The sequence below is a fragment of the Desertivirga brevis genome (assembly GCF_017355835.1).
Genome location: NZ_JAFEWF010000001.1, coordinates 1,671,431 through 1,786,773, shown reverse-complemented (window position 1 = coordinate 1,786,773; position 115,343 = coordinate 1,671,431). Strand labels below are relative to the sequence as shown.

The following is a 115,343-nucleotide window of genomic DNA, read 5'->3' as shown; positions in this document are numbered from 1 at the left end:
CCCCGGCATTATTGCTTATCAATATCAATGCTTTTTCACAAAAGCAACCACTTGTTATTAACATTAAGGCAAAAGGTGCTGAAATAGCACCATCGATGTATGGCGTTTTCTTTGAGGAAATCAACCATGCAGGAGATGGAGGCTTATACGCCGAATTAGTGAAAAATCGTAGTTTTGAAGAGCTTGAAATGCCGGAGGGTTACACCGCCAATGACCGACTGATCCCTCCAAGGAAAGTAAATCATCTGACAGGACAGGTTGTTGATCAAACCTTTGGATGGACTAAAGAGCCGGTTCCCGGATGGAATTTAAAAACAATTGGTACTTTATCTGCAAGTGTATCGCTAACTAAAGAAAATCCCAGATTCGACACCGCACCTAATAGTGCCAAAATAAGGATCAGTGATGCTTCTTCACCCGTACTGTTTATTAATGATGGTTACTGGGGAATGGGGATTGCAGCAGGAGAAAAATATCATCTTCGTACTATTCTCCGAACCTCAGCTGACTACAGGGGAACAATAACAGCAAAATTGATTTCGCAGACAGGACAGGTCCTCGCTTCAGCTATACTGAAAAAGACCCCGGCGAACGAATGGACAGATCTAAAGACGGTGCTTCAACCCTTTATCAAAGACTCAAAAGCAAAACTGGCTCTGGAATTTAACAGCAAGGGAACGGTTTGGCTTGATTATGTATCTCTTTTTCCCGAGAAGACATTTAATAACCGGAAGAACGGATTACGCAAGGATGTAGCTGACATGGTAAGTGGTTTGAAACCTGCGTTCGTTCGCTGGCCTGGTGGTTGTGTAGTAGAAGGAATCACAGTAGAGAACCGCTTTGAATGGAAAAAAACATTGGGGGACCCTGCGTCTCGTCCAGGAGAGTACAGTCTTTGGGGGTACCGAAGCTCCTATGGCTTTGGATACTACGAATTGCTCCAGTTCTGCGAAGATATGGGGGCCGATGCAATGTTTGTTGCAAGCGTTGGTATCGGCTGTCAATACAGAGCCGGAGATGCCTGTTCGAAGGATAGCGTAGAGTATTACCTTAACGACTGCATGGATGCAATAGAATATGCACTTGGAGATAGATCTACTGAATGGGGGGCAAAACGTGCGGCTGCCGGACACCCTAAGCCTTTCCCGCTTAAATACATAGAGATTGGCAATGAAAACTGGGGTGATGAGTATGACGAAAGATTCGATATCTTCTACTCGGCTATAAAGAAAAAATACCCTCAACTCATACTTATTTCAAATCACGGTGTGAATGGTACTGGTAAAATTGCAAAAACTGATCGCATCGATCCCCACTGGTATGTTTCCCCTGATTGGTTCCTGGCGAATACCACAATTTTCGATAATCACCCCCGTGATAAGTATACGGTATATGTGGGTGAATACGCAGCTAATCAAGCAGTCGGAGGCGGAAATATGTCTGCGGCATTATCGGAAGCGGCGTTTATTGGAGGTATGGAACGTAACGGTGATCTGGTAAAAATGGCCTCTTACGCCCCACTCCTCGAGAACCGTAACGACCGTTCCTGGCCTGTTAATCTTATCTGGCTGGATAGCGAAAAGGTTTTAGGAAGAAGTTCCTATTACGTACAAAAAATGGCAGCAGAAAACCGTCCCAACTACAACGTGCAATCAAACTTCACCATGAGTGCGCCCCAGCAGAAAGACATTGCTCCGGGAAGTTTTGGTTTTGGATCATGGGAAACCCAGGTTGAGTTTAAGGATTTAAAAATTAATCGGAATGGTCAGGACATTGGGGTGACCCTTTCGGATAATACTGTTTACAAAGGAACCTGGAATGTGAGTAATGCAGTTCTGGCACAAACATCCACTGAGTCGGGAACCAAGGCTCTTGTGAAGGGCTTCAAAGGAAATAACTATACTCTGGAATTCAAGGCTCGTAAAACAGGAGGTAAGGAAGGTTTCTTCATCTACTTTGGCATGGATGATGAGGGGAAAGAAGGCCTGGTATTTAATGTGGCTGGCTGGAATAATTCCGCAACAGCAGTTGAAAGGATTACCAATGGTAACCAGGTTGGCGCTGTTAGTAAAAGTATACCTCATAAGATCGATGTTGACAAATGGTATAATGTGAAACTGGTCTGCAACGGACAAAAAGCCCAGTTGTTTATGGATGGTGATCTAATCCTGGCTTATGAAAACCAAAGCCCTCCGATGCAATTCTTTAGTTCGGGTTACGATTCAACTAAGGATGAAGTAATATTGAAGGTGGTTAATGCCGCAGGAACTGCATGGTCGCAAAATGTAAAAATTGAAGGTGCAGGCAGTATATCAACCAAAGGTCGAGTAATTTCCCTGACAGCTAATAAGGGTGAGGATGAGAATTCATTTGTTGCGCCGGAAAGAATTTATCCGAAAGAAAGCGAGTATACTAAATTTGCTAAGGAATTCGAGTATACTTTTCCGCCTTTTTCCTATACTATATTAAGAATTAAGGCTGCGAAATAACCCTGTTAAAAGACACAGCGTTAACGTTTACAATGATTGATTAATTAAGGGTACCTTGCGTACCCTTACACTTTTAGCTCCTGATTATAAATGCTGGTCCTCAAGAAAGTAAACTTAGGAAAAGATGTTTTTTATTTTATCGGGCTATTGTTTAGTTTCTAAACAGATTGTTGCCCTTGTTCAAGATGATAACAACTCAGCAGGCAACCAGTAACTGAAAACTTCAACTGTATGCCTCACCGTACCAACTTATGTTCTTGCAAAAATGCTTTCATTCGCTGAATTGTAGGCAGAAAGCTGGAATTGGTTGCTGGCCAGTCGCAGGAGTGGCCGGCATCTTTAATGGTGATCAACTCGCAACTATTTCCTTTAGCTTTCATTAATTTACAAAATTCAGCGGCATAATGATAGGGAGTAATACTGTCCTGGGTGCCACAGGACAAAATGGTAGGAGGCCATCCCTTCTTCACTTGAAGTAGAGGGGAAAATTCCGGATGAAAATTGAAGAATTCCTCACCGAAACCTTTTCCTAAAACCGGATTATGGAGTACTAATCCATTCGGTTTGGAGCTTATTGAAAGGTTCTCATTAGGAGCATCACCACCATCTATAGTCGTACAGACCGCAATATGACCGCCAGCAGAACCTCCGGCAACTATGATTTTGTTGGGATCGATCCCTAGTTTTTCCGCATGTTCTCTAACATACCGTACTGCAGATTTGGCATCCTGGATACACTCAATGGGGGAAGTACCATGCCTGGATTTTACCCGGTAGTCTGCTTCAATGCCAATTATACCCTGGTCCCGGAACCATGCGGCATTGGATATTTGCCCTTCTACACTGCCCTCTACCCATCCTCCTCCGGTAAAATATATGATAGCAGGTAACCCCTCCCTGGATTTTTTCACCGGACGCAATAGGTACAAGTAGATGTCTTCCTGCGGCGTTTCTTTATATAAAATCTTTTCTGACATTGCCATCAGGTCTTTTCCTGGAAGTAAATAGCTTACTTGTGGTAAAGTATTTGAAGTTTGGGCATTAGCCTGTAAAGTCAAAACTATGAGGGTGACAATAACCAGGTAAAGCCCACATGCTTTTAAAACTTTCATTCGTTATGGAAATTAAGGGTAACGGTGTTTTTCAATCGTAATTATTTAGCTAAGGTATCTTACTGGTAGGATAAACGTTAGAACGGTTGTAAATCTCTATGTAACATATGTTGTATTCGCACTTGTAACGAAGATGGTAATAGAGCCTCACGGCCTTCTAATACAATTACCACAAAGTGTAGAGGTTTCCAGGCGGTATCGCGGTTGATTTACCAGAGTTTTAAATTGTGGCCAAAATAGGAAACCTTGGGAAGAGGATCACAAGGGTTGAAATTGTTAAATGAAATCGTACCAGCAGGAGGGAGCAGAGGGGGTAGTTTCCAGTTCTCTTAGATGAAAGTACTCAGGAGGTTTTCGTATGAGATTCTCATTTTGTGCTTTTAGATTTACATCTGTTATATGAATTTTTACAAGTGTTCTAGGGATTAAACTAGTGCAAAGGTAGTTTTGCAGGAATAAGAGAATTAAAAACAAATGAAAGGAGATAGCACATCGAATTGATATTGTTTATTTTCATAACTGTATCCGGTCTGATAATTTATACAATTCTTCCTGAGCATTAGACTGGTCATTTTAGACTTGGTATATGCCAGGTGGAATTCATCATTTAAAGCTACAGGAGAAGAACATCAGGCCTGGAACCTTGCTAACCATTATGCTTGCTTTAATTTCCATAGACATGGATGCTTCGCCAGAAAGAGATTTGAATTTTTTATTACGACATAGAAGATTCTTTAGTTGAGGGCTTTCTAACGCGCTAACGATTGTTCGCGATTAATCCGGGAAAAAATTCATTCCAATCACTAGAATTTCAGACACAGACACACACACACACACACACTCACACATACAAAAACAATCACACATGAATAATAGACTTCAATCTTTAATAGTCCCTGTCTTCCTCGCTGTTTCTTTTTTTTCAAGCTGTTCAAGCAGTCGTGAGATGCAAGAGCACTCGCGGTTGAAGAGTTCCACGAAAGGGCTCAAAGACTACTACAAAAGCTTTTTCCCTATTGGGGTGGCAGTAGGTACTCAAACCTTACAGGGTGATGAAAAAGACCTTTTGCTGCGAGAATTTAATAGTATCACACCGGAGAATGCAATGAAGATGGGACCTATTCACCCTGCAGAAGATAGCTATTTCTGGAGAGATGCAGACTCTATTGTTAATTTTGCACAGCAGCATGGATTGAGGGTTCGCGGGCATAATTTGCTCTGGCACGAGCAGGCACCAGAGTGGATGTTTAAAGACAGTCAGGGAAATCAGGTAAGTCGGGAAGTCCTTCTTGACCGATTAAGGGATCATATTCATACAGTAGTTAACCGCTATAAGGGAAAGATTTATGCTTGGGATGTAGTAAACGAAGCTATCGATGACGATCCCGACAACTATTTAAGGAAATCAAAGTGGTATGAAATCATAGGGGAGGACTTCATTGCCAAAGCCTTTCAATTTGCGCATGAAGCTGATCCTAATGCCCTACTTTTTTATAATGATTACAATACAGAAAGACCTGAAAAAAGGGACCGGATTTATAAGCTTCTGAAACAATTGCTGGAGGCGAAAGTACCCGTGCATGGGGTTGGATTACAAGCCCACTGGTCCATCTTCGAACCCACCGAGAAGGAACTCAGGGAGGCCATTGAGAAATACTCGTCCCTGGGAATTCAGATCCATTTTACAGAAGTAGATATGTCTGTCTACCCATGGGAGAAGGATCGCAGAGCCAAACAACCGGGAGAGGTTGATACCCTGACACCGGAGCTTGAACAAAAGCAGATTGCGCAGTACAAAATGGTTTTTGACATCTTCCGGGAATACCGGAAACATATTACAAGTGTCACTTTCTGGAATGTATCCGACAGATACACCTGGCTTGATACCTACCCGGTTTCCGGCCGAAAAAATTACCCCTTGTTGTTCGATACGCAGCTTAAACGTAAGAAAGCCTATTGGGAGGTGGTAAATTTCAAGAAATAAGCCTGTTTCAAAAGCTGGCATTCAACCGCTTTCTACCCACCTGGTAGTTCTTATGTCGATAGTATCGGCTTTAGTAGTAATGAGAGTGAAGATGTGATGTTTCGTGCAATGGAAGTACTTATTTGCTATGAAGTAATTCTAAAAGTAGAAACCCAACAAGGGGCAATCAGGTGATTTGCTTGCCCTTTGTTTTGAAAAAACTAAACTAATCATTATGAAGAGAATTCAATTGCTTATAGTTCTTGCTTTATCACTAGCCTTGTTAGGTGCCTGTAGTAGAGTAAACTATCTCTTAAAACAGAATAATTTAGCTATACCAAAGATAAAGGAAATTAATGGGGTTAAACAATTGCACGTAAGCGATGAGCCGTTTCTGATTATCGGAGCTGAACTTTTAAATTCTTCGGCGTCCAGCGTTGGTCATATGAAAAATATCTGGCCACGCGTAAGATCGTTTAATGTTAACACAGTTTTTTTACCCATAACCTGGCAGCAATTTGAACCAGTAGAAGGTAATTTTGATTATTCACTTATTGATAGCCATATAAAAAGCGCAAAGGAGAATAAGTTAAAACTTGTTATTCTATGGTTTGGAAGTTGGAAAAATGGCGAGTCCAATTATACGCCGGATTGGATTAAAACTGACATGGAACGTTTTCCCCGCATGGTTTTTAAAGACGGAAAAATTTCAAGCACAATTTCAAACATTAATAAAAATTGCCTGAACGCCGATTTGAAAGCTTATAAAAAGTTAATCGAACGAATTGTTCAGACTGATAAGAATCATACTGTGTTAATGGTTCAAATTGAAAATGAGGTTGGTTTATTAGGTGGCTCAAGAGATTTCTCCCCTGAAGCTACTGAGTTATTCGGACAGGATGTTCCTGATGAGTTATTAGGCTACATTAATAAAAATCTTAATAAACTGAAACCCAATATTTCCACTCCGTATGTAAATAATGGTAAAAAAACCAAGGGTACATGGACCGAGGTTTTTGGAATGTCACCAAATACCGATGAAATATTTATGGCATGGAATTATGCTAAATATGTAAATGAACTTGCGAAGGCAGGGAAAGCAATTTATAATATACCAACATTGGTAAATGCATGGGATGCCAGTGGAGGTAATCTTATTCCTGGCGTCTGGCCTAGCGGTGGTCCAAATTATTTAATGCTTGATATCTGGCAAGCGGGTGCTCCCGATGTCGATGTACTTGCAAATGATAATTATTCACCAAAATTCGGATCATCAGCCGCCAATTTCGTACACAATAAAAATCCTTTGTTTCTACCAGAAGCTTGCGCGATATGGATGAATGATACCATAAGTGCTGGTCCAAAGGCGTTTTTCACATTCGGACATTTCAAGGCAATCAGTTTTTCGCCATTTGGTATCGATCATCATATTTATCATGGTAACCACCCCATTAAGAAAGCTTATGAAGTCCTTAATAACCTGGAACCTTTAATTACCAAAGCCCAGGTTGATAATAAAATTAACGGTTTTATGGAAGGCGATGATGCATCACCCGCATCTTTCCAACTTGGTAACTTCATTTTTAAACCAAAGTACGATCTCCAAAAGGACCCTGTAATTAAAGGTTTCGGTATGGTAATTCAGATTTCTGAAAATGAATTTATTGTATCCGGAAATGCCTGCCATGTTAGCTATGAGTCTGCTGATCCTGGCAAACCTAATAGCCAGCTCCTCTCGGTGGAAGAAGGGAAGTTTGTTGATGGGAAATGGGTGAAAAAAAGAACTATAAATGGGGATGAATTTGGAATAAAACTACCGCCGAATCCCTATAATTTAGCTTCAGATGTTCATCTTAACGATGTAACCATACTTAAGGTTAAGCTTTTTAATTATTAAAAGGACGAGAAATGCACGGTATATATCTGTAGATGCTAGGTTTGTCATGCGCATCCGCAGGTTACCTTGTAGGTAGTTTAATACTTTAAGGAGTTTACCTTATTGCTTTATGATACGCAGAGTATCAGTCACAGATAAAACTCTTAGACATGTTAAGCCGTCCCAGTACATCTCCTCCTTCAGTTAAAAAAGAACAATTGAAATGGTGAAATTTCAACGAGCGCGTTAAAACTTCCAACGTAAGTAATGACCATTCTAAGCTCTCCAGCCTGGTTTTATTACCTTAATTCAAATAACTAACTAACTAACTAATATGAAAAAATTATTGATAGGTGCAGCCATTGTTATGCTCGCTGTGTCTCCTGCCTTTGCGCAAAAAGTGCAACGGCTAAGTCAGGGTGTCAGGATGGATTTTAAAGAAATGGAGGTGGAAGTGAAATTCTATTCTCCCTCTATCGTCAGGGTGTTTAAAACTCCAAAAAATAAAACTTACGATAACAAGAGTCTTGTAGTAAATAAAATTCCAGAAAAGACTGAGGTTAAATTTACAGGTAAGACAAATCTGCTAATCTTAGAGTCTTCTCAAATTAAGATAGAGGTGGACCTTGTTAAAGGAAGTCTTCTTTTCTCCAATCTATCCGATAAGCAGTTACTAATAGACAGCGCCACAACTTTCAATCCTACAGACGATGCCGGAACTCCCTCTTATACGGTTAAAGGTTCCTTTGTGTTGGAGGATACGGAGGCTGTATATGGAATAGGGCAGGTGATGGATAATAAGTTTAACAGGAGGAATTCAACCCATCTCTTGAAGAACGAAAACATGTTTACCTATTCTCCGTATTTCATGTCGATAAAAGGCTACGCAGTTTACTGGGATAATTACTCCATATCAAACTATTCGGATGCTCCCGGCCAGCTATCTTTCTCAAGTTTGGGCAAATGTTCTGACTATTATTTTATGTACGGTGGAGATGCGCACGGTGTGATAAAACAAGTACGTGCGCTGTCGGGAAAGGCTCCAATGCTTCCTTTGTGGGCTTATGGTTTCTTCCAGAGTAAAGAGCGTTATCAAACTCAGGACGAAAGCCTGGAGGTAATAAAGAAGTACAGGAATCTAAGAGTGCCTTTGGATGTGATAATTCAGGACTGGCGGTACTGGCCCGAATACAATAGGACTGATAGCGCATGGAATTCACAAAGTTTTGACAGAAACCGGTTTCCTGACCCCACAAAATGGGTAGATGATATTCATAAACTCAATGCAAAACTCCTGATAGTCACCTGGCCAGGCTTTGGTCCTCAAACGGAGCAGCGTAAAGAGCTTGAGGCGAAAAAGATGATTTTGAACTTTGACACCTGGCCGCCTAATAGCGGGGCAAAACCCTATGATGTTTTTAATCCCGCGGCCCTGGATATCTATTGGAAGTACCTTAATAAAGGCATTTTTAGTTATATAAATAATGACGGCTGGTGGTTGGACTCAACAGAGCCGGACCATATTAATGTAAAAGAGTCCGACTTTGATTCTCCTACACACCTCGGTTCGTACCGAAGTGTTAAAAATGCTTATTCATTTATGCATAATGGTGGCATTGCATCTCATCAAAGAGCTGCAACAAACGATAAGCGCGTTGTTCTTTTAACTCGTTCCGGCTTCCTAGGTCAGCAACGTTACGGTTCAAACACCTGGAGCGGGGATGTGCAGTCGACCTGGGAAATGCTCGAAAAGCAGATTCCGGCTGCCTTAAACTATACTCTTATGGGCATTCCCAACTGGAACAGTGACATTGGCGGCTTCTTTGCCGGGCGCTGGAATAAGGAAGGTGGTGCCAAAAATCCTAAATTTCAGGAACTATATGTGCGCTGGATGCAATTCGGTGCTTTTTGCCCGATGATGCGTTCGCACGGAACCGAAATTCCCCGTGAAATATACAATTTTGGTAGTCGTGGGGACTGGGCTTTTGATGCTCAGGAGAAGGCAATTAATCTTCGCTACCGTCTGCTACCATATATTTACAGTACATCATGGGATGTGTCCAGTAACGATGGTACATTTATGCGTCCTTTAATAATGGATTTTGCTTCCGACAAAAGAACTCATGAAATAGGGAACGAATATCTTTTTGGCCGGTCTGTTCTCGTTGCACCGGTTACAAAGCCAGAGGTTAAATTATGGCCGGTCTACCTTCCTTCTGGAAGCAATTGGGTGGATTTCTGGACAGGGGAGGTGCTAAGCGGAGGCCAATTGGTAAATAAAAATGTACCTAAAGATATTCTTCCAATATACGTCAGAACTGGCGCTATTATTCCCTGGGGGCCTGCAGTGCAGTATTCAAGTGAAAAGAAATGGGATAACCTGGAGATACGTGTCTATCCTGGATCCGATGGGAAATTTACTCTATACGAAGATGAGAACGACAACTACAATTACGAGAAAGGGAAGTATACTACCATTGATTTCGATTGGAACGATGCTCAGAAAAAACTAACTATATCTGACCGAAAAGGAAAATTTCAAGGCATGCTAGCGTCCCGCAAATTCAGGATCTGTGTAGTTAGAGAGGGCGTAAATAATGGATTGAATGCTAGTATTATAGCTACGACTATTAATTATACTGGAAACAAGTTAGCCGTAAAGCTTTGATTCTTACTATTTATCTCATAGTAGGTTAAAAGCGGGCCCATTAATCCTAGCAATGTACTTAATTACCATTTATGGAGGTTAAGGAAAAAACGTTGTTGAATTGCTGCCATATGTTTAGTCTTAATCGACCTGAATATTTAAATGTCCATCTTATCAGAAGATGAATAAGAACTTGCATTAGTAATTGAAAAAGCAAAAAGCCCCTTTATGGAGGCTTTTTGCTTTTTAAGTGGTCGCCTGCCTACAATTATCGTGGTATTAGCGATCCCTGCAGATATGGTCCAAAAACAATGCATATCTGCAATGTTTTAATTAGTTTGCCTGAGTTAATTGATTAACTAAATCATTAACATCGTAATCTTCCACTGGGGTTTCAAATGCAATGTTAAGGCGATTGGCAACATTTATAAATCCTACCGCCAGGGTTAGATCTATTAATTCACTCTCGCTGAACTGTCCGATTGCTTCCTCGTAAATCTCGTCGTTCACTGTATTCCCCTCTAAAAGGGTTAAGGCTTCTGCCCAGGCTAAAGCTGCCCTCTCCTTTTCTGAAAAAAGGGAAGTCTTTCGCCATGCATCCAATAAAATCAAGCGTTGTGCTGGTTCTCCCTTCAAAAGTAATTCCTTCGAATGGAGGTGGAGGCAAACCCCACAACCATTAATTTGTGATACCCTCAAGGAAATTAGTTCAACAAGATCCTTCCCGAGCGAAGATTGATCCAGATGTTTTTTAACTCCAAACAAAGGCTTCATAGCATTGCCTCCCTTTTCAATAATACTTAATCTCTTTTTCATAACATTGAATTAAAAGTTTACAATTAGGCAAGTGAGGAGAACGAAAGGTGACAGTTGACAGGCAATCAATATCAGCTTCTCAAGGGTATAGCTATGGAGTGTTTAATTTGGACCTGAACCAGAGGAGATGAGACGCCAATAATAAGGATGTGCATCGCCCTTACATGTTTTTAACTGCCCATTCCTGCAGTTCCTTAATTACCGGGAGCAATGCCATTCCTTCGTCGGTCAATGAGTATTCTACCGTTGGGGGAATAGTTGGGTATACCTTGCGATTTACAATCTTTCTTCCCTCAAGCTCTCGGAGAGTTTTGGTTAGCATTCTTCCATTAATACCTTCAATACTTCTCTCAAGTTCTTTAAACCTCATCTTGCCTCCCATAAGTTTATTAATGATTGTCATTGTCCATTTTCCTGTAAGCAGATCCATTGCTTCTTCCAGGCCATCCCCTGATTTTGATCGTTTTATAGTCTGTTGTTTATTATTCATTCGAGTTTAAAGAACTTCCATTACTTGTCTGACAACATAGGGATGTGATAGGTGACAAAAAAATGGGAAAGACTTTATTATGTTCAAATCGCAATTAAGATTGCGGTGGGTAGATTTTATTTCAAATGTTTCACGGCTGGGTGATCTCCTTTGCAAAATATTACCAATTGTCAGCAAGTACCAAAATGGTAACTACTTGCAAATGTGATTATAGTAGCGGACCTTTGGAAGAAATGTCGTAAGCATGCCAGACTTTAATGTCTAATATTACAATAGAAACCGATGAATGTTCTTCATAAGAATTATCAGAAGAAGCTTTTCCCCTACGCATATAACATACTAGGGAGTGTGGATGATGCTCTTGACGTTATACAGGATGTTATCATAAACTTTTTGGAAAGTGACCATGAGAATATTAAAAACGAATCTGCCTACCTGATAAAATCAGTAATAAACAAGTCTATAAATCTGAAAAAAAGGAACCAAAGGATAACGGGAGATCTTAGTTGGCTTCCAGATCCCATTGCAACTGAAAGTTCTGATCATTTAGTTAATAGCAAGGACATTCTCTCCTATACCATGCTTGTAATGCTTGAATATCTTAAACCCAGGGAGCGTGCAGTATTTATTCTAAAGTCCGCCTTTGATTATTCTCATCAGGAAATCGCTGAGGTTTTTTCTATCTCTGTTGACAATTCGAAGCAACTGCTTAGACGGGCTAAGAAGGCGTTAAATGAACATGGCGCAGATTTTAAGATAAAATCAAATAGCAACCACGCGCTACTGTCTCAGTATATTGATATAATAAAAAGCGGAGATGTCAGAAAGCTCGAACTAATATTGTCAGAGGATATTGAAACACGTGCCGGAGGGGGTGTGAGAGCCGACAAAGCTATTGAATTTACCAGAGGTATTAACGCAGTCTCGCATCTGCTTATTAACAGCTTCGAACGATATCTTAAGAAGTTCACATTAGAATTAAAAGAAGTAAACCATTCCCTGGCTGTTATTTTTTACTCGCGATCTAAACTTGTTGCATGCAAGATTTTTGAAATAGACCCTGAAACAAATAAAATAATCAGCATAACTTTTGTTGCAGGCAAGAAAAAATTGAAAGGAATGCATACCGAGAAAACAACTTGGTATTAACAGTCTTAGTGGGTCAAGTTTTGTATATTCTCTTGCTCGATCAGCTAATCCGTTTCTTTCAACAGGAAAATGTTTAAGCCGAAAATGCTTCTTTATTGTATTTGTTCCTGTATTCGAGTGGCGACAGACCTGTTATTTTTCTGAATACTTCCCTGAAGGCTTTTACATCTGAATAACCCACCGCGTACATGACTTCGTTAATCGTTTTCCGGGTGTTTTCCAACGCCTTTTTCGCACATTCTATTTTTACCCTTTGCGAATATTCAAGCGGCGTGTTTCCAGTAGCCTTAATAAAGCGCCTGTCAAAATTTCTTCGGCCAATGGCGAATTTTGAAGACAGGGTTTCTACTGATATTTTTTCACTTAAGTTCTTTTCGATGTATTCTTGCGCCCGCTGAACAAGCTGATCATCGTGTTTTTTCTGGCCTGCAAATATTACAAATGGTGACTGGCTGTTCCTGTCTAGCTCTATCTGGAATATTTTAGCACAGAATATTGCAGTTTGCCTGTCGTAATATTTTTCAACAAGATAGATCACCAGGTTCAAGAAAGAGTACGCACCGCCATTGGTATAAACACCTTTTTCGTCGGTAATCAATTTGTCTGAATGTAAGTTTACTTTAGGATAATTTTTTTTGAAGGCGTCGGCGTATGACCAGTGCGTCGAACAGCCTCTGCCGTCCATTAAGCCTGTAGAGGCAAGGATAAACGCGCCGGAACACATGCTCGCTATTTCTGCCCCGGATTTGTATTGTTCAATAATCCAATCGTACATCAGCTTACTTTCACTAAGTTCCTCCGCCGGCATAGCGGATGGTATAATGATAAGGTCAGTTTTTTTTATATCTGTAATGAAGGCATTAGTCCTTACAGCTATCAGATTGTCAATGTACTCCTTTTTAGGCCCGGTTGCCGCAACGTTTAACTGGTACTTCTGTTTGTTCCCCTGTTCCATCCAGTAAATGTTAGCTCTGGTGAGTATTTCGACTGTACCAACAATGCAGGCCACAGTGCCAAGGTTACAATGCCCTTCAGGATATAACAGAGTGATGTGCTTCATTACAATTTATTTTATTCAAAATTATGTTCATCTCTTGTCCAAATCAACCCATCATAAAGTCTATTTTACCACCTACCTACGAGTTTTAAGGAGGCTATCTTTGTAAAGGACCTAACAGGAAGACAGATAAAAGGGCAGGGTGCTACTCAAATGAAAGTTTAAGATTTTACAGAACAACCTCAAGTAAGCAGGCTAAATATTGAAGAAATGGAAAGTCAGGATTTTACAACAAGTATTACAGTAGAGCAATCGCAAGAAGAAGTTTTCAATGCTATCAATAATGTTCGCGGATGGTGGTCTCAAAACATTGAGGGTCTGACAGACCGACGCAATAGTGAGTTCAGAGTTAACTTCCATACTCACTGGTGGGCATTCAGGATAACAGAAAGTGTTCCTTTTGAAAAAATTGAATGGCTGGTAACGGGCAGCTATATGCCCTGGAACAAGGTGAAGGAGGAGTGGACCGGTACGAAAGTGTGTTTTGATATAGCGAGGGAGGGTGACATGAGCAGGATAACTTTTACGCACCTAGGTCTGGATCCTTCATTTGATTGTTTCGAGGGATGTTCTAAAGGATGGACGGGATACATACATCAGAGCCTTCAGCCTTTTATTGTTACAGGAATCGGGACCCCGGATGTAGCCTATTAAAACAAGAAGAATATGAGCAATTACGACAAATTCTACCAGCTGCATCATCAGCAAGCACCCTTTATTCTTGCTAATGTATGGAATGTAAAAAGCGCACAGCTTTTGGAAAAAGCAGGCTATGAAGCAATTGGGACTTCCAGTGGTGCTATCTCCAGTTCTTTGGGGTACGAGGACGGAGAAATGATTCCTTTCACAGAACTGCTCTATATAGTGCAGAGAATTAAATTGTCTACAAATATTCCTTTATCCGTAGATATAGAGAGAGGATACGGCGACGATCTGAATGTATTGAGGGATAATATTCAAAAATTACTGGATCTGGGTGTTTCGGGTATCAATATAGAAGATTCCCAGGGGGAAGATATTTACTTAAAGAAGCTGGAATGCATCAAAAATTACCTTCTCAGAACCAATCAGCAATTATTCATTAATGCCCGAATCGACGCTTTTTTGCAAAAGCTACAATCGCCGGTTGAAATTACTATAAAAAGGGCAGGCCTTTATCGGGAAGCGGGGGCTGATGGATTGTTTGTTCCTGCGGCTCCTGATACCGATACCATAAAAGAAATTACCTGGTCCACCCCTCTCCCTGTTAATATAGTTGGGACACCGAACTTCCCCGTTCAAACTTTAGCCAATAGTGGTGTCAGGAGGATAAGCATGGCGGTGTTGTTATATAGAAGTACCTACGAGCATCTTGGGGACATTGCAGGACAGATAGCTGCAAGTACAGCGACCTTTCCTTTATCCTGATAATTTCTGTTCTCAATATTTAAGTTATTAATTATAAATCTGTGAAACTATGATCATAGAAAATGTCACCAACCAACAGGAAGTACTTGTCAAAATGGTACTGGATACCTGGTACGCCAAGACGGCGCAGCTGGATAAGCTTCTGTCAGATTTATCTGACGAACAGTTAATGGAGGAAGTTGCCCCCGGCAGAAACAGGGGATTCTATCTCCTCGGACATCTTACCACCCTGGCAGATTCCATATTTCCGCTGCTTGGATACGAAAAGCAAGCGGCGCACCTGTGGGAACCTTATGTGAAAATGCCTGATAAAAAGAATGATGATTTGCCAACAGTAAGTGACTTGCGGAAAGACTGGACCATAGTCATCACTGTTTTGAGAGAGAAACTAGCGGGTATTAGTGTTCAAGAGTGGTTCGAAAAGCATACGGCGGTTACTAAAGAGGATTTCTTAAGGGAGCCTCACCGGAATAAGCTTAACGTGATACTAAGTCGTCTAGGGCATCTGGATTATCATTTGGGTCAAATGCAGTTCTTAAAACCAAGAGGTGAAAATGGAGAATAGAAGTTTCACTACCACCGTTTTTGCGGCTCAAACACCTGGGGAAGTTTTTAATGTAATAAAGGATGTTAGAATGTGGTGGTCAGGTCTGTTTGATGAATCTTTTGAGGGAACCTTTGAAAAAGTCGGGGACGAATTCAGTTTTCGTGCTGGTGGAGGAGTCCATATTACCAGACAAAGATTGGTAGAACTCGTTCCTGATAAGAAGCTGGTTTGGTTAGTAACGGATAGCAATCTTAGTTTTGTTGATACGACAGACGAATGGACAAGGACAAAAATCAGTTTTGATATAACGGAAGAATCGGGTAGGACTAAAATTGTGTTTACCCATATCGGCTTAGTACCCGACTTTGAGTGTTATGAGTCCTGCGCGCCGGCCTGGACACAATATATTTGCGAGCGCCTTCCCCGTGCTATCATGCAAACAACTTATTGTAGAATATCAAATAATACATACTTAAATTCAAACTAAAGATGACAATATCAGATTTCACTACATCAATTACTGTAGATCAAACCCCAGAAGGAGTATTTAACGCAATTAATAACGTCCGTGGTTGGTGGTCAGAAAGTGTAGAGGGCAATACCGATACGTTAAATGAAGAATTTCTCTATTATTACAAAGATGTTCATATCTGCAAAATGAAAATTGTGGAACTAGTCCCTAATCAGAAAGTGGTTTGGCTGGTACTGGAAAATCATTTTAGTTTTACGGAAGACCAGACTGAGTGGAACGGAAATAGAATTGTATTCGAAATCCTTCATCATGGGGATAAAACCGAGCTTAAGTTTACCCACGAGGGCCTTGTGCCGGAATACGAATGCTATAATGTTTGTCACGATGCATGGACAAGTTATATCCAGGGAAGTTTAAAGGATTTAATTACCACCGGAAAGGGAAAACCCAACGCGAAAGAGGGAGGGCTTAATGCTGAATTAATTGAGAAGTGGAAACTTCCCGTAAAATAGGTTTATACGATTTTTCCTTAATATCAGAAAGGCCAGTGCTGTCTCTGAAACGTCACTGGCCTATTGGTGGTCTAAATTTTAAAACCACTTCATTCATCCCCCTTCACTGCCCTGTTTAATTTCTGGTGGCCTGCTCCATTTGTTGATACTTACGGAGGAAAGGATGCGAAATACCCCGCTTATTCCACCAATTACACCAGCTTGCCTGCCATATACAACTTTGGAAATTGCCGTTTCTCTGATAATGTAGCTGCACATTACACAGGGTTCAACATTGGTGTACAACACGCAGCTACTTAAGTCTTTCGAACCAAGTATTTCTGTTGCCCTTATAATAGCCACAATCTCAGCATGAGCGAGAATTAAAGGAAGTTCTGGACTTCCTTCCACGCCTTCTGCGATAATTTCTTCATTTCTGACCAGGACAGCGCCCACAGGAGTTTTCCCATTTGATTTTGCTTCCGCTGCTAACTCAATACACCGCTGCATGAAATTGGTGTTAATGCTCATATTTCAAGATCTAATATCCGCCGATGATAGTTTATTTGACCTAAGTGGTAATTAACGTGACTAACCAGATGAATAAGAAATTCGTTAACAGTCAGATTGCTGCCGCCTATCTTCTCCGGGAAATCCTGGTGGTAATCGTCAGACGTAAGGTTGTCCAGGACGCCATTCACCACATGGCTTGCTGCTTGCAGTTGCCGGATTATGTCCTCCCTTGCCACCTCGCGTAGGCTAAATTCTTTATCTCTCTGGCGGATGTACCCACTCTTTCCTAAAGCAGCTCCGATGAAATGGTTGACAGCTCCCGCAATATGAAGGGCCAGATTACCTGCTGAGTTATTGATGGTTCCTTCCTTTATCCACATCGCTTCCTCTTTTCTGTAGAGCTGGATCTGTTCTATTGTTCTTTGTAAATCCCTTCGAAGTATCTTGGAAACGGAATACCCTATTGATTCTGCTGTCATAATTCTTACGGTGGTTAATGTTTAAAAAAAATCAGTTGATGGGTTGAATGGAGAGTAGCTAACGAAATTCCACTCGTAGCCTTTCAGATTCTCAAAGAGAAACCAGGTCTCAATGAAAAACTTCCAGAATAGTCCTTTGGCTTCACTACCTGCTTTATTATCTTCTGCCGTCCAGAGAATTTCTACCCTGCCTGATAATTGAAGTGTTTGGTGATTATTGAAGTCTATAAAGAGCAATCCGGCCTGGGGATTAACCAAAAAGTTACCTAAAGTATTATACATACTGTTTCCCTTGTAATCCGGAATCAAAAGGCAATTGTCATTTTCGATGACAATAAATCCAGGTGATCCTCCACGGTGGGAAGCATCTAAATCACCGATCTCGCTTGCGCTTCCAATGAAAAAAGTATCAGCTTTTTGTATCAGGTTTCTTAGGTTCGGATCTAAGAAGTTGCCGCTTTGCAACTTTGGCTGATATGCTGGTTTGTCCTTCTGTAAAACATGTCTTTGCTGGATATACTTCGGACAATTCGGATACGCCTGCTCTATGGAAACGGTTATAAGATCGCCGTTACTCCTGGTACTCCCATTAACACGAAACCTTCGTCGTGATGAAAGTTCGATAAAAAGTAAGCCGACTTTTGGGTGGCTGTCGAGATTTTTCCAGACTGGATCGTAAGGGTTAGAGTTTATCATTTTTTTATCCACCTGGATAGATGACTCATCCATTACTCTTAGGTATCCGGCTTTTCCGGCAATAACGGAAATAAAGATTTCACCTTCTTTATTCATGCTGCTGAAAAGAAAGAAAGGCTGTTTCTCAATGAAGTTAACTGCACCCGGAATTATCTTATTCGTAACGACCCTTCCGTTTCGTTCAGCATTAGTGCTCTCACCCAGCCGGGCCTGAACCTCTAATTCTCCTTTGTGATACATACTGCAATTGATTTAGTCTCAAAAGCAGGATATATCCCCACTTTTGAGATTTTGGATGAATAATCAAAACGTCAGGATAGTATAGCCTTCCTTCTGCATCTGAACGATACTCGGCAGGCCGGATGTTCCCGGCACTTTGTTGTCCCTGATTAAATCAAAGCCGGAAGGATTAGCACCAAATACATCAGCGCAGCCGCAGGATACGCCTTCCACTTTGTCTTCTACTGCCTTAAAAAGCTGATGGGCGGGATGATCTGTTTTAAGCAATTGCTCCGGCCATCTTGTACCTGCTCCCTGAAAATAGACTGATACTTCCTCGCCGGCATTCTTGTACTCATAAACTGTAGCCAGGGCATTAAATACACGGCCCAATGATTCTTCTGAACCTGAGTTAGGATCTGAAAATACTAATACTGCTGTTTTCATATTTGAGTCTGTTAATTGTGAACTAATATGTTTTATTTTATTTTTCGTTCTTCTGCTGTTATAGCCAGATCGTTTATACTCGCGTACCTTTTACGCATATACCCTGATTCATCAAATTCCCACATTTCATTGCCGTAAGAGCGATACCATTGCCCGCTGTCGTCATGCCATTCGTATTCAAATCGAACTGCTATTTTGTTATCACTGAAGGCCCATAGCTCTTTCTTCAACCTGTAATCAAGCTCTTTCTGCCACTTTTTGTCTAAAAACTGCTTCACCTGCTCCCGGCCAGTCAAGAACTGTGAACGATTGCGCCACTCGGTATCTGGCGTATAGGCGAGGCTCACCTTTTCTGAATTTCGTGTGTTCCAGGCATCTTCGGCCGCCTTTACTTTTTGCCTGGCCGTTTCCTCCGTAAAGGGAGGAGTAGGGAATCTTTTTTCCATGTTTTCGAGATTTATATTAAGGGATCTGTTCAAAGATTTTTCTGGTTTGAGCTTCCAGAGAGAAGCCTGGAACAACCTGAGGGTCGGCAATAAGAAATCGTTTTATTCTTCTGTCACCTTGTATTTGCGATCTCAATTGGGAAAGCCTGTCTTTTATTGTAGCATAATCTGTTCCCTTATCTTTTTGCGCCTTAACCCACCGATACAGGGTTTTCAAAAACTATTGCTGATCTTTTATACCTTCAAGGTTACCGGGATCTCCATGCCCGGGAATGACAACTCCGGCTTCAGGTTCTGCATTTTATCCAAGGCCTCAATCCATGACAGAATGTGGGCATCCATAAAGAGATTAAATGGGCCATTCAGGCAAGAGTCTCCCGTGAAAATTATCTTTTCATTTGGCAACCACGCTACTGCGTCACCCCGTGTATGTCCCGGAGCCAGATGGATCAATTCTAAACGGCGGTTTTTGTCTTCGATGACCAACTGCTCTTCAAAAGTTAACGAAGGTGGCAATAATGGGAATTCGATAAGATCATCCCTCCTTCGGGAGGCGTCTTCCCAGCGGCCGGGTTTTCCTGAGTAATGGCCGGTTTCAAACTTCCGCAGCTCTTCTGCGACACCTCGATGGGAAACTATGGCTGCACCCTGGTTAAACCAAAATCTGTTCGCGTAAAGGTGGTCACCGTGATGATGGGTGTTCACTACATAGCGAATCGGTTTTGAAGTTGTTTTTCTGATTTCCTTAAGAAGTATTTTTGCCTTTGCCGGAAAATTGGAGTCTATTAATACGACGAAATTATCAAATATTATCCATCCGTTATTACATTCAACTTCCTGGAAATTCCCGCTCTTGAAGTACCCGAGTCTGCCTTTAATAAAAAATACTCCTGGGGCTAATTCCCTTAATTCTTCAAAGGCAAGCCCCGGGTCACCCTGACTCATTCCGGTCAGATCCGAAAATCCGGTTACCCCCCCTTGTGCTATAGAAGCAAGGCTTAATAGCGACAATTTTTTAACAACAGTTCTTCTTTTCATATTTTATACAGAATGGTCTGTCTATTTTTTGATCAAAAAAATAGGATTAGCCTATAAGAATTTTAATCAAATCTTTTGCCTTTTTTACCGGCCATGTATCTTTATGAATTTTAGATTCAACTATGGCTCCTTCAAAGAGAAGATAGATGGAATCAGCAATGATCTCCCTTTCCTGTTCCTTTTTGTTTAGTAAGCTACTTTCTGCAAAGCCTTTAATGTATTGCCGCAGTTTTTCTTTATGCTCAAGGATTTCCTTTGACATCAAAGGGCTACTGCTACCGATCTCTGTTAGCATATTAATAAATTTACAACCCATAAAATTATGCTGCTTTAGGGCATATTCAAGGAAGTCGAAGCAGGCAATCAGTTTCTGAGATGATGTTTTTTTCAGACCAGTCCATTTTTCAATTCCTGCAAACCATTCTTCTCTTCCGGCTTTCAGGTAATGAATGCCGAGTTCATCTTTAGATTTAAAATGCTGATATAAGCTTGCTTTGGCAACCTTAGCCTCTTCAAGGATTTGATTTATACCGGTATTGTTGTATCCCTGGGTATAAAATAATCTTGACGCTGTTTCTAAAATTCGTTCTCTCGGTCCGGCGCTATTCATATCGATGGTAAAGGTATAAGTAATATTTTATATAGACAACTCTGTCTGTATTTTTATTTTTCGAAACCAGAATGCTTTTGGTACCGGAAATAAAGAATTTTTGATGTGGTTCATATACATTCTGCGCAGTTCAACTTTTTCCTTTACATTCCTTCATGTCGGGTAACAACGATAGTATTTTTTTCACTTTGGGATCGCACTAATCGACTAGATGGTTATTCAACCAGTTTCAGACGTTTTTTTTTCTATCTATAATTCACTCACTGTTAAAGAAGAGCAAATGGCCCTGGAAAGGGCTCGATTCGCTACCTTATTTGTACATGGATGCGCATTAATAACTCTGATAATTTTAGTCATCTCCACCTAATATTTACAGATTTCCTTTCCTGAAGATGACAGGGTATAATACATTTATAGTATGTACGAAAGAAAAATTAAGGAGGACCTGGATTGCGGGATTCTGATTGCAATGATTGTTTTTGGAGGAAAGTGGAAGCCCTGCATTATTGATGCTATCTCTAAAGGCTTCAACCGGCCAAGCGAAATTCACAGAGCGATAGCAGAAGCTACGCCTAGGGTACTGGATATGCAGCTTCGCGAGCTGCTGCAGCTTGGGGTAGTAAGGAAGGAAACAGGGGGGGGATTTCCGCTGATGAGCGTATATCATTTGACACCATTGGGCCTAACCATTATACCCGTGATAAACGAAATCGGCAGATGGGGGAATGACTACAAGGAACAATTGAAGGAGCGCTTATCACAGGCTGTATAGCGCAATAATACAGCCTGTGTGTTTTCATCGGGTTACGAAGTATCAGTCTTCTTCAATCACCTTGATAATGGCAGCTAGTTCTTTATCTGCCAGGCCTCTCTGTTCTGCTTTTTTCAGGATGGAAGCAATTATTCGGGGAAATTCCTGAGCAACCTTTAGCTCTTGAAATGTATCAGCTATTCTTTGAGTCGCGCTGACACTTATGGCCAATGGACTTTGTGTGATCTCATAATTCTCGTTTTTGATTTCCTGCAGTTCATGCGTGAAAAAGCTCGTAAATTCAGGTGTTATCTCTGCTATCACCCGGCTATAGTCTTCCAGGCTGATCCCGAAGGCCTGACACATCTTGACTCCGTATATCAATCCTGCAAATGAACCGTATAGGCAGGTAAGAGCTGCCATATCCATAGCAGGAGAGGCCGCGGCCTTTTCGCCAAGGTGCCTTAAATTTCCGGCAATAATTTCCAAAGTATTCTTGTGCCCGAGGAATATTTGGGAATCACCTGCAAGTAAAATAGTAGTTTGAAGCAAGCCCATCTGATCAGGTGCTGCCTGAATTGCCCCATTAATATAATGGATGCCATACTTCTTCAAAAGGGCTTCCAAATCCGCTGCTTCGGAAGGACTGCCGGTAGTCAGATTTACAATCGTATTGCCTTCAAGTCCTTCCTTATTGCTTAAACTATCCAAAATTTCCTGGACAGCCCGGTTATCGTGGACACAAACAATGGAGAGGACGGTACTTCGGATAGCTTCTTCCGCACTTGCAGCTACAGATACTCCGCTAAGCTGACTTGTCTTACCCTGAGTTCGGTTCCATACAATTACTTCATATCCTGCATCTACATAGAGCTGAGCGAGTTTCTGGCCCATTTTGCCCAAGCCAATAATCGAAACTTGTTTTGAGTTACTTGTTGTCATCAGTGTTTGATTTTATAAGACAAAGGTGGGACAGCCCCAACATAGAAGAAATAACCGAAGAAAGATTCGGTATGGAAGTTACATTACTCAATATCGCCTGCCAAGCAGCGGACTTTCCGGATCTATCCCTGAAGAAGGACTAAAAGCTGGATGCGGTAAATAGCTAGCAAATACAGCCAACTCTCGATTTATAGTTTAAAGGTGTATTGACCCGCTGACAAATTTTTCCCTTACCTGAATCTTTTATCCCTTATTGTTCTCCGATTTTTGTTCGGCTAAAATTGCAGTATAAAAATATCGTTATGAATATGACAAAATCAACAAACATCGAAGGTGGAAAAGTAACTGTGCTGGGACTTGGTTCAATGGGCTCTGCAATAGCCGGAGCATTGGTTTCTAAAGGCTTTCAGGTGACGGTGTGGAACAGGAACATGGAGAAGGCAGACAATCTTCAACGGAGGGGAGCACGGCCTGCAAAAGACCCCTTTTCTGCAATTAGTGCCAGTTCCGCTGTTGTAATATGCGTATCAGATTATAAAGTTACCAGGAAGATTCTAGGTGATATTTCCCCCGGAATATTTATGGGGAAAACTCTTATCCAGCTAAGTACAGGGACCCCGAAAGAAGCTAGAGACCTTCACGCATGGGGACAAAAGCATGGCGCAGGTGTGTTAAACGGAGATATAATGGCCTGGCCGAGGCAAATAGGGACACCTGAAGCTTATATTACTATTTCGGGAACTGCGTCAGTTTTCGAGCAGCAAACGCAATTGCTCAATTCTCTTGCCGGTATAATAGACTTTGCAGGCGAGGAACCCGGAGCATCGGGCGCGCTTTTCTCCGCTATGATGGCTTTTCTTGCTGGTAACTGGATCGGGTTTTGCCATGGTGCCTTGATCTGTGAAAAAGAAGGGTTGAGGCCGGATGCTTTCGGGGAGCTTGTGGCTAATATTTCCCCGGTTCTCGCCGAGGAATCAAGGCACATGGGCGAAGTAATTCAGAAGGAGAATTTTAGTAATCCGGAAAGTACTATATTCACGACTGCAAATGGCTTGCATTTGCTTGTGCAACAGGCAAACGAACGAGGCATCAATACTGAATTACCCTCTTTCGCAGCCGGGTTATTTCAGCGCGCTGTTGACGCAGGGTACGGAGGGGAGGAGCATGCTGCAATTATAAAAGTTCTTCGTGAAACTAACGAAAGCGCAGGCCATTAGGCCTGCTTTCGCAGAAAAGCATGAAACGGGACTGAGCTTGGCTCATACTCCACCTTTCTTTGAACATACTCTTTATGGGTATTTCCCCATGTCTCCAGCACTTCAATTACCGGAAGTAGGCTCTCCCCAACTTCGGTAAAACTGTACTCCACGCGAACGGGAATTTCAGCATAAACTTTCTTGCAAATGATCCCGAGCTCTTCAAGCTCTTTCAAATGCAGGTTGATAATCCGTGGAGCTACAACATTCATCTCGCGATGAATTGCACTCGGCCGACTGATGCCCCGCTTTATACAATCAATGATCCATGCTTTCCACTTGCCGCCAATTACCTTCAAAGAAACGGCAAGACCGCAATCCAACAATTCAGGAATCTTCCTTTCGTACATATCTCACTTATTTATACTCAAAGATAACCGTTGTAATAGAGTTGAGATAGGGGGAAAAGTTTTTCCCTGACATCTATTTTCAATCATTCTCATGATGCATTTAATTGTGCTCATACTACTGGAGGTAATTCAAAGTCTTTTAAAGATGCTTCCGGACCAGGGATCCGGAAGCAGGTTGAGGGTGGCTTATAAACTTAGTAGGAATACTTTTCACCCTGCCATCCCGTGTTTCGTAAAAACTGTTCCCAGGAAAGTGTTCCCGGGTTTATTCTCCTGCTCCATTCCCAATCTCGATCTTTCTGAAAATATCCAAACTCGACTGCATACTCAGCCATACCGAGGATTTCATCAACCAATTCATCATTTGACTTGAAAGAGGGGAAGTAATTGAGAAACTCTTCTCTTGTGTATGCAGATTTATATACCGCTTTTTTTCCTGTAACTTTGCTGAACGCTTCAACCATCTTTTGCGGGGAAATCACTTCGCCAATTACCGGCAGGGCCTTGCCTGCATACTCCTGGCGGTTAGAAAGTATTTCAAGAACTGCCGGACCAGTGGCAGTAAGCGGATCAACAAACGGTGCGGAGAAGTCCCGAGGAAGATAGATCGGAAATACAAGGGTATCCCCTTCTAAAATAGGTGTATAAAATTCTATGAGGTTCGTATAAAAGAAGGCCATGTAAATGAATGTGCTGGTGAATGGCAGAGTTCTGATATATTCCTCTACCCTGGCCTTGTCCGTGAAATGAGGTGCGAACTTCCGATTTCCTGTTATCCGGCTCACATTTTCAAGGCTGCTGAAGATTACATGCTTAACACCTGCTTCAAGAGCTGCATCGGCTAACTGTTTGCCTAATTCAAATTCGTAACTTTCGGGTGGCGCAATTGCTGGTGTTATTAGAAAAACGCTGTCAGAACCTTTGAATGCCTCAATATATTCTTGTTCATAACCCACGGAAAGCGGAATACTTTTCAGCTCAACTCCTAGGGCCTTCAGTTTCCTGCCCTCGGGGGTATCGGCCCGACGGGTAATACCACGTACACGGTACTGGCCACTATTTAATAGAGAATGGGCGACGCTAAGTCCCTGTTTGCCTAAAACCCCAGTTACTGTAACCAATGGCTTTTCGTTTTCTGGATTCATGTTTTTATTTTAATTGTGAACTATAAAAATTATAGTTGCGAAACTATTTATAGCTTCTTTACTTTGCAATAACTATCCTTTTGGATAGCTGGAAGAAAAAATCATATTATGGAATTAGAATGCGTCAGTGACCATATTAAAGTTGCGAATAAAGTATACCCGTGTACAGTCAGCCTTGCTATGGACCTGATCGGGGGCAAATGGAAGGTTGTGATCCTTTACCATTTAAGGGAAGGATTTAAGCGGTATAGCGAGCTAAGAAAGGATTTACCTGGTGTAACGGAAAGGACCCTCAGCTTGCAACTGAAACAATTGGAAGAAGACGGATTGGTTTCAAGACAGGTTTACGGAGAAAAGCCGCCAATTAAAGTGGTCTATTCCCTTACTGATTTCGGAAAGTCTTTTATTCCGGTCCTTAATGCAATTCTCGGTTGGGGTAATCAGGTAGCTTTGGAAAAGGGAGAATTTATTAACCGGTCCCAGGTGTAGTACCCCTAGGTCTTACTGCCAGTAATCCGGCGTAATAACCCATCTAGGCAGCCTATTTGTTTTTAGACACTTTGTTGTAGGACAGCTTCAAGTAACCTTTCAAGGCTTTTTCGAATGTTTCTTTTGACGGATTAACCACGCAAACCCAGTACATAGCACCATAAGCAGGATGGGGAAATATTGTATCTTCCTTTGTAAAGTCAATTCCCAGGTTCAGGTATGCTTCGAATCCTTTTTTGTCCGTAAGGTCACTGAACAACGCCATAAATGTTTCTTTATCCAAACCTACGTTTAAACGGTAGAATCCCTCTCGGTTTAGATTTGAGGTACTATCATACTCGTTGTCCCTGGTAACTATTGTAGCGAAAGGCTGTTTATCATTCTTATCGTACATAAAGAATAAGTCCCCATCCGCTTCCGCTACATATACCTTCTCGAAATTTTGCAGAATGTAAGTTTTCAAATCCTCAATTTTTATAGTATCAGATCTAAATAATTTGTTTCTTATCAGTTTCACCTTGCCGCGGTATTGCTGCCTTTTGGCTAAGCGAAGGTAAAATTTTTATAAATTCATCTGCAATTCCATCAACTGTTTCATGATGCCTGCTCCAGGAGTTATACACTTCCATTCCCCATCTCTTTATCATTTCCTGACAGTCTGATTCATTCGCAGCTTTATTTATTAAGTCGGTGACGGTAATATTGCCACGCGCGAAGATTTTTGGAGGAACTAAATACTCTTCACTTTTACCTGCTTTGTACAGATTTAAATAGTTACTGAGTTTTGGAGAGAAGCTATAATTCCACTGAATTTGATAATGAAACATCAAGTGTTGCCTGGTTAGATGAAAATGGTTATTCCACCGACCATGTATCTCAGGATGTTGCAGGGTATGAGCGTCAACAGATAAAAACCGATAAATGTGGTTCTCAGGTTTGGAATAATCAATCAGTTGAAAACCAAGACTAAATATTTCAATACACTCATGAATCCCCCTCTTGGTTTCGGCACCGCAAAATTGACAACTACCACGATTCAATAATATAACCCCGTTTTTATTTGCTATATCTATGTAATCTTGCATTTGTCTTTCTAGCCTTGTTGCAATGGTTAAGCTTTTTTGCTTTGTAAGTTGAATGGCACCAACGTTCTTCCAAGGGTAAGTTTATTGAAAATCAAAATCCCTATGAAAGCTTTTCGTTAAGCTTCACTTCCAGTTAATGGGGCAGTGCATTATAATCTTTTATCAACTCTCGAACACTTTTGAAGGAAAAATCGTCCACCGAGAGTTTATTAGCAATTTCCGGGTTGTCATCTAAAAGTTTTTTCAGATTTGCCTTCCTCTGCTGCTGGCTTCCGAGGATTGAATTAGTTTTGACTTCTACAAGCTCACTATCACCCTTTGCTGCATACCATTTTTGGGATTTATGAAAGCTTGGTGCCATATTCGGAGTTGAAGACTGCCAGTCGAAACTGCTCTCAAATAAAGTAACTTTCCCTTTTTCAAGAACGACAAGGAGAATGCTTTTTGAGTTTCCCGGAATCATTCTTCCTGCATAAGTTGTTTTGGCCTGCTTATCGTATGCTTCTTGAACTTCACTTGCCTTAAACCACGTTGCTTTCTTTTCCTCTGTTTTTCTGAATTTTATTGCATCATTAGAAATACCCTTAACATCTCCTGTAAGCGTGTCTCCATCCGAAGTGATCAGATAATCCTGGGCGGACACCTGGTATACGTTCAGAATGAACATTCCTAAAAAAACAAATCTTAGCATTAGCATAATCCTTTTCACTTTCCCATTCATAACTCCAAAAGTATGTTTCAGGGCCTGAGAATGCAAAGATTTTACATCAAACCCTTCCTCCACGTGATAAACTTAGGGTTAAAGACTTTGAATGCCGTGTTTGAAACATTGTAAGTGGATTGGGGAAGACCCGGAATACGGCAGTTTTTCAGCCAAGTTTGCCAAGATAGGGGTTATGAGGGTAGACAATATAAAACCAGACATCAAGCGAAATATGGACAGAGTTTGAAGAAGGTATCGGTAGCATTTTCGGTTCACAATACCTGGAAATTATGGGGGTCAGTAGAATTTGATAATAGTAATGAAATTTCACATAACTGTAACTTAAGTACTGAAATGCCAGTACCAATGTTATTGCTCCCAAGCAATGTTTTTCATAGGTAGATGTAGGGTCAGAGAAGTCTGGCCCTTTTTTATTGGGGGGCTATTAGTCTTGCTTTTATAACCGACTAGGTATTATTACGTGAAGAATCCTTACAGGCCCGTTTGGCACCGCTTTTGATTTCCATAAAGAAGATTGACACTAAAACATCTATACTATGAGATTCATTAGCAGAAAATTCCACGCAGTATTAGATTACATGACGGGAATATTATTAATCGCGGCGCCATGGTTGTTCAACTTCGCTGATGTAGAAAGCGCGAAATGGGTAGCCATTGCATCAAGTATAATTTTACTGGTACTTTCATTCCTGACTGACTACGAGGGAGGTGGAAAGAAATCAGTTTCTATGAGTGGACACCTTACAATGGACGTTATTCTAGGTATTTTCCTTGCCGCCTCTCCATGGATTTTTAACTTCGATGAATATGTCTATTTACCTCATTTAATAGTCGGTATTCTAGAGGTCGGTGCCGGTTTATTAACGGAACGAACCTCAGAACATTCTCATAAACATCACATTGATGGCAATATAAGCCATGCACATTAGTTTTCGATTGAGTATTTGTTAAAAAGCGGGCTTGTCTCGCTTTTTCTATTTAAAGTCTTTTTCGAAGTAATTTTGAGGACTAAAATTTGAAAATCGTTTTATTACAGTTTCGTCCTCTCCGAACACCTAATAAACTATCTCTACCCTCATTTTAGACTATCTGCGGAAAAGTAGTCTGATTATGGATTGGGAAAGTTGGAAGCCGCTTTTACCATCCCCAAAATACTCATCCCTAATTTTTCCTTATGCTTCCCCTGTTTTGTTATATTCATCTTACAGAGCGCAAGTAAATAACAACGTTGGTGTGGTACTTATTTAATAAAGAGCTAAATGTTATCACTCTTATTTCAGGAAAATGAAGATCGCTCTTTAATATTTCTTGTTTTTGTTCGCCCTAGTATTGCTTTTACGCCTAATTATAGTTTTGCAATTTCTATTAACAACTCAAAAGCCGCCTGCATATAACCCTTTCCCCAATACTCAGGAAAAAGCCAACTTCCAATAACGATTTTCGGTAATTCGATATTTCTGACCTCATATAATTTAATAAGAGGACTAGTGTAGTGAGCTCCTCCAAATCTGCGTTCCAAGAGCAGAGTCAAAAATCGCAAGCTCTCTCTATCGCTCGTTTGTTTTCTTCTGGGATTCTACCCATTACATGTTCTGATTTCCTAAGACTTGTTTCCCTTTCTATTCTGCATAAATTAAACCCCTATGAAGTGCCTTTAGAAGCGCATAGGCATAAGAAACATCTGAGCCCAGTTTCCTTGCCCATTCTCTGGCGATGTTTGAAATAGATGCCTCTTGTAACTCTAATTCCAGAACTCTTAGAATCCGGTTAGCTATCGTTTCAGACTTCTTAAGGTACAAGCGCGATTTTCTTCCAAGTGCCTCGGCTGCAATAAGTTTTTGATCAAATGGTTCCTTCGCTAATAAATCAAAATGTTCCTCCGCAATTTCTTCCCACGCGAGGTCATAGTAATGTTCAACAATCTTTAAAATATCAGAAAGATCGTTTTCTCGCTCTTCCGGTCGATCACTCCAGGCGATCAGTTTTAATATCACCATTCCTGGAAGAGGAGGCACGTTAGCAATTTTTTCTTCAATCTGCACCGGAACAGCCTCTTCCATTACCTCCCGGAATCCGAGCGAGTGAAGATCTGTCTGGCGTTGATTGAAGTTTATTGTAAACTGCTCTTCTATCTCACCGAAGGGGAGGAGATCAATTACAATCTTATACTCAGAAGAATAAAATGTCCAAGGCGCAGCCACTTTGGTGAAACCTTTAGCTTCTAAATCAATAGAAATTTGCTCATACTCGTTAACAGAAGAAATCATTACGGCAAAATCAATATCCTTTGTTCCGCGGCTGGGCTTTATTCCCTCTTTAAGCAACTCCAAAGCAATTGCGCTTACCCCAATCAGGTAATATGGAATATCAAGTTTTTTCAGTACCTCATCAATGCAGTCGAAGCATTCTTTGAAGTACGGAATAGCAAGCTCTTTATAAGTTTGGTTCAATGTAGTCATGAAATATTTTGTCTGCGGTTTCCTTATTCCTTTTACCTCCCTCTAAAATAAGGTCGGCATACACAAGAAGAGGTGGGGCTGTTAACAATTGCTCCGCCTTCCAGAACATTTCCAATACCTGTACTTCTCCCATTGGGTCGGGTTTCAACCTATACTTTTTGATAAGGTCAATTCGAGTCTCAACACTATACAATTGAAACTTTTCAGGCCTTAAATGATTTGTTAATAAATCCGCAGCTGCCTCGCCACCCCAAACAGTTTTATCAGAATCTAACTTCAACTGCCTCCAGTCACTGTTTATCGTATATCTTTCTTTGATTAATTTGGGGCGGAGAATACTTCCGTACTCGTAAATCCAACGATCGAGAAGGGATCTTCGATTCTCCCAGATATAATTCTTATTGTCCAAAGAAATAAGGTATGCCGTTTCCTTTAAACCCTCGATCACTTGTGGAATATTTCCAAGAGCTACATTCGCCTTTTCAGCCAGTTCCCTATGGGTAAAGTTTATGGCCTCCTTCCTTTGTAGAAGATAGAAGAGAACTTTTAATCCTGTTTTAGTAAATGCCCTATTTCCCCTGTTTTTTTCTGGTTCCAGGGCTTTTTGGGTATCAATAAAAAGAAAGGTTTCCTCCTTGTCTAAGAATAAATTTCCGTTTGCTTCCAGGTACGGTATTCCTTTCTGCCTGAGCTGCTCTTTGATGTTTGGGAACAGCCGATAAGCCAAAAGCATGAAATTGTTCCATTCCTTGCGATACTGTTCCAGCTGAACGATATGATGAGTGCGTATTTCATTTTTTACTTCAATAAGAAATATTTGCTCTTTCCCATTTATCGTAAGTTTCAAAACACCATCTAGAGGGCCGTTTTCTTCCCAGCCTGGTTTGAACCGATCTTTAAATGGAAGGTTTTCCAAGGCCGTATAAACTATTTCCTTCTCCATTTTTAGTCCTTTGTTCACAAATATAGCAAGTTCACGTTACGTGAACAAGAGAGAAGTGTGAACATTAACTATGATAGGTCGTCAAAAGCATTGATCATATTTGCGAGATAAAACCTTCATCCTTATAAAAGCAACAGTAATAAAAATATCTTTTAGTTGTCCTTTTCGAAGTTAAGAAGACTGGGTAATTATTGAAGTAAGGACGATTATATTAAAGGGGTCGCTACGCCGGGAAGACTATTTAAATAACGATAAAGGTCCGTTTCTTATTCTTTATTGTAGAAGTTTAATTCCCAAATCAAGGATAAACCACCCCTTATAAAAAGTTTACGCAATCGAAGAAACACGGCGATGCTTGTCGTTTTTAAATAAATTTGTAAGTGCATTCGCTACCAGGTTATTTTCCTCTCTTTGAACTTCTATAATTCCATCTTTCCACCTTCGGTCCTTGAATAAAGAGGAACAAGAAAAGACTTGTCAATTGCTAACTCCGTGATTTCTAAATACACAAATTTGGAGTGCGGAAGAAACTGATGAAATTGTTCATTTTTTTTCAGAAAACTTCCTATTTTTATATAAGCTTTTGCAGCTTGAAAAAACAGGTGACTAATTCGGGACTCCCAGAATGAAAACCTTTGAAATATTGAAATAAAGCAGGTTTTTAGCGGCAGGTTCCCCCACTCGAGATCAGCGCAGCTAATCCGCGCTCAACTGTAAATTTACTTGGGGGAGGAAATAAACAAAAAATACCAAGGAGCGTAGTGACCGGCGGAAAACCTCGGAGGAAGTACTATTTTTTTGATGACGGAGTGTCTCGTAGTTGAATCAGTTGAGACCAATTTGGAGTGCTAAAAAAGAGGTTTCCTCTTATCTCTCTTATTAGCATAAATCCTTTTAATGTATTCAAGCTCCTTCTGGTTCTTGATTTGCGACATCAGATAATCATACGACATTCTGGCCTTTGAACCACCATCAGTAAAATCAAAACTACATCCCTGGATAATCAGAAACCAATTCACAAGCTCCGGATTAACCTTCCTGCGCTCCAGAAAATCATGAAAAGCCATAATACTCTGGTCAGAATTTAGCTTCTCGAAATCCGCCGAGTAAAACTGAAAGGGATTCTCCGTATAGCTCGAAATCTTCCGTGCCAGCGAAAGGTTATTGAAATCATACCTGTTTCTGAAAGTCCAAATCTTTGAGGAAAGCGGTTTTTTTAAGCTGTTACTTACTGGCTATTTGGAGAACATTACTTCAGATCGAAAACTGATAGAGCACTGCTCTATGCGGATGGATATCTTATACTTTATTGGATTTGATATAGATGAAGAGTTGCCCTGGCACTCTACAATTAGTAGGACAAGGCAACTTTATCCGGCTTCCCTTTTGAAACACTATTTAACAAAGTGTTTACCTTATGTGTCGACAGCGGTATGGTATCCGGTCATACACCGAAGGGATTATTGCTTCTGAAACGTTACTGCCCTTTAATAATCACCTAATAGTCCTTATTGATTCATTTAATTATTTAAATTCCTGTAACTTTTAATTTAAACATAAGTAAAATATCGACAATCAGACAGTTGTTCTGTTTGTGGATTTCCTAAACTCTTCCTAAATGAAAGAAATAAAACTACTCCTGCTTGCCACCTCATTGCTATTTTGCAATCAACTTATTGCCCAGGTCCCAGGGGGAAGTGAAATTAAGGGTGATATCAGTTTGGATGATGGTTTCGGTGTCTCGATTGAAATGCCGGATCCTAAGAGAAATCCAACTGCTGGGTATTATCAGCAGAATGGTAAGTATGGATTCGTATTGCCAAATGATGTTCAAGAAGCTGCTATTTATGATAATATATTTTCAACTACCAAAGGCTTCATAGTAATCAAGGATAAGCTTTACGGGATAGCCAACAAAAGGGGTGTAATACTGGGCCGGATCGAATTCGACAGTCTGGGAACAAGTCAGGGCGATAGTTACGTGGTGAAGAAAAATGGCAGGTACGGAACATTATCCAGCACAGGTAAAACTTTGCTCCCCATTCAATACAATAAAATTCTCTACTCCGACCATCCTACGCTTACGTTTATTGAAGGAACAGAGGGAGGAATTCAAATAATCTTCAATGAGACGCAAAAAAGTTTTCCTCAAAAGATTGAGAGAGCAGAATTATATGGCGATTTGGTGCTCATTAAGTCGGAGGGGAAATTTGGAGTTCTTAAAAGAAAACAAATTGTGCCTTTTGAATACGATAGCATATTTGTAGCTCCCCTGGGAGAATCAGGGAATGTTAAACCCAGAAGTTTTTCTAATTCGCGAAAACCTCAATCCTTGATCCTTGATAACAGTTACAGATCCATTAGCTGTTTGGCTGTCAGAAAGGATGGGAAGTATGGACTTATTGATAGTGCAGGTAAGGTTATTTTTCCGGCAGAAAATGACGCAGTAAATAATTATGAGACATACAGATATTACAGCGTGAAGAAAGGGAACTTTTATGGCATTTACTTCACAGAGGCAAAGGTTAAAACAGGGATAGAGTTTGATCGAGTATATGCTGATGGAATAGGGTATGTGATGGCGGTTAAGGATAAAAAGGCAGGGGCATACAATCTCCAGGGAAAACTAATTGTCCCCTTTGAATACGATCCCGGTTCTATTATGCAAAGCTCGCTTGGTTTGCGCGTTGGAAAGAATAATAAAAAAGGAATTATTTCTAAGACGGGCGCTACATTAATTCCACCCCTGTATGATGATGTGGACCCTTTTTGGGAGGGAGGCCTGAACAAATTTATGAAAGTGAGGTCGGGAGAAAAATATGGCGTGGTGAATTTGAAAAATGAAGTAATCATTCCGGTAAAGTTCGAATGGATTGGGGAAGAAGAAGGAATGCTCAAGGTTGCAACAACATCACCCAGGAAATTCGGCCTTTATGATAAAAACGGTCAGGTTATCGTGCCTGCGAGTTATAGATGGATCATTGATAGCGACACTGAAAAAAGTAATCTTATTGTTCTTGAGAAGGACTCTGTCTCTTACAACTTCCTCAACAAAAAGAGCAAGACTGTTCTATTTCCACAGAATATAAGTGCATTTGGATACTTACATAACCAAGAGGGTTTGATCAGTCCTTCCAATTTCAGCCATCAACCCCTTTTATGGGTTAGAAATAAAAGTAAGAAGGTTGGAATGCTGAATGAGCTAAGCGGTATTATGCAGGTTCCTTTCGCCTACGACGAAATCCTGCAGCATTTCGAATCCAGGAACCATAGCTATTTAACCGCCAGGAAAGGGAATAAATATGGCCTGATTGACGAGAAGAATCGCATTGTTCTGCCATTTATTTACGACGCAATTAGAGTAGACCTCATTGAAAGCAATTTCGATGATGTTTCAGATGCAACCTATGCCGTGACTGTGGCTAAAGGAAAAAGATTTGGTACAGTAAACCTAAAAAATCAGGTACAGATCCCTTTTCTGTATGCTGATTTGCAGAGGATATCAGGAACTGGGTTTTATAAAGCTAAAACAGGAAATCATTATGTAGTGATCAACTCTAAAAATGAAGTTTTGAATAAAGGCCCGTTTGACGACGTTGCAAATTTTGAACAAGGTAACAGAGGTGCGTCTAACCTACAGGCACTTACCTTTTTCGAAGGAAAAATGAGGGTGATCGATGAGAAAGGTAAATTTATAACTTCAGCAGTTCCTATGCACGCGCATCAGGGGTATAAGACGTTCGACGAATTGAAATATGCGCTGGTTAATGCCTATAACAGCAAGAGTACCGATAAATTGAAGGAATTTGCAGATAAGGTAGCTCCTTCTGAGCATTTGCTGTACTATCTCAAGGTAAATCTCTTGGAGAAGCGCAGTCTCCGAGAAGTCGATCCCAGCTTTGTAAAAGAGAAGTATTATAGGGATTTGTTGAGCTTTAAAGACCGCTGGGCGAACAAATCCGGCTGGGGATACGATCCTGTAGCATTAACTCAGATTGCGGATTATACCTTGTATGATAATGGAATAGTTACGAATAAAAGAAGGTCCGACCCTGCTTTTGGAGATACCAAGTTTATGGAGAAGTTACTTCGTAACGCCATAAAGGTCAACGGATTCTGGATAAGTTCTTACTTTATGTTCAGAGGTTTCGACACTTTCAACCCATAAATGGGAAATGAACTGATACGGAAATAAGAATAACCCTATTTTGTCTAACCGACGATCTTTACAATCAAAGTTTCACTTTTATAATCACAACTATCCTTGTTGAAAACGACTTATTGCAAATGAAAATCATGTTTCATTCTATTGATCTGAAAAGGATCATTGGTCTTATCTTTCTTTGGACTTGTTCTATCCAGCTTCAGGCTCAAATCTGGAATCCCTTAGGACCCGACGATTCCAATCAAGCCAGTTATGGGCAGGCAAGTTACACTACCTCCCGTGTAGCTTCCGACGGCACTGTTTATATTGCTTACACAGATGGGTTGAATAGCTCCAAAGCTACAGTAAGGAAGTTCAACGGAACTTCATGGCAACCTGTAGGGCAGCCGGGCTTCTCTCCAAGCTTCGCAGAACAATTAAGTCTGGGACTGGATATAAAGGGTACGCCCTATGTAGTGTTCAGAGACAATTCCATCGGCGGAAAGGTAACCGTGATGAAGCTTGTCAATGACACTTGGGTATCAATCGGTGTTGCCGGTTTTTCCGCCGGCAGTGCTAATTCTCCCAATTTAGCTTTTAGCGCAGATGGAACTCCATATGTTGCATTTACAGATGGGGCGAATGCTAATAAAGCGACCGTCATGAAATTTAATTATGGAGCCTGGGAGCTTGTTGGTACAGCTGGATTTTCTACTGGAACAGCAAGCGGGATAACGCTTGCTTTTGATAAAAATAGCATTCCCTATGTTGCCTTTTCAGATGGTGCGAATGGTTCAAAAGCTTCGGTAATGAAATTTATCGACTCATCTTGGGCACTAGTAGGGGTGCCTGGCTTTTCAGCCGGCTGGTCAAGTGAAATGAATATTGCTCTTGCGGGTGACGGAACTATTTATGTAGCCTACGAGGATGTCCCTAATACCTATAAGGCAACCGTAATGAAATATAATGGCACTAGTTGGGGCAACGTAGGGCCAGCAGGCTTTTCTCCGGGTAATCCTGCTTACATAAGATTAGCTTTAGCGCCTGATGGGACCCCTTTTATCGCTTACAAAAATGCTCAAAACTCGGGCAAAGTGAACGTCCTTAAGTTTAACGGAACTTCTTGGATAACGGTTGGTACAGCGGGCTTTTCGGCAGGAGGGGCAGAATATGTAGATCTGACAATAGCTCCTGACGGTACTCCCGTAGTTGCTTTTCAGGATCTTGCAAATTTATCGAAGGCCGCGGTGATGAAATTTAATGGTACGGCTTGGGTCTTGCTGGGAACAAATGGTTTTACCCTTGGTGCAACAGACGGTAGCAGTCAAAATCTGGGAAGTAATTATGTCTCTTTTGCAACATCTTTAACTTTAGGTGCAGATGCTACACCGTATGTTTCTTTCCGCGATGTTAAAAATAGTAACAGAGCTACGGTGATGAAATTCGATGGAGCAACCTGGGAGACTGTAGGTAATGCGGGCTTTTCAAGTGGGGGAGTAAGCCATACCAGCCTAGCCTTAAGTGCTAATGGTACGCTTTACCTGTCCTTTAGAGATGAGTTGCAAGGTAACCGACTGTCTGTGATGAAATTTAATGGTTCTTCCTGGGTATTGGTGGGCGTTGCAGGATTTTCAACTTTACAGGCTGATTTTACAAGTTTAGCTATCGCTCCTGATGGTACTCCCTATGTAGCTTTTCGGGATGTATCGAAGAACAAGAAAGCCACGGTAATGAAATATGATGGCCTTAATTGGGTTTTGGTGGGAACGGCAGGTTTTTCTAGTGGAGAGACCGACTACGTGAATCTGGCTATAGGAACCGATGGGTCCCCTTTCGTGCTCTACAGGGATATATCAAGCGGTCTTTCCGTCAAAGTAGCAAAGTTTAATGGCCAGGCTTGGACGAATTTAGGTTCAACTAATTTTTCTGCTAACGCCCTCACTCAAAATAGTCTTGTGCTAGGCCCTAACAACGAGCCTTATGTAGCTGTATATGACAATAGCCGTGGCACTTTTGTAAGCAAATTTAATGGTACTTCCTGGGTACATTTGGGTAACCCTGGCTATTGCACGAAATTTGCCCTGGCAGTGGCCGCTGACGGAACACCATACCTCGCTTTTCAGGAGCTATCAAGTACAGGTAAGGCTATGGTTAGAAAGTATAACGGATCTTATTGGGTAACAGTTGGTACAGAAGGGTTTGCGGCAGGACGGCCTGATTACTTCGATTTGGCTATCTCTGGAGCAAAAATATATTGCGTTTATACAAGCGGAGGGGCATTTGCAAAAGTATTTAATAATACTGTGTTGCCTGTGGGTTTGAAAAGCTTCAAAGCAAAAGCTCTTAGCGAATTGATCCAGCTTAGTTGGACTTCCGTTAGTGAAAGTAATAACAGGCATTATGAAATAGAAAGATCTTACGATGGCGTTCATTTTAATTATCTGACACGGATTTCGGGCAGGGGGAACTTTTCAGGATTAGCGGATTATACTTATTCAGACACCTCTGCTGCTAGCGGGCGGATTTATTACCGCTTAAAGCAGTTTGATTTTAATGGTAGTAGCACAGTAGTTGGGAGCGAAGCTGTAAATTTCGGCTTGGTCGACAACGCATCAGTAACTGTTTTTCCTAATCCTGTAGTCGGAGATGCTACAGTTGCATTTCGTGCCGGTCGTTATACAGAAGTAGAAGTACTTACAAGTAACGGAATTGTATTGCAACGCCATACGATTAGCCAGGAAGATTCTCGTGTCATGCTAAACCTAAACAAATACTCCTCCGGTGTTTATTTAATTATTCTAAAAGGAAACTCCGGGACAACGGTTAAAAAAGTTGTTAAACAATAGCCAGTAAGCATCCATCAATTCTCTAGATTTTTTAGAAAAATAAGATCAAAATGAATGGTAGCTGAGATTTATTAGGAGTAATTTACAAAATTGAGAAAAGTGTGCTGACTAATAAGATGTTACAGAAGTTTTCCTATTTTTAGGTAAGTTTTTGCAGCTTAAAAAACTAGGTGACTAATTCGGGACTACCAGAATGAAAACCTTTGAAATATTGAAATAAAGCAGGTTTTGAGGGGGAGGTTCGAATCCCGCCCTCTCCGCAACAAAAATGCTACCCGTAGGGTGGCATTTTTTGTTTACAGAGGAGTCGAGCTCGCTCGAACGACCATGTAAACAAAAAATGACAGGGAGCGAAGCGACCAGCATTTTTGTTGCAGGCTCCCCCCATTCGGGATCAACGTAGTTAATCCCGCCTTTAGTCCATTTACTCGAACGACCTTGTAAACAAAAATTGCCAAGGAGCGAAGCGACCAGCATTTTTGTTGCAGGTCCCCCCATTCGGATCAACGTAGGTAATCCCGCCTTTAGTCCATTTACTCGAACGACCCTGTAAACAAAAAATGACAGGGAGCGAAGCGATCAGCATTTTTGTTGCAGGCTCCCCCATTCGGGATCAACGTAGTTAATCCCGCCTTTAGTCCATTTAGTTAACCGACTGATAAACAAAAAATGACAGGGAGCCATAAAATCCATTTAAGATAAATTTCAAAATCAACCAGAGAATTTTAAGGGTTACAATTCTTGCAGTGCATAGGACTTTCAGATTTCGCTTCTACCGGTAATTTTTCCTGGTAATTGCACTTGGCGCATTTATAGATGTAAAACTTGGGAGACGAGGTCGCTAACCCGCAATTTGCACAGGCTAGACCGTGGATAGCACCGGTACGTCCGAAACCGGGGGTTTTACATTTAATACAAGTTACAGCGAGCCTGGTCAGCATAGCTTTGGTTGCTTCAGCAATAACCTTCATTCTAATAGGATTGTGCATAGCCCGCATGTCAGTTTCTGCGTACACTTTTCCATATGAGTTCATAAGGCGATTGAACTTTTTTATCAAAATTTCGCGGCTCCTTATTCCTTTGAAAACCTCCTCGCAACTTCCTTTAGCATTTCTCAGGATCAATGCGCATTCGGGAAAGCCAATACTTTCTGCAAAGCCTAAAAGCTGTTGTAAGGTATTGCAATCCCGTCCATCAAAATTCGTGTTGATACTTAGCTTACTTTCCGTAATTTCAAGGTTGTTTCTCTTGTCCAAAAGCATTACCAGTTCTTCATTCGCTGGAAAAAATATTAGTTCCGGATGCGCAAAAAAAGAACCTTCAGTGGCAATAGCCAAATCGCACCCAGTAAGATTCATAGCTAACTTGCATTTCAACCGGGCAGCATCAAGCGGACTATAGATCCGTTCAATTTCACCGGAGAAGGTACCAAATTGATCAGTATCGAGCTCTTTTGATACCATAGGCAGCACCCCGAGCTGGGATGCTACCATTGGACCGATAACCCGTTCTTTTTCATGCATGGACGCAATAACAAGCTTTCTTCCACTGAAGAGATTCTTTTCAGGCATATGCTGTTTGTTCTTATTGTTCTTTTTATCTGGCAGCTTAAGCTATTTCTTCCCAGGTATAATTGCCGGTATAGCGCTTTGAAATTTTTCCAACTTTATTGAGGGTAAGCAGATGGATCCATTGATTGTCACACAACTGGCGCACCGACTCGTGCTTTTTCAGAACATTGTTCACGGCTTCAACAGGTGCTTCAATGATCACGTTCAATCGCGAAGGTTCGTGCTGATATTTTTGTCCATCATGTACGGATTGCCATGGAAGGCCGATCCGAAGATCGCCGGAACTACCTTCAATAATTCCTAAGCCTGCAGTAACATTATGAAGTGTTTTGTTTCCAGATCCAAAATTTTTATTATCAACGGTAGAGCCGTAATACTGCAAACTAATCCAGCTGGTGACCACCATTGGCGCAGTCATTATTAATTCCAGGATAGAAAAGTCAGTATCTTTTTCCCAGTGATACGTATGCAGGAAAGACCTTCCTTTCAAATTGATCCCCTTCGTTCTTTCTCTGGGTGCAACTATAAAAGCGTAACATCCTGCAAGCCCCCATTCAGGGCGTACCTGCGACCAGTCCTTGCTGCGGGACAGAACTGCGGAATCTAGGTTCTCAGGTTTTTTCAGCCACATTCTTGACGCCCTTTCTGCCCTCGAAGCTTTTCCGGCGCATTCAAGTTTGGTTTTTAAATCGTTCAGCTCAGCCTCACGGTCCGCTGGAACTATCTGCTCATTGTAGATTGTTACTTCATCTGTCGTGGTGTTATGCAGGCAAGCTAAGAACAAGGTATCAGCGGGTATAAAAATGCCGTCTGGCTCCAAAGCGAATTTTACTATGGGATTATTAAGTACTTCGGCTGCCAGTTTTGCATTGGCTTCACCAGTATTTCCTCCACAGGCTCCACAATCAAGTCCCGAGGCATGAGGATTATTTACACTCGCAGACCCATGGCCAACAATCAGTACAAGTCTTGCAAAGTTATCACATAATGACATTGCTTTAAGTGCATTCTTCGCCAGCTTAACCTGTTGTTCTATTGACATTCCGGTGATTTCATCATGAAAATATGAAGGTACTAAGCTTAATGATTTCTGGGATGTGAATGCAGGTTTTAAACCAACTTTAGCTGGATGAGGTACAGGGCGGCTTAACCCAAAAGAATCAGTAAAAAGTTTGGGCAGGTAGAATAGGCCTAGCGGACTTACAAATCCGAAGCAACTTACGGCACCTGATTTGAAGGATTTCCACAGACCATTTACCTGTTGCGTTATTATTCTGCTTGCTACTGCCTTTTGATGCGTTCTTTCATGAGGAATTGTTTCGAGTATAGTAGCAGTTGGTTTTAATAGAACCGGGCATTGAGCATTTCCATCTTCGTATCCGAGGGGAACATGCTTTACAGGGAAAGCAAAGAAGCCCGCGAAACCTAATGTTTCAATGTCCTCGTCAGCCAGTTCAAGATTTCTTCTAAATACTTCCGAACGCACATCTATACAAAAAACAGCTTGAACCTTAGATCGCTTTGGCTTTTCAACAAATGTAGTTGGTGACTGTTGGAACGTTTGGATGAGTCTTCGTTGTGTTGCCAGTTCAAACGCCTGCTGCAGTACTAATTTTGAAGCTAGTTGTGTGCTGAGTTCTTTTTTCAGAAGTGTTTGTGACAGCACGGATAAAGCGATTCTCCAATTCTTTAATACAAGATCATTTTCAAGGCTTTGAAGCAGGCAGTATTCCCAGACAAGCAACACAGATAAAAATTCGGTAAGCAATTCCTCTGATTTGCCATACAACTTGCTGTCAAAATCCAAGCGGGCGATGTAGGCCGACCAGCCTCCTGTATTAAGTAATAGACGGTGGAGGTAATAGGGGATTAATGCTTCAGGAATGTTCAATTTATTTAAAGCTAATTGTGCTGCCTGAAGGTAGTCTTCCGGCAGCTTTTTCACCAAAGAGCGAAATCCATTAAGGCCCATAATTTCCGGACTGAGGTCTATTTCTGCTTCTTCTTTCCAGGATGAAAAAAGGCTCTTGCTTTGGTCTGCGGCGGTCCAGAGTGCCTGTCCTTTATCAAAATACGAAGCAGCCCATGCAGAAATACGGCTAGTAGCGAAGCGGCTCCAGTCTTGTTTGCAGGTTTGGCTGGCTACGTCCGCTGCAGTTGGGACAACTCCTGTTTGGTCGTCTTTTTCCTCCATCTTTCGCATTCGCTTAATAAAAAGATCAATATCGGATATCTTATCATGACCTTTTGTGTTTAGTACTGAAGCCAGATCATCATGACTTATAAAGCTATCTTCTATTTTTTGAAGATAAAATGAAACAGGTAAAGTAGTTTGAATACTGCCAGCAGTAGCGAGTTCACTTGCCGCATTCTCGAAGGTTTTATCGGTTAAGCCCAGGTAGGGATTCACGGCCACAAAGTTTTCAAGGGGCCAGGCTGGAGCGATTTTTTTACAGGCAACGCGTAAAACTTCCAAAAAGCCAGTTGAATTGGTAATGTGTTTATAGTCAGCTAATTTTGGGGGTATGGGTTTTGATTTCATTTCTTAGTCTTCTTTAAAGGTTCGTTGAACAGTGCTTATTGATCCATTTCGAGTTTAAGTAATATAAGGGATATTGAATAACCAACTATCTCATCCGGATATGCATCCTTTAGCCTCTGAAGTAGTAGGTTTTCTTGCTGCTTTATTGATTTATACCTACTCAAAAATCATATACTTGGCAGGTTCCGATCCACTTTTTCTAGGCTCAGATACAGTTTGGTGCTCGGATTTTGAAGAAGTTGAAAATATGCTCAAGGCTCCAATAATTTTGTCGAAATAGGTATTCATATAAAAACCGTTCCTAAGGTGAACAGCCATTGCCCTTGTGAATTTCCCTTCGGGGACTAAAGGAGCAATTATCTGGATCAGCATTGTCAGGGTAAAGCTCAACAGTACCATGTAAATGAAAACCTCCTTTATAAAACTATTATGAGGCATTGAGGGAATCTGTGCGGATAGAGCTGCACTGCTAAGTGACTCAAGAATGAAAAAGGAAGTTGTGGTTAGCAAAGCTAAAGCAGAGGCACGCAGCATCAGAAACAGGCTGGCATCAGAATCTGTAACAGTGGTGAAAATCCTTGTAAGGCTCATTACCATAATAGCTCCAATAGCGAAAGTAGACAAATCGTTAGCAGGATGAACGTTCATCAAATAGGCCATCCCGTTATATATTAAGCCCGTGAGAATGATTCCGGCGATAATGAGTACTGGCTTCCCCCTTCTTTTTAATTGCGTAACTTTAGCGCCTCGTATCACATCTATCACACTACCAGATGAAAGAAAGGCATGTGCTTTATAAAATGAATGCGCAACCAGGTGAAGCATTGCTGCTGGAAAAACGCCTAAGCCGCAAACCATTAAGCTGAATCCCATATGAGCAATGCTGGAATAGCTTAAGGCTGTTTTTATGGAAGTTTGTGTAAGAAAAGCTGCGGAAGCAAAAAGGGCCGTAAATCCTCCAACAGCAATTAGTAACAACGACGCATAGGTGCTTGCATCCATTAAAAAGGCCATCCGAATGATTAACAGTGGACCGGCATTTAAAAGTCCCGCATGTAGCAGGGCAGAGACGGGTGTTGGCGTTTCCATTACCTCTAGGAGCCAGCCATGTGTAGGGAACTGGGCAGATTTTAGTATAGCTGCGAAGGCCAGGAATAAAGCTGCTGCTTCTAATTCTGCCGGTAAAGAATTTGATGGAAGGGAAGAGCGGATCTGCTGGAAAATCAGCTGCAGGTTGCCTGTGCCGAAATGCTTGTACAAAAGAATAATTGCAGCCGCCAGGCAAGCATCAGCCAACCGGACAACAATGAATTTTTTACGGGATGCAATAATAGCACCTGGTCTATCGGGATAAAAAAGAAGCAGTCGTTGGAGGGCGATACTGGTGAGCACCCATGCAATAAAGAGGATAGCCAAATTTCCTGAAAGAACCAGCAGCTGAACAGAGGCAATTGTAACAGTCAGACGCTCCAGGAATACATTTTGTCCAGGATCCCCATCGAGATAATTACAACTGAATTTAACTACTATAAAACTTATAAGGGCAATCATTAGCGACATGGTAACGCTGATTGCATCTAAACGTAAACTAAACCCGAGTCCATTTATTCCTATAAAGGAGCTTTCGGCCAATTGATAATTTACTAAGATAGCGCAAGCTGTTAGGGCAATCACAATGCTTACTGCAGATGCAGCAAGGCTTAGCTTTTTAACTAAAACAATAGATGATTGAGGCAGAAGTTTCGCCGCAAAGGCAGCTGTTAATAACAAAGCCGGGGACGCAAGAAGTATTAAAGTGAGTAGAGTCTCATTCATAGCTTTAGTATTTTAATCTTTAGATAACCTCGATAGAAATTGTTGATTGAATCTGTAGAGTTTTCCCCTGTTCCCGGCAGTGGTTCACAAGCTGCGTTATAGAATGAAGTTGCTCTCTAAGCTCTTCCATTCGCTTTAAAGAATGTTCATCGGCTTGTCCAAACCTTACCTGCGAACTAAAGTTCTTCAGATTATGGAAATTGATTTTTCCATTGATTAGGTTTTTCATAATTTCTAATGCATCATTTGCAGAAAATTGTCCGTTGATAAGCATGCACTGAGTCTGTTTTTGGATGTGATTTTGTTCGATAATTTCCATAATTGCTTTTTATTTGAAGCAAATAAGAGGAATAGGTCACATAAGTAATTATTTATGTTTCTAATGATATGTATAAACAATCTTTATTTACGGGTTTTTCCTCGTTTTCGCAGCCGTTCGAAGGACTTTTTATAAATATTGCTTATGTATTTTATATAAAGTATAAATGAAAGCAAAAGTATAATTCCAAATTTGTGGCTTACTTATACTTGGTTTAAGACAGTATATGAGGGCTAAGAAATTTGATTTACGACAATGCCATCAGGTGCTGGTACATAAAATATATACCGACAGGAACAGTTTAATAAATTGTTGAGATTGAAGGGGGAGAAGCATCTGAATGGCCTCTCGGTTTAGTCGGCGTTGGGTATTAGCCTACCTATATGTTCTAAAGGGAAAGGGGAAGGTAAGTATAGGCTTTAGTAATTTAAAGCCCGTACTTGTCTATCAAATAAATCAAGCCTGCCATTGAGAATGCGCCAAGCTCAAGTTCTCTCTTGTTAACAGTTTCAAACGTGTCGTTCGCGGCATGATGAAGGTCAAAATAACGCTGGGAGTCTGGTAATAGTTCTCCAATTGGGGTGCCGATAGCTTCATAAAGTTTTCCTACGTCAACCCCACCGCCCTGAGTGCTGAAATCATATACATCATAAGGGCGAAATAAAGGGGCCCAGGATATGATCTTGGCTTGCTTATCTGCTGGCATTGTAAAACCGAAACCGCGTGGCGTAAAACCACCGGCATCACTCTCGAGTGCGAAAACATGCTTTTCTGCTTTAATTTTTGCAAGTTCGGCGTATCTAATTCCGCCACGGGCGCCATTCTCCTCGTTAGCGAACATGACAACACGTATTGTCCGCTTCGGTTTAATGCCTAATGCCTTGAACGCCCGAAGCACCTCAATTGCCTGAACACAACCGGCCCCGTCATCATGAGCACCTTCATTAACGTCCCAGGAATCCAGGTGCCCGCCAACGGTTATGATCTGATCGGGGAAATCGGTGCCGCGAATTTCGCCAATCACATTATGCCCTGTTGTATCCGGTAACATTTTACAATTGGTGCGCAGGTAAATCTTAACTTCCTTTTCAACCTTAAGCGATTTGCTTAAAAGATCTGCATCTTCCAGTCCGATAGCTACTGCTGGGATCTTGGCATATGCATCGTCATAACGCAGAGAACCTGTATGAGGTAAGTTATTTGCACCATGAGTCATAGAACGGACTATAACAGCCAAAGCCCCATACTTTGCAGCTCTGCTGGCTCCTTGTCCCCGATATTTCACTGCATCACCGTACGATTCAAAGGTGCGGATAAATTCAGGACGGAAATGATAATTAAAAAATACGATCTTGCCTTTCACCTGTTCCTTTTTTGAATCCAGGTCTTCAAATGAAGCCACTTCTATCACCTGGGCTGTAACACCCGAGGCTCCGCTACCCACCGAGTTCCCGAGGGCCAATGCATTAAGTTTTATTGGTTTATCGCCGCGGCGGGAAATAATACGGACTTCTTCCTTTGCGCCCCTTACCCAATGAGGTACCTGGCAGACTTGCTTGTACACTGTATCCGCCCCAGCATCTCCTAATACTCTTTCCGCCCATTGCTCTGCTTTTACCATCTGGGGAGAGCCGGCCAATCGGCCCCCAATTGTTTTGGTAAGTTCCCTTAAATTAGCATATGCCTTACTATGGGTCAGAACTTCGGTCGATAAACTTCTTAGGGCTAACGAGTCGTTCTTTTGCTGTTGGGCAGATACCGGAATGGAGAGGGCGAACAAAGCCGCCATTAGGAAATTTCTCATAACAAGCTCAATAAACGCAATAAAACTACCGAAATAGCCGGAAATTCTATGGTGAAATCATGCACTAGTCTTGCATAATCCTACAGGATGCGGGTTCTCTCGAGTAGTTGGAGGGAGTTTCGGTTCAAATGTGAGGGAATAGTGTAATCCATTGCCCGGCTAAACCGAAGGCAAGGAGGGAAGATAAACAAGACTTATCTCCTTATTTACAATCTAAATCGCAATTCAATAGCCCTTCCTATAGCCTGTGCGAGCGAGGGGCTGACAGTAGATGATTCAGAACTGGTGATCCAACCTTTAGAGTCTTTGATAAGTTCAACAGTTTCTCCATTTATAACAATTGGAATCTTTACTGTGGCTTTTGTTATAGGCTCAGTATTAGCAACTGTAAAGTTATAGTCAACGTCATTAAAAGTGATTCTCTGCGGTAGTCCCATATATCCAGCAAAGATAGCGTTAACGCTGTTTATATAAGAAAGATTGTGGAAAAGGATTTACGTTCCCTGAAATCCATCCTTAAGCAGTTAGGGAAAAATAGAATACAAGCGAATTAAGGTTTTAAAAATATATTTTGCTAAATCATTTTAGTTGCTAATTTTGACTCACGTTTTGCAGATATTATAAACCTGATTTTCGAACTAACTAACTAAATAAAAAATGTCAGTCTATCACCCATGTCAGTTACACTCCTTTCCGACATTGTTATTATCCTGTCATCTCTTATAAATTCTTGGAAGAAGGAATTCGCCATCTTACATAGAAGAAATAACACAAAGAAGATAATTGTAAATATGTTTCTTAAACACACACTAACAGCTTCCTTAATGTTTTTGGGCCTGGCGGGAGTATTCGCTCAAAAGAAATATCTGCTGTTGTCTCCCGATAAGACTGTTAGCCTTAATATCTCAATAGGGGAATCTATTTCTTATTCTGTTCAATTAGATGCAGAGGAATTAATTTCTAAATCCGAAATCGAGTTAAAGACAGATGGCGACAAAACCAGGGGCTGGAAAGTTGCAAAAAGTGCAACAAGCGCAAGGAATGATGTTTTACAAGCGGTTATCTATCAAAAAAGCAATTCCATTCAAGACAACTATAACCAGTTGCAAATTGACTTTAGTAATAGTTTGTCCCTACAGTGGAGAGTATATAATAATGGAGTAGCGTGGCATTGGATCAGCAATAAGAATGGTAGTTATAAGGTGCTGGATGAGAAGGCTGTATTTTCTTTTGATAAGAATGGTAGATCCTGGTATCCACAGGAAGACAGTTTTTATTCGCACAATGAACGAACGTACAAAAATTATAGGATTGATAGCATAGACGCTAATAAGCTAGCCAGTTTGCCTGCACTTTTCGAAGTTAAGGGGACAAAGGTTCTTTTAACCGAATCCAATTTGTTCAACTATGCAGGCATGTGGCTCCGTGGAAAAGGAAATGGTGAGGTTCAGGCAGTTTTTCCGAATTATCCGAAGAAAAAAGCTGTGACAAGTGACCGCGATGAAAATGTGAATAGCAGAGAGGATTATATTGCAAAAATTAATGGGAAGCAGTCATTTCCATGGCGGATCATTATGATCGAAAGGGAAGATAAAGGATTATTAACCAATCAATTGGTTTATCAGCTTGCAAAACCTTCAACTGGAGATTTTAGTTGGGTGAAGCCTGGGAAAGTACAGTGGGATTGGTGGCATTATAATAATATCTACGGGGTGGATTTCCGGGCGGGCATTAATAACGATACTTATAAATATTACATTGACTTTGCATCTAAAAATAAGATTGAATATGTCCTCCTCGATGAAGGCTGGTGCGATACGCGGGACCTGTTAAAACAGTCGCCAGACATTAATGTAGAGGAACTGGCGAAATACGCAAAAAGCAAGAATGTTAATCTAATCCTCTGGACGAGCTGGCTTGTTCTCGATAAGCAGTTAGACATAGCGCTGGATCAATTTGCAAAGTGGGGGATCAAGGGTATCAAAGTTGATTTCATGCAACGGGACGATCAGGATATGGTGAATTATTATGAGAAAGTATCCCGGGCGGCGGCAGCAAGAAAGATGATGGTAGATTTTCATGGTGCTTATAAGCCAACTGGATGGATCAGAACTTACCCAAATGTATTAACCTCAGAAGGGGTTTTCGGCAATGAAATAAGCAAGTTCACAGGAGCTATTGATCCAGAGCATACCACAACCCTGCCGTTCACCCGCATGGTTGCAGGACCAATGGATTTTACACCAGGGGGGATGTTGAATGTCCAGAAAAATGCATTCGCTGCAGTAGGAGGAGAACCCATGACCCTGGGGACCCGTTGTAATCAAATGGCAATGTACGTGGTTTTCGAAAGTCCTCTTCAAATGCTTTGCGACCTGCCTACACATTACTACAAGGAACCAGAGTGTATGCAATTTATTTCTGCAGTTCCGGTTGAATGGGTGAAGACTGTTCCGTTACATGCAAAGGTGGGAGATTATGTAGCAGTTGCCCGTCAGGCGAAAAATGGAGATTGGTACATTGGAGCAATGACGGACTGGAATGCACGCGACCTGGAACTTGATCTGTCCTTTCTGGGAAATGCAAGGTATAAAATGGACGTTTGGAAGGACGGTATAAATGCAGACAGGAATGCAAAGGACTTTAAAATGGAGAGCCTTGAGGTGACACGGGATACAAAGCATAAAATAAGTATGACGACTGGCGGAGGCTGGGTTGCAAGACTTACAGTAAGAAAGTAAACTGTTTAGCCAACTGGTCTCCCTGATCCAAGCATACCTTATATTTCAATACAGAAATTTAAAATAACACACAACCATGATAAATCAATTAATTGCAAACGCATTCTTGCTGATCACACTATGTTTGTCTGCAAAAGCGCAAACCAGTAAATCCAATGACAGGATTAAGACGATTTATAATAATATCAATACGGTATTTCGTGAAGAAAAAACAGGACTGTACTTCGAAACCACCGACCCAAAGCATAATGAAAATCCCCATTCCTGGCTTTGGCCTCTATGTGCACTGATTCAGGCCAGTAATGAGCTTGAAGAATTAAATCCCAGGAAAGACTATATGTCGCCCGTTGTGCGTGCTATCGACGAGTACTACAATGATGAAAAGCCTGAACCCGGGTATCAGGACTATGTTCGAAAGGAACGTTTAAGCAGCCGTTTTTATGATGATAACCAATGGATAGCGATTGCTTATCTTGACGCATATAACAGAAATCATAAACAAAAATATCTAGATGTCGCCAAGATGATTTACAAGTTTATGATGACCGGTCATGATACTATTACCGGAGGTGGTTTATACTGGAAAGAGAAGGATTATACAACAAAAAATACCTGTTCAAACGGACCAGGAATATTGGTAGCCCTTCAGCTATATAAGTTGACAAAGGACAAGCAGTATTTAAATACCGCCCTAAGCTTGTACGATTGGACCAATAAGCACTTGCGGGCTCCGGAAGGCATCTATTACGATGCTATTAAGATCCCCTCAGGGAATATTGACAAAGCAGCGTATACCTACAATACGGGCACGATGCTGCAGTCTAATGCCTTGCTGTATCAGCTTACAGGGGATGTTAAATATTTGAAAGAAGCTCAAACCATAGCAGCAGCTGGTAAAGCAAGATTTTACAAGGGCAATAAGCTTCCGAATGAATACTGGTTTAACGCTGTGATGTTTAGAGGTTATATAGAATTGTATAAGATTGATAAAAATAGGGATTGGATCCAGTTTTATATAGATGATGCTGAAAGGGTTTGGAAAGAGGAGCGAGACGGGAGAAACCTGTTAGGTACAAAAGATCACAAGCGTTTGATCGATCAGGCAGGTATGTTAGAGACTTATGCCCGCATCGAGCAGCTAAGAAGCAAATAAAGAAGTAGGAAACCAGCCCTTGCAAAATGATGAAAAAATAATAAAATAGCTTTGCTAAAAGGTTTTACTTCTTATATTTGTATTATATCCTATAAGGATTGTCACACTCTTCAATTTGACAAAGGTGTATAGCAACAGGCATCACCAGTCATGTCAGATTTATATTGGTTACAGAGCACTCCCGGTGCTCTTTTTTGTTTCTAACGGACGAATAATGAATAAAAAATCAACTAAAACCTTTTGCTAAAACCTTTTAGTTTGTATATTTACTGCAAGAGAACTATTAATTATTTGTTGTAGTAAAATATGATAGATCAGGATACGCTCACAAATAAAGCACGAACTATCTTTAGAGAACTTCGATTGCATAATTTAGAATACAGTGGAAAGACCATTTGTTGCATGAATTTTCTCATCCCCTTGTATCTCAGCGAATTTATAAAGCAAGAAGAAAATCATCGTCATATACTCCTTGTTTCTTGGAGATATTCAACCTTCCTCGAGCCAATATTATCAGGAAATAACCCTACGGAACTAGGCAAAGGTAACCGGGAAAGTTCCATATGCAAAAGGGGAGGGGTAGCTGTGATGAAAGACAATTCTCTAAATATTTTAGAGAGAAGTATGGAGTTAGCCAATGAAAAGTTAGAATGCGCGCGCAACCCTCTTGTTTTTGCTGTAGTTCCGGCCTCTATAGTGTTGTTGAAAAGGATTCGCGGAATAGAAGGCCAGCTTCCGTCTAACTTAATTCTAATTGTTCATGATAACCTATCTGCTTCTGATTCTGTTCGTAATGGCTATGACAGATGGCATCTGACAATTGCTAAAGGAGATGATTCATGTTTTTTAGGTGATGTGATACAGAACATTAAAGATAGACTTTCCTCAAAACCACAATTGGTAATGGTTGACACACCATGGCAACAGATAATAATTTAAATTTCTTAACTCCTATTGCTAAAACGTTTTATTGGTGTATTTTTGCTGGAGAAAAGGGTATAATTGGCGACACTAACAGTTATTGATCCTAGGAGATGCGCAAAGTAGGGTAGACGAACCTTTGCAAAACTTATTTTATATAAAAACACATTTTACATATGAGTAATTCAATAGTGATGGGCGTAGACATTGGTGGCTCTCACATTACTGCGGCACTTGTAGATCTGGAAACCAGACGGGTGCTTAAAAATACCTGGACCAGAAACAATGTAAATTCGCACGATGAGGTCGATGAGATTATCGAGTCATGGACAGTAGCGATTAAAGATGCTTTTAACTCATTAAAGATCAATATTACAAAAGTTGGTATAGGCATGCCCGGGCCATTTGATTACGAAAATGGCGTTTGCTTTGTGAAGAATCAGGATAAATATGATTCACTCTATGGTTTGAATATAAAAAACCTACTAGCCAGCGCCCTCGGGACCAGTCCTGATAAAATTCGTTTTATGAATGACGCTGCTTGTTTTCTTCAAGGAGAAGCTTTTGGTGGGGCCGGCAAAGGGTTCTCCCGAATAATAGGTCTGACACTTGGTACAGGGTTGGGATCTTCAGTGTATGCTGACAATATTGCTACTGATGCTGATCGATGGAATGCGCCTTTCAAAGACAGTATTGCAGAAGACTACTTGTCAACTCGTTGGTTTATTAAGCAGTATAAGGAACTTAGTGGCAATCTCGTGACCGACGTAAAGGCACTGGTTACACTAGCCGAAAGCGATCCGGTAGCAGCAGAGGTTTTTAATCTTTTCGGTGAGAACCTAGGAGTGTTTTTGAATGAATTCATTGAGGCTGAAAGTCCGGAAGCTATCATTCTGGGGGGCAACATAGCGAATGCTTACCATCTGTTCAAAGACAGCTTGAAGAATTCTATAAAAGGTGAATTTAGTACAATACCTGTTTTTCAAGCTTTGCTGGGTGAAGAGGCCGCACTTTTGGGGGCTTCAAGTCTTTGGTATCAACCGGCGGAATTTGAGCTCTTGAATAAGAGCTAGTTGCTAAAACGTTTAATATAGAGAGCCCTCTTATATTTTGATTGGTTCAGGCAGATCGTTAATTAACGGTTTGCCTGTTTTTATATCAGCAACTTCAGCGTTTTCTGTTTCGAGATTCTTTTAATCTTTTCACTTTTTATATAGACAGGTATGTTATTAAAACCTGGTTACGAAGGTTAAATTTTTGTAACTAAATCGTTTAACATATCTTTGGAGCAAATATCCTCCTCTCGTGAAAAGAAAGCTATCCATCATTGATATTGCAAAGCAACTAAATATCTCTACTACCACTGTTTCTTTCATTTTAAATGGAAGGGCGAAGGAGAAGAGGATAAGTGACGAATTGGTGGAAAGAGTGCTGAAGTTTGTGGAGGAGGTAGGTTACAAGCCAAATGTTTTGGCAAGAAGTCTTCGTACCGGAAAATCAAATATAATAGGCCTTTTGGTGGAGAGCATCTCCAATCCTTTCTTTGCAAATATCGCCCGAATGATTGAGGGAAATGCTTACAGGAACGGCTATAAGATAATCTATAGCAGTACCGAGAATGATACCGAGAAGACAAAACAGATCCTAAGTATATTTAAGGAAAGGCACGTAGACGGATATATTATAGCTCCACCAGAAGGAATTGAAGCTGAAATAACAGCCTTAGTAAAATCAGGCTCACCAGTAGTTTTGTTCGACCGTTTTCTTGAGAATGTTCCCCTTGTCGACTTTGTAGGTGTTGATAGCGCTCAAAGCATATATAATGGGATTAAACATCTGGTTTTGGAGGGATACAAGAATATAGGTTTTGTAACGCTCGATTCTTTACAGTCTCAAATGCAGGACCGTCTGCATGGTTATGAACGGGCCGCTTCTGAATTCAAGCTAGCCGAACATGTTAAGGAGGTTTCTTATAATCAGTCGTCAGAGAATATAGTTAGGCAGATCGTCTCATTCCTGAAAAGGAAAAAGGATTTGGACGCTATTGTTTTTGCAACCAACTACTTAGGAATAAGTGGATTAAGGGCAATAAGGGAATTAGGGTTAGCAATTCCTGATGATATTGGTGTTCTGGTATTTGATGATAACGAGCTTTTTGAATTATATACGCCTTCGATCACTTCAATAGCTCAGCCAATAAATGAAATTTCTGACCAGGTGATTTCTTTGCTCTTGAAACGATTGGATCAGCCGGAATTAGATGTTCAGAATGAGCGTGTCATACTCGAAACGGACTTGATCGTGAGAAATTCTACCTCTCAACGTAAGTAGCAGATCCTTAAATAGTCCCATCAAAAGCAGCATCATATGCAAGTGGGGTCGCTTTTTTGAACCTAATCCACATTTTGTTAGTCCCGGATACAAAGTTTACGGCGAGCCTCTTTACATTATTAAGTAGGAAGTTTTAAAATATAATCTACCTATATTATATACTTTGTTATTTTTCTCTATTTTTGTAGTCTATTACTTTATATATGTCAGCAAATATTCAACAAAACACCGTAGAGATTAAGGGAAAGTCGGGCTACCTATGGTACGTTATTCCTTCAGTACTGGTTGTTGGTTTACTTTCGATCATTATCTTTAATTATCATTCCAGCTTTTCAATTGCGGGAATAAAGGAGGGATTAAATTCTGAATTCCTAATTTTCTTGTTAATTGGAGTTTTTGCTCAATTAGTTGACAGTACCCTTGGGATGGGTTATGGTGCAACGTCAACCTCATTACTGCTTTCATTCGGCGTTCCTCCTGCAATAAGTAGCATGGGGGTGCACGTTGCAGAGATGTTTACTACAGGAGTTTCTGCAATCTCCCATTATAAATTCAAGAATATTAATAAGAAACTTGTATTGAGCCTGCTTATACCAGGAGTTGCTGGATCTATCACCGGCGCATATTTACTGTCAGACGTAATAGACGGGAATGTAATCAAACCCTTCATAGCAGGATATATGATCATCCTAGCCACCGTAATTATCATAAAGGGCTTAAAGAGAAATATTCAGAAAAGAAAGACAAAAAAACTTGGAGTCCTTGCCTTATTTGGAGGTTTTATGGATTCGATAGGTGGTGGAGGTTGGGGACCTATTGTTACATCAACGTTGATGGGACAGGGCAGAGACCCACGTTACACTATCGGCTCAGTAAATACTGCTGAATTCGCCGTAGCCTTTGCAAGTGGAATTACCTTTATGCTTTTCGATGGGATAAGTGGATGGCAGGTAATTGCGGGATTAATTGTAGGTGGAATCATTGCAGCTCCTCTGGGTGCTTATCTGGTTAATAAAATACCTAGAAAACCTATTACAGTGCTGGTTGGTGTTTTATTGATCCTGCTTAGTTTGAAAACGCTTGTTAAGTACTTCTAAAGTAACATTTAGGAGAAGCCCTACGTTAATTCTTGCAAACTTGTTTTCGTTGAAAGCGAAGAGACGTTTTACCCCGGCGTCTCTTCTGTAGAAGAAGTTCCTTGTCCTGTTTTTTCAGAGGTTTTCGGGCTTGCGGTATTAGTAAATAATATAAACGCTGGTATTAGGTCCTGATCTTTTGTATTGATCTCCTTTATACTCATCACAACTGCGAGGTAATGGAACTTTGCCTGGCTTAAGTTTAAGCAATATACCTCTTCCTGCCTTTTTACTTTTTTATGAGGGATATCCAGTTGAAACCACTTATTGCTGACTCTCCTCGGGATTATCAGAAACCTAAGCGATACCAATATCTACGGATAACCCGGAAGTATAATTCTTTCCTTTTATCACGTTAACAAGATAAAATTCTGGAATTTTCAGGCAAGGCTCTCTTCCAAGTTCACTTTGATCACAGAATTTAATTTTAAATACGTTGCAAGGTTTTTTCAGGTACGGAGGAGATTCGTAAGATTCCTTTGCCAATAACCAATAGTAAGAAGCAGTGCCGAGTGCGTTTCGCATCTCCTTGCTTTAGGGTGGGAATAAGTCTGAAAAATAGAGTTCTTCATTGTTTCCCAAGGCTTGCACCTTTCCTGAATTCTCCTGATGCCGCTATACTACCGTTAGCTTTATTAACTATACCAGGCATTATACGCACTTAGAATTCGCCGCAGGATTCTTCTCGAAAGGTGTACTCTCCTGAGGGGCAGCGGTAAGCAAATAAGTTTATTGAAAAATAAAAGAATTTGTAATTATGAACAGGAAAATTGTACTGCAAAAATAAAGGCCGGCAATTTAGTTGCCGGCCTTTATTTTTGCTTTATTTTCTTCTATTATAAAGAATATCTCAACGTTAATCCAAATGTTCTTGGATCGCCTAACACTCCTGCATAGTGACCGGCATTTCCTCCGGCCGGAAGCAATTGCTCGAAGTAATTGCGATCGAATAGGTTACGTCCCCAAACATAAGCGGATAAACCACTGAAAGATTTGAATCCAAGTCGTGCATTAAATAAAGCGTATCCTGGAACGTTCAAATATTTAGAGGGTGAAGGGCTTGATGAAAAGCCAGAGCGTGATGAAAGATCAAGTGCGGTGAAGAACCTTGATTCCTTTTTCAATAGTTTAGCAGCGGTACTAAACTCGCCACCTAAAGATCCTGCCCACTCAGAAATTCCCGGAAGTTTTCCTCCTGATATATCTTTAAATGCAACTTGCTTGCCGTCAACGGTCAAACCTGTTTCTTCGAGAGGAAGAGGAGCATTGGTAAAGCGAACGTATTTTCCATCAGTGTAGGCTCCGGAACCATAGAAGGAGAAGTTTTGGTTCACTTTGATGTTTGCATCCAACTCAACTCCTCTAACCCTTACTTTTTCAGCATTAGCAAGGTACCCGCGATTTACACCAACTTCTGGTGATTGTACGTTAGTTTGATAATCACGGATATCTGAATTGTGAACGGTTAGATTCAAGGTAAAGTTATTAATTGGATTTGTTTTGACACCGAACTCGTAATGCTTAGTATCTTCCGGCCTGATAACCGCCAGGTCTAAAGCTGCAGCCCCGTTCACTGTTGGTAGCCCTGATACGTTTACACCTATTGGCTTGAAGCTGGTTGAGTAAGTGGCAAAGGCATTGATTCTTTTGTTGGGCCTGTACGCCAAAGTCAACTGATACGTGAAGTTGTTCTCGTCAGCATCAGTATCGTATGCCTGATTAGTATAAACAAGAGCTTTTAGAGCTAACAAGGCAGGGTCTGTAGTCTGCAGTCCTCCGTAGGTTGTCCTGCTGTAAGACACAACTTTCTTATCGTAATTGAAACGGATACCTGGTAATACGTGTAATCCTTTCGCTACTTCCCAGTCTACGTTCGCAAAAGCTGCAGCACTCTGCGATTTGATGGAGAATCTATTCTGGATGCCATATCCTTCAAATAATCCGGGTGTTTTCCAAAGATCACTGGTCGTGCTTTGGGAAAAACGCCAGGTTGCAGTTCCTGATTCCTCAATAGCTACAGGGTCTGTCTGAACTTCCTGATCGATATAGAACAATCCAACAACACCGCTCAATTTATCTGAAAGTTCTCCGCTATAGCGAACCTCCTGCGACCAGTTCTGATGTTTAGAATAGTTGTTGGACTTAGCAAGAGATTGTAAACCTGTGAAGTCACGGTCGTTTGAAGGATCCCACTTCCAGTATCTCCATGCAGTGGTAGAAGTCAGTGTACCAGGGCCAACTTTTATATCTGCATTTAAAGACACTCCGCCCAGATCATTACCCGAGTTCCACGGAGTATCGTGGTCTACTTTACGATCAAAAGGATTAGTGCTCGGAAGTGTATATCCGAGGTCGGAGATAATTGCGTTAAACTGGCGATAAGCTGGTCTTAGAGTGGGTGCAACACCTGCTACGATTTGGGCATAGCCATCAGGACGCTGACGTGAATTATCAGCAGCCAAGAGTAATGATACATTATCAGAAGGCTTAAATAGCAATTGTCCGCGGAAGCCTAAGTTGTTAATGTCGTTGATATTTTTCAAGGTGCGAATATTTTCAATTACACCATCACGCTGGGTACCTGAGAATGATAGGCGAGCTGCGAATTTATCACCAAGAGGACCACTTACTGAGGCTTTAGCCTGTATATATCCGAAGTTTCCAAAACTCGTTTCAAAGCTGGCTTCAGGACTGAAAGTAGGTTTACGTGTAGTGATGTTTATCGCACCAGAAGTAGTGTTTTTACCAAATAAGGTTCCCTGAGGTCCGCGCAGAACCTCTAACCTCTCTACATCTACAAAGTCGAAAGTTCCTGCTGCAGGACGTGCGTAGTATACGCCGTCTACATAAAAGCCAACACCCGGGTCGATTCCGTCATTTGTCAGACCAAAAGTAGAACCCAGACCACGGATATTAAGCGTAGTATTTCTTGGGTTTGAAGAGTAGAACTGAACAGAAGGAACGAGTTCTTTCACCCTGTTTGCATTGAAGGCTCCGGATTCTTCCAGCTGTCTTCCACCTACTACCGAAATGGGAATTGGTACGTCTTGTAATACTTCTGAACGCCTGCGGGACGTGACAACAACTTCTTCAAGTTGAGAAGCGTCAACAAGGGTGAACTCCAAGGGCTTATCCTCGAATTTAATCACCTGGAAATCCTGTGCTTTATAACTCACATAGCTAACCCTTAAGTAAAAAGGAGTCGGGATATTTACCGCAATTCTGAAATGTCCTAAAGAATCTGTTGTAGTAGAAAGCTTAGTGCCTCTTACAGCCACACTTGCACCTAAAAGAGGACCTCTGCTATCTTTTACAATTCCGCTTACAATATTTTGGGCTAGTAAGGGAGTAAAGCTAAATAACAAAGCAGATAGGGTTATTAATTTTAAAGCATACGTAAAACGTTTCATCATTTAGTGATTATTGTTTAATTGACCGATTGATACTCATCTATTGAGGCTTAACTGAAAGCTAACTGGAGGCACCTTCCTTTGCATGTTCTTAAACAGGAGTGAACGCCCATTCAGTTTGTCGCATTTTTTGTAACTCTATAGAATTAGTAGGCAAATATAGGATCAATTTATATTTATAGAAATTATTTTCTCGGAAGGTTAATTATAATGTTGATTATCAGAGCAATATTGTTCTTTCAAAGCTCTTGCGAGAACCCTTATGTCAGTTTAGCCGTACAAGAATTAATAACAACAATTATGTATTACAAAGCTTTTGCAGAGGAGAATAAAGTAAGCGGCCGTGCAATATTATCAGCTGTAAATATTCTGAAGGAACACAACATGAATATTGATGACCTTCTGAATAAACATGGACTTACAGACTTGGTTCCTGAGGGATGGTATCATGAGCAAGACTGGCTGGATGCCCTTAAGGCTGTTTCGATAACTTATGGTCCCAATACTATTTTTACGCTTGGTAAAGGAAGAGGAGCTACCGTACCTGATCCAAATGCAGATTTTAAGTCACTCCTAATCAACCTCGATGCTGCCTATAAAAGCAATCATATAAATGGGGAGGTAGGATATTTCGTATTGGAAAGCTTCGATGAAGAAATGAAGTTTGCCCGGTTAAAAATGCATACTCCTTATCCCCCCGAGTACGGCAAAGGAGTTTTGACAGGCATGGTAAGAACTTGCAAACCAGATCCTCGATCTTTCCCTAAGGTAAGCGTTGTTCTAATGGAGGGTGAAGAGGCTTTTTACTTAGAGGTAAGCTGGTAATACATGGTTTCTGGCTCATGGTAGGATCTGATTTTTACAGCTTTAATTAACTTGTAAGAGCAATTTGAGACAAAAAAGCTAAAACATGAGAAGTATTAGATGAGCGTTTTTGTGATTTTTGATTAGGTGTGTGCCGATTAAGTTTTGATACGCCGATTAAAAATCATCTATTTAAATGGGCAAATTTTTCAGGTTGTTAAGCACTTTAATTTTGCCCTTACTCTGGCAATGTGAAGTGGTAGCGCAAAATAATAACATAGCGGATTATGCCTTTTCCAGAGCTCCCCTTCTTAAATCTACTTATGCAGAACTTCCATTAGGGAGCATCAGAGCAAAAGGGTGGTTGCTTAAGCAATTAGAGCTGCAGGCAAATGGAGCAACAGGGTATGCCGAAGAGCTATACCCTGAACCTGATAATTTAGGTTTGGACTCTGATTGGCTTGGAGGCTCAGGAAAAGGATGGGAGAGGCCTGCCTACTATGTTAAAGGCTTGGTCGCCCTCGCCTATACCCTGAATAGTGAGACGTTAAAAGAAAAAGCCAGGAAGTGGATAGAATATACCTTAAATAGTCAGCAGCAAAATGGCCTTTTCGGACCAAAGCAGATGAATGATTGGTGGCCGCGAATGCCCATGCTATACGCGCTGAAAAGCTTTTACGAGGCCACAGGCGATCAGGAAGTAATTCTTTTTCTTAGCAGCTATTTCAAATACCAGGTTCAAAACCTTCCGGCCAGCCCCTTACGTGATTGGAGTAAATCAAGGGCTGGTGATAATATTGAGGTTGTACTTTGGCTTTATAACAAGACCGGCGAGAAACATTTGCTTGAGCTGGCATCTCTGCTTGAGAAGCAGGCCTACCCCTGGAAGCAGATTTTTAGCCGGAATATGTTCTATCATTTTGGAGACGATTTCCAGACAAAGCACGGCGTCAACGTAGGTCAGGCGCTGCGCTTTCCTGCTATAGCTTATCAGCACACCCAGGATCAATTTTATAAACAGGCTTTCTTTAAGGGAATAGATCATCTGATTTCGGATCATGCACAACCAACAGGGATAGCATCGGGAACAGAATTCCTTGCAGGCAAGAGTTCTATTCAGGGAGCAGAGACCTGCACTGTAGTAGAATGGATGCAGAGTTTGGAAACGGCTGCTCGCATAATTGAAGACCCGAGCATAGGCGACCGACTTGAAAAAATAGCTTTTAATGCATTGCCAGCACAATTTAGCAGAGATCTGAAAGAACACCTTTATTATACGCAGCCTAATCAGGTTCGTTGCGTACGTGGCCACAACGGTTTTGATGAAGATTACCCCGAGAGTTTATTATTAAGCCCGTATTCGGGAATGGGATGCTGTCGGTTCAATATGCACATGGGATGGCCCTATTTCGTTAAAAATAGCTGGGCTGCGACACCTGACGGAGGACTAGCCATATTAACCTACGCACCTGTAGAAGTGCGGGCGTTAGTTGCTAATAATATTCCTGTGAAAGTTTCTGAAGAAACAGATTATCCCTTCGGAGACCAGATAAGATTGAAACTATCCTTGAAAGAATCAGCAACTTTCCCTTTACGCTTACGGATCCCTGGATGGTGCAAAAACGCAACTATAAAGATCAATGGAAAAACACAATCAGGTTTATCATCAGGAAAGATAGTGACTTTAAAAAGGCAATGGAAGGATGGGGACGAGGTTCTGCTTAACTTTCCTATGGAAGTAAAGCTGACCGGGCAGGTGAATAATGCTGTTAGTGTGGAACGCGGACCACTGATTTATGCCTTGAAAGTTGACGCCAGAAAGGTAATAACGAAGGTTCATTCTGTTGCAGGTTTTGCCGATTATGAACTGTATCCTAACAAGGACTGGAATTATGGACTTGTATTAAGCAAAGGTAGCCTGGACGAGCAGGTCAAGGTGGAAATAAGTAGATTGACCGATGATCCTTTCGATCCGGCTAATACTCCGATAGTCCTAAAAATAAAGGGAAAGAAAATTCCCGGATGGACAATTTCATATAACAATATATCCGCCTTTGAGGTTCCTTATAGTCCCGTAACATCTTCAGAGCCAGAAGAAGAGCTGAGTCTGATCCCATATGGAGCTCAAAATCTTCGAATTTCTATCTTACCTCTCGTCGGGTCAGAGAGAGCAACAAAAGGTACTTTTACTGCGAACTTTGAAGATGGGAAAATGGATGGCTGGATCTTCTATGGAGGAGGGTGGTTTGTGAAGGATGGGGCAATCCGGAATGCTTCCAACCATGGGTCGTGGGGGGCTGGTATTCATGGTTCAAAGGTGCTGGCAAGCCACACGCAGTTCAGCGATTTTTCCTTTCAAACTGATATCGTAACAGGTGAAAAAGGAGATGCGGGAGTCATATTCCGGGTTTCGAAACCATTTATTGGAGCAGATTTTTATGAAGGATACTATGTAGGTGTCAATCCTGTTCTTAATCGGGTTGAGATTGGCAAAGCAGTTGATCAAAAGTACAAAATGCTTGCCTCCTCAGCTTTTAAAGTGAATCCTGAGCAGAAGTATCGTTTAACCGTAAAGGCGAAAGGTCCCTCAATTCGTGTTTATCTGGGCAGTTCAACAGAGCCTCTTGTTTCAGTAAGTGATGCTGAGTACCGGCAGGGTATGGTCGGTCTTCGTTCGTACGATGGAATGCCTTGGTTTGACAATATTATAGTGAAAGGATTGACGGAATGAGTGAGAGAAGGAATGAATGGGAGATGGAATGAATGAATGAATGAATGAATGAATGAATGAATGAATGAATGAATGAATGAATGAATGAATGAATTTCAAGAAATACTTGTGTTTTGCGTTTAAAATGCGGACATTTCTGAACCTAAGGAAATAATTATAAACTAATCAATTCTGCCATCTAAAAACCTTGTTAAATGACTTCAAGAAGGGAATTTATCAGAACAACAGCCATGGCTGCTGCAGGTACTTATCTGAGTACTTTACCTTTTACCGCTAAAAGCTACAGTCGGATCATTGGCGCCAATGATCGTGTCCGGGTGGGAGTGGTCGGCTTCTCAGACCGCTTTAAAAATTCGCTGTTCCCTGCTTTTACTGCACATTATACCAAGCTGAATTTTGAAATAGTAGCACTATCTGACCTATGGAAGCTTCGCCGCGAGGAGGGGCAGGCTTTTCTTGAGCAGAAGCTCAACCAGAAAATAAAGGCCTGTGTGAATAATGATGAGTTGTACCGGATGAAGGATCTCGACGCCGTAATAATAAGTACAGCTGACTTTCAACACGCGTTACATACTATTGAGGCTGTTAAGGCCGGTTGTGATGCCTATGTTGAAAAACCCTTTGCTGAGACTATGGAAGACAATAGGGCAGCATTGAGAGCAGTAAAAGCTACAGACAGGATCGTTCAGATAGGATCACAAAGAAGGAGTGGCACAAATTATCATGCTGCTGCGGATTTTATCAAGCAAGGTAAATTTGGTGATATCACCATGGTAGAACTTACATGGAACGTGAATCAGCCAGGGCGATGGAGGAGACCGGAATTACTCGCTCAGCTCAGGGAACAAGATACCGATTGGAAAAGGTTTTTGATGAACCGGCCTTTTGAACCCTGGGACCCTCGTAAGTATTTAGAGTACCGTCTTTTCTGGCCCTATTCCTCCGGGATGCCGGGGCAATGGATGAGTCACCAGATTGATACAGTGCATTGGTTTACCGGACTAAAACATCCCAGAAGCGTAGTGGCAAACGGCGGCGTTTATATGTGGATTGATGGACGGAAGAATTGGGATACCACAACTGCAGTGTTCGATTATGGTCAGGATGGAGATCAGAAAGGATTCCAGGTAACATTTAGTTCAAGGATGCACAATGGCTCAGAGAAGCCTGCGGAGATCTATTATTCGAACGGTGGGGAATTGAACCTAATCACAAACCAGATTTCTCCAAACGGAGGGTTACAAGAAAGCCATGCAGCCGCAATGGGTATGAAAGCTAATCTGTTGCCTACTATTGCCCTTGCTGATGCTTCCATGCAGGCTGTTGCCAGTGCAAATACAGGCGGCGACCGCCTAACTACAAGTCACATGCTCAATTGGATGCAATGTATCAGAAGCAGGAAACAACCGAATGCTCCTGTGGAAGCCGGATACTATCATTCAATTGCAAATATTATGACTACAGCTGCCTCTCACACAGGTTCAAAAGCAACCTTCGACGAAAAGAAGCAGGAGGTAATTGTGAACGGAAAATTGTTTAAATAAGATGTCGAGACGCAATTTTTTGAAGCAGGCTGGTTTGCTTACAGGATCTCTGCTTCTGCAAAACCAAATGGTAAGCGCATTCTCGCGAATACCCGATGGGATAATCAGAGTGGGAGTTATTGGTACTGGCGACCGCGGGAAAGGCTTGATCCATACTATTAAGCAGCTTAACAACTCTTTCAAGGTTACTGCAACATGTGACGTACTCGATTTCCGCCTCAGGGAGGCAGAGAAAGCCTGGGGCGCAGGTCAGCTAAAAAATCATTCAGATTACCGCAAGCTGCTGGATGATAAAAGTGTCGATGCTGTCCTTATAGCGACCCCGCTAAATTCCCATTACGAAGCTGCAGCGGCAGCATTAGAGGCAGGGAAGCATGTCTATCTTGAAAAGACGATGACCTATAGTATTTCCGAGGCCCAAAAGCTGGTGAAGCTGTCAGAAAAATATCCAAACTTGGTTTTACAAGTAGGGCACCAATACCGGTACACACCTTTATACTACCGGGTTAAAGACATGATTCACAAAGGCTATTTGGGAAAAGTTACACAGGTGGAAAGCAGGTGGGACAGAAATTGGAACTGGAGACGCAGCGTTCCGGATGCCGCTCTTGAGAAGCAGGTTAACTGGCGCATGTATAAAGAGTACTCCGGCGGTCTGGTGGCTGAACTGCTTTCTCATCAAATTGATTTTATCAATTGGGCTTTCGATACTCATCCCGATGAAGTTTTGGGTACCGGAGGGATCGATTTCTACAAAGACGGAAGGGAGACATTTGACAATGTGCAGGTAACGCTGAGATATAACAAGCAAAATATGATCGGCAATTTTGGGGCAACCTGTGGAAATGCTTACGATGGTTATTTGTTTAGATTGAAAGGTACCAAGGGAACAATTTCATTACTGACAGATCAGGGAGTATTTTATCCGGAGAAAGAAACGCGAAAGGAGCTGGAAACAGTTGATGGCGTTACTGGTGCCTCGAAAATAGAATGGAATACCGATGGGGGCATTCCCATATTAAAAGAAAAATCAAAAGATGGAACATGGTATGCCTTAAGTGATTTTTATAAAGCAATCACGACAGGAGCAAAGCCAGCATCTAATGTGATAACCGGAGCAACTACTGCAGTTTGTGTGCATTTGGCTAATCAGGCTATCGCCCAGCATCAGGTTAAATCATGGAAATCAGAATATAATTTTTAAGATTATGAAACTTATCAGAGTAATTTTCCCGCTGGTACTGGCATTTTTGCTTCATGCGGGTGTATCAATAGCCAATACCAAGCATCAAAGAAATGGGGCAGGTCCCGAAATATTCGATGGGAAAACTTTGAAAGGTTGGAAGACCCTGGGCGGAAACGCTCCTTTCAAGGTTGAAGACGGAGTAATTGTGGGAACCACTGTTCTTAATTCCCCCAATACCTTCCTGGTTACTGAAAATGAGTATGGAGATTTTGTGCTCGAACTCGATATCAAACTTGGTGCTCCCGTCAATTCAGGAATTCAAACCCGCAGTCATTATAATCCCCAGCTCAATAAGGGCAAGGGGGCAGTTTATGGCAGGCAAGTGGAAATTGATCCGAGCGACAGGAAATGGAGTGCAGGGATCTATGACGAAAGCAGAAGACAGTGGTTATATCCCCTTTCCTTAAATACCAGGGCGCAGAACTTGTATAAAAGCGGAGAGTATAATCATGTTAAGATCGAGTGCATTGGCAACGTAACTAAAACTTGGTTAAACGGGCAACCAGTGGCCTATCTAATTGATACGATTGACCAGAAAGGCTTCATTGGCTTGCAGGTGCACAGCATATCAAAGGAAGAAGAGGCTGGTAAGGAAATTTATTTTAAGAACATTAATATTAAAACAGCTAACCTAAAGCCTGAGCCTTTTCCTTCAGATATTTTTGTGGTGAATATGGAACCCAACTCACTGAGTAAACAGGAGAAACAAAGTGGCTGGAAATTGCTGTTTGATGGTAAGAGTTCGAATGGTTGGGTTGGAGCTTATAAAGATTCCTTTCCTCCAAAAGGATGGGTAATTGAGCATGGTACACTGCGCGTACTTTCGTCAACTGGAGCAGAATCAACTAATGGAGGAGATATTGTTACCCGGGATAAATACAAAGCTTTCGACTTAACATTCGACTTTAAATTATCGCCGGGCGCTAACAGCGGAGTGAAATATTTTGTCACCCTGACAGAGAAAAACGCGGGATCCGCAATCGGACTTGAGTATCAGGTGCTTGATGATAAATTGCATCCTGATGCCAAGTTGGGGCGCGATGGCAATCGCACGCTCTCGTCTTTATACGACTTAATCACAGCTAATAAGCCGGAACGTTTTCTTCATCCGATAGGCCAATGGAACAGCGGCCGGGTAGTTGTTTATCCCGATAACAGGGTAGAACATTATTTGAACGGAGCGAAAGTGCTGGAGTATGTTAGAGGTTCTAAAGAATTTCGTGATCTGGTAGCAATTAGTAAGTACAAAAGTTGGAATAACTTCGGTGAAGCACCTGAAGGTCATATCTTACTGCAGGATCATGGCAATGATGTAAGTTTTAGAAGTATAAAGATCAGGAACCTTAATTGAGTAACTTATTGCTTTATTTTAATTAGTTGAAGCTTATGAATGTCCTGTTAGGACCTCTCATAAGCTTTCTTTTTCAAATCATTTAAATATTCCATTGGGCTTAGCTTGAAGTGTTTCTGGAAGTTTTTTCCGAAAACGCTCTGAGATCTGAAACCCACCTTTTTTGCTATTTCAAATAAAGTAAATTCGTTCTGTGCAATGAGATCAGCAGCTTTTTGCAACCTGATAACGTTGATCAGGGCTTTAGGAGAGAGATTGGAAAGCGAACTGATCTTACGGTAAAACGTAGGCCTACTCATGTTCATATAATCCGCAAGTTTATTGATGTCAATGTCCGGATCTCTCATATTGGCATGTATATAGTCCTCCAATTTCTGTAAAAACTGTTCGTCTATTTTGGAATGAGCCAGTTCACGTCTGACGCTGGATAAATCACCGGAGAAATGTTCTTTAACCTTCATCCGGTTTTTCAGCAGATTTGCTACTTGCAAGCGCAAAAGCTCCGGTGCGAAGGGTTTTTGTATGTAGGCGTCGGCCCCCACTTCAAGACCTTCAATGTGTGCCTGGTAAGTGTTTTTTGCAGTAAGAAGGATGATAGGTATATGGCAGTATTCAACCGTTGACTTGATCAGTTTACAAAGCTGAAAACCGTCAATACCGGGCATCATGATATCTGAAATAATAAGATTTACCATGTTGTTTTGTAAGATCTCCTGCGCTATCTCCCCATTAATAGCAGGATGAAGTTTATAAGATTCGCCCAATACTTGTGATAGAAACTCTAAAATATCTTCGTTATCATCAATTATTAAAATACTATCCTTCATACTAATCCTGTTGTAATTTCAACTAAATATTATCGTGTGCTAAAATCGTTAATCCGAGTTCTGAGGAGCTTTCTCCTGAAATTTTTTCCAACTGCTAACCTTGAATTCAAATTTTTGACGGAGGGGTAAAGTAAGTTCAAAGACAGTATGATGGGGAGCTGTGGATGCCAATTTTAAGGAGCCACTGTGCAGGTCTGTGAGCGACTTTGCGAGAGCCAAACCTATCCCTGTGCCTGGTTTTTTATTTCCCGGCATTCTAAAAAATGGTTTAAAAACGTCCTCACTAAACTCTTTGGAAATACCAGGACCATCATTTGAAAATCTGATCGTGAAATTAGCTGTATCCTCTCCGTTAGGAATAATCTCAATTGAGGCAGTTGTGCCTGCATATTTTATTGCATTGGAGATCAGGTTGCTGCTGATCTTTAAGAATGCTTCCTTATCTACAAAGGCAATCACCGGTTCTAAAGGCTGCTCAAAGCTTAGTTCGATCTTTGTTTTAATAGCTTCTTGTCTGAATACCTCTACTTGTTCCGCCAGGATCTCTGAAATATTTACATTCACGAAATTCAGTCCGAACTGATTAATCTCTGTTTTTCTAAAGTCAAGCAACTGCCCGGTCAGTTCCAGCAGTCGTTTTGCATTCTGCTCCATCATAGTCAGGCTTCTTTTAATACCTGCAAACTCATTTATCCTTTCCATTATCAATGCCAGTGGCCCTACAATAAGAGTTAAGGGAGTTTGAATTTCGTGAGTGATATTGGTGAAGAACTCAATTTTCGCCTGGTAGATTTCTTTCTCTTTTTCGTATTCAAACATCCTGAGCTTGTCGCTATTTTTCCTCTGGAGGTATAAATGATAATACCTGAAGGATAGGTACAGAGCAATGATGATCAGGGTGATATAGAGCATAAAGGCGGGCTTACTTTTCCATAGGGGAGGTAGTATGAGAATAAATAAGCGTTGTTCCTTGCTTGTCCAGCTACCGTCATTGCTTTCTGCTTGCATAACAAAGGTATAACTGCCTGCAGAGAGACCGGTGAAATAAGCCTTGCGATTATTGCGAAGGTACGTCCATTCCTTATCCAGACCTTTCATCTGATACTTGTATCGGGTAGCTTCAGGCGAAGTGTAGTTAATTGCCGCAAACTCAATACTGAAATTTGTTTGATCGTGATTGAGTACCAGGGTGTCTGTATAAGAGACGGATTTGGATAAAGGGGAGTTCTCGGTATTGGGAACCACATCCTTATTATTGATCTGAAAGCCTGTGATATATGAAGGTACTATGGTTTTCGTTTGTACAAATTCCTCTGGCTTGAAGGAGATCATTCCCTTTACGGTGCCAAAAAACATCTCCCCATTTGCGGCCTTGTAAGCCGAGTTGTAATTAAATTGGTCTGTTACTAAACCATTGTACTGCGTATATACTTTTATTACCTCAGTTTTAAGGTTAAGACGGATCAGACCTTTCAAAGAACTAATCCAAAGATTTTTTGAATTGTCTTCTAAAATTCGGTAGACTGAATTCGTAGGCAGTCCATTTTCGGTCGTATACTTCTTAATCGTTCTCCGGTCGGCACCTAGTCGTATCAATCCACCTCCATCAGTAGCAAACCATAAACACCTGTTACTATCTTCATAGATCCCCTGAATAAGGTAGTCATGGTCAAACTGACTGTCATCGTCCTTGTCACTGAAGCTGATCGTCCCTTTTTTGCCGGTTTTTATATTAAAATACGAAGTTCCTGAACCCGGGCTTCCCGCCCAGATTGTTCCTTCATGATCTTCAAGAAGGGCATAAACGTCAAATCCATCTGGTAAATAGCCATATCTTTTAAAAGTCTTTTTTAATGGATTAAAGGAAAAAAGGCCCAGCTGGTTCCCTGTAGTACCTATAAGCAAAGTACTGTCGCTAGTTAGGTATATACACATCACGAAGTCTGAAACCTTACTCTTATTTTCACCTATCAATTTAAACCGGTCGGTAATAAGTCCGGTCTTAATATCCATTATTTCCATTCCGCGGATAAAGGGACCGATATAAAGGCGATTTTGATAGGCTAATAGACCGTGTATATTTGTATAAGAGAGTCCTGTGCTTTTGCCATTGGGAAGATAGCTCGTGAATTGCCCGGTTCTGGGATTAAATTTATTAATACCCGCATCTTCAGTACCTATCCACAGGTTCCCGAGTTCATCACTGCAGATCTCCCGGATAGCATTTCCCGAAATAGAGTTCTTATCATCTGTAGGATAGTATTTTTTGAATCTGGCGCCCTCTTTTGAATAGTAATTAAGACCCCCGAAGAAAGTTCCTGCCCATAAGCCGCCCTGTTTATCTTTACACAAAGAATAGACAGCATTATCTGTTAGCCCATATTTATCCCCGTTCCGTTTTACAATCTTTTCGCTTTTCTTCGTTTTGAAATTATAATTAAAGATTCCTGATTCGGTTGCAAACCAGTATTCACTATCTCCGTACATCAGAATATCTCTAATGAAAAGATCTAAGTTGCTTTCATTGCCAAGTTTTAAAGCACTTCGTGCTCCGGTTTTTACATCATAAACTCTTACACCCAGTTTCGATGTTCCAATCAGCAAGCTGTCTTTACCCATGTCAAAAACCTTAGTAATGAATTTCTCCTGAGGAGGCAGGTTCTTATCCAGAACCGCCATACTGCTTACTTTCTTTGTATCTGGATCGTATTTGAGAACCGTCCCATCATTCCTGCCAAGCCAGATATTTCCCTGTTTACCAAGCGTGAGACAGGACGCGGCCAGACCAATATTAGTCACCTTATCCTGTTGTTGATTATAATGATGAAGCCAGCCTTCTGCCAGGAACCATAAGTTATTTCGTTTGTCAGTGCGGATATAGGTTATACCACCTTTTACCGCCAGGACGAGTTCCTTAAATGTTTCAAGGTAAGGATCATATTTAAAAATCCCTCTCCCGGTTCCCACCCAGATCATTCCCCTCTTGTCTTCGTCTATTGAAACAATGATGTTATTGCCTATGGTCCCAAACTTATTCTTATCGTTCCTGAAAGTTTTAAAGGTATAGCCATCAAAGCGGTTTAGTCCCCCCTTTGTGCCAATCCACATAAAGCCCTTGCTATCCTGTATCTGTGTGATCACAGAATTATGTGCAAGACCTTCTTCCACCTGGTAGTGCTTAAAGTAATAAGACTGCGACTTAGCCGTATCGAACGCTAGTAGGAAGAATATTACTGTTAGAATTGGAGTATACAAGTACATTGGTCAGTTCCGCTGATTCAAATATAATAGAAAAGGCTTTCTTAAATACCCCTCCAAATATCCAAAAAGCTTGTTTTTTCAATCCAAACTCTCAAACATGCTCTTAAAGCCCACCTCGCTGATATTTACCAATACCGTCTCCCGAAAATGAGACAAATGAGCCATAGTTTGAGAAATCTCGCTTGGTGACATTATCGACATTTGGACTGTAGAAAAGAGGGGAGAATGGGTTGCTGGGGCCCCATCAGGAATGACGAACCAATTTTAGCTGTAAAAAGCACGAGAAATTATAAACACACCACTTAATAAATAAATGCGTATGAATTTTAAAAAATTAATTCTTATTGCGACTCTTTCTTTGCCTCTCATTTCCTCTGCCCAGGAATGGCAGCCGAAAAGAGCGGCATTAATGAGTAAATTTTCGAAGGATGTAGATCCGAAAAATGTATTGAGCGAGTACCCTCGCCCTCAGTTTGCCCGTAACAGATGGCTTAGCTTGAACGGACTATGGCAGTTTCAACCTGCTTCAAGCAGAACAGAAGCCTTACCTGCGGGTAACCTATCACGTTCCATCCTTGTGCCGTTTGCCGTTGAATCTGCCCTTTCAGGGGTAATGGAACATCATGAGAGCATTTGGTACCGCCGTAAGTTCAATATTCCTGCATCATGGAAAGGTGAACGGGTATTATTGCATTTCGGGGCTGTTGATTACGAAACAGAAGTATTTGTAAACGGAAAAAGCCTCGGTGTTCATACTGGTGGATATGATCCTTTCAGTTATGATATTACAGCACAGATAAAAGAAGCCGGAAACCAGGATATTGCACTTAGGGTATACGATCCAACCGATAAAGGCGGATTTCCCCGCGGGAAACAAACATTAAATCCACAAGGAATTATGTACACCTCTGTTACTGGGATATGGCAAACAGTTTGGCTTGAGCCGGTTCCTAGAACCAGTATAAGCGACCTGAAAATTGTTCCGGACATAGATAAATCTGTAGTAAAGCTTCTTGTTCAAACGAATAATCCAGCACAAGATTTAGATGTTGCTGTACAGATAAAAGATAAAGGGAAGGTTATACAAACCCTCACAGTAAAGCCAAATAGAGAGGTTAGCGTGCCTGTTAAAAATGCAAAGCTTTGGTCACCAGATAGCCCTTTCTTGTATGACTTAAGTCTCTCATTAAAACAAGGTACTAAAAGCATAGATGCGGTTGACAGCTATTTCGGAATGAGGAAGATCTCGATAGGGGAAGAGAACGGAATCAAAAAGATGTTCCTGAATAACAAATTCCTGTTCCAGCTTGGTCCATTGGATCAGGGCTTCTGGCCCGACGGAGGTTATACTGCTCCAACTGATGCCGCTTTGCGCTACGACCTGGAGATGATCAAGAAATTTGGCTACAATATGGTTCGTAAGCATATTAAAGTTGAGCCATACAGGTGGTATTACTGGGCAGATAAATTAGGTTTAATGGTATGGCAGGATATGCCTTCTCCAAACTCATATACTGAACATGTGCCTCCTGTAGATACTGCAGCATTTTCATCCGAGCTAACGCGTATGATTAAAACCCATTGGAATTCTCCTTCTATAATTAGCTGGGTCGTTTTCAATGAAAGTCAGGCACAGCATAATACCCAAGCCCTGGTACAAAAAGTAAAGCAATTAGATCCAACAAGACTGGTTAATCAGGCTAGTGGCGGAAGTCACTACGGTGTAGGAGATGTGATGGATATTCATAGCTATCCTCCTCCTGATGTCCCTGCTCCAAGTGCCACCCAAACCCTGGCTGTAGGCGAGTATGGCGGAATTGGTTTCATTATTCCTGGTCATACCTGGAAAACCGGCCCTACCTACATCATGATTGACAATGAAAAGGATTACCTGAATTTATATGATCAGTTTGCAAACGACCTCACTCAATATAAAACGAATAATGGCCTGAGTGCTGCGGTCTATACCGAGATCACTGATGTGGAGATAGAACTAAACGGCCTGCTTACTTACGACCGTGAGATAATAAAAGGATCAATAGATAAGATCAGGGCATCGAATGAGCGCGTAATCAAAGGAAATATTTACCTGAGAGATATTCTGGCTAACGCAAAAAGTGATGCAAAGATCTGGAAGTATAGCTTTAGTAAACCTTCAGGTAATTGGTTCAGTAAAGACTTCAATGATCAAAACTGGCAGTCAGGCAAAGGTGGGTTTGGAAAAGAGGGAACCCCTGGAGCTGTTATCGGAACACAATGGACCACAGAGGATATCTGGTTAAGGCAGGAATTTACCCTTGGTGATCTTTCCAGGATCAACAAAGACGAGTTGATGCTCAGCATTCATCATGACGACGACTGTGAGGTATACATCAACGGTGTTAAAGCCGCGGATATTAAAAGTTACACACCTAAATATACGCTGGTAGCGATTGAAGATGCTGCGAAAAAAGCTTTGGTGGCAAATGGTAAAAATGTTATAGCCATTCATTGCCATCAAAACACAGGAGGACAGTTCATCGATGCTGGCCTTACTTTAATGAGTAAAAAAGAAAGTACGAATTCACTAGTACGCAAATAGAACACACAGATAGATTATTTATGAAGCGATTATTTTTAGGAGCGGCCTTGCTATTGACTGCAAGTACATATGCACAACAGCGACAGGCTCCTGCTTATCCCTTAATTACCCATCACCCTTATTTTAGTATTTGGTCAGGGAGTGATACCCTTAATGCAGCTACAACAACTCATTGGACCGGGGCTAAACAGTCTTTAAATGGAATGGTAAGTGTTGACGGCAAGATCTATAATTTTATGGGTAAGGCAGAGAAGATTTATACTCCAATACTGCCTGCTGGGGATCAGGCCGAGTATAGCGTTCAGTACACAGAGACAAAACCATCTAATGGATGGGAAGGCTTGGGTTTTAATGACAATGCCTGGAAAAGTGGTCCCGCCCCTTTTGGATCAGAAAAAGGCCAGGTTAGAACTGAGTGGAAAAGCAACGATATATGGGTAAGAAGAACCTTCGATCTTAATAAGATTACTGAGAAGCCAGTTTTTCTGAAGTTAAATCACGACGATAATATTGAGGTTTATATCAATGGTAAGCCAGCGTATACAAAGACAGGATGGACAGAAGGGTTTGCTTATATTCCTGTTAATAAGAAGTTATTAAAAACAGGAAGGAACATTATTGCAGTTCATGTTGCGAACACAGCAGGAGGAAGATGGCTGGATCTTGGGCTGGTAGAGGAAGCTGTTATTAAAGGCCCCGCAGTTCTTGAGGCGAAGCAGAAAAGCATCGACCTCAATGCTACCCAAACTATTTATGGTTTTACCTGTGGAGGTGTCGACCTTAACGTAACTTTTACTTCTCCATTACTGATGGACGACCTGGATCTGATGGCCCGTCCGGTTTCTTATATCTCGACAAAAGTGAGCTCCAACGATGGCAAACAGCACCAGGTAAAGCTTTACTTCGGAGCATCAAGTTCTATCGCGGTTCATGCAGCTTTCCAGCCGGTAAAAGGAGTGGAGTATTCGAGAAATGGATTGAATATCCTAAAAGCAGGCACTATAGAGCAACCTCTTCTGAAAAGAAGCGGCGACGATGTCCGGATAGACTGGGGCTCTCTGTATGTTGCTGTACCTCAGCAAACTAACGCTGTTCAAAGTATCAGCACGGAAGCAGATGCATTAAACAATTTTATATCGGGCACAGACCCCGCAGCTACCGAAATGACAGGGGCTAAACTTAGGCTCAATACAATTATTCCGGTAGGTACAGTGGGAGGAACTGCGGTCGATAACTATATAATGATCGGCTATGACGAAATATTCGCCGTTCAGTATTTTCAAAATAACCTGAGGCCATGGTGGAATATCAACGGTATTGAAACCATCGAAAATCAATTTGCTCTTGCCTCACAACAGTATTCTTCAATCATGAAGAAATGCGTCGACTTTGACAAGAAGCTTTACGATGATGCACTTAAAAGCGGCGGGGAGCAATATGCGAAGCTTTGCGAAATTGTTTACAGACAAGCTATTTCAGCGCACACGCTAACCAAAAGTCCCGAAGGTGAGATTCTTTTCCTGTCAAAAGAGAACTTTAGTAATGGATCTATTAATACCGTGGACATTACTTACCCATCCGCGCCTTTATTCCTTATTTATAATCCAGACTTACTTAAAGGAATGATGAATGGGATTTTCTACTACAGTGAAAGTGGTCGTTGGAAGAAACCTTATGCAGCTCATGATCTGGGTACTTATCCACTTGCTAATGGCCAAACTTATGGAGAGGATATGCCGGTAGAAGAATCGGGCAACATGTTAATTCTTGCAGCTGCTATCGCGAAGGCAGAAGGCAATGCCGATTACGCACGGAAACATTGGGAGACCTTATCTGTTTGGGCAGATTATTTAAGCAAGGAAGGATTCGATCCCGCTAATCAATTATCTACAGATGACTTTGCTGGCCACCTCGCACGTAACGCTAACTTGTCGGTCAAAGCTATCACAGCATTAGGTGGCTACGCTATGCTGGCAGATATGCTTGGAAACAAGGATGTTGCAAAAAAATACCAGGCTTTGGCAAAAGATATGGCAATACGCTGGATGAACATCGCTGATGCCGGTGATCATTATGCGCTTACGTTTAACCAGAAAAATAGTTGGAGCCAGAAGTATAACCTCGTTTGGGATAAAGTATTGAATCTGAACCTTTTCCCTGAAGAAGTTTATAAAAAAGAGGTGAACTTCTATTTAACCAAACAGAACGTTTACGGCCTGCCACTTGATAGTCGCGAGACTTATACCAAGTCAGATTGGGTTCTCTGGTCAGCAACTCTGGCTGATAATTCGAAAGATTTTAATGCATTAGTAAGCCCCATGTATAAGTATGCTCTTGAAACACCAGACAGGGTGCCACTGAGTGACTGGCATGGGACCATAAACTCCAGAAGGATGAACTTTACTGCCCGTAGTGTAGTTGGAGCCTACTTCATAAAAATGCTTGAGCATAAACTGAAATAAATGATGGAGATCAAAGTGCGGTTACGAAAGCTGCACTTTGATCTCCATTACTAATAATGGCTTAAGATTTCCATTAAAAATATCAATTAACTTAATAATTCTAATTATGATCAAACAAATACTAACCAATCTCAACACTTAGAGCGCTTTATTCTAAAGCTTAAGAGGAAGCTCTTACAAAGTATTCTATTAACTAATGCAAATTATGAACCACTAATTATGCGATACTTATTGTTAGCCTTTTCTGTTTTTGCAGTTGCTGGTATTTCCAGGGCATCTGGTGTCGAAAATGAAAAGAAAATCCGAACTCCTGAGACTCGAAATGTATTCTCTGTCAAGAAAATAGCATTTCGTGATTCTGTACACGCGTACAAAAAAGCTCACGCTTCCCGATCGTCTTCCAAAGACAGTATGTCGGCAAAACTTCCTGCAATTACACCATTCAACTTGTCGCTGTTTCCTGCAGTAACCCTTCCACAGTTTGTAAAAGGAAGGTTCGCAGGCTTAAACGTACAGGAGTCATCAGGTGAACCTGGTACTAATCAAACCATGTTCATTCGTGGCTCAGCGCTACCCTTGCTTTCTCCGAGGCATGTCTACGACGCGCAACCTTTAGTGATACTGGATGGAATGCCACTGGTAACCGAGCATCCTTTTGCTTATGATATCCAGCAGTACAATTTCAACAGGATTGGTCCTGCCACGAATGTCCTTTCAAACATTGATATGGATAACATCGCATCGGTAGAAGTGCTGTCCGATGTAGAGGCGACAGCGGTATATGGTCCCCAGGCTGCCAATGGGATCATTCTTTTAAAATCAAAACTCGCCGATACCATTCGTCGTGTTACCTTCAGCTCTTATATAGGCTACTCCCCCAGACCCGGAGTAACTACCATTAACGGTAATTATGAGAACGCTTTCAGGCAACGTTTCTACGACCTATATACCGCTACGGGCCGCAATTCTGAGGACGAGGTGTACCCCGTATATTTAAGTGATTCACTAAGTGCAGGGTATTTTGGTCCATCAAACTGGTCTGATCTGTATTACCGGAATGCAATGTCCTATTCCATCAATGCCTCCATAACTGGAGGGACAAGGCGGGCTAATTTCCGCTTTTCCTTAGGCAATCTCCAGAACCAGGGAGTTGCCGATGAAACAGCAGTTAATCGCTATAGCACAAGGTTTAACATAAATATGCGCCCTGTAAAATGGCTGTTGTTCTCCGCAATGGTAAATGCTAACCGCGTGGAAAGGGACAGGAACAGGAGCCTGAGGGATCGATTTACCCAGGTTAATTATTTCCCTGACCTTAGCTCGCCACTTAGTCCGAATAAGGAGGTTTATGGCGACTATTTATCGCTCTATGATAAGGGATTCGACGATAATAAAATCAATATAATTGATGGCTATGCCAACCTGGGATTAGATTTGGGTGCTATTCGGTTTGACTCCCGTCTGGCGGTAAATTACAACGAGGGCTACCGGGATATTTTCTATTCCAGGTCCTTAATGCAAAATACCAGTTACGCTTCCAATTATTACGGATTCAATCAGCGGTTCCTGCTAACCAATAGTGCGAAATACGACAAAGCATTTGATTCTGGGGATAACTTACATTTAGAGTTAGGTCAGTCTATCCAGTGGGACACCTATAAATATAATAATGCCTACGCTTACAAAGGATCATCAGATTTTATCAAAATAAATCTTCTTTTTTCAGATCCCAACAAGCCAAATGAATATCTCTTACCACGCGCTTTCCCTAAGGAGCTGGTATTTCGTTTTTTAGACCGTACGCGCTCTAATCTGTTGTCCGCATATACTACCGGCGACTATTCTATAAAAAACAAGTACTCATTCTCTACCACCTTACGAGTTGATGGTTCTTCGAACGCTCAGCCTACTAAGCGTTGGTTTTTTTCTCCAACAGCTTCGGTTGCATGGAACTTAAAGAATGAGTTGTTCAGCCAATCTAAAGGAATATCTGCTCTTGATCTTAAGTTTGGTATAGGCCGTATTGGCAGGTTAAATAGCTATGATAATTATGCAGCTGGTCCGCAGTATATGTCCAACGTGGGTTATACGGGTAATGTTACGGTGCCGGGATACAATGCCTTCGCGGTCCTTACCCGCCCTTATAACTTCGGATGGGTTGGATATGGCGTTCCATGGGCCTATTCCGATCAGGTTAATGGAACAGTAAGTACTGCAATCCTAAATAACCGTTTTCGCTTTGCTGCTACTTTATACTCTAAAACAGAAAAGGACCTGTTATTCGGAGTGCCCGATGGTGCCGAGTATGGCTACAGAGAGTTTATCAAAAGCGGAATGTCTGTTAGCAACAAGGGAATTGACGTGATAGTGGCAGGGGATATTATAAGAAGTCCTAAAAATTCATGGTCTTCATCATTATCATTCAATGTTAACAGAAACCGTTTAAAAGCTTTGCCAGGGGGTGTTGAGCAGGTAGAGATCGGCAACAGGCTACTAAAAGTAGGAGAGGCCCTGGATTCGTACTGGCTACTGCAGAATGATGGGATATACGAATCGGATGCAGATGTTCCGGTTAGAGACGGCGAGGTAATGAAATTTAATGGAAGTGCACTGAAAGGTGGAGATCCTAGATGGAGAGACATCAATGGTGATAATGCTATTGATAATTCTGATAAAGTAATGATGGGGCATGCACTGCCAATCCTTTATGGAAGTTTTGATAATGCCCTCGCTTTTGGCAAATGGAACTTAAACCTCAATTTCTATTATAACCTGGGAAGGGACATTATAAATCAAAATATGGCTAACCGCTTTGATTTCATAAACAGGGAGGGACAGTCAAATATTAATTCCGTTAAGGAGATCACTTTCTGGGAAAAAACAGGTGACTACAGCAAATATCCTCTATACAACCCCTGGAGCACGGTATTACCTTATCGGGTAGACCAGAATCTCTTTATGGAAGATGCCTCATTCCTGAAGTTGCGCAGCCTTTCTATAGGTTATGATCTAACTAAGGCTGCTCGCTCACGGATGAAACTGCAGAACCTGTATATCTATACTACGCTTAATAACGTCTTCACACTCAGTAAATATTCAGGCCGCGATCCTGAACTGGTAGACTACACTGGTTATGACACGGGTTATGGACTTCCAATTCCGCGAACATTTACACTTGGGGTTAAGATGGAATTATAGCTTCAAATTAACACCACATAGTTTAAGTATCTGAATTAAAAGAAACTAGATGAAAAAGATAATACTATCATGCTTACTCTTAGCTACCGTACTTTCCGGCTGTAAAAAGCTGCTCGACGTTGATTCAGTAAGGACAGTGGGAGAAGAAAATATGTGGAACTCCTTGGAGGATTCCCGCGGAGCGCTAATGGGTGTTTATGCACTTACCCGCGCAGCGCTCATAGATAACAATGCTCACTGGATCTACGGTGACGTACGTTCCGGTGATTTTGCCAGTCCAATTCGTCAAGACTTGAACGCAGTGATCAGAAATTCTTTAAATGCGTCTTTTCCTGTCGTAGAAGAGCTTTCTAACTGGACAAGATGGTACAGGGCAATTAATTCTGCAAATCTATTTATTGAACGGATTCCGGAAGTAAAAGAGAAGGACCTGCGCTATACCGAAAGTAATATGAAGCTTGATATTGCTCAGGCCCGGTTCCTTAGAGCATTTGCGTATTTCTACATGGTTAGGATCTGGGGTGATGTGCCTTTTATCATCACTTCACACGACGGGAGTTTTGAAAAGATGCCGCGGGAAAGCAAAGACAAGGTAATGGCCTGGGTAGAAAAAGAGCTTCTAGCTGCCGCAGCCGATCTTCCCTTTATCTATAGCGACAATGACCCGCAGCAGCAGGGCAATTATTACAATGAAGATCGCGTACGTTGGGAAGGTGCTCTGGCAAGAAAAACTTCAGCTTATGCGATCCTGGCTCACGTTGCTGCCTGGCAGGGTAATTACGCAGATGTTTCAAAGTACTCCAAATTTGTAATAGATAACTATGGAAAAAGTGCAATGTCATGGGTTCCTACAGACGAACTAACCCGTGGAAATGGGTTCTTTGATGCAAAAAGATTTAACCATTTACTGGGTTTTAACTCCGATTACGGTCACGGTGACGGTTCTACCACCGGTCATATTGAAGAATTAACTCTGGCTGAACCGGTAGTAACTAAAAAGGTTCCGGATATCTACATGGTAAAGGATTCAATATTGAATATTTTCAATGAGGCCGATGACCAGCGCTTCAGCCTTGATACGCTGGGAAATCCCCGTAACGCTGCATACTTCAGCAACTATAATGGCAGATACCCCATTTTTAGTAAAATTAAAGCAATTCAGGGAGGACAAACAGACCCCAATTTCCGGTACTTCACTAGTCCGGTCGTTTTCACACGATTAGAGGACATCGCACTTCTTAGGGCAGAGGCTTTGGCTGTACTCGGGGAAACGGGGGTTGCGATAGAGGTTCTGAATATTATCAGACAACTGAGAGGCCTGAAAGCATATGATCAGAATATTAATGGCGACCTGGTTGATGCTATCTTTAAAGAACGTCAACGTGAGCTGATGGGAGAGGGACACCGCTGGTATGACATAGTGCGCTATAATAAAATTAAAGGTAATAACACCGCATTTACAACCCTGATCAGGTCTGGAGGAATTTACTGGCCAGTTTCAAGGAAAGTGTTGCAACAGAATAATTTATTAACGCAAAACCCATATTGGGAATAAGAACTGAAGCAATGGAAATGAAAAGTAAGTATTTAAGAACTTTAATACCTGCGTTTGCTACCCTGCTCGCATGTGTTTATTCCTGTAGTAAAGACTCAGGTTTCTACAATGCTGGGGTGGAAGATAAAACCTTCAATGGTAATACCTATGAATACCTGAAAAGTAAGCCGGGCGTATTTGATTCCCTGATTAAGGTGATCGACCGTATGGGATATCAGAATATTTTGGAGAACGACAAGGTAACCTTGTTTGCTGTTCCGAACCAAAGCTTTCAGGTAGCTCTTACCAATTTAAATAACCTTCGAAAAAAGTCGGAGTTGAATCCTTTAGCCATCAGCTCTGTGGAGGCAGTCCATCTCGACACGATGATGTCGCAATATATCATCAAGGGGAACTATACTACCGAGCTCCTTGATTTTCAGGACGGAGTAAATTTATTTGGGGTAAAGTATAATTACCCAATGAACGCCAGACTTGGAACGAGCTCATCCTCAGGGTATATTAGCGGAGGCGCCGATAATATTGTCTTCCAGAATACGAATAGAAGTGCTTTGGTGAGAAACTGGGTGTCTACAACTACTACTTCCAATAATATAAAAACTAAGAACGGTATTGTTCACGTAGTATCTTCTGACCACATCTTTGGTTTCCGGCAATTTGTCAGTAGGTTCACTTATGTTCCACCTCCCCCAAATTTGTTTGTAAAGGTTGGAGGCAAGATCACTGTTTCAAGCTGTGCCCGTTCTGCCTGCAATCCTAATAATATTGAAGGATACAATAGGGTTATTGATCGCGACCGAAACACTAAGTTTCTGGAAGATCCATTTAGGGGAGGATGGCTGAAGTTCGAATTCAACAGTCCTGTGATTGCCGGCTCCTATACCCTTGTTTCGGCAAATGATGCTGAAGACAGGGACCCAGCTTCCTGGTCATTGGATGGATCTAATGATAATAGAGTTTGGACTACTCTCGATACCCGTAATGAGGAAGTGTTCAGGGAGCGGTTTATGGAACGTGTTTTCTATTTTAATAATAGAACACCATATCGTTATTACCGCATAACCTTCAACTCAATGAGGTTCGGTGGTTCTGCCTTCCAGCTTGCAGAATGGTCAATAAACGAACCTTCTAAATAAAATAGGGGATTTATTTAAAAAACTAATCAATGTCTATAATAGCAACGATAAACCGACTTATTGCCTTCTTTGGAATGATTGTACTCCTAAGCAGCTGCGAAAAGGTCTTTGATCTTCCGGAAGAAAAGGACTACTTAAGTCCGAACCTTAATTACAGCAACAAGATTCTAGAACCAATTCTTGGGCGTACCTCAATAACCCGGCAAGGATTAAATACCGATAATTCCACCTGGCCAATGAAGTTTGAGATTATTAATGCCAGATGGGGAGATGGACGACCAGTTACAGATCTGTTCCAAACCAGGCCGGTCTGGGTATGGACGGAAGAATATACCGGAGATGAGAAAAGCCTCCAGGAAATTCAGTCGAAAAGGAAGCTCGAGGAGCGCCCGTTATTTGAGGTAAGAGAATCTGGAGAGTTTATTCTTTGGGCTTCCTCTAATAATGAACTTATTACTCCAAGAGCGGCAGATAGCAGCAACCTGCCTCAAAATACCCGTTATTTTGATGTTAAGGTTACTAATACCGGAGGTTCTGTAATTCTGAAAGATTTTCAAATAAGGCCTTTTATAGAACGGCCGTACTTTCCCTCTAATGATCGGAATGATTTCACCGGCGGTGTTGCTCCTGATCCGAAGTTTAAAAACAATCCCTTCAGGAGGGATTATATAAGACCGGGTCTTTCCAGGGTAGTTGGAAAGAACACCAATAGAGACCTTGTAAGTAATGATGATGTAAAGGATGTTGTCGTGTTCATTCGACCATTTACAGGTGGTAACGGTCACAACCTTAGAATCAAGGCAATTGACAAAAGTGGCGTTGCCATTAATCCAGCAAAGTTTAATGAGACCAAGTGGACAACCATGCTGCATGCTTTTAATATGGTGAAGACCAACGAATATGTGCAATATGATGTAGCCTATCCTATTCCTTTAACAGCAAGAAGAACTAACTATTCAGATGGTAATACAGCCCGAGTTGAGTTACAATATTCCAGATTAGTATTCGGAGGAACAAGAAGTACGGCGACCATAGGGTTGAACTTTTCGATTTTCCGTGAAGGTGATTGGGAAATTGTATTTCAATTCCTGACTGACGATCCAAAGTTTGAAGACGATTAATGATGCAAAATTGAATATCATGAAAAGAACTTTTCCTTATATAATCACCCTGATAGCCTGTTTGGGATGTTTCAGCATCTTTGCTCAGAGTGTAGTCAGGGTTACAGGTACTGTTGTTGAAAAGGAGGGACGGGGAATACTTCCAGGAGTAACCATTGCAACAGGGACGCCACCAAAAACAATTGGGAATACAAGTATTAACGGAACATTTACCATTAATGTAGCTCCTGACGCGACGCTCGTATTTTCCTACGTCGGCTTTGTTACTCAGCGAATAAAATTAAAACCTAATCAAACCACGGTGAGCGTGTACATGGAGAGCGATAAAAGAAGCCTTCAGGAAGTTGTGATCCGGGGATACCAAAAGCGCTCCAAGGAGATCACTACGGGAGCTTCTACCACTATCGGTGAAAAAGCGATACAGGACGTTCCTGTGTCGAATGTTGAACAGCTTTTGCAAGGTAAAGTAGCGGGTTTAAATATTCAGGTTAATACAGGTGCACCGGGCTTCCGTGGGTCCATTCAAATTCGCGGACTTTCGAGCTTGTCTGTAACAGGCTCGGGAAGTGACTCCTATCTACAACAGCAATCGCCACTTTACATTATCGACGGGGTGCCTTTAGACGCAGATAAAGCGTCCGAATTTGGCTTTCAAACGCAGGGGCCTGGTATTAGTCCTACCTCCTTAATCCCGCCTGAGGATATTCAGAGTATCGAAATCCTTAAGGATGCTCAGGCAACTTCTCTGTATGGATCACGAGGGGCCTATGGTGTGATCATCATCACTACAAAGCGTGGAAACTCAGTGGTGCCACGTGTCCGGTACTCAACTCAGTCATTTATTAATTCTCCACCGAAGCTTAGGGAGACAATAGGTGGAAATGCAGAACGCCAGTTAAAGATCCAGCAAATATTGAAGAACAAGTTGTCGGAAGCCGATTTGAACCGTTTGGGTTACACTCCTTTCATTTCAGACAGCTTAAATGCCTATTTCAATAATTCAGTCGACTGGCAGTCGGTATTCTACCAAACGACATTTAATCAGACTCATAATATAGCTATTGACGGCGGAAATCAAACGTTCAACTATAAAACCAATTTGGGCTATTATACCGAAAAGGGAGTGATCAAGAATACGGGTTTTGACAGGTATAGCGTGAACATGAACATGGAGTACAAGCCGAACAACAGGTTCCGGTTTTTTGGTGCTCTTTTTGGTGCAGTGGGCGAACAAAGCAAGGGAGACGGAGTAGGATTACTACAAAAGGGTGTTGCGGCAAACGGACAGGCATCCTCTCTTTTGCCCCCTCCATCATTTTACCAAGCAACTTCAAGTGTTGTTTCAGCTTTAAGGACAACAAACAATAACAACTCGCGGAACCTAAGGGCAAACGTTGAAGGTCGTTATGAATTTGTTCCAGGCCTCGCCTTGTCATCTAACGTAAGTTATGATTACACATCTGACACAGAAGATTCCTTCCGCCCGGCGGCGGCGAATAATCAGTTTGCAAGTGTTTACGGTTTTACCGGAAGAAATTATACGCTTTATAACCGGAATAACCTTTCATATGCTAAAAATTTCGGCTCCCATGAGATATTTATTAATGGTTTTAACGAAATCTATAAGAAAGCAAGGCAGGCCAATGTTATCCGGCAAGAGAAAACAGCAAATGATCAGTTGCAAGGCCCGGTAGGTTACGATTCCTACTTCTCCCGTGGCGGTGGTGTGCTGGATAATTACAGGGATGAGCGGATTGCATCATTTGCAGGAGCCTTTTCATACAATTATAAAAAGAAATATATCGTAGACCTTTCTTACAGGCTCGATGGAACTTCTCTTAGTGGGATGGAAAATCCTTACTCCAAGAACCCATCACTTGGCCTTCGCTGGAATTTCTCTAAAGAAGAGTGGATGCAGGATCTCAAGTGGCTTGACAATGCCGGACTGAGAATGAGCTGGGGTAAGAATATTAGTCCAAATGGTAATTTACAAAGCATCTATGGACTATATAATGTAAATGGAAGCTATAATAATAATCCATCTATCGGAGTAGATTATGACCAGATTCCGAATCCTCGTTTAAAGCCAACCACTACTGTACAGTATAACTTGGGTTTTGATGCCTCTCTTTTCAATAGCCGGTTTGAAGTCAACTTTGATACTTATTTCAAGCAAGTGGAGAATATGCTGATCGACCGTCCATTAGCAAATATTACTGGCTTTAATAAAGTAGTAAGTAATGATGCTGCTATTGCCAACTACGGGTACGAGCTAGCGGTAACGGTACGCCCCTTCAAACCAGGGAAAAACTGGAACCTGTCCCTCTCTGCAAATGGCGCATTAAACCGGGATGTCCTCACGAAACTGCCTTTGGAGCAATACGGACAGTTCATCAAGTTTGATGACGACCAGAGGTTTCTACAGCACCTGGTATACCGGGTTGGAAGAAATACCCTTTCAAATTATTTAAGGGTCAATCAGGGAACCTATGCAACAGATGCGGATGTCCCTGTAGATCCAGTAACGGGGTTGAAATATAGAACTAATGGCAGGTTTTTCGAAGCTGGGGATCCAAATCTTAAAGATGTGAATGGCGACTTTGTACTGGATGGAGCTGACTACGAAATTTCCGGAAACTCTCAGCCGCTTTTTACAGGAGGTCTTTCAACGAATATCACTTATAAAAATTGGGGTTTAAACGTTTATGCTTCTTACACAGCAAAGCGTACTATTCTGAATAATTCTCTATCAGACCGGCTCGCTATTATGAGAGATCCCTTTGCACTTACTTCTGTGGTGCCTTTGCAAAACCTGAATATTTGGACTCAAGCCGGAGACCAGGCTAAATATCCGAACCCATACGATTATGCCCGGTATGATGCCATCCTGCCTTTTAGAAAAGATCAGACTTTATGGGCAGAAGAAGGCTCTTATTTCAAGATAAATAATCTTACGCTGTCGTACTCCTTCAATAAGGAAGCGATCAGGAAAATCGGCTTGTATAATTTGAGACTCCATTTCACAGCCAATAATCTTACCACTTTCTCAAGATACAGTGGGCCAAATCCGGAGAATGTGAACAGTCTGGGACGTGATAATTCTGACGGATATCCTGTTCCGCGGACGTATAGTATTGGTTTAAACATGGAGCTTAACTCTGGAAAATAAAAACTAACTATGAACAAGATTATAACCTCTATAATAATTGCAGCTTTTGCTTGTGTAAGCTTAAGCGGCTGTAAGAAGTTTTTGGATGTAAAGCCCATAGATAAGCTTACGGGGAATAACTTTTATACCTCCCCACAAGATGTTGAGGCGGCTATTAACGATCTTTCTCGAAAGCTCTTCGGTAAAATAACCGAAACACAATTTATTGGAGCTACCGGCGAATATCGGGCAGGTGAAGTTGCTTCAGACCCGACAGTAAGAGGCAATTCCTCCAGGACCCCTGAATCCATAGCTTACATAGATGCCCTGGCTAAAAATAAGCTAATAGATGTTTTAGATGGCGGAAGGCCTTGGGCTCGCGATAATTACAATTACAATTTTGGAAGTATTACTGATTGGAGAACCTTTTATGAGGTAATACAAGGTGCTAGTATTGTGATTGAAAAACTAAACGAAGGAATTCCCGGAGTTAGCGAGGAAATGAAGAAGCACTATATTGGAGAAGCTGCTTTTGCCCGTTGTTTCTCCTATTTCGAAATGGTTAGGCTTTATGGGGATGTTCCTTATTACGGTGATGCTTTTCACATAGAACCACTTCCCCGGGAGTCAATGGTTACGGTCTTAAATAACTGTATCGCAGACCTTAATAGTAAGAAGGATGGAATGTTGTGGTCTTACGGCGACCCGGCATTGAAAGGAGTTCGTGCTACAAGAGGGAGTGCTATTGCTTTATTAATGAACATGAATATGTGGAATGCAGGCTTTGACAGAGAGCGTGCAAGGGATTATTACCAGGCGACGGTAAATTTGGGAAAAGAATTGGTTGACAATGAAGGTGTACATCCGCACCGTTTATTACCCATAGACCAATGGCACCTTGTTGCTGGAGGCCGATCTGATGAAAGTCTATTTGAATTTTTTCAAACTGTAAACTACGGTGTGTCTACTAATGAAAAGGCAGCGGTTGCTCACATGTTCCTCCATTACCCGTATAAAACTCCTTTTTTCGAGTGGGAACGCAGCTCTGCCTACTACAAAGCGACTTATATGAACAAAATTTTCCCTCAGGATGTGGCTGATCGCAGGAAGGAAGCTTGGTTCACTGAAATTTATGCCAACAACGGCTTTTTCAATTTCGCAAAACTAGGAGGGGTTAATGTCAATCAGGGAGGCCAGGGTACTGCTAATCCCGACAACAGTTTTATGATCTTCAGATACGGAGAATCGCTACTGATGTACGCTGAAGCCTTAGCGGAACTTGGCGATGACGTAAATGCTCGTACAGTTTTGAACAGGGTAAGGACAAGAGCGCAAGCTCATGGCTTCGAGGGTTCAGGCCAAGCCTTAAAAGACTTCATTTTTATGGAGCGCTCCCGGGAGCTGATCGGGGAAGGGCATCATTACTTTGACCTGATACGTACCCGTAGAATTGTAAGTTCTGCCTGGACTTCTAATCCTCTCACTCTCGATCAATTTTTAAGAGGAGGATGGACCTGGCCTATTTCAGGTAATGCTATAAGGAATAACCCTTATATAACCCTGACAGAGTACTGGGTAAATGGTGGAATTTAAACGAATCATAAATATTTATGATAAGAAGTATGAAAAATTTGATTTTTATTTTTTCGCTGCTATTAGCGTTAACTGCTTGTGAGCAGGATGAATATTATATAGATGGAGGAAAGGCTGTCGCAGAATTTGATGGAGACGTTTTGCAGTATCTCGAGTCGAAGCCAGTGCAATTTGATACAATAGCTCAAATTGTAAAGCTCGCAGGACTGGAAAGTACATTTAGAAACGAAAACTTTACCTTTTTTGCTCCTAATGATACCTGGATCCGCGATCTCATCGGAACACGCATAAGCCCATTAGGGGATACAATCTATCTTAGCTTAAATGGCCGATTGAAGGATCTCAATCTTGAGCCGGTACGGAAGCTTTCGGACATCGACTCTGTCATATGGCGCAAATATTTGCAGCGCCATATGTTCCGTGAGGCCTATAAACTAAAAGATTACCCACAGATTGACTTCAATCAGAAGAACATGTTTCCGGGTCAGCTATTTCATTCTTTCGACAAGTCTCTTTTCAATATTGGCGTTGAATATGGAGAGGCTAATGGGATCAAGTACCTGGGGTACAGACAGCTTACCATATCCTATGTGCCTGATGCTTCCCGTCCCGACGATAATTGGAGAACAGTTCGAACATCTTCTACAGATATTCAACCCAGGAATGGAATAGTTCACACCCTGCGCAACGAGGAATGGTTCGGTTTTGATGCCAATGAGTTCATACAAGAGGTTGCCTTATCTCGTAACAATACTAATTCAGCTAATTAAGGGAGGAAATTTTATGAAAAATATATATTACCTACTATCGGTTATTTCCTTGACAGCGCTACTTGTAGGCGGTTGTAAGAAAGAGGAAGAGACTTTTGAAGACCCTTATGAAGGAGCTAAAGAGCCGCTAGGGATTTCCATTAACAGGGAGATTTTACCTAGTCCGGCAAATGGAGAAAGCGGAGCGGAAGTTACAATTCCTGTTAAAGGGCTGCTCCCGTATAAAGATCAGGTTCAGGTTCAGTTTAATGGTGTCGACGCTCAGATACTCTCGGTTTCAGAATCATCTGTAAAAGTGAAAGTTCCTGAAAATGCTAGTTCAGGGGTAACGTCTGTCATAGTAAAAGACCAGGTTGTTATAGGACCATATTTTAAGGTTAATGGACTAGTCAATATCGACCCAACTTTCGTGGCTACTGCAGGATCTAATCGCCATATTAATCAATTCTATAAGATGGCTGATGGTAGGAATATTCTTGTGGGCGCTTTTACTGATTACGATAATAAAGGTTTATTAAGTCCACTGAACAGGATTATCAAAATTTCTGATGACGGAGTGCTTGATCGCTCCTTTAGAACAGGAAGGGCCGCTAATGGGGATTTGACTTCTATTGTAGAAATGGGAGGCAAGTTTATTGTGGCGGGTGCTTTTAACGGTTACGGACAGCAAGGTAGTATAAGCAATATTACCTCGGTAAACTCGAACGGCAGCGTTGATACGGCACAATACGACACCTATTTGAAAAAGGTAACGGGGATTATAAAGTTCTTCCCTCGCTTCAATGGCGGTACAGATGCTCCAATCAACCGTCTCTATACCTTTAATAATAAAGCTATCGCTACAGGCAATTTCAGATATTACGTTAAGCGTATTTACAGCGAGCCGAATTATTTGCAAACCAGGGATTCTATAATCCTGGACAGTACAGAAGTAAGGCAGATAATTCGCCTGTCTGCTGACGGCTCTCTCGATAAAACCTATCGTTTCGACCAAACAGGAAAGGCCTTAGCCGGCGCTAATGGATTCATCGACTCCTATATGCATACTAGCGGTCCTCTGGCTGGTAAAGTGGTAATATTCGGAAAATTTTCACGCTTTGATGGACAGGCGGCAAACAATATAGTTCGCTTAAATGCGGATGGAACTATTGACGGGAGTTTTACTGTAGGAAGCGGTACCGACAACAATATAGGCTCTTTAACCTATAATGAATTAACGGGTAAATACTTGATCACCGGAAGTTTTACAAGATATAATGGGCATGTTTCGCCGGGCATAGCGATGCTTAATTCAAACGGCTCTCCTGATAATTCTTTCATAGCTAAAGAGATCTCTGGAGGCTATGCAAATTTTGCGAAGCAGTTGACTAGCGGGTTAGTTGTGGTATCGGGAGGTTTCAAAACTTACAGTGGCATTTCCAGAAGTGGCTTTATGATCCTGAATCCTGATGGGACCTTAGCAACCAAGTACAATAATACGGGGCGCTTCTCGGGAAACCTGAATGATGTGATCGAGATGAAGAATGCAGATCAGAAGAACTCCCTGCTATTAATAGGCGGATTTACCCGGTTCGACAATCAGGAGTTGAACAATATTATCCGGGTAACGATAGAATAAATTTAACCAATTGTAATTGACTAATTGATATGAAAAAAGGTCTGTTAACCAGCCTCAGTGCTTTCCTGCTGCTGACGCTTACCATAACATCCTGTAATAAAGATTTTGAGCGGGTGATTGCTGAAAAGGATTATCAGGACACTGCTACCGTTGCTTACGGAAATCCTAAAGTGCTATATATCATAGCGGATGGAGCAAGAGGTGTGTCTGTACGTGATGCAAATACTCCTAACATTAAGTCCCTACTGCCCAATGCTATTTATTCTTGGTTTTCCTTGGCCAACCCAGATCTTACTACCGAGGTCAATAACTGGGCGGATATGCTTACCGGAGTAAGAAAGGAGAAACACGGTGTGACTGATTTAGATTTCACTAACGACCATCTAGATAAATTTCCTCTTGTATTTGACCTCGTTAAACAGGAGAATCCTAATGTTAAAACTGTAGCATTTTCATCTTCTGAGGTATTTAATACAAATTTTACTCATGGCACTAATGCTCACACCCTATTGAATACAGATGAAGAAGTAAAAGCAAACGTCGTGAACAATTTGAAAACGGATTCAGCTTCTTTTGTTGTTGCTCATTTCACAGAAGTGGATAAGGCCGGGAATCAGTACGGTTTTGATAATTCAATTCCCGAGTATAAAGCAGCCATCGAGAAGTTTGACGCACAGGTAGGGGAAGTTCTGACTGCGCTGAGAAGCCGGCCCAAATATAAGGACGAGAATTGGCTGGTAGTTGTAACCTCCAGTACTGGCGGAGCTTATACGTTACCGGCAAATCAGAATGATAATACTGTTTTTAGTAATACTGCAGCAAATACATTTACCATTTTTTATGCTGCAAAATACGTTCAGAAAGGAATTACGAAGCCTTATACTGGTAATCGATTTGTAGGAACTACTGTAAGGTTATTTGGCAGGGAGGGAGGTGTCCATGGAAATGTTCCCTCTAATGAAAGTACAGAAGAGCTTTATAACTTCCAGGATACTGCAGGATTTACAATCGAATTAAAGATCAAAAAGAATGATCCGAGAAAAGATGGCAGCTATAGGCAGAACTATCCTTCCGTCCTGGGTAAAATGAATGAGTGGTCTGGCAATCATCCGATAGATAATGAAAAAGGTTGGTGTATTTTTCTGGAAGAGACCTTCTGGCAAATTTACCTGCGGGGTGACAATGGCGACCGTCGCGGGCAGCAGCGCGGGCAGGACCTTGGAAGAGGAACCTGGAACCATATTGCGGCAAAATTAGAGAAAAGAAATAATAGAAGATACATTCGTACTTATACAGACGGGGTATATTTCGGTTCTGAAATGGATGTCACCGATTGGGGGAATTTCAAAACAAGAGCACCTCTTACATTAGGTTTCATTCCTGGTAACGGGCACGGAGAGAGCGATGTACAGGTAGCTGATATTCGAATTTGGAGAACATCTTTACCTGATGCGGTAATTAAGAATTATGCCTGCGAAACTGCTGTCGATGAAACTCATCCTTACTATAGATTTCTCGCCGGATACTGGCCAGGACTAGATGCCTCCGGGGGGGAGATCAAGGACCTTAGTCCTCTGGAAAATCACTTTAAATTAACCGGGAGCTACGAATGGAAAGGTTTTAACGATCTGATCTGTTCGCCTTCGACAGCTGCATTGTCTAATATGGTGCCTCAAAACGCAGATATACCGGCTCAAATTATAAGCTGGTTCCGTATTCCCCGTAAGGCTATTTGGCAGCTTGATGGAAGAGTTTGGCTGGATCAATAATCAATTTGGTATTATTTAATAAGATATGCTTCTGATAACATAATAAGGCAATTAATTATGATACAAATAGTAAAGAAAATATTCCTGGCAAGCATAATGGCTGTTGCAATTTCCGGATGTAAAGAAGAGGAGCTTGAGACTTTTGATTCTGTTTCAGCTACCGGTAGAGTAGTAGCAGCTGATGGTGCAAGTGTTGCATCAATGACTAAAGATAATGATCTGGTTATGGTGCCGATAAGAGTAAAATTGTCTGGACCGGCAGGTAAAGCTTTTCAGGTAAGCATTGAACCTACAACAGATACACTAAATAAACTCATCGCTAATAATACCCTGCAAAATACAATAGCGATGCCTTCTAATTCCTTAGAATACCCGAATGTAATAAACGTACCATACGGGACCGATTCGGCTACAGTGTTGATAGGATTTAAAATGACTGGAATTGAACAACATTTTCCTAAAAAAGTTGCTGCTGCTTTCAGACTCACTAACGCAGGAAAGGGAAATTCAATAGATCCCTCTAAATCAACCATTATTGTTGTGATTGACACCAGGGATGTAACTAAATTGGAAGATATCCACTACTTATCCATAGCTAAGGGCGGTGGTACTGTTTTCGAAATTGGTCGCGGGACAGATTATTCGGTGACTAGTGCCGGGGTTAACATTCCTCTTGGAGTAAACTTAGGTGGGGTTGCAGGTAAGCCTTTTTCTGTAAAAGCTTTCAGTGATGTAGATACGATTAGCAAATTAATTGCAACAGACCCAAGGTTCACTAATGCAATTTTGCTTCCTGATTACGAGGTGGATACAAATATAAATTTCAAGTCGAATGTCAATACAGGGAATCTTTCTGTTAGAATTCCCTGGAGAGTATTTGATGCGAATATGGCTGCAAATAAAAAAATGGCACTGGCTCTTAAACTTAGAAATCCGTCGCGGCATGTTCTCCACCCGACAAACAATTATGTAATTCTACTTCTGGATCCTTCAATAAACCTGGATAATAACTCTTTTATTGTGGGCGATGGAACTGGATTAAGAGCCGAATATTATAAGGATAATCAGCAGCTTGATTTCGATGGCCGCAAGCCAACTTTAACACGAATTGATGCCACGGTTGATTTTGGTGGCGATTGGGTAGGCAGTGCCGGAATGTTTGATAATTACTCCTCAAGATGGAAAGGGGAATTTTTAGCTCCTGTTAGAGGACAGTATACTTTCTACCAGACGGACTGGGATGATGGTTCGAGATTATTCATAAATGGAGTTGCTATTATTGACGACTTTACTGATCGTTGGGATATACCTACGAGGAAAGCTACCATATTCCTTGAGCGAGGGGAACGATACACAATTGAAGCTCACCATCGCGAAAATGTAGGTGGTCAACAGGCTAGATTGCAATATGAAGTGCCTTCTGCAGGTATTGGAAGGCAAATAATTCCACAAACCCAATTATTCCCGGCTCCCGAAAAATGATTCGACAATAAGGATATGGAAAGGAAAAAACTTTCTATATCCTTCAATTAAAACTGGTAAACGAAATGAAAACTAAAAATATTTTACTCGCAGCTCTGCTTTTAGTTACCCTGGGATTAACCATGTGTAAGAAAGATAGCAGCTCTACTGCAGTGGTGGAAGAAGAACCCGTAGTATACCCTATCGCTGACTTCACATATGAAGTTTCTCCAACCGATCCACAGAAGATCACTTTCAAAAGTAAATCACTCAATTATACGAGCCTGTACTGGCAGCTGGGAGATGATAGCCTCGCAACCACAGATTCTGTGGTACATACCTATAAAAGATGGGGCAGGTTTAGAATTATCCTTACAGCCAGGAATGCAAAAGGCTTGTCTTCCAAAAAGGAAGTGCCAATTTATCTAAGGAACCCCGTTTTTAACCCTGATTCTGTGGGAGAAAATTATATCCTAACAAAGGGAGGACAACTAACCGTATCAAAGGACAACGGTGCTGGTGCAGGAGGAGGGGAAGGCTCTCTAAAAGCGATCGATGGAGATCCTTTGACTAAATTCCTTGCAGGAGGATTGAATTTATCAGCTACCCCTTTGGTGTTAACGTTCCAATTTGCGGAGCCGATCGTAGCGAAAGCATATACATTTATTTCAGGTAACGATGCCCCTGACCGTGATCCAAAATCCTGGACTTTCGAAGGGTCGAACGATGGTGTTACATGGACGGTGGTCGATACAAGAACGAACTTCGAATGGGTTACCCGCCCTGATCTTGGCGAGCCGGTAACTGAACCAGCTACTTCACCACGTAGAAGACAACGTATTTTTCACATAACGGCAAATAATACAGCGTTCACGTATTATCGAATACAAATTACTGCTAACAGAGGATCTGACGCTGTTCAGTTCTCCGAGTGGACAATTAACGCCAGTCAGCCTTAAATTTATAAGCAGGTCTAAATAAATAAAGGCTTGCTTTTTCCGCTTTTTGATTTCGTGTAAACGAAGAATATATGAAGATTTACTACTATTTCGTACTATTATTTCTAGTTAGCCTGCATGCTAATGCAGACACTCCTTATTTAGTTAAATACGTGAATACCCTCCAGGGTACTAATTCGAAGCATGAAATAACCAGGGGAAACACCTACCCGACAACCGCCCTTCCATTCGGTATGAATACCTGGAGTCCTCAAACTGGCCGAAATGGCGACGGGTGGAAGTATCAGTATGAGAAGAAGACAATACGGGGCTTTCAGCAAGCCCACCAATGCAGTTCATGGAGTAATGATTACGCTGTTTTTTCCCTAATGCCGGTGTTGAGATTAGAGGTAAATGAAGATAAAAGAGCTTCAGAATTCAGTCATCAAAAGGAAACAGCTAAACCGCATTATTATCAGGTGAAGTTCGAGAACGGAATTAATACTGAAATTTCTCCTACAGAAAGAGGAGCTCATTTGAGATTTAGCTTTCCTGAAAAAGGAAATTCATTCATAGTGCTGGATGGCTATACTAAAATGAGCATGGTGAAAATATTCCCAAAAGAGCGTAAGATAATTGGATGGGTTAATAATGGCCACTACGTTCCTGGTAATTTCAGAAACTACTTTGTAATTGTTTTTGACAAGCCCTTCAAAAGCTACGGGACCTGGGAGAATCGAAATAATTCTATTAATAAATCGAATGACTCAGGGGAGGGAGAAGGCGTTGGAGCCTATATCCAATTTAAAGATGGAGAACAGGTTCAGGCTAAGGTGGTCTCCTCGTACATAAGTACAGAACAGGCAGAACTCACTTTAAGCCGGGAACTCGGTAAATTCAAAAAGTTGGAAGAAACGAAGGCTGCTGCTGAAACGGTTTGGAATAAGCATCTTAACAGGATCCTGGTAGAAGGAGGTTCAGAGGAAGATAAAGCTACATTCTACTCCTGCTTCTTCAGGGCGAGTTTATTCTCTCGTCAGTTTTTCGAGTACGATAAGAACGGAGAGCCTTATTACTATAGCGCCTATGATGGCAAAATTCACAAAGGCTATATGTATACCGACACAGGTTTTTGGGATACTTTCAGAGCTCAGTTTCCGCTTACTGCGATACTACATCCTACGATGCAGGGCAGGTACATGCAGGCCATGCTTGATGCCAAAGATCAATGCGGTTGGTTGCCTTCCTGGTCTTTTCCGGGAGAAGGTGGCAGTATGATCGGGAATCATGCTATTTCCTTGTTGACTGATGCCTGGGTGAAAGGGATTAGGACTTTTGATCCTGAAAAAGCTTTGGACGCTTACTACCATGAAGCAACTAATAAAGGTCCATGGGGGCCAGCAAATGGCCGCCATGGCTGGAAAGAATATTATCAGTTAGGGTATGTGCCTTATCCTGAGTACGGTGAAGCAACAGCTAAAACCCTCGAATATGCTTATGATGATTTCTGTGGTTATCAATTGGCAAGGGCCACCGGCAATAAGTTCTATCAGGATGTGTTCTCTCGTCAGATGTTTAATTATAAGAACGTATACGATTCTTCTTCCCGCTTTATGCGCGGTCGGAATGCAAAAGGCGAGTGGCAGCCGAACTTCGATCCTACAGAATGGGGCGGACCATTCACGGAGGGATCTGCATGGCACTGGCAATGGTCAGTATTTCATGATGTTAAAGGCCTCATCAATCTGATGCAGGGAGAAGCTAGTTTTAATGCGAAACTCGACTCTGTTTTTTCTCATCCAGGAGATTTTAAAGTAGGAACCTATCGTGGCTTGATCCACGAAATGACTGAAATGAAAATGGCTAATATGGGGCAATATGCTCATGGAAATCAACCCATTCAACATATGGTCTATTTGTACAATTATTCTGGTCAGCCCTGGAAGGCTCAATATCATGCAAGGAACGTGATGAAAAAGCTCTATAATGCTACTGAGAATGGATATCCTGGCGACGAAGATCAGGGACAAACTTCTTCCTGGTATGTACTGAGTGCTTTAGGATTTTACAGCGTATGTCCGGGCACCGATGAATACGTGATAGGAAGTCCCGTATTTAATAAAACTACCATAACTCTTGAAAACGGTAAGAAGTTTATTATTGATGCATCTAATAACTCTGCTGATAATGTATACATCCAGTCAGCAAACTTGAATGGTAAAGTATATAGCCAAAATTATATCAGGTACTCGGATTTGATAAACGGAGGAACCTTGAAGTTTAACATGAGTAATAAGCCGGCCCAGACGAGAGGCACAAGGGAGCAAGATAAGCCGTTCTCAGTATCCGCTATGCATGGGATGGAAGCCGAAAATGCCTGGCGATTTAAATAATATGATTTTAATTATAACCATGCGTACTCAACTAGTCAAAAATTCTTGTCTTAACTAAAAGGATTAATCTCACTCCTCTTTTCCAGGAGATTTTAAAAACACATACTTAGATCAAAATGATGATTCGCAGTTTTTTAAGCGCTGTTTTACTTGCCGGTACAACGGTTGTACAGGCACAGATGGTTGAAAAGGTAACCGATCCTGTTGAATGGATAAATCCTTTGATGGGAACTGATTCTAAACCGAGTTTGTCCAACGGGAACACTTACCCGGCAGTAGGAGTACCCTGGGGAATGAATTTATGGTCTCCCCAAACAGGAAAAATGGGAGATGGTTGGATGTACAGTTACTCGGCCGATAAGATAAGAGGGTTTAAGCAAACTCATCAGCCTTCACCCTGGATGAACGATTATGGGCAGTTTTCAATCATGCCTGTTACTGGGAAATTGAAGTTTAATGAAGAAAGCAGAGCCAGCTGGTTCTCCCACAAGGCCGAAGTTTCCAAGCCTTATTACTACAGCGTATACCTGGCTGATGCAGATGTAACAACAGAATTGACACCAACTGAAAGGGCTGCTCAATTCCGTTTCACATTCCCAAAATCTGATAGCTCTTTTATTGTAATTGATGCCTTCGATAAAGGTTCCTATGTAAAGGTTCTTCCTAATGAAAGAAAGATCGTAGGGTACTCCACTAAATTCAGCAGAGGTCCCCTGCCTAATTTTAGAAATTACTTTGTTATCTATTTAGATAAGCCATTTACTGTTTCCTATACTGTTAACGGCGACAAATTACTGTCGGGAACAGAGCTTACTGCAGATCATTCAGGTGCAGTTATTGGTTTAAAGACTGAAAAAGGAGAGAAGGTGCATTTAAAGGTGGCCACCTCCTTTATAAGTTTGGAACAGGCTGATTTGAATATGAAGAAAGAACTCGGTTCTGATTCTTTCGACCTAACGATGCGAAAAGCAAAAAATGCCTGGAACGATAAACTAGGCCGCCTTGCAGTAGAGGGAGGCACGGTAGATCAGGTTAGGACGTTTTATTCTTGCTTATACCGTACCTTGTTCTTCCCGCATAAAATGTACGAGTTGGATGCAAATAATCAACCTATCCACTACAGCGCGCAGAACGGAAAGGTGCTGCCAGGATACAAGTTTGCAGGTACCGGTTTTTGGGATACCTTCAGGGCGCTTTATCCTTTTCTGAACTTGGTTTATCCTTCAATTAATAAGGAAATGCAGCAAGGCTTGATCAATGATTATAAGGAAGGCGGATGGTTGCCTGAATGGTCTAGTCCGGGCTATGCTGATATTATGATTGGGAATAATTCAGCGTCTGTCGTTGCGGATGCTTATATGAAGGGGCTACGAGGATACGATATAAACAAGTTATATGAGGCTTTGATTCATGGGGCAAATAACGAAGGTCCTATGACTGCTGTTGGCCGTAAGGGAGCTCAATACTATAACGAACTGGGCTATGTTCCCTATGATGTAGGAATAAATGAGAACGCCGCCCGTACTCTTGAATATGCTTACGATGATTTCGCAATTTACCAACTGGGAAAAGCATTGAAAAGACCAAAGGAGGAAACAGATCTATATGCCAAGAGGAGCCTTAATTATCGTAACCTTTTTGACCCCGCTACTGGTCTGATGCGTGGAAAAAACAAAGATGGACGTTTTCAATCTCCTTTTAATCCCTTCAAGTGGGGCGATGCTTTCACAGAAGGAAACAGCTGGCACTATTCATGGTCTGTTTTTCACGATGTTGAAGGCCTGATCAATTTGATGGGTGGAAGGAAAAAGTTTGCAGATAAGCTGGATTCAGTATTTACACTTCCTCCTATTTTTGACGACTCCTACTACGGAGGTGTTATCCACGAGATCCGTGAAATGCAGATAGCAGATATGGGGCAATACGCTCACGGGAACCAGCCTATCCAGCACATGATCTATTTATATAATTATGCAGGTCAGCCATGGAAGACACAGAAATGGGTTCGCGAGGCAATGAACAAGCTCTACAAGCCTACACCCGATGGTTATTGCGGAGATGAAGACAACGGACAAACCTCAGCGTGGTATGTCTTCTCAGCAATGGGTTTTTATCCCGTTACCCCTGCTGTAAATCAATATGTACTCGGTGCTCCCTTATTCAAGAAAGTTACTCTAAAGTTGGAGAACGGAAAAAGCTTCACTATTGCAGCTCCGGCGAATTCTGCAGGGAACAAATATGTTGAAAGTGTAAGTTTAAAAGGTCAGCCATACGGTAAGAATTGGATTGGCCATGACGCAATATTACAGGGAGGACAGATGCTGTTCAAAATGAGCAGTGTTCCTGTTTTAAACAGAGGAACCAAGCCATCAGATTCCCCATATTCTTTGTCTTTAAACCGGTAGAACTAAAAAATGCTTTTGTTCGCCTCTCTATTAGAGAGGTGAACTTTTATAGTATGCCCTTCCTGCAAATTAATTATTCCAGGAAGGAAAGGAGCTGGAATAATACCGCAAAGATCAATATCAGTATAGATGGAAATGACAGAAATTCAGGTGCCTGCAGTACGTGGTGAATCGAGAGAACCAGCTAGTGCCGAATTTACGGAAAGGAAGTATTTTATAGTGCTAGCATTCGTTACCTCTTTATTTCTATGCTGGGGAGTAGCTATAACTATGGGAGATGTGTTAAATAAACATTTTCAGCATACCTTAAATCTTAGTAAATCTCAGTCGGCTTTTATTCAATTTGCCATCTTTGGTGCCTACTTTGTTATGGGTATCCCAGCCGGGCTTTTCATGAAGAAGTTTGGTTATAAAAAGGGGGTACTGCTTGGACTATCGCTTTTTGCACTCGGATCCTTTTTGTTTGTGCCAGCCGCGAACACTGCTTCATTTCCTTTTTTTGGTATCGCATTGTTTATTCTTGGCTGCGGTTTGTCAACGCTTGAAACTGTAGCTCATCCTTTTGTTGCTTCCCTGGGTGACCAGCAAACAAGTGATCAAAGGTTAAACTTCGCACAATTGTTCAACGCCTTAGGGGCTATTATTGGTCCGGCTATAGGCTCCTACTTCCTTCTGCGTAATAATGTGAAAGGTGGAACCGATCTAACATCTGTTAAGGATCTTTACCTTGTAATTGGCGCTGTCATAGCGCTAATAGCAATTGCATTCGCTTTTGTAAAGGTTCCTCCATTAATTGCGCCCTCGGGAGTTCTAAGAGGAGCAGCAGATGTAGAGGCTCAGTCCGGTAAAAAGCTTTTCCAGTACTCGCATTTCAAATGGGCGGCGGCTGCTCAGTTTTTTAATGTGGCTGCCCAAAGTGGTACCTGGGCATTTTTTATCAATTATGGACACGAAGTGATGAAACTACCGGAAGCAATAGCCGGAAGTTATATGTCTATATTCATGGCAATGATGTTGACGGGCCGATTTATCGGTACATTCCTTATACGGGTTATTCGTCCTCATTCCCTGCTGGCTATTTTTGCTTTCGCAAATATCCTATTGAGCCTTCTCGTGGCACAGGGAATTGGATGGGTGTCTTATCTGGCATTGTTCGCGGTGAATTTCTTCTTTAGTATAATGTTCCCTACGATCTTTAGTCTCGGACTCAAGAATCTCGGGACTCATACTCCGCAGGCATCTTCTTTCATTTCAATGGGAGTGGTAGGAGGAGCTATTTTTCCCTTGATCATGGGTAAAGTTGCAGATAATGTAGGCGTGGCCAATTCGTACTATCTCCCGATAATCTGCTACACAGTTATTTTCCTTTTCGGACTTAAATTTTATAAAGTTAAATAGCCCGGCCGTAGTTCTTTAAAAAAAATATTATAAACTATGAAATTCTTAACTAGCCTAAAGATTACAGCCTCAATATTACTGCTGTTTTCTGTTGCCGCTACTGCTCAAAAGCTAAGGGTGACCGACTTGCAGGTAGAGCATCAGGTAAATCCTTTATCCGTAGTGCCTCAAATTCCCAGGATGAGCTGGAAACTGGTATCCGGTGAGAAAAATACTTTCCAAAAGTCCTATGAGCTTCGCGTTGCTCATAAAGAAGGAGATTTGGGGAAGGGCAAAAACCTGGTATGGCACACTATAAAGCCGAGTCAGCAATCCTTACTTGTAGACTATGAAGGCCCTGAATTGAAACCCGGAGAGCGATACTACTGGCAGGTAAGGGTAAAGGACAACCATGGAAATACTTCAGATTGGAGCAATACTGAGTACTGGCAAATGGGCTTGGAGTCATCCGGCTGGAAGGCTAAGTGGATTTCTGTAACAGGGCCCGATACTGCATTAGCAAGTCCCCTCTTCAGAAAAACGTACAGGCTGCCTAAAACTGTAGCGAAGGCTACTGCTTACATTACCGCAAGGGGACTATATGAAGCCTATATTAATGGCAAGAAGGTTGGCGACGCTTACTTCACACCAGGTTGGACCAGCTATAAAGATCATTTGCAATACCAGGCATATGATGTGACACCATTGATGAAAAAGGGCGCTAACTCTTTTGCTGCAATCCTTGCCGATGGATGGTATAAGGGAAGGGTAGCTTTTACAGATAGAAAGGCTTTCTACGGCGATACGCGCGCCCTATTAATGCAGGTTAATATCCAATACACAGACGGAACTAAGGAAACCTTGATAAGTGATGGCTCATGGAAGAGTTCTTATGGACCTCTGCTGAAATCCAGTCACTATGATGGTGAAGTTTACGATGCACGTAAGGAGAAAGAAGGTTGGAACACCACAAATTATTCAGAAGACAATACCTGGCAGGCAGTAGGGCTTCAGAATTATGGCTATGATAATTTAATAGGCATGAGCGGACCTATGGTGCGGAAGCAGGAGAGGATTAAGGCAATAAAGGTTCTGAAAACTCCTCAGGGCGATGTTGTTGCCGACTTTGGCCAGAACCTGGTGGGCTGGGTAGAGATCAGAACAAAGGGCCCTGCCAACTCGAAGATCGTATTAAGTCATACAGAAGTGCTGGACAAAGCAGGAAACTTTTATACAGAAAACCTTCGCTCTGCAAAGCAGCAGAATACTTATTACCTGAAAGGAAATGACGAACAAACCCTGTCCCCGCATTTCAGTTTTCAGGGATTCAGGTATGTGAAGATAGAAGGATATCCCCAGGAATTAAAGCCTGAAGATCTGACTGCAGTGGTTATTCATTCGGATATGAAGCCATCAAGCACCTTCAAAACCTCAAACGCATTGCTGAATCAATTGCATCACAACATAGTATGGGGGCAAAAAGGCAACTTTGTGGATGTGCCTACTGATTGTCCTCAACGGGATGAACGCCTTGGCTGGACAGGGGATGCCCAGGCTTTCTATTATACCGGCGCCTACAATATGAACGTTAGTGGCTTTTTTACCAAATGGTTGAAAGATGTGAAGGCCGACCAGCATAAAGACGGGAGCATACCATTTGTGGTTCCCGACGTGCTCAATCAGGGTGATGCTGGCGCCTGCGGCTGGGGTGACGTTTGTACAATCATTCCCTGGGGTATGTATTCAACCTATGGGGATAAGCGGATACTGGAAACTCAATTCAGTAGTATGAAAGGCTGGGTTGATTTCATAAGCTCACGCTCAAGTCAACACCTTTGGAATAGCGGCTCCCATTTTGGTGACTGGCTATTTTACCGTCCGGATGATGATAATGATGGTAGGGCTGCGGTGACAGATAAGTATATGATAGCACAATGCTTCTATGCTCATTCTACTCAATTGCTTGTTAATGCAGCCGAGGTTCTCGGCAAAAAGGAGGAGCAGGAAAAGTATAAGGCTTTACTGGAGCAAATTAAAAATGCTTATGTGAAAGAATATCTAACGCCGAACGGAAGATTGATATCATCCACCCAAACTGCCTACGTACTCGCATTACAATTCGACATGCTGCCTGAAAACCTAAGAGAACAAGCTGCTAAAAGGCTTGTACAGAATATCAGGGATTATGGTAATCACCTCACTACTGGTTTTTTGGGCACTCCTTACCTCTGCCATGTATTAAGCCGTTATGGCCACACGAACGTAGCTTATGACCTACTGCTAAAGGAAAGTTATCCTTCCTGGCTTTACCCTGTAAAAATGGGTGCCACTACTATCTGGGAGCGATGGGATGGAATAAAGCCTGACGGTTCTTTTCAAACTCCGGTAATGAATTCATATAATCATTACGCCTACGGTGCAATAGGCGATTGGATGTACAAGAACATATCTGGTATTCAAGCTGCAGCGCCCGGGTATAAAAAGATCGTGATTAAGCCAACTGTAGGCGGGGGTCTTACCTCGGCAGAAGGGTCTTATGATAGCGAGTACGGTATCGTGCGAAGTAAATGGAATATAGAAGGAAGTAAGTTTAAACTTGCTGTTACAATTCCTCCAAATACAACTGCAGAAATCTTTGTACCCGATTCGAGGGGAGAATCATACAAGCAATTCTCTGTGAACAGCGGAGAGCACAACTTTGAACGATAGAAGGATTTAAAATGCAGGATCGGCTTGAGGAAAATACCCGGTCCTGCAATTATCAGAGAAGTTCTTAATGCAAAGAAATTTCTGGTTATAAAGCTAAAAGATGGTGTGTAGGGAGTATTGCACTTTACGGCCGTTCTCCAGAGGGCTTTTTAATTGGAGTACCAGCAGGGAGCGGACGACCAAAGACAGGCTCTCCCTTGTTATCCCAACTAAACGGTTGTAAACAAATGCTGCGGTCCCAACCATGATCTGTTGAATTCTTCGTATGATAGAAGATCCACCACTCTTTATCATCGGGAGAGGTGGTAAAACTAGCGTGGCCTACTCCAAAAACCTTATCAGTACCTTCAAATACAGGTCCTTTTTTCTCCCAACTTTCTGGCTTTAGCGGGTCTGATCCTCCTTTTAGCTTAAGTTGTCCCAGGCGGTATTCCTTTGTCCATGATTCGCGGGCAGAGTAGATGATAAAGGTTTTTCCGTTCCGCTGTAAAAACTCGGGACCTTCATTCAGGTCTAAGGGTCCGCCTGTTTCCCAGTTTTGATCTGGAGATGAGATCTTTACCCGCTCTGAATCGATCGTCCATGGATTAAGAAGCTTCGCGATATACAAATGCTGTGAGGTCTTGTCGGTTGTATTATTTTTCTCCCATCCAGACCATACTGCGTACCATTTCTTATTGATCTTGCCGACAGTCATGTCTATCGCCCAGATAGTTTTCACATAGTCGTTATCATCAGTTCCGGTTTTGATTACACCTTTGTCAACGTAAGCACCTTGCGGATCTTCAGACACAGATTCAAGCACGCCCGCTCTTTGATTGATAAAGGATGGCGCGCCCTTTCCACCTGCGTAATAGATATACCACTTTTTGCCGATATGATGAAGTTCCGGCGCCCAAATGTTCTTCTCGTTCCAACCACTTTCTGGACTTGACCATACTATTTTGGCATTTCCCAATTTGGTTAAATAGGGCGACTTCGTTACTGAAATTCCACTTCTACCTTTTTCACCAGAAGAACTGTAACAAGTGTAATAATACCCTTTGTATTTAATTACCCAGGGGTCAGCACCCTTTCCAATCGGATTTGTGAAGGTCTGCTCTGTTGGCTGATCTACTGAAGTCTTTTTCTCTACAACAGGAGACCTGCCTGTAAAACAGGCATCTAGAAATGCAATAACTAAGAATCCTGCTAATATTCTTCTCATTAAGCTTATTAAATTAGGTTTATACCGGCTTTTGTCCGGGGCCGCAATTTAAAAATATGCTGGCGGTAAATAAGCTGAGGAACTCAGAATGATACAAAAGAGCAAAAGAATGATATCGAAAAGCAATTGATAAAGCAAATCGAGTGAAGTTCTTATTTTTGACACGCCTAGTAGGCGATTAAAGAAAATGGAGAAAAAAAGAAGGACACGAAAAAAGGAAATTACAGCGGAATTAAGTCAGGATGAGCTGGAGATCCTGAATATATACAAGCAGGCCTATAAACGTTGTTCTGAGGATGAGAGGCTTGTGGAAAGAGCCCGGGTATCAGATATTGAAAAACTTTCGGCTTCAATTAGTTCCAGGCAGGAGTGATACTAGATCTGGTGTTAAAAGCCAGTTCTTTCCCAAAAACTGACTTTTTGTTGTTTATAGACTTAAAGATCGAACTTAATCCCCTGCGCAAGCGGAAGCTGATTTCCATAATTAATAGTATTCGTTTGTCTTCGCATATAAGCTTTCCAGCAGTCAGAGCCTGATTCTCTTCCTCCTCCTGAATCTTTTTCGCCGCCAAAAGCTCCGCCTATTTCCGCTCCTGAAGTGCCTATGTTCACATTTGCAATTCCGCAATCAGAGCCGGCATTGGAAAGAAACAACTCTGTCTCCCGTAAATTTAGTGACATGATCGAGGAAGATAGGCCTTGAGATACACCATTTTGAATAGCGATCGCTTCTTCTATAGTTTCATATCTCATAACATAAAGAATAGGAGCGAAGGTTTCTTCCTGGACTATAGGGAGATCGGGACTTACTTCTGCAATACAAGGCTTTACATAACAACGACTGTCATATCCTGATCCTTCCAACAGGCCTCCTTCAACAAGGAAATGGCCGCCCTCTGCTTTACATCGCTCTATAGCCGCGAGATATCCTTCTACCGCAGTCTTGTCTATTAATGGTCCCATGTGTATCCCGGATTCCAGAGGGTTGCCGATCTTCAGTTGCTGATATGCCTTTACCAGCCGCTGTTTGAAGTCGTCGTAAATGGAAGAATGAATAATAAGCCGACGGGTACTGGTACAGCGTTGTCCTGCAGTTCCAATGGCTCCAAATACCGATGCGGTTAAGGCAATTTGAAGATCTGCATCAGGGCTTATAATGATTGCATTATTACCACCTAGTTCCAGCAAGGATTTTCCTAGTCGCTGAGCTACTGCTACAGCTACCTTTCTGCCCATAGCAGTAGAGCCAGTAGCTGATACAAGTGGAATGCGCTTATCTTTGGTCAGTAATTCGCCTATATCGTTATTACCGCACACCACTGAAGATACACCTTCTGGCACCTGATTTAGCATGAAAATTTCTGAAGTAATTTTTTGACAGGCAATAGCCGTTAAGGGAGCCTTGGGTGAAGGTTTCCATACAGTAACGTCTCCACATACCCACGCCAAAGCACTGTTCCAGGCCCAGACAGCAGCAGGGAAGTTGAAAGCAGTGATAATGCCAACAATGCCGAGGGAATGGTACTGCTCGTACATGCGGTGATCCGGGCGTTCAGAATGCATGGTTAAACCATAGATCTGACGCGAAAGTCCGCTTGCGAAATCGCAGATATCAATTACTTCCTGAACCTCGCCCAGCCCTTCCTGAAAGCTTTTTCCGGTCTCATATGAGATCAGTGATCCAAGCTCGTTCTTGTATTTCCTGAATCCATCACCTAATTGCCTGATCACATCTCCTCTTTTGGGAGCGGGAACCGATTTCCACACAGAAAATGCTTTTTGAGCTTCCTGAATAATAGTGTCATAGTCTTCTTCCGCAGCAAGGCTAACGAAAGCTATCACTTTACCATCAACAGGGGAAAAGGATGGTTCATTGTTTGAAGAGGAAAACCATTTAGCACCGGTGGAGATGCCAGCGTTGGTTTCGTTAATTTTTAACGTACTTAAAAAGTCCTGCATTTTGTTACGATATTAACCAGGCTGATGATCATACCGGTCTCCAACCTTATGTCAAAGCTATCGATAATTCAAGTCTTAAGCACTGTAAATCTTGAATTATGAAATTAGCAGGTGTTCTTTAAGCTAAATTATAAACGGATATCTCCTTTTGGCAGATCCGGTGCCGGTAGAGCCTTTGGTACTTGTTTGACCAAGGGTTTAGTAGGTGATTTTGCAGCTTTTTTACGTAGCCAGGCTATGTTCTGAAGACTGAAATTACCCTGATAGCCCATATCGTGATCCTCATAACCACAGACTTTAGTTTCAATCTTAGCCTTTTTCGTTGCCGGGATAGGCAATTGCCATAGATCCAAGATCTCCCCTGGACTCCATTGTACATTATTTATCGTTTCCATTCCTCCATTAAAGGCAGTTTCATAGCCATATATCGACATGCTCACTGCAATAAGTCTGCCTTCTGGTAATGTTTCCTCAAATACTATTGACCCTCCTTCGAAAGACTGTTTTGTCGTTATCCTTATTTCTTTGCCGGCAATGTTACTATATACCCCTTTTTTAAAGTCGAAGGAAATTACGAGCAATCGAATGCCATATTCTTCCGCATATGGGGATTTGATGTCCTTGGCAGCTATTGGAGGAAGGTTAACAATAACCTTATTATCTTCCCTAAGCTCAGCGGAAGGCCTTAGTTTCAGAATTTTATCAAGTGGAGAGTTGTTGTTGAATTGGAAGCCTTTTAAAAAGCTCAAATTAGCGTCGTGAATATCTCTTTCGCCTACTTCTTTTGATGATGCAAAAACAGCACTTCTTACTGCGGTTGTAAATCTATTGATCATTCCGCCATCGTAAGCTTTGTATGCCCAACCAAAAGCTTCCCGCATGCCCCTCGCAATGCTACTGCACATTCCAAATTCCAAACCTGCGGCTTTAGAGCCAATGGTCTGTTTAGGCTTTTTTTTGGGTTTTGACTGAATTACTTGTATATCACGCCAGGTGCGATGAACATTGGGACCTATAGTTCCGCGTATTTTTCCTTTTTTATCTACTTTAGCCATAAGATAGGTTTTTTATTTAAACTTTTTTTATTTTCGTTTACAAAAATAACCGGCAGGCTTCTTTCTGTCAATAGAAAATAGGATGATTCTCGTCACTATTTCCCTCAGCAGCAGTAAATTATAAAAATCGAATTATTCCCGTGTTATAGCTCTGTTGTGATCAACATTTGGATGAATGTAATTTGAATCTATATATAGCCTTTAATAAGTCCACGTTCTGATAAAAATAGGTGGACTCAATATGGGTTGAACTAGGGTTCATCCGAGACTCATGCAAAACATGGCATAAAGCTGGGGTAGCCCGGGTAATAAAAAAGCTGGTAAAAAATATATTTGGGAAAGAATTTTAAACCGTTAGGTTCTTGAGGTAAAGGTAGAACTTTCGTTTAGATATTGCAGGTGAAAGAATTGAAAGGGATGAGGTGAGGAAATGACATAAAAAAAGCGGCTTGAGCCGCTTCCTATATCTTCCAAATTATTTTTGTCCACCCTGAGCACCTTGGCCTCCTTGACCGTTTCTGCGGCCCTGACCCATTCTGTTTCTGTTTTCTTCCTGATAAGCAGCATAAGCTTTTTTCTGCTCGTCAGTTAATAAGGCAATGATCTTTTTGTCTGCCTGCTCACGAATAGGCTGCATCTTCTGGAACATTTGCTGACGATCGCCGCCCTGACCAACTGCAGTTCTTAAGCTGTCTACAGACTTAGACTGAACCAAAAGGATCGCTTCTACTTTGGTTTTTTGATCTGCGGTAAGCTTAACTTTCTCGGAAATTCTTTCAGTTCCTTGTTTTGCTCTTTCTTCAGGTGTACGATTTTGATAACCGCCTCCTTGCTGAGCGTAACTGAAGGAGAAACTAGCTGCTACCAATGCCAGTACTAAAAATGCCTTTTTCATATAATTTTTTACTGTTTAAGATCTATAGACAGCAAAATAAGAAAAGGTTTAATCACTAATTGTAAATTAATTGTTGCCTGTCTTTAATTGAGCAATAGACTTCTGCATTTGGGCCATCATAGAAGTTAAACTTTCCATGGTTGGTTCAGCTGTAGGCTCCGGAAACGTAGTAGATATATAAGCTTTGGCTTTCCATACCTCCAAAATATCCTGGGCTTCTACTGTATAAGGCTCATACACAGTGTTATCAGATATCAGTTTGATCGGTTTGTTTTCTTTCAATCTATTGCCCGCTCTCTTATAAACCACACCCTCACTATTGGTAACGAATACATAGGTTTCACCAATCTTAACATCATTCCAGTTTTCTACATATTCTCCTACAATAATGGTCCCCGGTTGTAGGGGCAACATAGAATCTCCTTTAATCTCAAACGCACGATATGTACCCTGCTTCAACATAGGAAGATGGAATTTAGGTAATTCGCTGATAAATTCAGGATCGGCATAACCATTTAAATAACCCGCACTTGCCTTTACAGGTACCAGTTCTATATTCTCGCGATCTTCCTTATCTACTGTAATACTAAGGATCCTGGGATTGTTGGATTCCACTTTTGGCTTTGGCTTCCACTTATCGTTAATTTTTTCGTTAACGATCTCATCCATGCTCAATTCATAATATTCTGCGAATTTTTTTAGCAATTCATATTTCGGCTCCGCCCTTTCCTCTTCGTAAGCGCCCACTAAAGATCGCTTAATCTCCATTAAATCTGCGAATTGCTGCTGCGTAAGGCCTTTTTTCTTACGGAGGTATTTTAGGTTGGAAGAAATATTACTCATGTGAAAAATAAATTTGCAATTACTAAAATTGTTAGTATTTTTATGCCAATAAAATTAGTAATTATTTTTCAAAAACTAAATAAATAAGAATATGAAAAGGTATGTATTTATTGTAACCGACAGAAATAGAAATTCTTTGCATGTCGGAATGAGTTCAGATCTTTTAAAAACTGTCGATTTTTACAGGCAGATGCCTAATCTGTTTTTCGACAGTGCACAACAGCTTACACGTTTAGTCTATTTTGAGGAATTAAATAATGAAGAGTCTGCTATTCATCGTTTCGATATATTGAGTAAGTATACCCGTGCTCAAAAGGAAAAGGTGATCAGGGATGTAAATCCTGACTGGTTAGATCTAAGTATAGGGCTGGATTTCGAAAGAATTCTAAGGACACCAGGAATGCAGAGAAGATCTACAACACTGCGTGCTGCATAAAGTGATTTAAACCTTTAGAGCTGGAAGGAATATTTCAGCAATCATGCATCTTGCACTTCCTCCACCTACGGTTTCTATAGTATAGAGAGGCGAGAAGATAATATTACCGTAAGATTCAAGTCTTTTAAGCTGTTCTGCTTGTAATGATTTAAAGGCTTGTTCTGACATCACGATAATTTGCTCTCCTGTTTTTGAATTTAATTCAAGGATATTTCCAGCAAAATGATTTACCTGGTCTAAGCTGATTTCAATGATCTGCTTCCCGGTTTCAATCAGGGAGTTACGAATGCCATTGATCTCCTTGTTGTCACTTATCGATTCTGTACATATCAAGCCAAATTTGGATCCAAGAGACATCATTACGTTCGTATGATAGATTGCTCTTTTATTAGCGTCGACAGCATGAAATGTAATGGGGGTATATCCAGATATACGGCAGAACTCTGAAAGAGCTACCTCTGAAGTCCTGCTGCTTAAACATGCATAGGCCCTTTTATTCTCCCGGTCCAGGATCATACTTCCTGTTCCTTCCAGGAAAAAACTCTGCTGCTCAAGATAGGAGAGATCAATAATTTCTTTTACCTGGTATGTTTCTTTTAAAGTTGACAGAATCTCCTCGCGACGTTCCAGTCGCCTGTTTGGAGCTTCCATAGGATAAAGGAAAATGGTTCCATCGTCGTGTGTGGAGATCCAATTATTCGGGAAGACAGAGTCTGGTAAATGTGGGTCTTTCTGACTTTCAATAACCAATACGTCAATTCCATGTTTTTCTAACAATTCCGCTAGCTGGTCGAACTCTCTCAAGGCCTTCGGGTGGACCTCCTGATGTTTAGTCAGCTTATCCATAAAGAAATTGCTGACTGCCGTTTGTTCGTTGTATCCGAAGCCAACTGGCCGGATCATTAATACTGATGAAGTGCTCTGTCTGTCCACCATTTGAGATCTGTTCTAAATGTTAGAGCTCCTCTCTAAATAAGGGCATGCTCATACAATGGAAGCCACCGCGCGCTCTTGATAACTCTGCACTCGGGATCATAATAAAAGTATTTTCTATCTCCTCTGGCTTCAATTTCTCTTTTTCCAGCTTATCCAGCAGGTCGGCAACCTCAATAGCAGTAAACCCATGGTCCCTGAAGGCCTGAATAGTATAATCATTACGGTCATACCCAACTACAACTCCTTCCTTTAATGCTAAGAGATTGCATGAGTCTGTCCACTGCTCACGTACATCGTAAGGAAATTGTTTCCCGCCCGAATAGATGAAGATCGTTTCTTCCTGGCTGTTCAAGTCGTTCTTACTGATATCGTCCAAAAGCTCCTCAATGCAACCAAACGATGTTGGCTTTTCCTTGCTGTCTTTCTGAAACTGTATAATCTCGGGCTTTTCCTTGTTGCGCTTTTCGGATAAATAGTCCACTGCCTCCGAGCCTTTGTGCTGCTCCTGGGAAGAAATAGAACCGAGTACTACCCACATGTTACGTTTTACCTGGGTGAAAAGGGTATCTATGTGCATGAAGTCCCTTTTGTGCGGGATCCTAACCACGGTTACCTTATCTACTACATCATTCTCAAACAGCAATTTAATAGCTTCGCTGGCTCCGCTTGCCGAAGTTCTTTCACTGCAACCGATTAGAATGTGCCTTTTACTTACTACCATCACGTCGCCTCCCTCTATGGTAGTCTTTTCTCCGTGTTCCTCTCCCGGCCTTAGAAAATACTTGATGGTATCCGGTATTTCCAGAATATTATCGCGGTAGTTTTGGAAGCGGGGATGGTTGAAAAAGATATAGCGTGCGAGCAATGCTTCACGCGAACGAGCTTTTTTTGCCGGTTTGCTTAGCAGAATAAAGTTGTTTATGGTGATGCCAATATCTCGCGTGAAAATAAAGTTAGGTACGGGGGCAAAGATCATATTTCCATCGTACATAGATCCTGAAATAAAAACCTTAGCCAATTCTGCCGGCTTAGACTTGATCAACTCTTGCTGGAGCCTATAGCTGCAGCCTTCTATTGCGCAAACAGAAGCAGTAAGCTTTTTACATATGTCTGAATCATGAAGGATATCTGCAAGTAACTTTTCTATTTCGATCACATGTTCTGAATTATGGAATTCAGGTTTGCAGGGCTTATAGAAATTTCGCATTGATGATTCAGCGTCGATGTTCGACAAGTTCCCTTTGATTTTACCGGGGTCAAGAAAGTAAAGAAGCAGCTTGACATACTGGTCGTACTCTTTTTTTCTGACAGTCTCCAGGTGAAGGATATCTTCAAAAAGCCAGTCCTGGGCCTTTGAGGGGGCAACTTTTCCTATCCCGCTGTCGGGACTATGGATAATTAGGGAGCGAAGGGTGCCGATCTCTGAACTTACGTTAATTCGCATGTTTATTTATAGCAGAGGGAATGCCAGGTCTGCTGTTTTAGCTTAACAATCGGCGAAGCTATTAGATTGATTTAAAGCGATTATTACGAAATGTTTAAGTATGCGTTGTATCTGCCGATAATTAAAACATAGCAGGAGTAGCTGAGTTGAATAGCTGACGGTATGGCCGGGTAGGTTAATATTGCAGGAATTAGGGCTATTGTGCAAATTGCGATATGATTACTAATTCAGGTTATTCAATTTTTGACCGGGAAAATGATGTGCAACTGATCCGGGAATTTAGGATGAATTCAAATGCTGCGATAGCAAGGAAGGATGCTGATGCCGTTGCCAAATTTTGGATGGCAGATTTTATTCAGATTGCAGGAGATGGGAGTCTTTCAAAAGGTAAAGCGAAAGTTTTGTCGGAATGGAAACACATGTTTAAGCAAAGCAGTCCCTTGTTCGAAAGGTTACCAGACGAGATCGTTATTAATGAGAGCGGCAATATGGCTTGGGAGAAAGGGAAGTGGAATTATAAGAACGAGAAGTATTATGGCAACTACTCAGCGATGTGGAAGAAGGTGAGAGGAGAATGGTTAACGCAGAGTGAGCTGTACGTTTCTTTGAATGCCTGAGACAAGGTGGCGGAAATAGCCTGTGTATTTGCCGTTTTTGTACAGTGGCATCACACTTAGCAGGAGCTAATTTTGTATTGTTCAATTTACGTAAGCAGAACTCTAAACTATAGAAAATAAAAAATGGAAACTTTAAATAACTCAAGTATTACTGTACAGGCACAGGTAAATGCACCAATAGAAAAAGTGTGGGAAACTTGGAATAGTCCGCAGGACATTACCCAATGGTGTTACGCTTCTGAGGATTGGCATGCTCCTTATGCTGAGAATGATTTGCGTGAGGGAGGAAAGTTCAGAACAACGATGGCTGCAAAAGATGGAAGTTTTAGTTTTGACTTTGGTGGAGAGTATACTAGTGTTCAGGAAAATAAACTGATTGAGTATGTAATGGAAGATGGCCGTAAAGTTCGGATAGAATTTACGGACCAGGCAGGTACAACTCAGGTAGTTGAAACCTTTGATCCCGAAACTACTAATACTGTTGAGATGCAAAAAGCAGGCTGGCAGGCAATATTAGATAGTTTTAAAAAGTATACTGAAGCTAAATAAATTATTAAAAGGCATAGGGACATTTGATCCTTATGCCTTAATTTTATCGCGGGTTAGTATTCAACCATCAGGCCCGCAAAGGTCATTCCGCCACCAAAACCCATCAGTAGTATTTTATCTCCAGTTTTTATTCGCCCGTCTTTTATAGCAAGATGCCAGGCCAGAGGAATTGATGCGGAGGAGGTATTGCCGTGGTATTGTATGCTCTGTGGCATACGCTCCAGAGGATAATTTATGTTCTTAGAAATTGCTTCAATAATTCTCAGGTTTGCACTATGAAGGATTATCCAGTCTACTTCATTAATTGTGAGGTTGTTCTTTTCGGCGAGCCGAAGCAGGTTTTCACTGATCGTTTGAACAACCCATTTAAATACTATTCGGCCATTCTGATGAGTGCGGGCATCAGCAATTATAGGAACATTATTGATTAAAGTAGATAGAGAAGAACGGTAAAGTTCCTTTCCCATGCTTCCATCAGTACCGCTAATACTGTTGAAGATCTTATTTTCCTCCGCGCCTTCTACTAGTGCTACACCTGCTGCATCTCCAAACAAGATACAGAGGTTCCTATTGGTAAAGTCGGTATAACGGGAGAGGTTCTCCGCCCCGAAAACAAGAATCTTTTTATGAGTTCCAGCAGCAACAAGGCCTTTTGCAAGGATCAATCCGTAAACGAAACCTGCACAGGCGGAAGCAACATCGAGGGTGCCACAGTTCGGGATGTCGAATTCGTTCTGCACCTGACTTGCAACACTGGGAACGGAATGGTCAGGAGTGGATGTTGCTACAATGATGAAATCAACATCGGCAACAGAGATCCCAGGATTGGTTTGGATCAGGTTCCTAAGCGCCTTGAAACAAAGGTGAGTGGTATATTCACCTTCGGCAGTAAAACGCCTTTCAATTACGCCCGTGCGCGTTTGTATCCATTCATCCGAAGTATCAACAATAGTTTCGAAATAAGAATTAGGAACAACTTTTTCGGGAACGTAAGCGCTTATAGCTGCTATTCTTGACTGCATCTAAAGAATTGAGATCCGTTTTAATGTTTTTTCTTTTTAGTCATTTTAGCTTTCACACCTGCACCGAGGTTATAATCTTTGGCATTGCTGGCTTTCTTTTCATGGAAAGCTTCGCCTCTCGTCTCCTGTGCTGGCTGAGTTTTAGCTTTTGATTTTCCTTTACCTGAATCATAATTTTGTACTACCAGCAGATCTTCTGGCAGAGGACTTGATTCTATCTTTTTACCGATAGCTTGCTCAATTTTTTTGACGGTGCTTAATTCAAGGTCCGTAGAAAAAGTGATGGCAAAGGTGTCCTGATCGGTGTCTTCGGATTTGATCACTCGCGAAATATAGACTTCCTTTTCCTGCGGTAATTCTACGTGAATGATGAAAGGAAATAATTCTACCGGAACTTCTGCTTTTAATTCATCTGCTACAATGAGGATGCGGTAGTCTTCATTTTCTTCGAATTCTTCAATATTTGAGAATCCCGTGCTTTCATAGCTGATAGGACTAAGTACTGCCGTTTGCTGCTTAACCTGTTTGTGTAAGCCTTGATATACCTTTTCTGCAGTAAGACGGGTGTTTACAAATACTATAACCCTTGTGAAAACCTCTTCATCTTCAAGCAGCAACTGAAGCAGGTTCTGCTTGGTTTTGAAGTTAGGAACGTGGTAAAGGATCTGATCCAGGGTCTCAGTTGTACTTTCATTCAGCTCTTCCACCTCTATAAAAGCCGGCTCTCTCATGAAAGGATCGATCATCTTCTCCAGCTTGTCATGATATACTTCGGAGAAGATCAAGTGCTGGCAATTTCCAATACTATTGGCAAGTTCTACCACAGGCAGCTGAAGTCCCTGTTTTACGATTTGCTCCGCGTCATCCACTACCAGTGTCTGGATTTTGTTCACATTCAGGCCAAGCTTCAAGTATACTGCCCTGGCGCGGTCGGGTGTGGCTACTATTATATCAACCCCGTCTGTTACTTCTTCTACCTGAGTTTCAATAGAGGGGCCGGCATAAAGACCTACGATTCGTATAGTTTTATTCTTGTTAAGCAGATCGAACTGTTCGATCACCTGTAATACCCTGTCTTTGTCGGGTACCAGGATCAGTGCCCTTGGAGCTTCCTCGAATCCATATTTTAACCGGGAAAGTACTCCCAGAATGTATGCTGATGTTTTACCTGCACCTTCCGGAGCGATAGCTATGATATCTTGTCCGCCTATAATGCGCGAAAGTGTTCTTTGCTGAACTTCCTTTGGATATAGGAAACCTGCATCAGTTATCGATCTTACTAATTGTTTACTAAGCTTAAATTTTTCTGCCCACACAATGCTTGAATTAAAGAAAGCAAAAGTAAGCAACTTAACGGCAAACCTGGTCTTTTTAGGTAAATGCTTAATAGAAAGGTTTTTGTCATAATTCAAATTTGCCTTAACAATCTTTAGGGGTTGATGTTAACCCCCAAAACATCTATCTATGGGAACGAATAATAATATGTCACTTGAGGTGACACGGGAATTCCAGGTACCAGCGGAACAAGTTTATAATGCCTGGACGGAATTTGAGGCTTTAAAGCAATGGTGGAAGCCTTTAAATAGTGAGTTGACCGATCTGCAGAACGAGCTGAAGCCTCAGGGTATTGTGAAGTATACTTTCACCCGTAGCGATAATAGCGAGACTTACACTGTAGGAGGGGAATATTCAGAGGTTGTGCCGGGTAAGAAACTTGTATACTCCTGGAAATGGGAGCTGCCGGAAGAGACTACTACTGAGAATGACTACAAGCTAGATATCGAGTTTAATGATCAGGGTTCGGGAAGTGTTTTAAAGGTAAAGCAGGAGGGTTTCGAAAGTGAAGAGGCTTCCAAACCCCATTACGAAGGATGGGAAAGCGCTCTTGATGCATTAGGGTCTTACCTTGGCGGCGGAAATTCTGAATCTGGATCTAACGCAGGCTCTCAGGATGCTGAGGTTGCAGGTTGGAATGAGGCACCTGAGCAGCAGAAAGTAGCCGAGTAGATGAAATTTTGGAATTTTTGAAAAGAAGGCAATTTGGGAAACCTCCCTGGTAGCTTTAATTGTTTTATCAAAACTACCTCCTAGACAAAAGGCGCAAAGTTTTGCGCCTTTTGCTTTAAGCCTCTGCTTCTTTGGCGCACAAATACTGAAGAGTTATTCTCATTTGTGTGATTTCTTGGTCTTTTGCCTGAAAAATTATCCCTCCATAGTTGACAATGTTCGGTATTCAAAACTTATAAAAATTCCAGATGTTATTTCCGGACAATAAACCTATGGATCGAAAACTACTTATTTTCCTATTATCAATATTGCCCTGGACATTAACCTTTGGGCAAACTGCTATCGCCGACAGTACGTCGGTAAGGGTAAACCCTTCTTATGATCAAGTTTCACAAAAACATCGAAAATACTTTGGAGAGAACTACAGAAAAGAATGGGCCGCTGAAACTAAGCTCCCTGTAATTCGAATTTCTCAGTTTGGTGGGGGACTAAAACCTGAGGAGCTGGGTGGTGGTCACCAATCGGTTTCATTAC

90 protein-coding genes (2 of these 90 running past the window's edge) are annotated in these 115,343 nt (G+C 41.6%); 51 read left to right on the top strand and 39 right to left on the bottom strand.

Annotation, left to right across the window (positions count from 1 at the left end):
* Window positions 1-2,489, top strand: the 3' portion of a protein-coding gene (locus J4N25_RS07805) for an alpha-L-arabinofuranosidase family protein (protein ID WP_207421576.1). 31 nt of this gene lie to the left of the window's left edge; 2,489 of the gene's 2,520 nt are visible here — the last part of the coding sequence; its start codon lies beyond the left edge, outside the window; the stop codon is at window positions 2,487-2,489.
* A 236-nt stretch (window positions 2,490-2,725) separates the two neighbouring features.
* Here J4N25_RS07805 and J4N25_RS07800 read toward each other — a convergent pair whose 3' ends face one another.
* On the bottom strand, window positions 2,726-3,601 hold the full coding sequence (locus J4N25_RS07800; protein ID WP_207421575.1) for an alpha/beta hydrolase: 876 nt from the start codon (window positions 3,599-3,601) through the stop codon (window positions 2,726-2,728).
* An 865-nt stretch (window positions 3,602-4,466) separates the two neighbouring features.
* On the opposite strand from J4N25_RS07800, the gene J4N25_RS07795 reads away from it, so the two are divergent.
* From J4N25_RS07795 to J4N25_RS07785, 3 genes are all read left to right on the top strand, one after another.
* Window positions 4,467-5,585 (top strand): endo-1,4-beta-xylanase, encoded by a 1,119-nt coding sequence (locus tag J4N25_RS07795; RefSeq protein ID WP_207421574.1) that lies wholly within the window; start codon window positions 4,467-4,469, stop codon window positions 5,583-5,585.
* Window positions 5,586-5,799: 214 nt separating this feature from the next.
* On the top strand, window positions 5,800-7,461 hold the full coding sequence (locus J4N25_RS07790; protein WP_207421573.1) for a GH35 family beta-galactosidase: 1,662 nt from the start codon (window positions 5,800-5,802) through the stop codon (window positions 7,459-7,461).
* Window positions 7,462-7,774: 313 nt separating this feature from the next.
* A complete protein-coding gene (locus J4N25_RS07785; RefSeq protein WP_207421572.1) occupies window positions 7,775-10,108 on the top strand; it encodes a glycoside hydrolase family 31 protein in 2,334 nt (777 codons plus the stop codon).
* Between the two features lie 312 nt (window positions 10,109-10,420).
* Here J4N25_RS07785 and J4N25_RS07780 read toward each other — a convergent pair whose 3' ends face one another.
* Together J4N25_RS07780 and J4N25_RS07775 are read right to left on the bottom strand one after the other, a co-directional pair.
* The gene (locus tag J4N25_RS07780) at window positions 10,421-10,903 is read right to left on the bottom strand and encodes a carboxymuconolactone decarboxylase family protein (RefSeq protein WP_207421571.1); all 483 of its coding nucleotides are present in this window, start codon (window positions 10,901-10,903) and stop codon (window positions 10,421-10,423) included.
* 160 nt (window positions 10,904-11,063) lie between these two features.
* A complete protein-coding gene (locus tag J4N25_RS07775; protein WP_207421570.1) occupies window positions 11,064-11,393 on the bottom strand; it encodes a winged helix-turn-helix transcriptional regulator in 330 nt (109 codons plus the stop codon).
* A gap of 282 nt (window positions 11,394-11,675) precedes the next feature.
* On the opposite strand from J4N25_RS07775, the gene J4N25_RS07770 reads away from it, so the two are divergent.
* Window positions 11,676-12,542 carry a sigma-70 family RNA polymerase sigma factor gene (locus J4N25_RS07770; RefSeq protein ID WP_207421569.1) on the top strand — a complete coding sequence of 289 codons (867 nt, stop codon included), beginning with the start codon at window positions 11,676-11,678 and terminating at the stop codon, window positions 12,540-12,542.
* Window positions 12,543-12,615: 73 nt separating this feature from the next.
* Here the strand turns inward: J4N25_RS07770 and J4N25_RS07765 are convergent, their stop codons facing one another.
* On the bottom strand, window positions 12,616-13,602 hold the full coding sequence (locus J4N25_RS07765) for a GlxA family transcriptional regulator (RefSeq protein ID WP_207421568.1): 987 nt from the start codon (window positions 13,600-13,602) through the stop codon (window positions 12,616-12,618).
* A gap of 207 nt (window positions 13,603-13,809) precedes the next feature.
* Between J4N25_RS07765 and J4N25_RS07760 the strand changes: the two genes are divergently transcribed.
* From J4N25_RS07760 to J4N25_RS07740, 5 genes are read left to right on the top strand one after another with little or no spacing between them, the layout of a single operon-like run.
* Complete coding sequence (locus J4N25_RS07760; protein WP_207421567.1) at window positions 13,810-14,253, top strand: SRPBCC family protein; 444 nt, start codon at window positions 13,810-13,812, stop codon at window positions 14,251-14,253.
* A gap of 12 nt (window positions 14,254-14,265) precedes the next feature.
* Window positions 14,266-15,006 carry an isocitrate lyase/PEP mutase family protein gene (locus J4N25_RS07755; RefSeq protein ID WP_207421566.1) on the top strand — a complete coding sequence of 247 codons (741 nt, stop codon included), beginning with the start codon at window positions 14,266-14,268 and terminating at the stop codon, window positions 15,004-15,006.
* Window positions 15,007-15,055: 49 nt separating this feature from the next.
* Window positions 15,056-15,571: a DinB family protein gene (locus J4N25_RS07750; protein WP_207421565.1), complete on the top strand. Its 516-nt coding sequence runs from the start codon at window positions 15,056-15,058 to the stop codon at window positions 15,569-15,571.
* Window positions 15,561-16,040 (top strand): SRPBCC family protein, encoded by a 480-nt coding sequence (locus J4N25_RS07745; protein WP_207421564.1) that lies wholly within the window; start codon window positions 15,561-15,563, stop codon window positions 16,038-16,040. The genes J4N25_RS07750 and J4N25_RS07745 overlap by 11 nt, the downstream gene beginning before the upstream one ends.
* Window positions 16,041-16,042: 2 nt before the next feature.
* On the top strand, window positions 16,043-16,537 hold the full coding sequence (locus J4N25_RS07740) for an SRPBCC family protein (RefSeq protein ID WP_207421563.1): 495 nt from the start codon (window positions 16,043-16,045) through the stop codon (window positions 16,535-16,537).
* A gap of 93 nt (window positions 16,538-16,630) precedes the next feature.
* Here the strand turns inward: J4N25_RS07740 and J4N25_RS07735 are convergent, their stop codons facing one another.
* The 8 genes from J4N25_RS07735 to J4N25_RS07700 form a co-directional block, all read right to left on the bottom strand.
* Complete coding sequence (locus J4N25_RS07735) at window positions 16,631-17,047, bottom strand: nucleoside deaminase (protein ID WP_207421562.1); 417 nt, start codon at window positions 17,045-17,047, stop codon at window positions 16,631-16,633.
* The gene (locus tag J4N25_RS07730; protein WP_207421561.1) at window positions 17,044-17,508 is read right to left on the bottom strand and encodes a DinB family protein; all 465 of its coding nucleotides are present in this window, start codon (window positions 17,506-17,508) and stop codon (window positions 17,044-17,046) included. Before J4N25_RS07730 ends, J4N25_RS07735 begins: the two co-directional genes overlap by 4 nt.
* Window positions 17,509-17,529: 21 nt before the next feature.
* Window positions 17,530-18,444 (bottom strand): pyridoxamine 5'-phosphate oxidase family protein, encoded by a 915-nt coding sequence (locus tag J4N25_RS07725; protein WP_207421560.1) that lies wholly within the window; start codon window positions 18,442-18,444, stop codon window positions 17,530-17,532.
* Window positions 18,445-18,507: 63 nt separating this feature from the next.
* Window positions 18,508-18,870 (bottom strand): DsrE family protein, encoded by a 363-nt coding sequence (locus J4N25_RS07720; protein ID WP_207421559.1) that lies wholly within the window; start codon window positions 18,868-18,870, stop codon window positions 18,508-18,510.
* Between the two features lie 32 nt (window positions 18,871-18,902).
* Window positions 18,903-19,316 (bottom strand): nuclear transport factor 2 family protein, encoded by a 414-nt coding sequence (locus tag J4N25_RS07715; protein ID WP_207421558.1) that lies wholly within the window; start codon window positions 19,314-19,316, stop codon window positions 18,903-18,905.
* Between the two features lie 16 nt (window positions 19,317-19,332).
* Complete coding sequence (locus tag J4N25_RS07710; protein WP_207421557.1) at window positions 19,333-19,533, bottom strand: hypothetical protein; 201 nt, start codon at window positions 19,531-19,533, stop codon at window positions 19,333-19,335.
* A gap of 17 nt (window positions 19,534-19,550) precedes the next feature.
* Window positions 19,551-20,354, bottom strand: a complete 804-nt coding sequence (locus tag J4N25_RS07705) for an MBL fold metallo-hydrolase (protein ID WP_207421556.1) — start codon at window positions 20,352-20,354, stop codon at window positions 19,551-19,553.
* A gap of 46 nt (window positions 20,355-20,400) precedes the next feature.
* Window positions 20,401-20,964, bottom strand: a complete 564-nt coding sequence (locus tag J4N25_RS07700; protein ID WP_207421555.1) for a TetR/AcrR family transcriptional regulator — start codon at window positions 20,962-20,964, stop codon at window positions 20,401-20,403.
* 418 nt (window positions 20,965-21,382) lie between these two features.
* Here J4N25_RS07700 and J4N25_RS07695 point away from each other — a divergent pair, with 418 nt between their 5' ends.
* On the top strand, window positions 21,383-21,736 hold the full coding sequence (locus J4N25_RS07695; protein ID WP_207421554.1) for a winged helix-turn-helix transcriptional regulator: 354 nt from the start codon (window positions 21,383-21,385) through the stop codon (window positions 21,734-21,736).
* A gap of 42 nt (window positions 21,737-21,778) precedes the next feature.
* Here J4N25_RS07695 and J4N25_RS07690 read toward each other — a convergent pair whose 3' ends face one another.
* On the bottom strand, window positions 21,779-22,657 hold the full coding sequence (locus J4N25_RS07690; RefSeq protein WP_207421553.1) for an NAD(P)-dependent oxidoreductase: 879 nt from the start codon (window positions 22,655-22,657) through the stop codon (window positions 21,779-21,781).
* Between the two features lie 308 nt (window positions 22,658-22,965).
* On the opposite strand from J4N25_RS07690, the gene J4N25_RS07685 reads away from it, so the two are divergent.
* Window positions 22,966-23,874, top strand: coding sequence for an NAD(P)-dependent oxidoreductase (locus tag J4N25_RS07685; protein ID WP_207421552.1), 909 nt, complete (start codon window positions 22,966-22,968; stop codon window positions 23,872-23,874).
* Here J4N25_RS07685 and J4N25_RS07680 read toward each other — a convergent pair.
* Window positions 23,871-24,263, bottom strand: a complete 393-nt coding sequence (locus J4N25_RS07680; RefSeq protein ID WP_207421551.1) for a winged helix-turn-helix transcriptional regulator — start codon at window positions 24,261-24,263, stop codon at window positions 23,871-23,873. The genes J4N25_RS07685 and J4N25_RS07680 overlap by 4 nt on opposite strands.
* Window positions 24,264-24,457: 194 nt before the next feature.
* A complete protein-coding gene (locus J4N25_RS07675) occupies window positions 24,458-25,408 on the bottom strand; it encodes an NmrA/HSCARG family protein (RefSeq protein WP_207421550.1) in 951 nt (316 codons plus the stop codon).
* 108 nt (window positions 25,409-25,516) lie between these two features.
* Between J4N25_RS07675 and J4N25_RS07670 the strand changes: the two genes are divergently transcribed.
* A complete protein-coding gene (locus tag J4N25_RS07670; protein WP_242695799.1) occupies window positions 25,517-25,897 on the top strand; it encodes a winged helix-turn-helix transcriptional regulator in 381 nt (126 codons plus the stop codon).
* 52 nt (window positions 25,898-25,949) lie between these two features.
* On the opposite strand, the gene J4N25_RS07665 is transcribed toward J4N25_RS07670, so the two are convergent.
* The 3 genes from J4N25_RS07665 to J4N25_RS07655 all read right to left on the bottom strand — a co-directional run bounded on the left by J4N25_RS07665 (window position 25,950) and on the right by J4N25_RS07655 (window position 27,673).
* On the bottom strand, window positions 25,950-26,360 hold the full coding sequence (locus J4N25_RS07665) for a DUF6194 family protein (protein ID WP_207421549.1): 411 nt from the start codon (window positions 26,358-26,360) through the stop codon (window positions 25,950-25,952).
* A gap of 25 nt (window positions 26,361-26,385) precedes the next feature.
* Entirely contained in the window at window positions 26,386-26,982 is a 597-nt protein-coding gene (locus J4N25_RS07660) for a DUF5946 family protein (protein ID WP_207421548.1), read from the bottom strand.
* A 133-nt stretch (window positions 26,983-27,115) separates the two neighbouring features.
* A complete protein-coding gene (locus tag J4N25_RS07655; protein ID WP_207421547.1) occupies window positions 27,116-27,673 on the bottom strand; it encodes a hypothetical protein in 558 nt (185 codons plus the stop codon).
* A 569-nt stretch (window positions 27,674-28,242) separates the two neighbouring features.
* Between J4N25_RS07655 and J4N25_RS07650 the strand changes: the two genes are divergently transcribed.
* Window positions 28,243-28,635, top strand: coding sequence for an SPW repeat domain-containing protein (locus J4N25_RS07650; protein ID WP_207421546.1), 393 nt, complete (start codon window positions 28,243-28,245; stop codon window positions 28,633-28,635).
* A gap of 690 nt (window positions 28,636-29,325) precedes the next feature.
* On the opposite strand, the gene J4N25_RS07645 is transcribed toward J4N25_RS07650, so the two are convergent.
* The 3 genes from J4N25_RS07645 to J4N25_RS07635 form a co-directional block, all read right to left on the bottom strand.
* Window positions 29,326-30,165, bottom strand: coding sequence for a hypothetical protein (locus J4N25_RS07645; RefSeq protein WP_207421545.1), 840 nt, complete (start codon window positions 30,163-30,165; stop codon window positions 29,326-29,328).
* Window positions 30,140-31,108, bottom strand: coding sequence for a type IV toxin-antitoxin system AbiEi family antitoxin (locus J4N25_RS07640; RefSeq protein WP_207421544.1), 969 nt, complete (start codon window positions 31,106-31,108; stop codon window positions 30,140-30,142). Before J4N25_RS07640 ends, J4N25_RS07645 begins: the two co-directional genes overlap by 26 nt.
* Window positions 31,109-31,956: 848 nt before the next feature.
* Complete coding sequence (locus tag J4N25_RS07635) at window positions 31,957-32,175, bottom strand: hypothetical protein (protein ID WP_207421543.1); 219 nt, start codon at window positions 32,173-32,175, stop codon at window positions 31,957-31,959.
* A gap of 97 nt (window positions 32,176-32,272) precedes the next feature.
* On the opposite strand from J4N25_RS07635, the gene J4N25_RS27115 reads away from it, so the two are divergent.
* The 3 genes from J4N25_RS27115 (at window position 32,273) to J4N25_RS07620 (ending at window position 38,098) form a co-directional block, all read left to right on the top strand.
* Window positions 32,273-32,581 carry a transposase gene (locus J4N25_RS27115; protein WP_207421542.1) on the top strand — a complete coding sequence of 103 codons (309 nt, stop codon included), beginning with the start codon at window positions 32,273-32,275 and terminating at the stop codon, window positions 32,579-32,581.
* A gap of 145 nt (window positions 32,582-32,726) precedes the next feature.
* Window positions 32,727-35,276, top strand: coding sequence for a WG repeat-containing protein (locus J4N25_RS07625; protein ID WP_207421541.1), 2,550 nt, complete (start codon window positions 32,727-32,729; stop codon window positions 35,274-35,276).
* 128 nt (window positions 35,277-35,404) lie between these two features.
* Window positions 35,405-38,098, top strand: a complete 2,694-nt coding sequence (locus J4N25_RS07620; RefSeq protein WP_207421540.1) for a T9SS type A sorting domain-containing protein — start codon at window positions 35,405-35,407, stop codon at window positions 38,096-38,098.
* Window positions 38,099-38,823: 725 nt separating this feature from the next.
* On the opposite strand, the gene J4N25_RS07615 is transcribed toward J4N25_RS07620, so the two are convergent.
* The 6 genes from J4N25_RS07615 to J4N25_RS07590 form a co-directional block, all read right to left on the bottom strand.
* Entirely contained in the window at window positions 38,824-39,669 is an 846-nt protein-coding gene (locus J4N25_RS07615) for a DUF6671 family protein (RefSeq protein WP_207421539.1), read from the bottom strand.
* 37 nt (window positions 39,670-39,706) lie between these two features.
* Complete coding sequence (locus J4N25_RS07610; protein ID WP_207421538.1) at window positions 39,707-42,211, bottom strand: YbcC family protein; 2,505 nt, start codon at window positions 42,209-42,211, stop codon at window positions 39,707-39,709.
* 156 nt (window positions 42,212-42,367) lie between these two features.
* Entirely contained in the window at window positions 42,368-44,026 is a 1,659-nt protein-coding gene (locus tag J4N25_RS07605; protein WP_207421537.1) for a proton-conducting transporter transmembrane domain-containing protein, read from the bottom strand.
* A gap of 19 nt (window positions 44,027-44,045) precedes the next feature.
* Complete coding sequence (locus J4N25_RS07600; RefSeq protein ID WP_207421536.1) at window positions 44,046-44,345, bottom strand: hypothetical protein; 300 nt, start codon at window positions 44,343-44,345, stop codon at window positions 44,046-44,048.
* Window positions 44,346-44,772: 427 nt separating this feature from the next.
* Complete coding sequence (locus J4N25_RS07595; RefSeq protein WP_207421535.1) at window positions 44,773-46,149, bottom strand: M20/M25/M40 family metallo-hydrolase; 1,377 nt, start codon at window positions 46,147-46,149, stop codon at window positions 44,773-44,775.
* A 206-nt stretch (window positions 46,150-46,355) separates the two neighbouring features.
* Window positions 46,356-46,586 carry a hypothetical protein gene (locus J4N25_RS07590; protein WP_207421534.1) on the bottom strand — a complete coding sequence of 77 codons (231 nt, stop codon included), beginning with the start codon at window positions 46,584-46,586 and terminating at the stop codon, window positions 46,356-46,358.
* A 354-nt stretch (window positions 46,587-46,940) separates the two neighbouring features.
* Here J4N25_RS07590 and J4N25_RS07585 point away from each other — a divergent pair, with 354 nt between their 5' ends.
* From J4N25_RS07585 to J4N25_RS07560, 6 genes are all read left to right on the top strand, one after another.
* Entirely contained in the window at window positions 46,941-48,890 is a 1,950-nt protein-coding gene (locus J4N25_RS07585) for a glycoside hydrolase family 97 protein (protein WP_207421533.1), read from the top strand.
* A 76-nt stretch (window positions 48,891-48,966) separates the two neighbouring features.
* Window positions 48,967-50,043, top strand: a complete 1,077-nt coding sequence (locus tag J4N25_RS07580; RefSeq protein ID WP_207421532.1) for a glycoside hydrolase family 76 protein — start codon at window positions 48,967-48,969, stop codon at window positions 50,041-50,043.
* A gap of 306 nt (window positions 50,044-50,349) precedes the next feature.
* On the top strand, window positions 50,350-50,982 hold the full coding sequence (locus J4N25_RS07575; RefSeq protein ID WP_207421531.1) for a hypothetical protein: 633 nt from the start codon (window positions 50,350-50,352) through the stop codon (window positions 50,980-50,982).
* A gap of 158 nt (window positions 50,983-51,140) precedes the next feature.
* A complete protein-coding gene (locus J4N25_RS07570; RefSeq protein WP_207421530.1) occupies window positions 51,141-52,037 on the top strand; it encodes an ROK family protein in 897 nt (298 codons plus the stop codon).
* A 232-nt stretch (window positions 52,038-52,269) separates the two neighbouring features.
* Window positions 52,270-53,295 (top strand): LacI family DNA-binding transcriptional regulator, encoded by a 1,026-nt coding sequence (locus J4N25_RS07565; protein ID WP_207421529.1) that lies wholly within the window; start codon window positions 52,270-52,272, stop codon window positions 53,293-53,295.
* A 203-nt stretch (window positions 53,296-53,498) separates the two neighbouring features.
* Window positions 53,499-54,392 (top strand): sulfite exporter TauE/SafE family protein, encoded by an 894-nt coding sequence (locus J4N25_RS07560; RefSeq protein WP_207421528.1) that lies wholly within the window; start codon window positions 53,499-53,501, stop codon window positions 54,390-54,392.
* Window positions 54,393-55,267: 875 nt separating this feature from the next.
* Here J4N25_RS07560 and J4N25_RS07555 read toward each other — a convergent pair.
* Window positions 55,268-57,844 carry a TonB-dependent receptor gene (locus J4N25_RS07555; protein WP_207421527.1) on the bottom strand — a complete coding sequence of 859 codons (2,577 nt, stop codon included), beginning with the start codon at window positions 57,842-57,844 and terminating at the stop codon, window positions 55,268-55,270.
* A 297-nt stretch (window positions 57,845-58,141) separates the two neighbouring features.
* On the opposite strand from J4N25_RS07555, the gene J4N25_RS07550 reads away from it, so the two are divergent.
* The 5 genes from J4N25_RS07550 (at window position 58,142) to J4N25_RS07530 (ending at window position 65,517) form a co-directional block, all read left to right on the top strand.
* Window positions 58,142-58,666, top strand: a complete 525-nt coding sequence (locus J4N25_RS07550; protein ID WP_207421526.1) for a hypothetical protein — start codon at window positions 58,142-58,144, stop codon at window positions 58,664-58,666.
* 175 nt (window positions 58,667-58,841) lie between these two features.
* A complete protein-coding gene (locus tag J4N25_RS07545) occupies window positions 58,842-61,376 on the top strand; it encodes a beta-L-arabinofuranosidase domain-containing protein (RefSeq protein WP_207421525.1) in 2,535 nt (844 codons plus the stop codon).
* 194 nt (window positions 61,377-61,570) lie between these two features.
* A complete protein-coding gene (locus tag J4N25_RS07540) occupies window positions 61,571-62,920 on the top strand; it encodes a Gfo/Idh/MocA family protein (RefSeq protein ID WP_207421524.1) in 1,350 nt (449 codons plus the stop codon).
* A gap of 1 nt (window position 62,921) precedes the next feature.
* A complete protein-coding gene (locus tag J4N25_RS07535) occupies window positions 62,922-64,124 on the top strand; it encodes a Gfo/Idh/MocA family protein (protein ID WP_207421523.1) in 1,203 nt (400 codons plus the stop codon).
* A gap of 4 nt (window positions 64,125-64,128) precedes the next feature.
* The gene (locus J4N25_RS07530; RefSeq protein ID WP_207421522.1) at window positions 64,129-65,517 is read left to right on the top strand and encodes a 3-keto-disaccharide hydrolase; all 1,389 of its coding nucleotides are present in this window, start codon (window positions 64,129-64,131) and stop codon (window positions 65,515-65,517) included.
* Window positions 65,518-65,564: 47 nt separating this feature from the next.
* On the opposite strand, the gene J4N25_RS07525 is transcribed toward J4N25_RS07530, so the two are convergent.
* Window positions 65,565-66,344 carry a response regulator transcription factor gene (locus J4N25_RS07525; RefSeq protein WP_207421521.1) on the bottom strand — a complete coding sequence of 260 codons (780 nt, stop codon included), beginning with the start codon at window positions 66,342-66,344 and terminating at the stop codon, window positions 65,565-65,567.
* Between the two features lie 48 nt (window positions 66,345-66,392).
* Window positions 66,393-69,605: a ligand-binding sensor domain-containing protein gene (locus J4N25_RS07520; RefSeq protein ID WP_207421520.1), complete on the bottom strand. Its 3,213-nt coding sequence runs from the start codon at window positions 69,603-69,605 to the stop codon at window positions 66,393-66,395.
* A 319-nt stretch (window positions 69,606-69,924) separates the two neighbouring features.
* On the opposite strand from J4N25_RS07520, the gene J4N25_RS07515 reads away from it, so the two are divergent.
* The 17 genes from J4N25_RS07515 to J4N25_RS07435 all read left to right on the top strand — a co-directional run bounded on the left by J4N25_RS07515 (window position 69,925) and on the right by J4N25_RS07435 (window position 101,839).
* Complete coding sequence (locus J4N25_RS07515; protein WP_207421519.1) at window positions 69,925-72,186, top strand: glycoside hydrolase family 2 protein; 2,262 nt, start codon at window positions 69,925-69,927, stop codon at window positions 72,184-72,186.
* Window positions 72,187-72,206: 20 nt separating this feature from the next.
* Window positions 72,207-74,648: a glutaminase family protein gene (locus J4N25_RS07510; RefSeq protein WP_207421518.1), complete on the top strand. Its 2,442-nt coding sequence runs from the start codon at window positions 72,207-72,209 to the stop codon at window positions 74,646-74,648.
* 219 nt (window positions 74,649-74,867) lie between these two features.
* The gene (locus J4N25_RS07505; protein ID WP_207421517.1) at window positions 74,868-77,846 is read left to right on the top strand and encodes a SusC/RagA family TonB-linked outer membrane protein; all 2,979 of its coding nucleotides are present in this window, start codon (window positions 74,868-74,870) and stop codon (window positions 77,844-77,846) included.
* A gap of 49 nt (window positions 77,847-77,895) precedes the next feature.
* Window positions 77,896-79,401, top strand: a complete 1,506-nt coding sequence (locus J4N25_RS07500) for a RagB/SusD family nutrient uptake outer membrane protein (RefSeq protein ID WP_242695798.1) — start codon at window positions 77,896-77,898, stop codon at window positions 79,399-79,401.
* Between the two features lie 17 nt (window positions 79,402-79,418).
* Window positions 79,419-80,537, top strand: a complete 1,119-nt coding sequence (locus J4N25_RS07495) for an ATP/GTP-binding protein (RefSeq protein WP_242695797.1) — start codon at window positions 79,419-79,421, stop codon at window positions 80,535-80,537.
* A 29-nt stretch (window positions 80,538-80,566) separates the two neighbouring features.
* On the top strand, window positions 80,567-81,658 hold the full coding sequence (locus J4N25_RS07490; RefSeq protein WP_207421516.1) for a DUF5007 domain-containing protein: 1,092 nt from the start codon (window positions 80,567-80,569) through the stop codon (window positions 81,656-81,658).
* A gap of 19 nt (window positions 81,659-81,677) precedes the next feature.
* Window positions 81,678-84,827 carry a SusC/RagA family TonB-linked outer membrane protein gene (locus J4N25_RS07485; RefSeq protein ID WP_207421515.1) on the top strand — a complete coding sequence of 1,050 codons (3,150 nt, stop codon included), beginning with the start codon at window positions 81,678-81,680 and terminating at the stop codon, window positions 84,825-84,827.
* A gap of 9 nt (window positions 84,828-84,836) precedes the next feature.
* Window positions 84,837-86,399 (top strand): RagB/SusD family nutrient uptake outer membrane protein, encoded by a 1,563-nt coding sequence (locus J4N25_RS07480; protein ID WP_207421514.1) that lies wholly within the window; start codon window positions 84,837-84,839, stop codon window positions 86,397-86,399.
* Between the two features lie 29 nt (window positions 86,400-86,428).
* Window positions 86,429-87,169, top strand: coding sequence for a fasciclin domain-containing protein (locus tag J4N25_RS07475; protein WP_207421513.1), 741 nt, complete (start codon window positions 86,429-86,431; stop codon window positions 87,167-87,169).
* Window positions 87,170-87,182: 13 nt separating this feature from the next.
* A complete protein-coding gene (locus tag J4N25_RS07470) occupies window positions 87,183-88,787 on the top strand; it encodes a DUF5008 domain-containing protein (RefSeq protein ID WP_207421512.1) in 1,605 nt (534 codons plus the stop codon).
* 29 nt (window positions 88,788-88,816) lie between these two features.
* Window positions 88,817-90,556, top strand: a complete 1,740-nt coding sequence (locus J4N25_RS07465) for an alkaline phosphatase family protein (protein ID WP_207421511.1) — start codon at window positions 88,817-88,819, stop codon at window positions 90,554-90,556.
* A 57-nt stretch (window positions 90,557-90,613) separates the two neighbouring features.
* A complete protein-coding gene (locus J4N25_RS07460; RefSeq protein WP_207421510.1) occupies window positions 90,614-92,038 on the top strand; it encodes a PA14 domain-containing protein in 1,425 nt (474 codons plus the stop codon).
* 65 nt (window positions 92,039-92,103) lie between these two features.
* Complete coding sequence (locus tag J4N25_RS07455; protein ID WP_207421509.1) at window positions 92,104-92,976, top strand: PKD domain-containing protein; 873 nt, start codon at window positions 92,104-92,106, stop codon at window positions 92,974-92,976.
* Window positions 92,977-93,047: 71 nt separating this feature from the next.
* Window positions 93,048-95,348 carry a GH92 family glycosyl hydrolase gene (locus J4N25_RS07450; protein WP_207421508.1) on the top strand — a complete coding sequence of 767 codons (2,301 nt, stop codon included), beginning with the start codon at window positions 93,048-93,050 and terminating at the stop codon, window positions 95,346-95,348.
* 119 nt (window positions 95,349-95,467) lie between these two features.
* Window positions 95,468-97,753: a GH92 family glycosyl hydrolase gene (locus J4N25_RS07445; protein WP_207421646.1), complete on the top strand. Its 2,286-nt coding sequence runs from the start codon at window positions 95,468-95,470 to the stop codon at window positions 97,751-97,753.
* 135 nt (window positions 97,754-97,888) lie between these two features.
* Complete coding sequence (fucP, locus tag J4N25_RS07440) at window positions 97,889-99,151, top strand: L-fucose:H+ symporter permease (protein ID WP_207421507.1); 1,263 nt, start codon at window positions 97,889-97,891, stop codon at window positions 99,149-99,151.
* Window positions 99,152-99,187: 36 nt separating this feature from the next.
* Window positions 99,188-101,839 carry a glycoside hydrolase family 78 protein gene (locus J4N25_RS07435; protein ID WP_207421506.1) on the top strand — a complete coding sequence of 884 codons (2,652 nt, stop codon included), beginning with the start codon at window positions 99,188-99,190 and terminating at the stop codon, window positions 101,837-101,839.
* Window positions 101,840-101,963: 124 nt separating this feature from the next.
* On the opposite strand, the gene J4N25_RS07430 is transcribed toward J4N25_RS07435, so the two are convergent.
* Window positions 101,964-103,046 (bottom strand): glycoside hydrolase family 43 protein, encoded by a 1,083-nt coding sequence (locus J4N25_RS07430; RefSeq protein ID WP_207421505.1) that lies wholly within the window; start codon window positions 103,044-103,046, stop codon window positions 101,964-101,966.
* A gap of 187 nt (window positions 103,047-103,233) precedes the next feature.
* Between J4N25_RS07430 and J4N25_RS07425 the strand changes: the two genes are divergently transcribed.
* Entirely contained in the window at window positions 103,234-103,419 is a 186-nt protein-coding gene (locus J4N25_RS07425) for a hypothetical protein (protein ID WP_207421504.1), read from the top strand.
* A 62-nt stretch (window positions 103,420-103,481) separates the two neighbouring features.
* Here J4N25_RS07425 and amaB read toward each other — a convergent pair whose 3' ends face one another.
* From amaB to J4N25_RS07405, 4 genes are all read right to left on the bottom strand, one after another.
* Window positions 103,482-105,005 carry an L-piperidine-6-carboxylate dehydrogenase gene (amaB, locus tag J4N25_RS07420; protein ID WP_207421503.1) on the bottom strand — a complete coding sequence of 508 codons (1,524 nt, stop codon included), beginning with the start codon at window positions 105,003-105,005 and terminating at the stop codon, window positions 103,482-103,484.
* A 128-nt stretch (window positions 105,006-105,133) separates the two neighbouring features.
* Window positions 105,134-106,060: a hypothetical protein gene (locus J4N25_RS07415; protein ID WP_207421502.1), complete on the bottom strand. Its 927-nt coding sequence runs from the start codon at window positions 106,058-106,060 to the stop codon at window positions 105,134-105,136.
* 475 nt (window positions 106,061-106,535) lie between these two features.
* Window positions 106,536-106,955: a DUF4890 domain-containing protein gene (locus J4N25_RS07410; RefSeq protein ID WP_207421501.1), complete on the bottom strand. Its 420-nt coding sequence runs from the start codon at window positions 106,953-106,955 to the stop codon at window positions 106,536-106,538.
* 66 nt (window positions 106,956-107,021) lie between these two features.
* Window positions 107,022-107,798 (bottom strand): XRE family transcriptional regulator, encoded by a 777-nt coding sequence (locus J4N25_RS07405; protein ID WP_207421500.1) that lies wholly within the window; start codon window positions 107,796-107,798, stop codon window positions 107,022-107,024.
* 91 nt (window positions 107,799-107,889) lie between these two features.
* Here J4N25_RS07405 and J4N25_RS07400 point away from each other — a divergent pair, with 91 nt between their 5' ends.
* Window positions 107,890-108,234 carry a GIY-YIG nuclease family protein gene (locus J4N25_RS07400; protein ID WP_207421499.1) on the top strand — a complete coding sequence of 115 codons (345 nt, stop codon included), beginning with the start codon at window positions 107,890-107,892 and terminating at the stop codon, window positions 108,232-108,234.
* Window positions 108,235-108,240: 6 nt separating this feature from the next.
* On the opposite strand, the gene ctlX is transcribed toward J4N25_RS07400, so the two are convergent.
* Both ctlX and J4N25_RS07390 read right to left on the bottom strand, forming a co-directional pair.
* Window positions 108,241-109,170: a citrulline utilization hydrolase CtlX gene (ctlX, locus tag J4N25_RS07395; protein ID WP_242695796.1), complete on the bottom strand. Its 930-nt coding sequence runs from the start codon at window positions 109,168-109,170 to the stop codon at window positions 108,241-108,243.
* Window positions 109,171-109,189: 19 nt separating this feature from the next.
* A complete protein-coding gene (locus J4N25_RS07390) occupies window positions 109,190-110,614 on the bottom strand; it encodes an arginine deiminase family protein (RefSeq protein WP_207421498.1) in 1,425 nt (474 codons plus the stop codon).
* A 215-nt stretch (window positions 110,615-110,829) separates the two neighbouring features.
* Here J4N25_RS07390 and J4N25_RS07385 point away from each other — a divergent pair, with 215 nt between their 5' ends.
* Complete coding sequence (locus J4N25_RS07385; protein WP_207421497.1) at window positions 110,830-111,231, top strand: YybH family protein; 402 nt, start codon at window positions 110,830-110,832, stop codon at window positions 111,229-111,231.
* A gap of 123 nt (window positions 111,232-111,354) precedes the next feature.
* Window positions 111,355-111,780 carry an SRPBCC family protein gene (locus tag J4N25_RS07380; protein WP_207421496.1) on the top strand — a complete coding sequence of 142 codons (426 nt, stop codon included), beginning with the start codon at window positions 111,355-111,357 and terminating at the stop codon, window positions 111,778-111,780.
* A gap of 53 nt (window positions 111,781-111,833) precedes the next feature.
* On the opposite strand, the gene J4N25_RS07375 is transcribed toward J4N25_RS07380, so the two are convergent.
* Together J4N25_RS07375 and J4N25_RS07370 are read right to left on the bottom strand one after the other, a co-directional pair.
* On the bottom strand, window positions 111,834-112,802 hold the full coding sequence (locus tag J4N25_RS07375; RefSeq protein WP_207421495.1) for a ketoacyl-ACP synthase III: 969 nt from the start codon (window positions 112,800-112,802) through the stop codon (window positions 111,834-111,836).
* Between the two features lie 20 nt (window positions 112,803-112,822).
* A complete protein-coding gene (locus J4N25_RS07370) occupies window positions 112,823-114,118 on the bottom strand; it encodes a DEAD/DEAH box helicase (RefSeq protein ID WP_207421494.1) in 1,296 nt (431 codons plus the stop codon).
* A gap of 148 nt (window positions 114,119-114,266) precedes the next feature.
* On the opposite strand from J4N25_RS07370, the gene J4N25_RS07365 reads away from it, so the two are divergent.
* Window positions 114,267-114,809 (top strand): SRPBCC family protein, encoded by a 543-nt coding sequence (locus J4N25_RS07365; protein ID WP_207421493.1) that lies wholly within the window; start codon window positions 114,267-114,269, stop codon window positions 114,807-114,809.
* Window positions 114,810-115,081: 272 nt separating this feature from the next.
* A protein-coding gene (locus tag J4N25_RS07360) for a BamA/TamA family outer membrane protein (RefSeq protein ID WP_207421492.1) crosses the window boundary here: on the top strand, window positions 115,082-115,343 show its 5' portion. 2,279 nt of this gene lie beyond the right edge of the window; only the first 262 of its 2,541 coding nucleotides appear in the window; it begins with the start codon at window positions 115,082-115,084; its stop codon lies off the right edge, out of view.

Excerpts from the sequence above, each read along its gene's own strand:
- J4N25_RS07800 (WP_207421575.1), bottom strand. The coding sequence starts at position 3,601 with ATGAAAGTTTTAAAAGCATGTGGGCTTTACCTGGTTATTGTCACCCTC.
- J4N25_RS07795 (WP_207421574.1), top strand. The coding sequence starts at position 4,467 with ATGAATAATAGACTTCAATCTTTAATAGTCCCTGTCTTCCTCGCTGTT.
- J4N25_RS07790 (WP_207421573.1), top strand. The coding sequence starts at position 5,800 with ATGAAGAGAATTCAATTGCTTATAGTTCTTGCTTTATCACTAGCCTTG.
- J4N25_RS07785 (WP_207421572.1), top strand. The coding sequence starts at position 7,775 with ATGAAAAAATTATTGATAGGTGCAGCCATTGTTATGCTCGCTGTGTCT.
- J4N25_RS07780 (WP_207421571.1), bottom strand. The coding sequence starts at position 10,903 with ATGAAAAAGAGATTAAGTATTATTGAAAAGGGAGGCAATGCTATGAAG.
- J4N25_RS07775 (WP_207421570.1), bottom strand. The coding sequence starts at position 11,393 with ATGAATAATAAACAACAGACTATAAAACGATCAAAATCAGGGGATGGC.
- J4N25_RS07770 (WP_207421569.1), top strand. The coding sequence starts at position 11,676 with ATGAATGTTCTTCATAAGAATTATCAGAAGAAGCTTTTCCCCTACGCA.
- J4N25_RS07765 (WP_207421568.1), bottom strand. The coding sequence starts at position 13,602 with ATGAAGCACATCACTCTGTTATATCCTGAAGGGCATTGTAACCTTGGC.
- J4N25_RS07760 (WP_207421567.1), top strand. The coding sequence starts at position 13,810 with ATGGAAAGTCAGGATTTTACAACAAGTATTACAGTAGAGCAATCGCAA.
- J4N25_RS07755 (WP_207421566.1), top strand. The coding sequence starts at position 14,266 with ATGAGCAATTACGACAAATTCTACCAGCTGCATCATCAGCAAGCACCC.
- J4N25_RS07750 (WP_207421565.1), top strand. The coding sequence starts at position 15,056 with ATGATCATAGAAAATGTCACCAACCAACAGGAAGTACTTGTCAAAATG.
- J4N25_RS07745 (WP_207421564.1), top strand. The coding sequence starts at position 15,561 with ATGGAGAATAGAAGTTTCACTACCACCGTTTTTGCGGCTCAAACACCT.
- J4N25_RS07740 (WP_207421563.1), top strand. The coding sequence starts at position 16,043 with ATGACAATATCAGATTTCACTACATCAATTACTGTAGATCAAACCCCA.
- J4N25_RS07735 (WP_207421562.1), bottom strand. The coding sequence starts at position 17,047 with ATGAGCATTAACACCAATTTCATGCAGCGGTGTATTGAGTTAGCAGCG.
- J4N25_RS07730 (WP_207421561.1), bottom strand. The coding sequence starts at position 17,508 with ATGACAGCAGAATCAATAGGGTATTCCGTTTCCAAGATACTTCGAAGG.
- J4N25_RS07725 (WP_207421560.1), bottom strand. The coding sequence starts at position 18,444 with ATGTATCACAAAGGAGAATTAGAGGTTCAGGCCCGGCTGGGTGAGAGC.
- J4N25_RS07720 (WP_207421559.1), bottom strand. The coding sequence starts at position 18,870 with ATGAAAACAGCAGTATTAGTATTTTCAGATCCTAACTCAGGTTCAGAA.
- J4N25_RS07715 (WP_207421558.1), bottom strand. The coding sequence starts at position 19,316 with ATGGAAAAAAGATTCCCTACTCCTCCCTTTACGGAGGAAACGGCCAGG.
- J4N25_RS07705 (WP_207421556.1), bottom strand. The coding sequence starts at position 20,354 with ATGAAAAGAAGAACTGTTGTTAAAAAATTGTCGCTATTAAGCCTTGCT.
- J4N25_RS07700 (WP_207421555.1), bottom strand. The coding sequence starts at position 20,964 with ATGAATAGCGCCGGACCGAGAGAACGAATTTTAGAAACAGCGTCAAGA.
- J4N25_RS07695 (WP_207421554.1), top strand. The coding sequence starts at position 21,383 with ATGTACGAAAGAAAAATTAAGGAGGACCTGGATTGCGGGATTCTGATT.
- J4N25_RS07690 (WP_207421553.1), bottom strand. The coding sequence starts at position 22,657 with ATGACAACAAGTAACTCAAAACAAGTTTCGATTATTGGCTTGGGCAAA.
- J4N25_RS07685 (WP_207421552.1), top strand. The coding sequence starts at position 22,966 with ATGACAAAATCAACAAACATCGAAGGTGGAAAAGTAACTGTGCTGGGA.
- J4N25_RS07680 (WP_207421551.1), bottom strand. The coding sequence starts at position 24,263 with ATGTACGAAAGGAAGATTCCTGAATTGTTGGATTGCGGTCTTGCCGTT.
- J4N25_RS07675 (WP_207421550.1), bottom strand. The coding sequence starts at position 25,408 with ATGAATCCAGAAAACGAAAAGCCATTGGTTACAGTAACTGGGGTTTTA.
- J4N25_RS07670 (WP_242695799.1), top strand. The coding sequence starts at position 25,517 with ATGGAATTAGAATGCGTCAGTGACCATATTAAAGTTGCGAATAAAGTA.
- J4N25_RS07660 (WP_207421548.1), bottom strand. The coding sequence starts at position 26,982 with ATGCAAGATTACATAGATATAGCAAATAAAAACGGGGTTATATTATTG.
- J4N25_RS07655 (WP_207421547.1), bottom strand. The coding sequence starts at position 27,673 with ATGCTAAGATTTGTTTTTTTAGGAATGTTCATTCTGAACGTATACCAG.
- J4N25_RS07650 (WP_207421546.1), top strand. The coding sequence starts at position 28,243 with ATGAGATTCATTAGCAGAAAATTCCACGCAGTATTAGATTACATGACG.
- J4N25_RS07645 (WP_207421545.1), bottom strand. The coding sequence starts at position 30,165 with ATGACTACATTGAACCAAACTTATAAAGAGCTTGCTATTCCGTACTTC.
- J4N25_RS07640 (WP_207421544.1), bottom strand. The coding sequence starts at position 31,108 with ATGGAGAAGGAAATAGTTTATACGGCCTTGGAAAACCTTCCATTTAAA.
- J4N25_RS07635 (WP_207421543.1), bottom strand. The coding sequence starts at position 32,175 with ATGGCTTTTCATGATTTTCTGGAGCGCAGGAAGGTTAATCCGGAGCTT.
- J4N25_RS07625 (WP_207421541.1), top strand. The coding sequence starts at position 32,727 with ATGAAAGAAATAAAACTACTCCTGCTTGCCACCTCATTGCTATTTTGC.
- J4N25_RS07620 (WP_207421540.1), top strand. The coding sequence starts at position 35,405 with ATGTTTCATTCTATTGATCTGAAAAGGATCATTGGTCTTATCTTTCTT.
- J4N25_RS07615 (WP_207421539.1), bottom strand. The coding sequence starts at position 39,669 with ATGCCTGAAAAGAATCTCTTCAGTGGAAGAAAGCTTGTTATTGCGTCC.
- J4N25_RS07610 (WP_207421538.1), bottom strand. The coding sequence starts at position 42,211 with ATGAAATCAAAACCCATACCCCCAAAATTAGCTGACTATAAACACATT.
- J4N25_RS07605 (WP_207421537.1), bottom strand. The coding sequence starts at position 44,026 with ATGAATGAGACTCTACTCACTTTAATACTTCTTGCGTCCCCGGCTTTG.
- J4N25_RS07600 (WP_207421536.1), bottom strand. The coding sequence starts at position 44,345 with ATGGAAATTATCGAACAAAATCACATCCAAAAACAGACTCAGTGCATG.
- J4N25_RS07595 (WP_207421535.1), bottom strand. The coding sequence starts at position 46,149 with ATGAGAAATTTCCTAATGGCGGCTTTGTTCGCCCTCTCCATTCCGGTA.
- J4N25_RS07590 (WP_207421534.1), bottom strand. The coding sequence starts at position 46,586 with ATGGGACTACCGCAGAGAATCACTTTTAATGACGTTGACTATAACTTT.
- J4N25_RS07585 (WP_207421533.1), top strand. The coding sequence starts at position 46,941 with ATGTTTCTTAAACACACACTAACAGCTTCCTTAATGTTTTTGGGCCTG.
- J4N25_RS07580 (WP_207421532.1), top strand. The coding sequence starts at position 48,967 with ATGATAAATCAATTAATTGCAAACGCATTCTTGCTGATCACACTATGT.
- J4N25_RS07575 (WP_207421531.1), top strand. The coding sequence starts at position 50,350 with ATGATAGATCAGGATACGCTCACAAATAAAGCACGAACTATCTTTAGA.
- J4N25_RS07570 (WP_207421530.1), top strand. The coding sequence starts at position 51,141 with ATGAGTAATTCAATAGTGATGGGCGTAGACATTGGTGGCTCTCACATT.
- J4N25_RS07560 (WP_207421528.1), top strand. The coding sequence starts at position 53,499 with ATGTCAGCAAATATTCAACAAAACACCGTAGAGATTAAGGGAAAGTCG.
- J4N25_RS07555 (WP_207421527.1), bottom strand. The coding sequence starts at position 57,844 with ATGATGAAACGTTTTACGTATGCTTTAAAATTAATAACCCTATCTGCT.
- J4N25_RS07550 (WP_207421526.1), top strand. The coding sequence starts at position 58,142 with ATGTATTACAAAGCTTTTGCAGAGGAGAATAAAGTAAGCGGCCGTGCA.
- J4N25_RS07545 (WP_207421525.1), top strand. The coding sequence starts at position 58,842 with ATGGGCAAATTTTTCAGGTTGTTAAGCACTTTAATTTTGCCCTTACTC.
- J4N25_RS07540 (WP_207421524.1), top strand. The coding sequence starts at position 61,571 with ATGACTTCAAGAAGGGAATTTATCAGAACAACAGCCATGGCTGCTGCA.
- J4N25_RS07535 (WP_207421523.1), top strand. The coding sequence starts at position 62,922 with ATGTCGAGACGCAATTTTTTGAAGCAGGCTGGTTTGCTTACAGGATCT.
- J4N25_RS07530 (WP_207421522.1), top strand. The coding sequence starts at position 64,129 with ATGAAACTTATCAGAGTAATTTTCCCGCTGGTACTGGCATTTTTGCTT.
- J4N25_RS07525 (WP_207421521.1), bottom strand. The coding sequence starts at position 66,344 with ATGAAGGATAGTATTTTAATAATTGATGATAACGAAGATATTTTAGAG.
- J4N25_RS07520 (WP_207421520.1), bottom strand. The coding sequence starts at position 69,605 with ATGTACTTGTATACTCCAATTCTAACAGTAATATTCTTCCTACTAGCG.
- J4N25_RS07515 (WP_207421519.1), top strand. The coding sequence starts at position 69,925 with ATGAATTTTAAAAAATTAATTCTTATTGCGACTCTTTCTTTGCCTCTC.
- J4N25_RS07510 (WP_207421518.1), top strand. The coding sequence starts at position 72,207 with ATGAAGCGATTATTTTTAGGAGCGGCCTTGCTATTGACTGCAAGTACA.
- J4N25_RS07505 (WP_207421517.1), top strand. The coding sequence starts at position 74,868 with ATGCGATACTTATTGTTAGCCTTTTCTGTTTTTGCAGTTGCTGGTATT.
- J4N25_RS07500 (WP_242695798.1), top strand. The coding sequence starts at position 77,896 with ATGAAAAAGATAATACTATCATGCTTACTCTTAGCTACCGTACTTTCC.
- J4N25_RS07495 (WP_242695797.1), top strand. The coding sequence starts at position 79,419 with ATGAAAAGTAAGTATTTAAGAACTTTAATACCTGCGTTTGCTACCCTG.
- J4N25_RS07490 (WP_207421516.1), top strand. The coding sequence starts at position 80,567 with ATGTCTATAATAGCAACGATAAACCGACTTATTGCCTTCTTTGGAATG.
- J4N25_RS07485 (WP_207421515.1), top strand. The coding sequence starts at position 81,678 with ATGAAAAGAACTTTTCCTTATATAATCACCCTGATAGCCTGTTTGGGA.
- J4N25_RS07480 (WP_207421514.1), top strand. The coding sequence starts at position 84,837 with ATGAACAAGATTATAACCTCTATAATAATTGCAGCTTTTGCTTGTGTA.
- J4N25_RS07475 (WP_207421513.1), top strand. The coding sequence starts at position 86,429 with ATGAAAAATTTGATTTTTATTTTTTCGCTGCTATTAGCGTTAACTGCT.
- J4N25_RS07470 (WP_207421512.1), top strand. The coding sequence starts at position 87,183 with ATGAAAAATATATATTACCTACTATCGGTTATTTCCTTGACAGCGCTA.
- J4N25_RS07465 (WP_207421511.1), top strand. The coding sequence starts at position 88,817 with ATGAAAAAAGGTCTGTTAACCAGCCTCAGTGCTTTCCTGCTGCTGACG.
- J4N25_RS07460 (WP_207421510.1), top strand. The coding sequence starts at position 90,614 with ATGATACAAATAGTAAAGAAAATATTCCTGGCAAGCATAATGGCTGTT.
- J4N25_RS07455 (WP_207421509.1), top strand. The coding sequence starts at position 92,104 with ATGAAAACTAAAAATATTTTACTCGCAGCTCTGCTTTTAGTTACCCTG.
- J4N25_RS07450 (WP_207421508.1), top strand. The coding sequence starts at position 93,048 with ATGAAGATTTACTACTATTTCGTACTATTATTTCTAGTTAGCCTGCAT.
- J4N25_RS07445 (WP_207421646.1), top strand. The coding sequence starts at position 95,468 with ATGATTCGCAGTTTTTTAAGCGCTGTTTTACTTGCCGGTACAACGGTT.
- fucP (WP_207421507.1), top strand. The coding sequence starts at position 97,889 with ATGACAGAAATTCAGGTGCCTGCAGTACGTGGTGAATCGAGAGAACCA.
- J4N25_RS07435 (WP_207421506.1), top strand. The coding sequence starts at position 99,188 with ATGAAATTCTTAACTAGCCTAAAGATTACAGCCTCAATATTACTGCTG.
- J4N25_RS07430 (WP_207421505.1), bottom strand. The coding sequence starts at position 103,046 with ATGAGAAGAATATTAGCAGGATTCTTAGTTATTGCATTTCTAGATGCC.
- J4N25_RS07425 (WP_207421504.1), top strand. The coding sequence starts at position 103,234 with ATGGAGAAAAAAAGAAGGACACGAAAAAAGGAAATTACAGCGGAATTA.
- amaB (WP_207421503.1), bottom strand. The coding sequence starts at position 105,005 with ATGCAGGACTTTTTAAGTACGTTAAAAATTAACGAAACCAACGCTGGC.
- J4N25_RS07415 (WP_207421502.1), bottom strand. The coding sequence starts at position 106,060 with ATGGCTAAAGTAGATAAAAAAGGAAAAATACGCGGAACTATAGGTCCC.
- J4N25_RS07410 (WP_207421501.1), bottom strand. The coding sequence starts at position 106,955 with ATGAAAAAGGCATTTTTAGTACTGGCATTGGTAGCAGCTAGTTTCTCC.
- J4N25_RS07405 (WP_207421500.1), bottom strand. The coding sequence starts at position 107,798 with ATGAGTAATATTTCTTCCAACCTAAAATACCTCCGTAAGAAAAAAGGC.
- J4N25_RS07400 (WP_207421499.1), top strand. The coding sequence starts at position 107,890 with ATGAAAAGGTATGTATTTATTGTAACCGACAGAAATAGAAATTCTTTG.
- ctlX (WP_242695796.1), bottom strand. The coding sequence starts at position 109,170 with ATGGTGGACAGACAGAGCACTTCATCAGTATTAATGATCCGGCCAGTT.
- J4N25_RS07390 (WP_207421498.1), bottom strand. The coding sequence starts at position 110,614 with ATGCGAATTAACGTAAGTTCAGAGATCGGCACCCTTCGCTCCCTAATT.
- J4N25_RS07385 (WP_207421497.1), top strand. The coding sequence starts at position 110,830 with ATGATTACTAATTCAGGTTATTCAATTTTTGACCGGGAAAATGATGTG.
- J4N25_RS07380 (WP_207421496.1), top strand. The coding sequence starts at position 111,355 with ATGGAAACTTTAAATAACTCAAGTATTACTGTACAGGCACAGGTAAAT.
- J4N25_RS07375 (WP_207421495.1), bottom strand. The coding sequence starts at position 112,802 with ATGCAGTCAAGAATAGCAGCTATAAGCGCTTACGTTCCCGAAAAAGTT.
- J4N25_RS07365 (WP_207421493.1), top strand. The coding sequence starts at position 114,267 with ATGGGAACGAATAATAATATGTCACTTGAGGTGACACGGGAATTCCAG.